Genomic DNA, 111,973 nt, shown 5'->3' with positions numbered 1-111,973 from the left:
GCCAGCTCTACCCACAAGCGTGGATTGGCGGACTGCTAAGCTATGATCTGGCTGGCCGGTTCGAGGCTCTGCCGCCTCTTGTTGGCCCAGTGACGCCCTGGCCGGAAATGGCGCTGGGCGTGTACGAGGCGATTGCTGTCTTTGATCACCAGACCGGCAGGGCGGTGATCAGGGGCGAACCGGGTGCGGCGGCCCGCCTGCAAGCGGGCTTGCTGGCGCCTGCGCCAGCGCGCACTGACACTGCGCTGCTGGCGCCGCTGGAGCCCGTCTGGAGCGAGGCGCGCTATCTCGCGGCAGCCCGCACGGCCCGCAACTATGTCCGGGCAGGGGATGTGTTTCAGGTCAATCTTTCTCACCGCTTTGGCGCCCGCATTCAAGGCGCACAGGCGCCCCTGGCCGTCTTGAAGGCGCTGGCCTCTACCAGCCCGGCGCCGTTTGCCGTCTATGCGCGCGTTGATGACGAACGGGTCGTCGTGTCCAACTCACCTGAACGCTTCTGGTCACTGGATGCCGATGGCCGCGTGGAGACACGGCCGATCAAGGGAACGCGACCACGCGGGAGCGATCCGGCAAGCGATGCAGCGCTGGCCGCCGAGCTGCACGCGTCGGCCAAGGACAGGGCGGAGAACCTGATGATTGTCGATCTCATGCGCAATGACCTTTCGCGCGTGTGTGTGCCGGGCAGTGTAAGTGTGCCGGAGCTGTTTTCGGTGGAGAGCTTTGCCAATGTGCATCATCTGGTCTCGGCTGTGACCGGCAGGCTGGCACCGGACAGGGACGTGTTCGACCTTCTGACGGCCAGCTTCCCGCCAGGCTCGATCACCGGCGCACCGAAAGTACGCGCTATGGAGATCATCGCCGAGCTGGAGGGTGAGGCACGAGGCCCCTATTGCGGCGCAGCCGGCCTGATCTCGCCAGATGGCAGCGCACGGTTCAATGTGATGATCCGCACAGCCGGTTTCGTGGCTGACGGAGACGGCTGGCAGGTGGAAGCCCGCTCCGGCGGCGCCATCACGATCGACAGCGAGCCGGAATCGGAACTGGCCGAGACCCATTCCAAGATCGCCATGCTCAAACGCGCCATGCAAGCGACAGGACGGACATGATCTGGCTGAATGGCACCCTGTTGGAGGCAGACCAGGCCCGCATCAGCGCAGCCGATCGCGGGTTTCTGCTGGGTGACGGCCTGTTTGAAACCATGCGTCTTGAAGCCGGTGTCTTGCGGCGCTGGGAGCGGCATGCCGCCCGGTTGAAAAGCGGGCTGGCCACGCTGGACATTCCGTTTGATCCGGGGCTGGACGTACCCGGCATTGCCGCCGAGCTGGCGCGCCGCGGTGCGCTGGACACCGCGACGATCCGCCTGACCATTACACGTGGTGAAGGCGGACGCGGGCTTGAGGGTGACAGCGCCGCGCCCAATACTGCCATATCGGCAAGTGCGCTGCCCTCTCCGCCAGGCGGCTTGCGCCTGATAACGCTCGACGCGCCGCGCCGCGCGCCGCTCACCCTCGCCGCGCATTTCAAGATGATCGGCTATGGCGACAATATTCTTGCGAGGCGGATGGCGAAGGCGCGTGGCGGCGACATGGCCGTTTTACTATCCCCGGAAGGACGCATCGCCTGCGCAGACAGCGCCAACCTGTTCTGGGTCACGGGGCGCACCATCTATACGCCCGCGCTGGACACAGGCGCACTCAACGGCACCACCCGCGCGGCCATTCTTGATGGCTTCGCCCGCCGGGGCCTGCATGTGGAGGAAGGCCATTTCCGCCAGGAATCGCTGGCATCCGCGGAGGCGGTCATCGTGACCAACGCCACCATGGGCGCCGTCCCTGCCACCAGCCTCGACGGACGGCCGCTCAAGGCCACCCATGCCCTGGCCGAGCTGGTCTGTGATATCGAGCGCAGTGCGCCTTAGGGCCTGTTCAGCGACCAGTCATAGGCATGACTGCGGATACGCGGATTGGCCCTGATCCGGGCTGCGAGGTCCGGGGCTGCAAAGCGCAGCAGATGCGCGATAACGCCCTCATCATTGCCGCCAAAATCCTCCTCGTACCATTTGTAGATGCGCGAAATGACAAGCCCGCCATCTGTCACTGTCACGCCGCGGGGATGGTTCACATAGGCGCGCGCCGCTGCTTCAAGATCAGCCTGTAAGGTCTCCGCCTGCCAGGCCCGCAGGCCGATATTGGGGCATCCGATCGAGGCGCAGTTCACGGCGTAATGGACCAAAGCCGCCTCAAACTCCTGGCGCATGATGTCATGCTCGATATTATCCAGCGTCAGCGCACGGCCTTCGTTACGGGTCAGCTCCATGCCCCACGGGCCAATGGAGAAAAGCGACGGGCGTATCTGGCGGATGGAGCGGGACGGGGCCTCATCAAGGATCAGGCGCACGGTCACCGCATTGTAGAGATTGGCCCAGAAGGCGAAGCGTTGCGCATCGGGCAGGCTGGAGGCGGGTATTTCTTCCAGCGTGCTGATATAGGTTTCCAGCGCTTCGCGGTCGTCTGCGTTCGACCGCCAGCGCGCATAATCAACGCGGTCAATGCCGTCCGCGCCACGCGTGACATAGGTTTGCAAAAGCCGGTCCCAGCCACCGTGCAGATCGTCCCGGGCGTGCCCGGCAGACAGCGGCACGATCATCATCAACAGGCCAGTCAGGGCTGCGCGCCACATCGCCATCGTCTCCATCCGCTCTCCTTGACCTTATACGGCGGAGGCGCGAAAGCGGATGGGAGCGGTGCGCTGCGGTCTTGATCGGCGGGCAAACAGGCGCATCTTCGCAAGCGCAATAATCTGGAGGCGATCCGGTTTGCCCGTTCTGACACCCGAAACACGCCGCTTTACCTCGCCCGAGGGCGAGATAAACGCGCTCGTCTGGCCAAAGCCAGGAGCCACCCGTATCGTCTTCCTGCATGGCAACGGCTTCAATGCCCGTTCCGGCATGAAGCTGCTGGAGCGGCTGGCAGACCGGTATGAGATCATCGCACCGGATCTGCGCGGCCATGGCTCCACCACATTGCCTGCCGATCCGGCCGGCCATCGCGACTGGCATGTCTATGCCCGCGATGTGGAGACCCTGCTGGGTCAGCTTGATCCACGCGCCTTCGTACTGGCAGGACATTCCATGGGCGGGGTCACCGCACTGCTTGCCTGCGAACGGCTCGACCCGAAGCCGCTCGGCCTTGCCGTCATTGATCCTGTTGTGCTGCCGCGCAGCTTTTACGCCATCAATCACACACCGTTCTGGCATCTGATGTGGCGGCGCTTTCCGCTGGTGCAGGGTGCGCTGCGGCGCGGCAATTTCTGGCCGGATGCTGACGCGGTCAAGGCGCGCTACGCTGACCGGCCGCCCTTCATCCACTGGGCTGACGGCGTGCTGGACGACTATCTGGCAGGCGGGCTGAAGACGGTAGATGGCGGCGTTGCGCTCGCCTGCGATCCGGCCTGGGAGGCGGCCAATTACGCCTCCCACCGGCATGACCCCGTTGGCGCTGCCCGGCGGGCCGGTGTACCCATCGCGGTCCTGAAAGCGGGAAAAGCGTCAACCGTGCGCGATATCGCGGGCCTGGAGCGGGCGGGCGCGGTCATCACGCCCCTGCCCGGCCATTCCCACCTCGCCCCGATGGAAAATCCGGCAGCCTGCGCGGAGTGGATTGTCAGGCAGGTGGAGGGGTTCTGAGTTTCTACCACTACCCTCGTCATTCCCGCGCAGGCGGGAATCCAGAGATTGAGTGTCGAAGGCATAGCAAGTCGCTATGGGTCCCGGCTCGGGGACCGGGACCCCGGGCTTGCCTGTCCCCGTGAAAACAGGGAACCCGGGATCCAGTCCTGTTGCGAAGGCCCAGCCAAGTGGCTCTGGGTTCCCGCCTGCGCGGGAACGACGAAGAGGGGTACGGAAACGCCGAGCTAACCCTCTTCTACCGCACCTTCGCCTCATAGGCGCTACGGCGTTCATCCAGCACAGGTTTGACCGCCTCACGCTCGGCATCGCTCATCTTCGTCCAGCGGCCAAGCTCTTCCATGGTGCGGAAACAGCCGACGCAAATCCCCTCGCGTGGATCGACGAAACAGACCTTGATGCAGGGTGACCAGACGGGGGCGTTCATGGCCATCACATAAAGCCTGCTCCCCCTTGCCTGCAAGCGCTTCCCCTTTGTCTGCACCCTGCCTATTGTGCGTTAACACTTGGCGGGCTAGCACCCGCGCTTTCTCGCATCACGCCTGCCGTCCGGGGGAATTTCATGGAAGATATGGGCCTGCAGCTGCGCAGCCTTCTGGGCGTGTTCGCCTTTGTCGCTATCGCCTGGGCGCTGGGTCCGCGCAAGATGCCGCCCATCGTGCTGATCCTCGGTGCTGTGATCGTCCAGTTCGCCATCGCTTTCGCCCTTTACAGCTTTGCCCCCACGCGCGCCTTCCTCGCCTCGCTGACCGGCGTGGTGGAGGTGCTGCAGGCCGCGACGACGATGGGGACGAGCTTCGTGTTCGGCTATGTCGGCGGCGGGGAGAGCCCGTTCCTGATCAACCCGGACTCGGACGCCTCGACCTTCATCTTCGCGTTTCAGGCCCTGCCCATGGTGATCGTGCTGTCGGCGATCTCGGCTTTGCTCTGGCGCTGGCGCGTGCTGGAATTTGCCGTGCGCGGCTTTGCGCTCCTGTTCCGGCGCATCCTGAACCTTTCCGGAGCGGCGAGCCTTGGTGCGGCAGCCAACATCTTTCTTGGCATGACCGAAAGCCCGGTTCTGATCCGCCCGCGCCTGCCCACGATGAGCCGGTCTGACCTGTTCCTAATCATGACGGTGGGTTTCTCAACTGTGGCCGGCTCGGTGATGGCAATCTATGTCAGCCAGCTGTCCGGCATTGTTGCCGACGCCGCAGGCCACATCCTCACCGCTTCGCTGATCTCGGTGCCCGCTGCTGTGCTGCTGGCCCGCCTCATGCACCCGCAGGACGAGACCGAGGAACAGGCCAGCAAGGAGAAGGTGCCGGTCAATCTCTACCATTCATCGATGGACGCGCTGACCACGGGTGTCTCGGACGGTGTGCGCCTGTTCGTCAACATCATCGCCATGCTGCTGGTGTTCACCGCCATTGTGGCGCTTATCAATTTCTCGCTGGCAGCCGCCGGCGATATCAATGGCGCGCCACTGTCGGTGGAGCGGGTGCTCGGCTGGGTCTTTGCGCCGCTGGTCTGGCTGGCGGGCATTCCGTGGGCCGAGGCGCAGACGGCCGGTTCCATCATGGGGCTGAAAACGGCGCTGAACGAGATTTTCGCCTATGACGCGCTGTCCAACACCGGCGATGAGCTGTCTGCGCGCTCGCGCCTGATCATGACCTATGCGGTGTGCGGTTTTGCCAATTTCTCGTCCGTGGGTATCCTCATTGGCGGCCTGATCGCGGTCGCGCCCTCACGCCGGGCGGATATTCTCTCGCTGGCTCCGCGTGCACTGATCTCCGGCACATTGGCAACGCTGATGACCGGCGCGGTGATCGGTGCCCTGCCGGGCGGTCTGTTCGGGCTTTAGATTTCGCTCTGTCATCCTCCGGCCGAGCGAATGCGAGGTCCGGGGGGCCCATGCCCTTTAGTTCCGTAACGCATCCGCGTTGCAATGTTCCACGAATACCCGCCTATGCGGGCACAGGCAGTCGCGGGCGCGCGTTCGCGCTTTTCAGGCCGCTTCGTGGCCTGCGAGCAAACCGCTAGCGCTCACCTCTCAGGCATGGGTGGCCCGGATAAACCGGGCCATGACAGGATTGATCAATCCCCCGCCGTGGGCCACAGCTTCGAGCGTAGCCAGCCAAGGGTGGAATTGCCTTTGAGCGCGTCCTTGTAAGCGTTTTCCATGAAGGCGTTCAGGCCAACCGGATCGCCCAGCATGTCCATGCGGGTCTTGTAGGGGCCGTCAGGATCAAGCTCTTTCACCGGCCTTGCCGGATTACCGGCTACCACCGTATTGGCCGGCACATCGCGGGTGACGACGCTGCGCGCGCCGATGACGGCGTTGTCGCCGACAGTGATGCCCTTGCCGATAAAGGCGCCATCACCCACCCAGACATTCCTGCCCAGCACGACAGGTTTGCTCTCGGGCCGCGGGTCGATGCGGTCATAAAGCCCGTGCCAGTCGGAATCGGTGATGGTGACGGATTTCGCGATCAGCGCACCGTCTCCGATCGTGATGGACCCGCCCGCCAGCAGGCGCACACCGCCCGCAAAAAAGCAGCAATCGCCAATCGTGATGGAGCCGGGTACATCGCCCGGTGACCAGACGGTGAAGCTGACCGGCTGGTCACGGCGCGTCACCACATGCAGGGCCCGCCCGGCGCGGATGTTCGGACCGAACACTTCCATGTTCCAGGGCCGCACGATTTTGGCGTGCTCGCCCAGCGCCTCGAAATGCGGCTTCACGAAATGGGCGACAAAGGCGTTCTCATACGCCTCCCACGCGCTGTGCATCCAGTATGGGCGGTGGTCACGGCGCATGATCGGCGCTATCTCCAGTCCATGAGCAAGGACACGATAGAAAGCGCGATTCTCGCCCTCGTCGAGCAGCGCGGTGCCGGTAAATCGATCTGCCCGTCAGAGGCGGCGCGCGCCGTCTGGCCGGAGGAGTGGCAAAAGCGCATGCGCGAAGTGCGCGGCGTAGCCATCGGCATGGCCCGCAAGGGCGAGATTTCCATCCTGCGCAAAGGCAAACCCGTCGACCCGGACGACTTCAAGGGCGTTTACCGCCTGTCGCTGCCAGTCGCGCAAGGCGGCGAACCGCAGCCAACGCCCGAGGCCGATGACTGAACGCTTCGACACGCTCGCCGCCGAAATCCGCGCCTGCCGTGTGTGCCAGGGCGATCTGCCCCATCCCTGCCGCCCGGTATTGCAGGGCAGCGCTTCTGCGCGCATCCGCATTATTGGTCAGGCACCGGGGACGCGCGTGCAGGCCTCTGGCCGGCCCTTCACCGATCCTTCGGGCGAGCGTTTGCGCCACTGGATGGGGGTGAGCGAGGCCGAGTTCTACGATCCGCGCCTCTTTGCCATCACGCCGATGGGTTTCTGCTTTCCGGGCCTTGATGCAAAGGGCGGTGATCTTCCGCCCCGGCGTGAATGCGCCTCGCTCTGGCATGACCGGGTGACGGCCAGTCTGCCCGATCTGGAATTGACGCTGCTGGTCGGCCTGCATGCGCAGCGGCGCTATCTGAACCTTCCTGCATCGGCCAGCCTCTCCAGTACCGTGCTGCGCTGGCGAAATTTCTTTCCAGAATATGTTGCGCTGCCGCACCCGAGCTGGCGCAATTCGGGATGGTTAAAGCGGAACCCATGGTTTGAAAACGAGGTTTTGCCTCTCTTGCGATCTCGCATCCGCGAAATTCTGCAACGCACACTTTGACCGGACAAACTACGTTATATTTCCGCGACTTGCGTTAACGCCGCACGGCGAGTAAATGGCGGCCATGAAACGGGCGGATCCGGTCTTGAAGGGCATGTCACGGGCAAAGCACCCACCCTCGCCGTTGATACCGCTGCCACCGCGCTGAACCACCAGCGCGCCTTCAAAAAGGAACTCCCCCATGAGCGTGCCTGCCAGCGTGTTTGAACATCCTGCTTTCGACAATCACGAGAAGGTGCTGTTTGCCAGTGACCCCGCCACGGGGCTGCAGGCAATCCTGGCCGTGCACTCCACGGTGCGCGGGCCGGCGGTGGGGGGCTGCCGCATGTGGGCGTACGATACACCGGCGGACGCCGTGACGGACGTGCTGCGCCTGTCCCAGGGCATGAGCTACAAGAACATCATGGCGGATTTGCCGATTGGCGGCGGCAAGAGCGTCATCATCAAGCCGAAGGGTGATTTCGACCGCGAGGCCCTGTTCCAGGCCTTTGGCCGCGCCGTGGATTCGCTCAATGGCCATTATATCTCGGCGGAGGATGTGGGCGTCAGCCCGGCAGACATGCTCAGCGCGCGGCGTACGACCCGCCATGTTGTCGGCCTGCCCGATGGCACGGGCGACCCCTCGCCCACGACCGCCAAGGGCGTGTTCCTGGGCATTCAGCTGGTGGCGGAGAAGGCCCTTGGCAAATCATCCCTCGCAGGCGTGAAGATTGCCGTGCAGGGCGCCACCGGCCATGTCGGCTCCTATTTGTGCGAACACCTCGCCAAGGCGGGCGCGGAGCTGACCCTGACCGATATCCACGAGGATGCTCTGCAGGCGCTGGCGAAAAAGCTCGGCGCGAAGACGGTGAACAAGGACGATATCTACGATGTCGAGGCCGATATTTTCGCGCCCTGCGCCCTCGGCTCGATCATCAATGAGAAAACCATCGACCGGCTGAAAGTGCGCGCCGTTGCGGGCGCTGCCAACAACCAGCTCGCCACGCGCGAAATGGGCGCGGAGCTGATGAAGCGCAATATCGCCTACGCGCCTGACTACGTCATCAATGCCGGCGGCATCATCAATATCATGGGCGAGATCGACACACGCTTCGACAAGAGCTGGGTCGAAGGCAAGCTGCAGGGCCTCAAATCCACGCTGGGCGAGATTCTCGACACGGCCGACAGCGAAGGCCGCCCGGCCAACCTCATCGCCGACGAGATCGCCCGCCAGCGCATCGAGGATGCCCGCGCCGGCAAGCTGCAGGCAGCGGAGTAGTCACTCCAACACCCTCGTCATTCCGGGCGGAGCGAAGCGCAGACCCGGAACCCAGTGTTGTTGTTCCGCAAACCCTCGCGAGGGCGAGGTTAGTGCGGAGCACAAGTGAAAGACTGGGTTCCGGAAAGCGCGTCAGCGCTTATCCGGATTGACGAATGTGGGTGAGAGGTGAGCACCTTCCCCCTACCCGCCAATCAGCGCCAGCCACTCATCTTCGGTCAGCGTAGTGACGCCCAGCTCGGTAGCCTTTTTCAGCTTCGAGCCTGCGCCCGGCCCGGCAATGAGATAATCGGTTTTCGCTGACACAGAGCCCGCCACTTTCGCACCAAGGCTCTGCGCGCGGGCCTTGGCCTCATCGCGGGTGAAGCGCTCCAGCGCGCCGGTGAAGACAACCGTTTTGCCGGCGACGGGGCTGTCGGTCGCGACAGCCTCGGCGTCCTCCACTTTCACCTGATCGAGCAGGCGCCCCAGCGCGGCGCGGTTATGCTCCTCGGCAAAGAAGCGGCCAATGGCGTCAACGGCGGTATCGCCGAGGCCATCAACGCCCAGCATGGCTTCGCGCGCCTCACCTTCCTCTCCAGCTTTGGCAGCGGCGATCTCAAATGCGTCCCAACTGCCATAGGTTCGGGCCAGCAGGCGCGAGGTCTCCTCGCCCACATGGCGGATGCCCAGCGCATTGATGAAGCGGGCCAGACCAATCGTGCGACGTGCCTCGATGGCATCAAACAGGTTCGCAGCAGACTTCTCGCCCCACCCTTCCCGCTCGGCAATCGGGGGGGTGAAGGCGCCCGAGCCATTGCGCGCTGCCAGCGTGAAAATATCGGCAGGCTCCTTCACAATGCCTTCCTCATAGAAGGCCTCCACCTGCTTCTGGCCCAGCCCCTCAATGTCGAACGCCTTGCGGGCGACGAAGTGTTTGAGGTGCTCCTTGCGCTGATAGGGGCAGGCAAACTCGCCGGTGCAGCGGGTGACGGCATTGACCTCGCCGGTGCGCGGGTTCACTTCGCGCTCGGCAGGCGTTTGCAGCGGGCAGGGGCAGACCTTGGGGAACACGAATTCCCGCTCGCTGCCATCGCGCCGGTCTTTGAGCACGTCCACGATCTGCGGGATCACATCGCCTGCGCGCTGGACGATCACGGTGTCGCCGATGCGGATATCGGTTCCGCCGCGGACAGGCTCGCCGTCCTTGCCGACGCCTCTGATATAATCCTCATTGTGCAGGGTGGCGTTGGAGACCACGACGCCGCCCACGGTGACGGGTTCGAGCTTGGCCACAGGGGTGAGCGCGCCGGTGCGGCCCACCTGTATCTCGATATTGTTGAGCTTCGTCACCGCCTTTTCGGGCGAAAATTTGTGCGCGATCGCCCAGCGCGGGGCGCGCGCGACAAAGCCCAGACGGCCCTGCCAGTCCAGCCGGTCCACCTTGTAGACAACGCCGTCAATATCATAGCCGAGCTCAGCCCGGCGCGCTTCCAGATCGCGGTAATGGGCCAGCAGCGCGTCCACGCCCTCGCACAATTTCATGTCGGCATTGGTGGCAAAACCCAGTGCCTTCAGGCGCGCCACCGCGCCGGACTGGGTATCCGCCAGGGCCTCAGACACCTCGCCCCAGGCATAGGCAAAAAAGCGCAAAGGCCGGGTGGCGGTAATCGCCGGATCAATCTGGCGCAGCGATCCGGCAGCGGCATTGCGGGGGTTCTTGTAGGCTGGCTTGCCCGCCTTCTCCTGCGCCACGTTCAGCGCCGCGAAATCGGCATGGCTCAAATAGACCTCGCCGCGCACTTCCAGCACGTCCGGCACATCGCCGGAGAGCGTTCTGGGGATTTCATCGAGGGTCTTGAGGTTTTCGGTGACGTTCTCGCCGGTCTGGCCGTCTCCGCGCGTCGCGCCGGTGACGAGCACTCCCTTCTCATAGCGAAGGGACGCTGACAGCCCGTCAATCTTCGGCTCGGCGGTGAACGCGAGGACGTCTTCGTCCTTCAGGTTCAGAAAGCGGCGTATGCGCGCCTCAAACGCAGCCACATCGTCTTCGTCAAAGGCATTGCCGAGCGAGAGCATGGGCACGGCATGGCGTACCTCGGCAAACTTGCCCGATGGCCTGGCGCCGATGGTCTGTGTCGGGCTTTCGGCGTGCTTCAGCTCAGGGAAGGCCGCTTCCAGCGCCTCCAGCCGGGTGCGCAGGGCGTCATACTCCGCATCAGAAATGACGGGCGCATCCTCGGCATAATAGGCCCGGTCATGGGCCGCGATCTCTTCGGCAAGGCGGGCGTGCTCTGCCGCTGCGGCGTCGGGAGAGAGGTTTTCGATTTCAGGTGTCATGACGCCATCAGCTCGTCGGCGGCGGCGCGTGCAGCCTCGGTCACTTCCGCACCTGATAGCATGCGCGCGATCTCCTCGCGGCGCTCGCGCCCGTCGAGTGGCACAACGCGGGTGCGCATTTGCTCGCCTTCCTCAGCCTTGGCGATTTTCCAGTGATGGCCTGCTCTGGCCGCAACCTGCGGAGAGTGGGTGACGACCAGCGCCTGCCCGCCTTCGGCAAGGCGCGCCAGCCGGTGGCCCACCGCATCGGCAACGGCCCCGCCAACCCCCTGGTCTACCTCGTCAAACACCATCACGATGCCGCTGTCAGACCCGGCCAGACACACTTTGAGCGCCAGCGCGAAGCGCGACAGCTCGCCGCCCGATGCAATCCGGTCGAGCGGGCCGAAGGGCGCACCCGGATTGGTGGAGACTTCAAACGCTATCGTGTCCCAGCCCGACGGCCCGGCACGGGACTCATCGCTGGTCACGGCAACGCGGAAGCGCGCTTTTTCCAGTTTGAGCGGAGCCAGCTCAGCCATGACGGCCTCTGCCAGCTTTTCACCGGCCGATTTGCGTGTCTCGCTCAACGCGCCGGCGGCGCGGGCATAATCAGCTTCGGCAGCTTTCAGCGCGGCTTCGGCTTCGCGCGTGCGCCCTTCCCCGTCAGCCACCGCGTCGAGCCGGTCGGCCAGCTCTGCGCGCAGGGCCGGCAGGGCATCCACTTCCACCTGATGCTTTCGGGCAAGCGCACGCAGGGCAAACAGCCGCTCCTCGGCCCGCTCCAGCGCCCCCGGTTCCACCTCGAAGGCGGAGGCAGCATCGCCAAGCGCGCTTTCGGCCTCATCAAATTCGATCAGCGCGCGTTCCAGCGCGCCGCTCGCCCGGTCGAGTGCGCTGACGGCATTGGCCTGAGCGCTGTCTGCAGCCGCCTCTGCGCCAAGGCTCGCACGCACGCGCTCAAGGCCTTTAAGCGCGTGGTTGAGGCGGCTCGAGACAGCATCAGACCCCGAAAAGGCCTCCGCTGCGGTCTGAAGGTCCGACAAGGCGGTTTCTGCCTGTTGCAGGAAGCGCCGCTCCGAAGCCAGCTGCTCCTCCTCCCCGATGCGGGGGCCCAGCGCGTCCAGCGCCTCCAGCGCATCGCGCAGGAAGGTCTCTTCCTCGGCAGCGCGCGCCTTGTCAGCTTTGAGCTTTTCGACATGGCGCCGGGCTGCACTCAGCGTGTCCCAGGCCCGCGCAACGGCGCTGATGCGCGCGGCGTTACGGGCGTAATCATCCAGAAGATGCTTGTGGGATTTGGGATCAAGCAGGCCACGCCCGTCATGCTGGCCATGGATTTCCACCAGCACATCACCCAGCGCACGGAGCAGGCCGACGCTGGCCGGCTGGTCGTTCACATGCGCGCGTGAACGGCCATCAGCGGTTACCGATCGCCGCAGAATGACCGGCTCGCCTGGCTCGCAAGCGATACCTGCTTCGTCAAGAAGCGCATAGGCGCTGTGGCCGTCAGGCAGTTCGAAGACGGCGATGGCGCTGCCCTGATCGGCCCCGGCGCGCACCATGGCCCGGTCCGCACGCTCGCCGCATGCAAGGCCAAGAGCTCCCAGAAGGATGGACTTGCCGGCCCCGGTTTCACCGGTCAGCGCGGACAGGCCGGGCTGGAAGGCAAGGTCCAGCCGGTCGATCAGTACAATATCGCGTATGGAGAGGGATGCGAGCATGGCTCCCCGCGTCTCCCGCCCGGGTTTAGCCGAAAATCCGGCTCATGGCGCGGCGCAGAAGGCCGGGATCGCTCTCCTCGACGCCCTCGCCGGGCACATCAATGCCACGGGAGGTCAGAAGGGTATAGCTGTCCTGATACCAGGCAGAACCGGGGAAGTTATGTCCCAGAACCGCCGCGACCTGGCGCGCTTCCTCGGCCACGCCCATTGCGACATAGGCCTCGACCAGACGGTGAAGCGCCTCAGGCACATGGCTGGTGGTGCCGTATTCACGAATCACATTCTGGAAGCGGCCAATGGCGGCCAGATGGAAGCCGTTGCGCAGATACCAGCGCCCGACATCCATGTCCTTGCCCGCAAGGTGGTCGCGGGTCATGTCGATCTTCAGGCGGGCATCACGGGCGTAGGGGCTGTCGGGGAAGCGCCGCACGACCTGTTGAAGCGCGTCATAGGCGGCCTGCGTGGTGGACTGGTCCCGGCCCACATCATAGATGCGCTCATAATGCGAGATCGCGATGAGATAGTAGGCATAGGGCGCACTGGAACTGCCGGGGTGAAGCGCGATGAAGCGCTCGGCATTGGCAATCGCCTGCTCATAGCGGCCGGCCTGGTAGTTGGCGAAAGCAGCCATGAGGATCGAGCGGCGGGCCCACTCGGAGAAGGGGTGCTGACGCTCCACCTCGTCGAACAGTGTGGCAGCCTGCGTGTAACGGCGGCGCTCCAGCTCGCGGAATGCGTTGTTGTAGAGGGTCTCCACCGGGCGGGCGACATAGGCCAGCTCAGCCCGGTTACGATTGCCCTGACAGCCTGCAAGCACAAGCGCCGAGAGGGAAATGACGAGAATAAGACGCGTGGCGTTCAACAATTCCTGGCCCCTTGGCATGGCATCAAAAACAGACTGCCGGAGTCTTCTAACCGATCAGAGCGCAGGGAAAAAGCATTGTGTCAGCCCGGTGCATGAAGCGGAGCGTCTATATCAGCCGCGTGCAGCCCTGCCCGGCTCGCCGGTTTCGGCCATTTCGCTCATGGAAACCCATTTCCAGGCCGACACATCCGCCATCAGGGCCCGCACCGCGACATTATTGATCCCATGGCCGGGACGGGAAGCCTGGTAAAGGCCGAGGATCGGCGCTCCGGCCAGATACAGATCGCCCACCGCGTCCAGAATCTTGTGACGCACAAACTCGTCGGCAAAACGCAGGCCTTCGGGGTTGGCGACGCCCTCATCGTCCAGAACAATCGCGTTATCCATCGAACCACCGCGCGCAAGGCCTGCTTTCAGCAGCGTCTCGTATTCGCGACGGAAGCCGAATGTGCGGGCAGCGGCGATCTCGCTGCGGAAACCGGCCGGGCTGATCTCGAAGCGGTATTGCTGGCGGCCAATGACGGCGTTGTCGAAATCGATGCTGACATCGATGGCCGGCTGAAGCGAAGGCAGGAAGACAGCGTTGCGCCCGCCCAGCGATACCTCGACCGGCTTGAGAACGCGGATCGCGCGGCGCGGCGCGGGCTGGGTCTTGAGGCCTGTGTGCTCCAGCAACTCGATAAACGGCATGGACGAACCGTCCATGGCCGGCACTTCGGGCCCATGCAGTTCGACAAGCACATCATCCACGCCCAGACCGGCAAAAGCGGCCATCAGGTGTTCCACCGTGGACACCGATGCGCCATCAGCATTGATGATCGTGGTGCCAAGATCGGTAGAGCGCACCAGATCAAAGCGGGCCGGTATCTGGCGGTCGGCGCAATCCAGGTCGGTACGCTCGAACACGATGCCCGTCCCGGCCTGAGCCGGCTTGAGCACCATGCGCACCCGGGCGCCCGTGTGCAGGCCTATGCCCGCGCATACCGCCGCTTGAGCCAGCGTCGTCCGTTCAGTCATAAAAGCTGCCCGCACCATGCAAATGGTCTTTCTTCGCTTGTTCAGCTGCAGTTCCGGCCAAGCCCCCCGGCACAGGCCAAAACCCCCTCTTCTTCGCATTTGCACACTAGTGAGGGGATGCCCAGAGCGGAATTAAACGATTGTTGCGGGCTGTAACAATTCGGTCCGCCAGAAGCAAAAGCCCCCGGACCGTTGCCGGTTCCGGGGGCTGTGCCTGTGGCTTTTTCAAGCCGTCTAGTTGGCCTGACGGCGCAGGAAGGCGGGGATGTCGAGATCGGCGTCGTCGAACTCCTCGCCGAACAGATCACCGCTCGGCGCCGTACGCTGAACCGGCTCGGCAGCAGCAGGCGCACGCTGTGCCTGGGCCGGCGGACGCGGCGCGGTGCGGGCCTCCACCGGTGCGGCGGGCGCCTTGGCCCGGCGTCCAAAGATCGACAGGCCGCGGCGGGCGGGCGCTTCCTCGCGTTCTTCGGGTTGCGGGGCGGGTTCACGCCGGATGGTTTGCGCGGCTTCTGCAAGACGCTCCTGGTGGCGCACAACCTCGGGGCGGGTATCCACAGCCGGTGCCTCTTCACCGGCCATATAGGCGTCCGGCGCAGATACGGCGTCGTCAATGATGTCGGCACGGGCCGGCGCGGGCTGCTCCTCCCGGGCTGCGGGTTCGGCCTGCGCCTCCTGCGCGGCGCGCCAGGCAGCCGCCTTGGCATGAATGCCACCATCGGCGACGGCCTTGGCACGCGCCGTCTCGGCATCGTCATTCAGACGGCGCACCAGCGGCTGACCCGGACGGGAAATCTCGCGCGGCTTGAGCGTACTCATCACCCCGGCCGGTTCCGTGCGGCGGCGCGGATCGGCCTGCTGCATCTGTTCAGCCTCGATACCCGTGGCAACCACCGAAACGCGCACCGTCCCGTTCAGGCTTTCATCGAAAGTCGAGCCGACAATGATATTGGCATCCGGATCCACCTGATCGCGGATCTCGTTTGCCGCCTCGTCCACTTCATAAAGCGTCATGTCCATGCCGCCGGTGATGTTGATGAGCACTCCGCGCGCGCCCTTCATCGAAACATCATCAAGCAGCGGATTGTTGATCGCAGCATGGGCAGCCTCGATGGCGCGCTTCTCGCCGGAGGCTTCGCCGGTGCCCATCATCGCCTTGCCCATCTCGTTCATGACGGTGCGCACATCGGCAAAGTCCAGATTGATAAGGCCCGGCATGACCATCAGGTCGGTAATGCCGCGCACACCCGAATGGAGCACCTGGTCGGCCATCGAGAACGCTTCCGCAAAAGTCGTCTTTTCGGTCGCGATGCGGAACAGGTTCTGGTTCGGGATCACAATGAGCGTATCAACATGAGCCTGAAGCTGCTCAATGCCGGCTTCCGCCAGACGCATGCGCTTGGCACCCTCGAAGTGAAACGGCTTGGTGACCACGCCTACGGTCAGAATGCCCTGCTCGCGGGCTGCGCGCGCAATGACCGGCGCTGCACCCGTTCCTGTGCCACCGCCCATGCCGGCAGTGATGAACACCATGTGAGCGCCTTGCAGGTATTCGATGATTTCCGTGATCGAATCTTCCGCCGACTGCATGCCGATTTCGGGACGCGCACCTGCGCCAAGACCTTGCGTGATCTGATGGCCGATCTGGATACGGTTAGGTGTGCCAGAGCGCTGCAGCGCCTGGGCGTCCGTATTGGCGACAACAAAATCAACGCCTTCCAGATTGGCATCGATCATGTTGTTGACAGCATTACCGCCGGCGCCGCCCACGCCGAAAACGAGAATTCTGGGTTTAAGTTCAGTCGCTTCGGGGGCAGAAATATTCAGCGCCATGGGGACAGGCTCCGTCACGCGGGCTAAGGTTAATACCGGTTAGCCGTCAGTGTGAGGGCGCGTTGCTTAAGCGAGCGTTAAATGCCGCTGACATGATTGGCGATATTTTAGCATTGGTTACAGGAACATAGAGCGAACGGCACATGCGCCGGTCAAAAGCTCTCCGCAAACCAGCGCCAGATCGCCGACGGGCCGCTTTGAGATGCAGGCCGCGCCACGCGGCGCGCAGAGGCCGCCGTGATGAAACGCGGCGGGCCTGACAATATCTCGGCCGGCGCCCGGGCGTGACGGGCCAGCGATCCGGTGCTGGCCGCGAAGCCGGGACCTGCCAGCGCATCTCCCAGCCCCGCAATCGCCGCCGGGCGGCCGAGCCGCGTCTGACGGCGCAGGACGCGCCCTGCCAGCTCGACCACGCCGGGAAGCTGGCTGGCTCCGCCGGTTAGCACCAGAATGCGTCCTGACGCCTCGTTGAGACCCGCGGCATCCAGGCGGTCGCGGATCAGCTCGAAAATCTCCTCCAGCCGCGGCCGGATGATCGCGTTCAGCATCGCGCGGGGGTACTGGTTCATGCCGGAATCGGGATCTGTTGCAACCGGCGGCGCCTCGATCATCGCGCGGTCATCGTCCGGGCTGTCCAGAGCCGACCCGTAGAGCGCCTTGATGCGCTCGGCCGCATGCACAGGCGTGGAAAGACCACGCGCAATGTCACGCGTGACGTGATTGCCGCCGACCGGGATCATGTCGACATGCACCGGAACGCCATCGGCGAAGACCGCAAGGCTGGTCGTATCGGCGCCCATATCGATCACGGTCGCGCCGAGCAATGCCTCGTCTCCGGCCAGAACCGACAGGGCGGCAGCATAGGGTGAGGCTATGACCTCGCTCACCTCCAGCCGGCATTGCGCCACCGCATTCATGAGATTGCGCAGCGGATCGGCATTGGCCGAAATGACATGCAGCTCAACCGCCAGGCTGCGCCCGGCCATGCCGCGCGGATCCTTGACACCGCGATTGTCATCGACACGCCAGGAGACGGGCATGGCGTGCAACATGGCACGTCCGGGCCGCGCGCACTGCTGCAGTCCTGCCGAAAGGACACGGTTGCGGTCGCGTTCGCTCACCTCGCGGCCCGATACAGGCGCCTCTACCGAGACACGCTCTGATGCCGGACTGCCGGCTGTCGTGACAAGGCTGACCTCGCTGACAGCGTGACGGGCCATGCGCTCTGCATTGTCCACTACAGCGCGGATCACGCTGGCCGCAGCGTCGATATCAACGACACCACCCGCCCGCATGCCAGCGCTGGAATGATGGCCTACACCGACCACTCTCGGCCGGGGTCCGGTAAGGGTCGCCTCCATCTTGACGATGAAACACACTGTCTTGGCGGCACCCACCTCAAGCGCCGCGTAAAAGCCCGGCTTTCCCCCCGCGGCATCGGCCGTCTTGCGCGAGAACAGTCCCATGAAGGTCAGGCTCCCCGCTCACGGGCCGAAGCGCCCCCGGCACGTTCCGGCCAGGCGCGAATTGCCATTTCCCCTTCGCCGCGCAAGTCAAAGGACTGGGCATCAAGCTCCAGTACACGCTGGTCCGCGTGCAGGGCAGCGATGAGTGCCACTGCACTGGCGACACCTGTTTCAGGCAGGAGAATGTCGCTGCCCGACTGCAGGCGCAGATTCCAGCGCCGCTCACCCACCCGGACCGCATGGGTGACAAGGCTGGCGAGTTCGGGCTGGCGGGCGAGCACGGTAATAATTTCCTCAGCCGCCTCGTTTGCACCGGCACCCACAAGGCGTGGCAGCGCGGCGTGGTCTGACGGGTTCTCCCCGGCCAGCACGATACCCCGCCGGTCGATGACATAGTGAACGCCGTCATTCTGCCAGAGCGCATAAGGCGCGCGCTCGGTGATGATCACGCTGATCCGGTCCGGCCACAGGCGTATGACCTGCGCTCTTTCCACCCGGCTCATGGCCTCGATGGCGGCGCGGGCCTCCCCAGGATCAATATCGATCAGTCCGCGGCCCGGGCGCGCGCCGATGGCCTGTGCAATCTCGGCCGGTGTCACGTCGCGCGCGCCCACCACGTCGACCGCACGCACAACATAACCCGAGCGGGTGAGATGGCCGGCAAACGCCGTGCGCAGGCCATCGCCCGCCGGTCCCAGCCCGCCGGTCATGGCAAGCCCGATGACCGCCAGACCCGTCAGCCCGGCGACCGCAAGGAAGCCCAGACGCAGCGCATTGACCGTGCGATAGCGCGCGGTGCGCAACTGGGCGCTCGCCCAGTTCGCAATCGGCCGCTGGGGGATGGAGGCTGGGGGTTTACGCGTTTTCGGGCCCGTTGCGCCGGATCGTCCGGCACGGGTGGGAGCTGTTCTCGAGCGCCTCACCTCTGACAACTGGCATCCTCCGCTATCCATTCGACAAGGTCGGGAAATCCGATACCGCAATGCGCAGCCTGTTCGGGCGCAAGCGATGTGGGAGTCATGCCCGGCTGGGTATTAATTTCGAGTAACCAAAGCTTGCCATCGCCGTCCTCGTCCCAGCGGAAATCGGACCGGGTCAGCCCCCTGCAACCCAGTTCCCGGTGGGCGGTGATGGCCGCTTCCATCGCTTCATCAAAGACATGGGCCGGAATGTCAGCGGGAAGACGGTGTACCGATCCGCCATCGGCGTATTTCGCCTCATAGTCATAAAAGGCTGTCTTCGGCACGATCTCGGTCACGGTCAGGGCGCGCTCACCCATCACGGCCACGGTCAGCTCCCGGCCCGGGATGAAGCGCTCGATGAGAATGTCATCGCCATACGGCCAGCTGTCAGCCGCCAGCTCTGCAGGTGGACGGTTTGCGCCTTCCCGCACGATCAGCACCCCCACTGACGAGCCCTGATCGTTCGGCTTGGCGACATAGGGCGCGGGCATGAGATGTTCGCGGGCGGCATCGAACCGGCTGGCAATCAGCCCGTCCGGACAGTTAAGGCCCGCAAGCCGCAGAACCGCCTTGGCCTTCTGCTTGTCCATGGCCAGTGCCGACGCCAGAACCCCCGAATGGGTGTAAGGGATGCGCAAGTATTCCAGCACGCCCTGCACCCGCCCGTCCTCGCCCCAGAAGCCATGGAGCGCGTTGAAAACCAGGTCGGGCTTGAGCGCTTTGAGCTCGTCGATCCAGCTTTCCTGTGCCGGATCAATCGCGGTGACCTCATGGCCCCTGGCCCGCAGCCCTCTGGCGCACTCGCGCCCCGAAACCAGCGAGACATCACGCTCCGGGCTGAGCCCGCCTTGAAGCAGGGCGATACGCTTGCTCATGAATTGTCTCCGTCAGGCAGGCCAATCCGTTTGACCTCCCAGTGCATATCCACGCCCTCGCGTGCGGCGATCTCGGCGCGGATGTCCTCCACAAGGCCTTCCAGATCTGCCGCGCTGGCCGTGCCATCATTGATGAGGAAATTGGCGTGCATCTCGGAAAAGCGTGCGCCGCCCTTTCGCCGTCCGCGCCCGCCGACGGCCTCGACCAGCTGCCAGGCCGAGCGGCCCTTGCTCTGTTTCTGATCCGGGTTCTTGAAGGTGGAGCCGGAGGTTTTCTCGCGGATCGGCTGGGTCTCGGAGCGCCTTCTCGTGATCTCGTCCATGCGCGTCAGGATGGCGGCCGGCTCATCCGCGCGGCCTTCAAACACCGCCTCGGTGAATATCCAGTCTTCGGGCGCGGCGCAGTGCCGGTAGGCGTGGCCCAGCTCGTCCGGCATCACGATCAGGCGGCGGCCGCGGCGGTCGAGGGCAATCGCCTCCACCAGTACATCCTTCGTCTCCGAGCCGTAGCAGCCCGCATTCATGCGGATCGCGCCGCCAATCGTGCCCGGCACGCCGACATAAAACTCCAGCCCCGCAATGCCTGCCTTGGCCGCGGCCTTGGCAGCCATCTTGTCCAGCAGCGCCGTACCGATGCGGATGCGGTTGCCCTCAAGGACTTGCGCGCGCGCAAAAGCCGGTGTCAGGCGGATCACCACGCCCGGCACGCCGCGATCCCTTACAAGCGTGTTCGAGCCGGCACCCAGCACATGGACAGGAATATCTTCGGGCGTTTCCGCCAGAAAACGCGCAAGATCAGCCTCATCGGCAGGCAGATAAAGCACCTGCGCCGGGCCGCCGACACGCAGCCAGGTAATGTCAGACAGCGGCGCGTTCTCTATGTACTGCCCGCGCACCTGCGGAAGCTGGGGAAGGAGCGAGGGGAAGGTCATGTCATACTCCCTCGTCCTTCGAGACGCTTCGCTTCGCTCGCCTTCAGGATGAGGGAGTATGCACCCCACCTCTCGTCATTCCGGCGAAAGCCGGAACCCACCGTTTTCAAACAATGAATGGGGTCCAGATAGCGGCTCACGGCGCTTCTGGAATGACGAAGGAAAGGGCTGTGACCCCTCACAACACCTGCTCCAGCCGTCCCGGCAGTTCTGCTGCCCAGGCCGTGATGTCGCCAGCGCCAAGGCAGACCACCAGATCGCCCGCCTTCACGCGGGGCTTGAGGTCACCGGGAAGGCTGTCGCGCGCGGTGGCCGAGGCATCGCGGTGGCCATGGGCCTGCAGGCCGGCAATCAGTGAAGCCTGATCTGCGCCTTCTATAGGGCTTTCACCGGCCGAGTAGACGTCCGTGACGAGCACGCTGTCAGCATCGTTGAAGCAGGTGCAAAACTCCTCGAAGAGATCATTCAGGCGCGTATAGCGGTGCGGCTGGACAACGGCGATGACCCGGCCTTCCCCGGCCCGCTGGCGCGCGGCCTTCAGAACAGCGGCGATCTCGACCGGGTGGTGACCATAATCGTCAACCACCGTTACCCCCTTGGTCGCGCCGGTAATCGTGAAGCGCCGCTTCACCCCGGCAAACCCGCCCAGCGCCTCGCGCGCCGCATCTTGCGTACAGCCCAGCGCCTGTGTGACGGCTATCGCCCCGGTCGTGTTCTGCACGTTGTGCTCGCCCATCATGGGCAGGGAGATGTCCTTCCATGCCAGGCGCTCTGCGCCCGGCGGCTGGAAGACGATATCAAACACAGCGCCTTCGGGGCTGGTGCGCAAATTCACACAGCGCACATCGGCCTGGGGGTTGAAACCATAGGTGATGATGCGCCGGTCCTCGATGCGGGCGGCGAGCGCCTGCACTTCCGGATGATCGGTACACAACGCTGCAAAGCCATAAAAGGGCAGGTTCTCGACGAACTGGGCGAAGGCATCCCGCAGCGCATCGAAATCGCCGTAATGCTCCATGTGTTCAGGGTCGATATTGGTGATGAGCGCGACAGTGCCACGGAGCTTCAGGAAGGAGCCGTCGCTCTCATCGGCCTCCACCACCATCCACTCGCCTTCGCCCATCTTGGCATTCGATCCATAGGCAGAAATGATGCCGCCATTGATGACAGTCGGGTCAAAGCCTGCCGCATCCATCAGCGCAGCGATGAGGGAGGTGGTCGTGGTCTTGCCATGCGTGCCGCCGACGGCCACGGCGTATTTCAGGCGCATCAGCTCGGCCAGCATTTCGGCGCGGCGCACGACCGGAACGCGCTTCGCACGCGCCGCCACCAATTCGGGATTGTCGCGCTTCACCGCCGAGGAAACGACGAGTGCGCCCGCCCCTTCCACGTTTTCGCCCTTATGGCCGATATGCACGACCGCGCCCTTGGCTCGCAGCCGCTCCACATTGGCACTGTCTTTCAGGTCGGAGCCCGAGACCCGGTAGCCCAGATTGAGCATCACCTCGGCAATGCCGCTCATGCCGATACCGCCAATACCGACGAAATGTACCGGGCCGGTAGCGGCAGGCAGGTCAATCGGAGCCATGAATACTGTCCTTGAAAAACAAATGTCAGGTGCGTGCGTCCGCCGCCTCCTGCAGGAGCGATGCCAGACGCAGGTGCGCGTCCGGCTTGCCCGCCTGAAGGGCTGCTTCGGCCATGGAAGCGAGAGCTTCGCCATCGGCCAGCAGGGTTTCAAGCCGCGCCCGCAGCGCGCCTGCAGCGATCTCGTCCTCGGTGATGATCTGTGCACCACCGGCGTGCCCCAGCCCCAGCGCGTTGGCCCGCTGATGGTCGTCTGCGGCGATCTCCAGCGGGACAAGCAGGGACGGCCGCCCCAGCGCCGCGATCTCCGATACGCTCGACGCGCCAGAACGCGAAATCACCAGATGCGCTGCGGCGTATAGCGGGCCCATATCCTCGAAGAAGGGTTCGCAATGCGCCTTTACCCCCGCGCCGGCATAGATGCGGCGCGAGGCCTCGATCTGCTCGGCGCGGGTCTGCTGGGTAACGTCAAGGCGCGCGCGCAAGCCATCAGGCAGACCGGCTATGGCTTCGGGCACGCCCACAGAGAGGATGCGCGCACCCAACGATCCACCGATCACCAACAGGCGGATCGGTCCATCGGCGTCGGGCGCGGCGTAGGGTGTGCGTCCGCCAGCGAGGATCGCGCCGCGCACCGGGTTGCCGGTGACGACATGGCGGGCCTTGCCGGGCAGGCGGTCCAGCCGGTCAAATCCGGAGGCGACGGCAAAGGCCTTGTTGGCAAAGACGCGGTTTACACGGCCAAGCACGGAGTTCTGCTCATGAATGACAAAGGGTATGCGCTTGAGCTGGGCGTGTGCGAGAGCCGGAAAGGCGGGATAGCCGCCGAAGCCGGCGACCAGGTCTGGCTGGAATTTCGTGACGATCCGCCCGGTGCTGGCAAAGCCGCGCGCGAGCTTTACCGTATTGCCCGCCGCGCGGGCGGGGTTTTTTACAAACGGTGTCGCTGCCTCGATCTGATCCACACCCTCACCGGGAAAGTTCGCAGCGTGACGCATGCCGCGCTGGTCCGTGACGAGGCGTATTCGCCAGCCTGCCGCCTGCAGGGTTTCCGCCACGGCGCGTGCGGGGAAGATGTGCCCGCCCGTGCCGCCCGCCGCGATGAGAAGACGGGGGCCGCTCATGCCGGCACCAGCCGCATGCTGCTGCGCTCGGGCAGGTAAGCGCCCGGCGTCCGCTTGGTCAGCGCCAGCAATAGGCCGGCAGCAAATGCCAGAGATAGCATGGATGACCCCCCATAGGAGACGAAGGGCAGGGTCATGCCCTTGGCGGGCGCCAGTTCCAGATTGACCAGTATGTTGATGAGCGCCTGACCGCCAAACATCAGGGCAAGGCCTGCCACGGCGAGCTGGGCGAAATTATCCGACAGGCGCATGGAGCGCGACCAGGCGCGCGCAAAGAGAATGGCAAAAAGACCGATAATGGCCAGCGAGGCGACCAGCCCAAATTCCTCTGCCGCGACAGAAAATACGAAATCGGTATGGGCCTCGGGCAGATAGCGCTTGATCTCGCCCTCGCCCGGCCCGACGCCGGTAAATCCGCCGCGTGTAATCGCGTCCACGGCCATTTCGGTCTGCGTCGGACCGCTGGAGGATGACGGGGCGAGGAATGCCGCCACCCGGTCACGCACATGGCCAAGGAAGAAATACGCGCCGGCCGCCCCGCCCAGCGCCACGCTGCCCAGAAGCGCCGTGTGGAGAAAGGACAGGCCCGCAGCCCAGAGCATGGCGGCAAATATACCGGTCAGCAGGATGGACTGACCGAAATCAGGCTGACTGATGAGGAAGCAGATCGCCAGCACATAAATGCCTGCCGCGACCAGCCTGCCCGGTACCGGCGCACCCTTGCTTTCCTCGGAGAACAACCAGGCGGTTATCACGATGAAGGCCGGCTTGAAAAACTCGGACGGCTGCAGTGAGAAACTGCCAAAGCGCAACCAGCGCGTCGCCCCGTTCACCTCGTGACCCATCACGGCGACGGCGATAAGTGCCAGAAAACTGCCCACCAGCGCGAGGCCGGCAAGGCGGCGCGCACCGCGCGGGCTGAGCGCGGCTATTCCCAGCATCAGGATCACCGACAGCACGGCGAAGAAGATGTGCCGGTAGAGATAGTAGAAGGGATCACCCGGGCTGATGCGCTCGGCCGCGCTGGGGCTGGCCGCCATCGACAGCGTGACGCCCACGATCATCAGTCCCGCCACGGTAAACAGCAAGGTCCGGTCCAGCCCCAGCCAGACGCGCGCCAGTCCGCTGCGGCTTGCTGCGTTCATGCTGCGTCTCCCTTGGCAGCGCGCTCCAGCAGATCCTTTACCAGGGCGCGGAATGTGTCGCCGCGATGCTCATAGCTCTTGAACTGGTCGAACGAGGCGCACGCTGGCGACAGAAGGACGACCGGACGGCGATAGCCGCTATCTGCCGCATCCATGGCGGCGTTCTGCAAGGCACGCTCAAGCGTGCCGGACATGTCGCAAGGCACCGCGCTGCCAAGCTGTTTGCGGAGCAGGTCCGCATCCTGACCGATCAGATAGGCCTTGCGGATACGCCGGAAGAAGGGCTGCAGGCTTTCAATCCCGCCAGACTTCGCCTGCCCGCCCGCAATCCAGAAAATATCATGATAGCAGGCCAGCGCCTGGGCGGCGGCTTCAGCATTGGTGGCCTTGGAATCGTTGATGAAGAGCAGGGAGCCAGCCTCGCCCACACGTTCCTGACGGTGGGGAAGGCCGGGAAAGCTGGCAATTCCGGCTACGGCATCGGTAATGCTCACACCAAGCGCGCGCACCGCTGCATAGGCCGCCGCCGCGTTCTGTGCGTTGTGCACGCCGGGAAGCGCCTGTGCACGATGCAGTTCCATCACCGTGCGGGCACCGTCCTTTGACGTGTCATCGTACAGCTTGCCGGCAAGCGCGTAGACGCCGAACGAGACCAGGCGCTGGCTGGACACCGGCACAACATTGAGTCCGGCCCTTGCCCTCAGGCGCGTACACACGCTGCGGCTGGGTTCATCATCAACCCCGACGATTGCCGTATCGCCTTCGCGCTGATGGGCAAAAATGCGCTCCTTGGCAGCGCGGTAACCCTCCATGTCGCCATGGCGGTCGATATGGTCCGGCGTCAGGTTCAGGAACACCGCTACCCGGCAGCGCAGGCTCTCGATCAGATCGAGCTGATAGGAAGACAGCTCCAGCACGTAGATCGCGCCGGGGCGCGGCGGCTCCAGTCCGAGCACGGCGTCGCCGATATTGCCGCCCACGCGCACATCGCGGCCGGCGGATTTCAGTATGTGGCCTATAAGCGCCGTTGTGGTCGACTTGCCGTTCGTCCCGGTAATGCCGATCACCGTGACACCGGGCGTATCGGCAATAGCCTGGGCGAAGAGCTCCACATCCCCGATGACCGGCGCGCCAACCGCCCGCGCCAGAGACACCATGCGATGCGGAGCCGGATGGGTAAGCGGAATGCCCGGTGACAGTATGAGGGCTGCCATGTCGCCCCAGTCACGCCGGTTGAGATCATCAAGCGCCAGTCCGGCCGCAATCGCCGCCTCGCGTGCCGCCGCGTTGTCATCCCAGGCGGAGACCTGCGCTCCGCCGGCAAGAAGCGCGCGCGCAGCGTTGATCCCGGTGCGGCCAAGGCCGAATACCGCCACGCGGCGTCCCTTGTAGGCGGTTACCGGGATCATGAGTGGACAGCTACCTCAGCTTGAGTGTGGACAGACCGATAAGCGCAAGCACAACCGCTATGATCCAGAAGCGGATGACAATGGTTGGCTCCGCCCAGCCCATTTTCTCGAAATGGTGGTGGATGGGCGCCATGCGGAATACCCGCTTGCCCGTCAGCTTGAAGCTGGCGACCTGGATCATCACCGACAGTGCTTCGAGCACGAACAGCCCGCCAATGATCGCCAGTACGATCTCGTGCTTCACGGCCACGGCGATGGTGCCGAGCGCACCGCCAAGCGAAAGCGAACCGGTATCGCCCATGAACACCATCGCTGGCGGAGCATTATACCAGAGAAACCCGAGCCCGGCTCCGATGATGGTCCCGCATATCACAGCCAGTTCGCCGGTTCCGGGCGTGAAATTCAGGAAGAGATAGTTGGAGTAGACCGCCGAGCCGACGAAATAGGCAATGAAGCCGAACGAGCCGGCTGCAATCATCACCGGCACGATGGCGAGGCCATCAAGCCCGTCGGTTATATTCACCGCATTGGACGCGCCCACGATCACGATCAGTCCGAACAGGAAAAAGCCATAGCTGAGAGGTATCAGCACATCCTTGAAGAAGGGCACGGCTATGGAGGTGGCAAACCCGTCCGGCACGTTCGGTGCGGAAGAGAGAAGCTCCGTCATCCAGAACACCGCGACGAGCGCGACAATGGATTGCAGGGCGAGTTTCATCTTGCCGGAAATCCCCGCCGACGAGCGCTTGGTCACCTTGCGCCAGTCATCGAGAAAGCCGATGGCGCCGAAACCGGCTGTCACCAGCATCACGACCCAGATATAGGGGTTTGACAGGTCGGCCCACAGGAGCGTGCCCGCCAGAATGCCGATGAGGATGATGAAACCGCCCATGGTGGGGGTGCCCGCCTTGGTGAGCACATGGTTTTCCGGGCCATCGTCCCGGATGGGCTGCGAGCCCTTGGTCCTGAGCCAGCCAATGAAGGGCTTGCCGATAATGATGGCCACGACGAAGGCCGTGATCAGGCCTGCTCCGGTGCGGAAGGTCAGATAGTTCACGACATTGAACAGAACGATGTCGGACGCGAGTTGGGAAAGCAGAAAATAAAGCATGAAAATCAGCCCTTGATGACCGCGTTTACGGCACCGTTTCGCAAACTTGCGACTACTTTATGAACGCCCGAGCCGTTCGAACCTTTGATCAGCACAACATCGCCGGGGCGCAGCACGCCGCACAAGCGCGCGGTGGCGTCTGCCGGCGAGGCCGCCATCTCGCCCCTGACCGATGAGGGAAGGGCCTGGATCAGATGGTCCATCATGGCGCCGGCACCGATCACATGGCTCACACCGGCATCAACCAGCGTGGCCGCAAGCTCACGGTGACGCGCCGGCGCGCTCTCGCCAATCTCCAGCATCTCGCCCAGCACGGCGATGCGGCGCCCCCTGCCATCGGGCGTGTGCCGCGCCAGCGTGGCTATCGCGGACGCCATGGAAACCGGATTGGCGTTATAGCTGTCATCAATGATGCAAGCACTGCCGCCATCAAGTTCCACGAGGAAGCTCGCGCCGCGCCCGGCCTGCGCTTCGAGACCGGCCAGCACATCGGCAATCTGAGCGCTGTCAATGCCAGCAGCCACGCACGCGGCCATCACGGCAGCGGCATTGTGGGCCTGGTGTTCGCCTGGTGCGGGAATGGAAATGTCTACCGTGCGGCCCAGCACATCGAAACGCCCGCGCCCGGATGTCGCTGCCTGCTCCCAGGAGAGGATTCGCACAGCGGAGTGGCGAGCCCTGCCAAACTCGAAGAGGAAAGCAGCACTGCTCTCATTCACCCGCCCGGCCAGCCGGGATGCGAACTCGCAATCGGCCGGGATGATGGCAACGCCATCGCCGGCCAGCCCGGCGAATATCTCCGCCTTGGCATCGGCTATGGCTTCCATGGAACCCAGATTTTCCAGATGCGCGGGCGCGATGCGGGTAATCAGGGCAATATGCGGCTGGACCTGCGTGGTCAGCGCCGCGATCTCCCCGGCATGGTTCATGCCCATCTCGAATACACCGCGCGCGGTATCCTGCGGCATGCGCGACAGGGTCAGCGGCACGCCCCAGTGATTATTGTACGACTTCACGCTCCAGTGCGCCGGGCCGGAGGCGCGGAACACGGCCGCGATGGCCTCCTTCACCGACGTCTTGCCGACCGAGCCGGTCACACCAACGCGCACAGCCGGGCTGCGCTCACGCGCCGCGACGCCCAGGCGCTGCAACGCTTCAAGCACGTCCGGCACGACGAGACGTGGGCCCGTACCGGCATCCTCACGAGAAACGATGGAGGCGGCGGCCCCTGCCGTTTCGGCGGACGGCACGAAATCATGTCCGTCGCGCTGGTCTGCAAGAGCAACAAAAAGATCACCTCTCTCCATCGTGCGTGTGTCGATGGAGACGCCCGATGCCTGCCAGCCATCCCCGCCAACCAGGCGGCCTCCGGTTGCCGCGGCGGCTTCTGCCGCTGTCCATAAAGGCCCGCTCATCGCCCCCGCTCCCCGGCTTTGCCTGCCCTTGCAGCAAGGGCGCGGCGCGCCACCTCGCCATCATCAAACGGATGGACCACGCCCTTGATGGTCTGGCCGGTCTCATGGCCCTTGCCCGCGATCAGCAAGGTGTCGCCAGCTTCAAGTGCATCAATGGCCGTGAAAATCGCCCGCTCACGGTCACCGATCTCCTCGGCTCCGGGAGCCCCCTTGAGGATGGCAGCGCGGATGAGAGCGGGATCCTCCGAGCGCGGATTATCGTCGGTGACAATAACCCGGTCGGCGAGCTTCGCCGCAATGGCCCCCATCTTTTCGCGCTTGGTCGGATCGCGGTCGCCGCCCGCGCCGAACACCACGATCACCCGGCCTGCCGTGTGCGGACGGGCAGCGCGTAGCAGCTTGTCGAGACCGTCGGGCGTGTGCGCATAGTCGATCAGTACCGGTGAGCCTTGAGACGTCTCGCCGACAAGCTCCAGCCGGCCGGCCACACCTTTGAGCGTCTCCAGCGCGGCGAACACCGTATCGGCCTCCACGCCGCTGGAAATCGCCATACCCGCTGCCTGAAACGCATTACTGGCCTGGAACTCACCCATCAGAGGCAGGGTCAGGGACCGCTCCTTGCCCGCGTGGACAAAGCGCACGTGCTGGCAGGCCGCATGGGGGGTGATTTCCTTCAGCTGGATGTCGCGTCCGTTCCAGCCGATGGTGAAAATCTGCTGCCGGCGCGCCTCCGCACGGCGCACGACGGCTTCGCCCCATTCACTGTCGACGGTGATGACGGCTGGCGCACCTTCGGGCAGCAGCTCGTCAAAGAGGCGCATCTTGGAGGCGAAATAGTCCTCGAAATCCGGGTGATAATCGAGATGGTCCTGGGTAAGGTTGGAAAAGCCCGCCAGCGCGATTTTTGCACCGTCCATGCGCCGCTGCTTCAGCCCGTGGCTGGAAGCCTCCATCGCCAAATGGGTGACGCCCTCGCCGGTCAGGGCGTCCAGCGCCGCATGCAGGGCAATGGCGTCAGGGGTAGTGTAGCCCACATCGGTCCGGCCGGAGCTGCGCGTCACGCCCAGCGTGCCGAGCGCGGCGGCTTCATGGCCGGCGGCCTGCCAGATCTGGCGCAAGAACTCCACCGTGGAGCTTTTGCCGTTCGTGCCGGTAATCGCAGCAATACAAGCCGGCTGGGCCGGAGAAAAGCGGGCGGCCATCTGTGCCAGCGCAAGGCGCGGGTCATCGGCCTCGAGCACGGGCACGGACGCTGTTGTCCCACGCTCGGCAAGAATGGCTGCGGCGCCCGCCTCCATGGCTGCCTTGATGAACGCCTTGCCATGCGTGGTTACGCCCGGCAGGGCGGCGAACACAAAGCCGGGCTTCACCGCCCGGCTGTCCAGCGCCAGCCCGGTAACGGTGAGCTCACGCGCAACGTCCGGCGCGGCCACGCCAGCGGGTAAAATATCGCCAAGCCTGCATGCCGCGCTCATTGCTCGCTCCCGCTTGCCGCCAGTTCCACGGGTTCTTCCGGACCGGGCCGGACAGGCGTACGCGGGACGAACATGCGCGCCACGGTCTGCACCCGCGCGCCGGGATCGGCTTCACGCAGACCTACGCCCAGCACAGGCGCCACGCGCTCGATGATGTCGCCACCTGTCGGTGCGGCATTCCAGCCGGCAGTGTTGAAACCATGCGTCTCGCGGATGGGGCGCGGCTGATCGAGGCTGACCACCAGCACATATTGCGGATCATCGAAGGGGAAGATGCCGACAAAGCTGGTGAGCACATTGCCGACCTGGTAGCGGCCATTGACGATACGCTGAGCCGTGCCGGTCTTGCCAGCAATGGCCAGCCCCTCCCGGTCGGCCTGACCGCCGGCCACGGCAGCGCGCATGACGCCCAGCACCTGCGCGGCAGTTGCCGAACTCATCACCGGGATCTGCGGCACGATGTCAGTCGGGCCGACAGGACGCAGCGTGGGCGGTGTGTAGATTCCGTCATTGGCCAGCGCCGCATAGGCCGCCGCCAGGGCCACGGGCGACACGTTGAATCCATGGCCGTATGACGCTGTCATTACTTCTGCCCGGCCCCAGCGCGCAGGCAGCATCGGGTCCTGGCCCTCAATGATCTCCAGCGGCGGGCGCTCCCACAGGCCCAGCTCTCCGAAGAAGCTGGTCAGCACTTCCCCGCCAATATGTTCTGCCATACGGGCGGAGCCGATATTTGAGGAATGAATGATCACCTCGCGCGCGGTGAGGATACGCGCCTGCGGCCGGAAATCGCGGATACGGTGCGAACCGATGGCAATCGGGGCGCGCGCATCGAAAGTATCGTCAAGGCGGACCAGGCCGGCCTCTATCCCGGCAGCGAGGGTTAGCGGCTTGAACACCGAGCCGAGCTCGTAAACACCCTGGACCGTGCGGTTGAAACGGTTCTCCGCCGGTTCGCTGCCAGCGCGGTTGGGATCAAAATCCGGCAGGGATGCCAGCGCGATAATCTCTCCGGTTCCGACGCGCATCAGCACCGCCATCGCGCCTTGAGCCGAATAGCGCTCCATGCGCTCGCGCAGGACCGTTTCCAGCGCATCCTGTGCGCCCAGATGGATGGACAGGCTCACCGGGCGGCCGGATCCGTCATTAAGCTCGTCATTGAAGGCACGCTCGGCCCCGGCCAGACCGGCAAGATCCTGATCGGTGAACCCGACGAGGTGGGCAGCGAGCCTGCGGCGCGGATAGACGCGGCCCGGCTCCACCCGGAAACCTATGCCTGGCAGACCCAACATGTGAATGGCCTGGCGCTCGCGCGGGCCAAGCCCGCGCTCGATCCAGACAAAGCGGCGGTTTGACGAGAGGTCGCGTTGCAGCGCCTCGGCATCGAGATGCGGCAGGACGGTGCGCAGTGCCTGCGCCGTCTCCGCCGCGTCCCATACCTGGCGCGGGTCTGCGAAAACGGAATGGAAATCAAGATTGCTGGCGAGAATCTGGCCGTTACGGTCGACGATCTCGCCACGGCGCACTGCCACCTGCGCCACCCGTACAGGTGCTGCCTCGGCAAACTCTCCGGTAATCGCCAGCTCCACTGCACGCCCTGCCGCCAGAAGAAAGCCAGCGCCAACCAGCACACCGATGAAGCCGAGGCGCAGGCGCGTGCGGCCCAGAGCCTGCCCGGCCTCGTCCTCCAGCCGTATGGTGGCGTTGGCATCGAAACCGGCCGACCCATCCCCGCGCAAGGGCTCCAGCCCGGCGCGCGAACGCCGGACCTGAACCTTGCCGAAAAGACGCGCCAGCCAGTGCCTCATTGACGCCCTCTTACCGGAGGGGTGACCGACGGCCAGCTGGCCTGGGCTGTCTGCGGAGCCTGAGAGTTCATGCGTTCAGCTTCGGCCCGGACCTGCGCCAGCTCCACCAGCGACAATTCCTGTGCGGACTGTACCGGTTCAAATCCCAGATGCGTACGGGCCAGTGCCCTCAACTGCTCAGGATCCTCCAGATGCGCGATATTGGCGGTGAGCGTGTTGATGCGCGCGCGCTCCTGGGCGAGCTCAGCCTGGAGGCCAGCCAGACGGGCCTGCGCTGCATCGGTTTCTGCCTTGGCAACATAAAGGGCGCCCAGAAGGATGACGCTGCCGAGAATGCCGAAGAAAAGGACGAGGCGCATCATGTGACACACTCCAGAAGGCGGCTGTAAGGGGGTACTCCGGGCAAGCCGTCATCATCGGCCGGCCAGGCAGGGTTGGTGGTGCGGACACCGGCACGCAGCCGGGACGAGCGCGCGCGCGGATTGGCAGCAATTTCGGCGTCCGATGGCTCGATCGCCTTGCGCGTCAGCAGCGAGAAGCTGGGCGCAGGACCGGCTTTTACCTCGGGCGCATGACGCGAGCCCTGCCCTGCCATGCCGGCGCGGGCGCGCAGGAAGGTCTTCACGATGCGGTCTTCAAGAGAGTGGAAGGTGACTACCGCCAGCACACCGGCGGGCTTAAGGATGCGCTCTGCCGCACCCAGCGCGCGAATCAGCTCGCCCAGCTCGTCATTCACATAGATGCGCAAGCCCTGAAACACGCGCGTGGCGGGGTGAATCCGGCCCGGCTTGCCCCCGATCACGCGCTCCATGAGGGATGCCAGTTCAAGCGTGGTCTCAAAGGGCTTTCCGGCCCGGTCCTCGACAATGGCGCGCGCGGCACGGCGGGCATGGCGCTCCTCGCCATAGACCTTGAAGATTGCTGCCAGTTCATCGGCTTCGAGATGGTTGACGGCGTCCGCAGCGCTGGGACCGGACCGGGCCATGCGCATATCCAGCGGACCGTCCTTCTGGAAAGAAAAGCCGCGCCCGGCCTCATCGATCTGCATGGACGAGACACCCAGATCGAGCATCACGCCGTCGACACCGTCGCTGCCCGCCAGCTCCACGATCTGCTCCATCAGCGAGAAGGGACCGGACTGGAAGGCGAAGGTATCAGGGTATGCCTTACGCAAACGGGTCGCTGCATTTGCCGCCTCGGGATCGCGATCGATGCCGATCAGACGGGCGCCCTCCACCGCCAGCACGGCGCGGGCATAACCGCCGCCACCCAGCGTGCCGTCGACATAAAGCCCGCCTTCGCGCGGGCGAATGGCGGCCATGACTTCATCGAGCAGGACCGGGACATGCGCCATCACGACCCCTCCTGAGGACGGGCCGGGGGACGGCGCAGCGCCGCCTTGTTGTCACGCGCAAAGGTGAGATCGCGGGCATGACGCTCGGCATGCGCATCGGGCGACCAGACCTCGAAGCGGCGCCCCATGCCGACAAAGGTTGCTTTTGCACCCAGCCCGGCATGCTCGATGAATTCGCGCGGCAGGGAGATACGGCCTGTCTGGTCAAACGAGAGCGGGCGGGCGCCACCGAAAATTACGCGCTCAAATGCGGTGCGGGCATCGTCATACGGATCCATCGCGTCGATCGCGGCGGCCATCTCGGCCATCAGCGCCTCGCCGCCGCCCTCCAGGAACGGTCCGTTAAACGAACACCAGACATAAATGCCGCCGAAGCGCTCTGCCGACACCACGGCACGGAAATCGGCCGGGACGGAGACCCGCCCCTTGGCATCTATCCCGTTGGTAGTGGTGGAGAAAAACATCTCCGTCGGTGCTCCCCCGGCTTCCCACAGAGCGGCACGCTCCCCGATGTGGTTAATTATGGGATATCATGGGAAATGATGGGAAACAATGCCGAAGCTAGTGTCCAGCGCTGTTTTTACAGGCACGGCCAAGTAAAACCGCAACATATTGCATCGCAACAAAATAGAACAAACAAAGCACAATTAGTTAACGCCGCCAGCGGCTTTGAGAATCCGGCAGGAAAATGAAGCGTCAGGCGGCCTGTAAGCCGGGTTCTGTGCCATTCTTTCCGCGATGGAAAGAAGCGGCAGCCATTCCTCTTGGATGGCGCTTGCACGCCACCTCCAGCGACCTACCCGGACGGAATGCGGAGGCGCACCTGCCCGCGCGAAGCGGACGCCCGTCCCTATTCGGTCTTGCTCCGGGCGGGGCTTGCCGTGCCCCCTTCCTTGCGGTCGGGGCGGTGGGCTCTTACCCCACCGTTTCACCCTTGCCGGGCACGAAGGCCCGGCGGTCTGATTTCTGCGGCGCTGTCCCTGAACCGGAGCTTGAACTCCGGCCCGCCGGGATTTCCCCGGCACCCTGCCTCCATGGAGCCCGGACTTTCCTCTCCCGCCCGCCTTTCGGCACTGGACGAAAGCGGCTGCCCGGCCGCCTGACAGGCCCTAAGTCGGCCTTTGGCGGGTAAAGGTCAAGCGGGCGGAACCTTGGCCGCCACTGCTGCAATGAGCCCCATCGTCTGTGCATCCAGCCTGCCATCGATATGCAAGGGCCGGAACCGGCGCTGGAACTCGGTCAGGAGAATGTTGAAAGGCGGTGCCGGGTCGTAGCCGATTGCCGCCAGAAGCGTTGCGGCGCGCGCCTCATCCGGTTTCGCAGCCTCCGCCCCGTCCGGCCACAGGCCCACGCCTTCGCGCGCCAGCCGCTCCCACGGAAACTTTTCACCGGGATCGATCTTGCGGCCGGGCGCGATATCGCTGTGGCCGGTAACATTCACCGGCTTTATGCCGTGCCGGGCAATGATCTGCCTGGAAAGCCTGATCACGGCATCAATCTGCGCATCCGGAAAAGCAGGCAGGCCGAACTCGTGTCCGCCATTGACGATCTCGATGCCGATCGAGGCAGAGTTCACATCCGTGATGCCGCGCCAGTAGCTCAAACCAGCGTGCCAGGCGCGCCTTGCCTCATCCACCATGGCGATGATGCGGCCATCTTCCTCAACCACATAGTGGGAACTGACCTTGGCAGCCGGGTCCGCCAGCCGGTCAATCGCGCCCCTGCCTGTCTCCATACCTGTATAGTGCAGCACCAGCATGGACACCGGCAGGGCGCGCTCATTGAAGTTCGGCGACGGGTGGACGAGCGGGCTCATCGCGGCTTTTGTATCACGGTTTCGGGCGGCAAGGTGCTGGAACGGCGTGCGGCGACCACGGCCACACCGGCAATGGCAATAAGACCGCCGGCGATCAGTTGCCAGCTTACCGGGTCTCCGAGAAGGACCACGCCGGAGATGACCCCGATGAGCGGGCCCATCAACGTCATCGGCGCGATCAGCGAGGCGTCATAGCGCCGAAGGAGCCAGTAGAAGGCACCGTGGCCGAATATGTTGACCAGCAGCACGGTGAAGAAAATGCTGGCCAGCAAGAGCCAGCCACCGGCCAGCATGGCCTCTATCTGGCCGCGCTCGAAGATCAGGCTGGCAATCAGCAGGGGCGGCCAGGAGAACAGGCCGATCCAGGCCTGCAAGGGGATGGTGGTCAGCTCAACCCGTTTGACGAAGATCGATCCGGCCGCCGCCGCCATCGCCGCGCCGACGCCGGCCAGCAATCCCGCGGTAAAGGTGAACTCGGCTGGCTTGAAAACCACCAGAGAGGCCCCCGCGAAGGCCATGCCCATGCCGGCCGCACGCACCCAGCCCACCTTTTCCTTCAGGAACATGATCGAGAGAATCGTCGTGAATGGCACGGAGAGTTGCACCACGATCGCGATAGCCGAGGGCGTGGCGTAGTGCAGGCCGGTAAACAGTAGCGCGAACTGTATCGCGCCCATGCCAAGCCCCGCTCCGATGACCGGACCCAGTTTTTTCGGCAACGGAAGGAGCCATGGGGCCAGCATCGCATAAAGCAACGCAAAGCGGATAAAGGCAAAAAAGAGCGGCGGCACGCCATCAAATCCCGGCACCAGGTCCGGCGTGCCCGAGACTGACCATTTCGCCACAACGAAGTTGACGCCCCAGACGAGGCAGACGGCGAACAGAAGGGCGAAATGGCGAGGGCTCATGGCCGCGCTGTAGCGGCCCGGCGGCCATGCTTCAAGTCACGAAACGATAAGGGGTGTTACAGGCCGTTCCTGCTCAGCCGCGCGGTGTGCTGGTACCGTCAACCGTCCAGCCATGGGGGCCGCGGCGGGCGACCAGTACGGACGTGTCTTCCTTACGCCTGCCACGCACCTTGCGGTAGACCCAGTAGGCGCCGGCACCCAAAACAGCCAGACCTGCGACGACAAAGGCTGCCGCCGTCAGTACGGCGGCAAGCAGCACGACAAGCCCTATGAACGCCGCCGCAATGATCGCAGCCAGCACCGCACGCAGCGCCTGCATGGCGGCATCGGAATTGAACGCTGGCTGTTGTGTCATCTCAATTGCTCCCGGACATACGAAATGCCTTCTGACCTTTCGTCGCAATACTAGAGTTGGGGGTTTAGGCCCGCGCGTCAATGGCACCGGGCCGCGCCTCACACACAATTAATGTTATGTGCACGCTGTTGGTTCCCGGCTGCCTGTATCGGTATCAGGACGATGCCAGTGCCGGCTTCAGTCCCCGCTCGGCCAGGATTTTCTGGTAAGCAGCATTGATCACGGCCATTTTTTCATCGGCAAGGCGCTGCAGCTCAAGAGGCGCGCCACGTGCCATAAGCCGGTCGGGGTGATTTTGCGAGGCGATGCGCCGGTAGGCCCGCTTCAGATCGCCGTCCGCGATGGAGCGGTCCACACCGAGCACGAGATAAGGGTCCTGACCGTCGAGCGCACCGTGACCGGCGCGTATGCGGTCAAACTCGCTTTCGGAGAAGCCGAATATGCCCGACACGGAGTGGAGGTATTCCATTTCCTCCGCCGTCAGCCGCCCGTCGGCCTTGGCAATATGGAAAAGGCCGTCGAGCACGTCTTCGAGGATGGCCGGATGAGCCCGGAAACGGCGGGCCAGGCGGCGGGCGTAGCCCTCAAAGCCCAGCGTTGTCTGCTTGGCCAGATTGAAGGCACGCATCAGCGAGGCCTCGAAACCGGCGGGCGCGCGCAGGACCTGGCGGAATGCGGCGACCTCGTCATGGGTAACCTCGCCATCGGCCTTGGCCATCTTGGCACCGAGCCCGATCAAGGCCATGGCGAACTCGGCATCGTCCACCCGGTGGCCCGGCGGGCAGTCGCCTTCGGGACAGGCGAACGGGTCGGCCGGGCCGGTAATCAGCTCTGCAAGTTTGCGCCAGACGCTCATGCGCGCTTATCTGCACCGCAAAACCGGCGAACGGAAGGGGCAAATGGGCGCGGATAGCACCGGAAAGTGGGAGATCTGGATAGATCGCGGCGGCACCTTCACCGATATTCTGGGTTTGTCGCCACAAGGCGAACTGCATGCGCTGAAGCTGCTTTCCGAGAGCGCGGCCTATCGCGATGCGGCCAGCGAGGGCGTGCGCCGCATAACCGGGCTGGCCAGCGGCACGCCACTCACACAAGAGGCCGTCAGCAGCGTGAAAATGGGCACGACCGTGGCCACCAATGCCCTGCTGGAGGAGGCCGGCGCGCCCACCCTCTTCATCACCAATGAAGGGTTTGAGGACTGCCTGCTCATACAGGACCAGACCAGGCCGGACATCTTTGCCCTGCGCATCGACCGGCCCCGGCCCCTGCCTGCCCGCATAGCCGGCATTGCCGGCCGGCTGGATGTGGAGGGGCGCGAAATCGCCCCGCTGGACCGGCATGCGGTGCGGGCCATTCTGGAAAACGCCCGCTCAGCGGGACTCCAATCGGTTGCCATCGCCCTCATTAATTCGTATGTGAATGACATACATGAGAAGCAGGTGACGGAGCTCGCCCGCGAGGCCGGCTTTACCCATGTGAGCCTCTCCAGCGAGACAAGCCCGCTTGTCCGCCTCATACCGCGCGCGTCCACCACCGTGATCGACGCCTATCTGGACCCGGTGCTGCAAGATTATGCGGCCCGCGTGGACAAGGGGCTTGGCGGGATCCCGCTCTATTTCATGCAATCATCCGGCGGGCTCGCACGATCCGGCCATTTCCGTGCGCGTGATGCGGTCCTCTCCGGTCCCGCAGGCGGTGTGGTCGGCATGGCGCAGACCGCAAAGGCCGAGGGGCTGGACCGCGTCATTGGCTTCGACATGGGTGGAACCTCGACCGACGTGTCGCGCCATGACGGCGCGGCTTACGAACGGCGCGAACAGGTGCGTATTGACGGACGCCTCTTGCGCGCGCCCATGCTGGCCATCCACACTGTCGCGGCCGGCGGCGGGTCCATCCTGCATTTTGACGGGGAGCGCGCGCGCGTCGGACCGCAAAGCGCGGGGGCCCGCCCCGGCCCCGCAGCATACGGCAATGGCGGCCCGGCAACTGTTACGGACGCGAACATCGTGCTGGGCCGGGTACACCCTGCATGGTTTCCAGACGTGTTCGGACCGGACGGCAATGCGCCGCTGGACGCCGGCGCCGCGCACGAAGCCATCCGCCCGCTCGCCGCATCCATGGGCGTGGACAGTATCGAGGCGGCCGCCGAGGGTTTCCTTGCCATTGCCGCCGAGGCCATGGCGGGAGCCATCCGCCAGATCACGATTTCGCAAGGCATTGACCCGCGCGATTATGCGCTCAACGCCTTTGGCGGAGCGGGTGGGCAACATGCCTGTCAGGTAGCCGCCGCGCTGGGCATCAGGCGTGTCATCATTCACCCCAGGGCGGGGCTTCTCTCAGCGCTGGGCATTGGCATGGCTGCCCTGCTGGATACGCGTCAGGCAGGGCTGGAAGCGCCACTGGACGCGCATGGGCTCGATGCTGCCCGTGACCGCCTTTCGGCGCTGGAGGACGAGGCGCGCGGCGCGCTGAAGGCGCAAGGCGCTCACGACATTCACGTCGCGCACGAACTGCATATCCGCGTCACGGGATCCGATACCGCCCTGCCCGTCCCGATGGGCGAGCTTGGCGCCGTGCGTGCCGCCCATGACAGGGCACATCTTCGCCTGTTCGGTTTCACCGTGCCCGATGCCGGGCTGATTATCGAAGCGGTATCGGTAAAAGCCGAGGCGCCATCCGCCGCCAGACTGCCTGCCACTCCGCACGGCGCCGGCGAGGACGCCAGGGCTGAGGAGCGGACGCGCCTCTTTTCCGGCGGAGAGTGGCATGATGCACCCATTTATTCACTCGCGAAGCTTTCCCGTGACCAGGTGATCACCGGACCAGCGCTGATCATGGAGCCAGGCCAGACGATAACGCTCGATCCAGGGTGGACGGCGCGGCCCGGCCGGACGGGTGCGCTGCTGATGGAGCATACCGGAGGCATGGCGCGCGCGGCCCGCTCTACAGACCTCGACCCGGTCACGCTGGAGCTGTTCAACCGGCGTTTCATGGGTATTGCCGAGGAGATGGGCGTGGTGCTGGAGCGCACGGCCCACTCCGTCAACATGAAGGAACGACTGGATTTTTCCTGCGCGGTCTTCGATGCGGAAGGCGGGCTGGTCGCCAATGCGCCGCACATGCCGGTCCATCTGGGCTCAATGTCGGCGAGCGTGCGCGCGGCGCTGGATGTCCACCCTGATCTCGCCGCCGGCGAAGCCGTGGCGCTGAATGCGCCTTATAATGGCGGCACGCATCTGCCGGATATTACTGTGATCCAGCCGGTGTGCGATGCAGATGGCCAGCGGCTCTTCTTTGTAGCCTCGCGCGGTCACCATGCGGATGTCGGGGGCATCGCGCCGGGGTCCATGCCTCCTTTTTCCAAAACCATTGAGGAAGAAGGCGTTGTCTTCGATAGCGTGAAGATACTTTCGGATACGAAGTTTGATGACGGTGCAGTCCGTTCGGCTCTTGCTTCGGGCCGGTTTCCAGCCCGCGCGCCGGAACGCAATATCGCCGATCTGAAGGCTCAGCTCGCATCCTGTGCACGCGGCGCCGAGGAGCTGAAGCGCCTGATTGCCGAACAAGGACGTGAGGTGGTCCGCGCTTATATGGGACATGTGCAGGACAATGCGGAACGGGCTGTCCGCCGCGTCATCGGCGCGCTGGAGAACGGTTCAGCCGTGATGGAGCTGGAGGGCGGGGAGCGCATATGCGTTGCCATCACGACCCGGCCCGATCAAGGCACGGCGACCGTCGACTTCACCGGCACATCGGCCCAGATGTCCAACAATTTCAATGCGCCCAGCGCGGTGGCCCGAGCCGCCGTGCTCTATGTGCTGCGCTGCCTGGTAGAGGACCAGATACCGTTGAATGAGGGCTGTCTGAAGCCGGTGGAGATCATCATTCCCGAAGGCTCGCTGATCGCTCCCAAGCCGCCCGGCGCCGTGGTGGCCGGCAATGTGGAGACCAGCCAGCTCATCGTCGACGCGCTCTTCGCGGCCACGGGCCGCATGGCGGCTGCGCAGGGGACGATGAACAATTTTACCTTCGGAAACGAAACATACCAGTATTACGAGACGATCTGCGGTGGGTCGGGTGCCGGAATCCTCGCTGACGGCTCCGGGTTTGACGGGGCGGACGCCGTCCACACCCATATGACCAATTCGCGCCTCACCGACCCTGAAATCATGGAACTGCGCTATCCGGTGCGCGTGATCTCGCACCGCGTGCGCGAAGGTTCCGGCGGAGATGGAAAATGGCGTGGCGGCGACGGCTCCGTGCGGCGGTTGCAGTTTCTCCAATCCATGGAGGCAAGCCTGCTCTCCGGACGGCGGCGCATGGCCCCGCCAGGCGTTAAGGGCGGGCAGGATGGCGCCCCCGGACAGGCGCGCATCATCCGCGCGGACGGCGCGGTTGAGGAACAGCCCGCCCTGTTCTCGGTCCGGCTTGCACCCGGCGATTCAATCGAGATCGAAACGCCCGGCGGCGGCGGGTATGGGACTGCCTCCTGATAGCAGAATCTGTCTTGTACAACCGGTTTTAAGTTGACCCCGGCGGCATGGTTAATACGCTTCTGCTCTCCGGGGGGAAACAGCATGACAGATGGTGTGCCTAAGGCCGGTAGCCGCTTTGACACCGGTATTCAGCAGCTTGAGCCTGACGCAGCGTATCAACGGCTAACGAGCAATATCGCCCACGTGCACGCTGAAGACCTGCCTGCCTTCTTGATCGGCGAAAAGCTCAGGGCCTATGTCAAGGCGCAGCTCAAGGCATTAAACGTACGGTTTGGCGCGCTGCTCGCGGTCATTCTCGCACCTGCCGGTACTGGTGTTGCATTGGAATTCGGGCTGCCCTTGCTCGTGGAGCTTGGATATATCCCCGACCCGGTCATTCTTGACCCTGTCCCGTTCACCGGCGGCTCACTACATCTCAGCACGCTGGCATCGTGGGCGGCCCTCGCGCTGGTGACGCTCATTCCCGCCAGCCTTGCCGGCCTTGTGCTCTGGCGAACTTACAGCCGGCTGAGCGCCGCGTTGAAGCACATTGTCGGTCAGGTCAGCGCCGTCATTGCCGAACGCAGTCTGGGTATCGGGCATGAGCGTTGCGCCGTGACCATCGGAGAGGCGGGTTTCTCGCTCTGCTCGGCAGGACGCAGACTGACACTTCGCTGGCACGCGCTTGACCTGCCGGCTACGCGGGATCGCGTGGCTGCACAGAACAATCCGTCCACGATGCTGCCATCTGCGCCCGGCCCTGCGCATATACCTGCATCGTTCGACGAAATTCGCGCGCTCATCCGTCAACCCGAATGGCTCGGCTTTCGTGACGAGGTGGAAGCATGGGCCAACGCCAATGACCGACTGCCTCTGGATATGAAGTGTTACCGCAAGGGCGCCGAACGCTATATCCAGACAGGTAAAGGCAGGCGCGGCCAATTATTGCACGAACGGGTCAACGGTCCGGCCTGGAAGGAGACCGTTATTATCCATCGCCGCTTCTTCGAGAGCGCTGAAAGCGAGCTGAGCTGGCCGCAATTTGTGATGTTCGCGCTTGTGCTCGCCCAGTCCAACGAGGTCCCTCACGCGGGTTCAGAGGCACAGGCCGGTGTGCACAGGATTGCACCCCGGAAAGCCCCTCAGCCGCAAAAAGAATACACGCCCGTTTTACCCTAGGGTCGATACTCAATGAGATTTGGAGCGTGATATGCGCGAAAATGGTTCACTGTCAGGGGCAGGCCCGATGGAAGGATTTCGCCCGTTCGAGGAACCGCGACGCCACAACGGGCGATTTTCGCCACACCTCCTCGAGACGCGGCGGATTTGGCCTCTGACGGCGTCGAGCCGCCCTTGTTGAGGGATGCTCCACGGCAGCCGTCTCTCCGTGTCAGGCAACACATCCGCTACGCCTCAAACCCGGAACCGGATTGAGTGTCGACCCTAACGCTCGAACTTCTGGAACTTGACGCGGGTCGGCACCAGCGCGTCGGTGCCGAGGCGGCGCTTCTTGTCTTCCAGATAGTCGGAGAATGCGCCCTCGAACCATTCCACATGGCTGTCACCCTCAAAGGCGAGAATGTGGGTGGCGATCCGGTCCAGGAAGAAGCGGTCGTGGGAGATGACCACGGCGCAGCCGGGGAAATCCTCCAGCGCGGCTTCCAGCGCGGAGAGCGTCTCTACATCGAGATCATTGGTCGGTTCGTCGAGCAGGAGCAGGTTGCCGCCTTCTTTGAGCATCTTGGCGAGATGCACGCGGTTGCGCTCACCGCCCGACAGCACGCCGACCCTCTTCTGCTGGTCGCCGCCCTTGAAATTGAACGCGCCGACATAGGCCCGGCTCGGCACTTCATGCCCGCCCAGCGAGATCATGTCATGACCGTTGGAGATCTCTTCCCAGACGGTTTTCTTGCCGTCCAGCGCATCGCGGGACTGGTTTACATAGCCCAGCTTCACCGTCTCACCGATTTTCACGGTGCCGTTATCGGGCTGCTCCTCACCGACGATCATCTTGAAGAGCGTCGTCTTGCCGGCGCCGTTCGGACCGATCACGCCCACCACGCCGCCGGGGGGCAGTTTGAACGTCAGATCCTTGATCAGGAGCTTGTCGCCGAACCCTTTGGACACATTGTCGAACTCGACCACATTGCCGCCAAGACGCGGGCCCGGAGGGATGCGGATGGTGGCGGTGGAGATTTTCTCGCGGTCGGCCGCATCGCGCATCTCTTCGTATGACTTGATACGCGCCTTGGATTTCGCCTGACGCGCCTTCGGGCTGGAACGGATCCACTCCAGTTCGCGGGCGAGCGCGCGCTGCTTGGCGCCTTCCTCGCGCGATTCCTGTTCCAGACGCTTGGTCTTCTGCTCCAGCCAGTCCGAATACCCGCCCTTATAGGGAATGCCCTGTCCCCGGTCGAGCTCCAGCGTCCAGGTGGTGATGGAGTCGAGGAAGTAGCGGTCGTGGGTGACGATCAGTACCGCGCCGTCATAGTTTTCAAGGTGATGCTGGAGCCAGGCGACGCTTTCCGCGTCGAGATGGTTGGTCGGTTCGTCGAGCAGCAGCATGTGCGGCTTGGACAGGAGAAGCTGGCAGATCGCCACGCGGCGGCGCTCACCCCCGGAAAGGTTCGCAACCGAAGCATCGCCGGGCGGGCAGCGCAGGGCCTCCATCGCCATCTCGATCTTGGAGTCGATGTCCCACGCATCGCGCGCGTCGACCTGCTCCTGCAGGGCGGTCATCTTCTCCATCAGCTCGTCGGAGTAATCCTCGGCCAGCTGCATGGCGATGGCGTTGTATTCGTCGTAGATTTTCTTGTCCTCGGAACCCTCGATCACGTTCTCCCAGACGGTCTTGGCCTCGTCGAGTTTGGGTTCCTGCGGCAGATAGCCGACCCGCACGCCCTTTTCGGCCCAGGCCTCGCCGGTGAAATCATTGTCCATGCCAGCCATGATGCGCAGCAGGGTCGACTTACCCGCACCGTTGACGCCGACTACACCGATCTTCGCATCGGGCAGGAAGTGCAGCGAAATGCCGGAGAAGACCTGCTTGCCGCCCGGATAAGTCTTGGCCAGCTTGTCCATGTGATAGACGTATTGATAGGACGACATGAGCGGGGCTCCTTTGACGGCGCGGCAGGGGGAGGAAGTCTGGCCGCGCTATAGCGCAGCCGGACGGGTCAAGGCAATGGAAGCGGTGCGCGGGGGACGGTAAGCCTCAGGCCGGGCCATTGCCTTGGCAGCAGGCCGCGTCTTCCTGCACAGGAGGACAGGGGATGTCGCCAAAGGAGCAATAGACGCAACAATCGCCGGGCCTGGGCCTCAGCACCGCCCCGCACCCCTTGCAGTCATAGAAAAACTGGCAGGCATCCGACGGCATCGTGTCCGTCGAGCTGTGGCCACATTCCGGACAGGTGAGCACTGACTGAAGGACCACCTTGCTCATCGTCCGTAAGCCCAGCGCACCAGATCAGCCTCAAAGAACGGCACCACAAGGGACGCCGCCGTCAGGACCGCCGACAGGATCAGAATCACGGTAACAATCCGTCCCGGCCTGCGCCCGCCGCGAAACGCTAAATAGCCCGCCACACACACCAGCGCGAATGCCGCCAGCGAAAACCATAGCTGATTGCGTACGAAGAACCGCAAATGTAGCAACAGGGCGGTGCCGGCTCCGAGATTCGCCAAGAAAATCGGGAGGATGCAACAAGTAGCCCCGGCAAGGCCGGACAGACCCGCAGCCACCCCTCCCCCGGCGAAAAGTCCGCTCAGCCGGTTGGAGGGGGCATCGCGCTGCAAGGCTTTGACAGGTGTTTCTTCCATCATCTTCAGAGGAATGCCCGTCCCGTTTCGGAAAGTCATGTCACAAGCCGGTGATATCAGGGGTGACGGCGCCCGCGCTGCCAATGGAGGGGGTGTGGGCGTATATCAGGCAGGGGCGCGAGGGACATTTGAAATACCCCGCCCGGACCGGGATCCGGACGGGGTTCCTGCTGTCTGAACGGATGGAGCGGTCAGCCGCCGGATTTGGCCGGCATGAGGCGCTCGACAGTGACCATGACAATCACCATCACCGAGGCGGCTGCCAGCACGTTGGCATAGCTGCCCAGGATCGCAGTCAGATACTCGCCGACAACCGGTATCGCTTCGAGCGCACTGGCACCGACCAGAAGGAAAATCGCGGCGATCAGCACGCCGCGCCTGTGGTCTGCAGAGACAAAAAACCCGCTTGCAAGGCCCAGAACCGCCAGTATGGCACCGCCATATTCGAAGGTCACAAAGGCCAGAACAATCGCCGCCAAAATGCTGACGGCCCAGACAATTTTTGCAATAGACATAAGGCTCCTCCCGTCTGTTCTTTTTTATATATCGCGCCCCTTAAAAGCACGATGGTTAACGCTAAGCTGAGTTCTAGCGATTCCACAAGACAAAATGGGCTGTGTCCGCCTGCTTTGTGGCTGGACGGGATCGAGGCGGGCGGTTTTATATGGCGCTTATTTGCGCTGCAGCAATCATCCCCTGCCCCCGCCATCATGGCGGGGGCAAAAGTGCTGGAGACGCACCTAGGAACGCCCGTCGGCTACATGCACATCAGGTCCCAGCGGCACGATGCCGGTCGGATTGATCATGTCATGGCTCTCGTAATAATGGCGCTTGGCGTGATCGAGATTGAAGATGTCCGAGATGCCCGGCAGGCCGTGCAGGCGGCGCGCATAGGCCGCGATATGCGGATAGTCGATCAGGCGTTTGAGATTGCATTTGAAATGGCCGTGATAGACCGGATCAAAGCGCACCAAAGTGGTGTATAGCCGCCAGTCGGCCTCGGTCAGCGTATTGCCGCACAGATATTCGCGGCCATCGGACAGAAGGCTTTCCAGCCAGTCCAGGCTCTCAAACAGGGTGGTGACCGCCTCCTGATACGCGCTTGGCGATGTGGCAAAGCCGGACTTGTAGACGCCGTTATTGACCGTGTCGTAGATGCGCGCATTGAGAGCATCGATCTCGCCGCGCAGATGCTCGGGATAGTAATCGCCCGGCGCAGCGCCCACACCGTCAAACGCGGAATTGAACATACGGATAATGTCCGCGCTCTCATTGGAGACGATAGTGTTTTTCTGCTTGTCCCATAGCACTGGCACGGTCACCCGGCCCGTATAGTCGCTCTTGGCGGCCGTGTAGACCTGATGGAGATATTCCGCCCCGTGCAGCGGATCGGGGATCACGCCGGGGCCGTCCTTGAAGGTCCATCCGTTTTCCTTCATCAGCCAGTGGACGACCGACACATCAATCATGTCCTCCAGCCCTTTGAGGTGGCGGAAGATCAGCGTGCGGTGCGCCCAAGGGCAGGCGAGCGAGACGTAGAGGTGGTAGCGCCCGGCCTCGGCCTTGAAGCCCGCCTCGCCGGTAGGACCCGCCGAGCCGTCGGCCGTCACCCAGTTGCGGAACACGCTGTCCTGGCGCTCGAATTTCCCACCTGATTTCCCGGTGTCGTACCATTCGTCTTTCCAGACGCCGTCCACGAGCCGTCCCATAGGCGGTCTCCTTCAGTTCTGCTTCTATCCGTCCCGGGGCGATTGACGCGTCAGAACCGGCCCATCTGGTAGTCCAGCATGGCCTGGCGCACCTCGCCTTCGGTATTCATCACGAACGGACCGCCCCAGGCGATCGGTTCGCCAATCGGGTTGGCGGCCGCCAGGATGGCGCGGGCACCGTGTGGCCCCGCCTCGATACGTACCGTGTCGCCGGGGCCGAAAACGCCCAGATGGGCTTCGGGCAAAGCAATGCCAGAAACGCTTACCTGGCCGGTATGGACTGCCAGGATGGTGGTTTTCTCCGCCGGAATGGCCTCCTCGAACACAGCACCCGGCTCCATAACGAGCTCGGCGTAAAAAGGCTGCGTCGTGATGTTTTTCACCGGGCCTTCAACGCCTGCCGAAGTGCGTCCGGCGACGATGCGCGCCGTCACGCCCTCACGCCTGTCCTCAGCCACCTGGGAGGCGGTGTATTCCTGATAGCCGGCCGGCTTCATCTTCTCGGCTGCGGGCAGGTTGATCCAGAGCTGGAAGCCACTCATCAGCCCGTCTTCCTGCTCGGGCATTTCCGAATGGATGATGCCGCCAGCGGCCGTCATCCACTGCACCCCGCCCGGCTCGATCACGCCTTCATGGCCCTTATTGTCCTTGTGGCGCATGCGGCCCGCGACCATGTAGGTCACGGTCTCAAAGCCCCGGTGGGGATGCTCGGGAAAGCCGGCGATATAATCGTCCGGGTTATCGGAGTGGAACTTGTCGAGCATCAGGAAAGGGTCCAGCACGCGCAATTCAGGCGTGCCTAGCAGACGCGTCATTTTCACGCCCGCCCCGTCCGAGGCGGCCATGCCGCGCGTCAATTTCACAAGCGGACGGTATATTCCGGCCATGATGAAGCCTCCTGTGATCCATATGCCTGATGACATGGGCCACGGGGCGCCGCGCGTCGAGGCTCGCCAAGCGCAGATATATCTTTCCGGGCCGGAAGAAATTGACATCCATCCCGCAAGCAGGCCCGATGGACGCGGGAAGAATTGCGCGCTAAGGCACGCGGCTGGCGGGCAAGCCCGCCAGCATTATCAGGGCGCCAGAGGACTATAGAGGATTTGATGGATCAACCGTTCGTACTGGGTTGGGAAGAGTGGGCGTCCTTCCCGGAGCTGGGCATTCCGGCGATCAAGGCCAAGGTCGATACCGGCGCGCGCACCTCTGCGCTGCATGCGGTATCGGTAGAGCCGTTCGGACCGGACAATGCGCCACAGGTGCGCTTTGTCATCCACCCCATCCCCAGCCAGCCCGATGTGGAGATCACTTGCGCGGCGCCAGCCGTCGACCGGCGCGAGGTCACCTCGTCCAATGGCGAGTCCGAGCTGCGCTGGGTGATCGAGGCGATGGTCAAGGTCGGCGCGCGCGAGTGGCCTATCGAGCTCACCCTGACCAACCGGGAAAGCATGAATTACCGCATGCTGCTGGGCCGCACGGCCATCCGCGACGGCATCGTGGTCAACCCGGCCGTCTCCTACGTGCAGGGCAAGATCGGCTACAAGGTCTATTCAGACTATCCGCGCCAGAAGCCGGTCAAGCGCCCGCTTCGCATCGCCATACTGACCCGCGAGCCGACCAATTACTCCTCGAAGCGCCTGAAAAAGGCTGCCGAGGAGCGTGGCCACGTTGCCGAGATGATCAATACGGCGCGCTGCTCGATGGGCATTAATACGCTCTCGCCTGCCATCTACTATGATGGCCGCCGCCTGCCCCGTTTTGATGCGGTGATCCCGCGCATCGGCGCATCGATGACCAATTACGGCATGGCGGTGATCCGCCAGTTTGCCATGACCGGCGCCTATATTCTCAATCCGGCCGCCGCCATCGGCGCCAGCCGCGACAAGCTTTACGCCCACCAGCTGCTGGCGCGTGCCGGCATCGGCATGCCCTCGACGGCCTTTGCCCACTCGCCCAAGGACACCAAGACCCTGATAGAGCTGGTCGGCGGCGCGCCGCTGGTGGTGAAACTGCTGGAAAGCACGCAAGGCCGGGGCGTGGTACTGGCCGATACCAAGAAGGCGGCCGAAAGCGTGATCGACGCATTTCGCGGGCTGGAAGCCAATTTCATCGTTCAGGAATTCGTCAAGGAGGCAGGCGGGGCCGACATTCGCTGCTTCGTCGTCGGCGGCAAGGTGGTAGCAGCCATGAAGCGCCAGGCCTCCGCTGACGAATTCCGCTCCAATTTGCACCGGGGCGGCACGGCAGAAGCGGTCAAAATCACCCCCGAGGAGCGATCCACAGCCGTGCGGGCCGCCAAGGCGATGGGATTATCGGTAGCGGGGGTGGACCTGCTACGCTCCAATTCCGGGCCAAAAATCCTGGAGGTCAATTCCTCGCCGGGTCTGGAAGGCATTGAGCGCACAAGCGAGAAAGACGTCGCCGGCATGATCATCGAGTACATGGAAAGCCAGGTGCAGACGCTGATCGTTCCACGTGCCGCACGCCGCAAGGGCGCACTGAAGGCCTCCGACGCGCCGGAGAATACCGAGCTCAAAGCCATTGAAGCCAGCGGCAAGGCCAGCGAGGAAGCCGGCGAATAGCCCTACCCTCAAAGACAAAAAAGGGCCCGCCGCAGGGGAGAACGGCGGGCCCTTCCAAATGCCGAATCTATGGAGGGGATCAGTTCGGCAGGATGACGGCGTCGATCACGTGGATCACGCCGTTGGAGGCTTCGATGTCGGCGGTGATGACGTTGGCGCCATCCACCGTGACCGAGCCGTCTTCACCGACGACGACATTGACCGTGGAGCCTTGCAGGGTTTCCAGATCATAGCTGCCGGGATCGATGCTGTCGGACATGTAGCTGCCCGCAACCACGTGGTAGGTCAGAACGGCCTGCAGCTGCGCCTGATTTTCCGGCATCAGCAGGGTGTCAACCGTGCCTTCCGGCAGGGCGGCAAAAGCCGCATCGGTCGGCGCAAAGACGGTGAACGGGCCTTCGCCTTTCAGGGCGTCAACAAGATCAGCGGCCTGCACAGCGGCGACCAGCGTGTTGAAGTCGTCAGCGGCCACAGCCGTATCGACGATGTCGGCAGGCTCGCTGTGATGGTCGGCAAGCACCGGCGCGGCCAGAAGGGCAGCGGCAGCGGCGGTCGAGGAAATCATGGCAGTCAGACGCATGGAATAGTCTCCGTTTCAGTTGCCGGAACGAAGCCGGGCGTCCGGGGGAAACCGGCCAGCCTCGCGATACCGGAAAGCGGTATCTGATATTCAATACGCGATAGAACAAAGCCCGGATCACCGGGGGGCGGGAAATTTGTTTGAGGCGGCAGAAATGGTTATTCCGATCCCGTCAGGGAAGGACCACCGCCCGCCCGTGTCCGCGCGAACGCGAAGGGTAGGCTCAGCACTGACGGAAAAATGGAGCGGGTGAAGGGAATCGAACCCTCGTCTTAAGCTTGGGAAGCTTCTGCTCTACCATTGAGCTACACCCGCGAGGCGCATTGCACAGAACCGATGTACGGCGAAGGCCGAGCCCATGCAAGGGGCTGATGCCGGGCGGGAAAGCGCACGCCACGCCTCTGGCGAGGCGGCCCATTCACGCCTAGATGTCACATCATTGCTGCTGAATGAGGATGCCCATGGCCGAAGCCCTTTCTACCGCACCCGCAGGCGAAACGCTTGAACAAGCCTATGTCCGCGTGGCGGAGGAGATTGCCGCCATTGTGGCAGGCGAGACCAGCGAGACGGCGCGCTTTGCCACGGCGGCCTGCGTGCTGGCACAGAATTTTGCCCCGCGTTTCTTCTGGACGGGCTTCTATGTGGTCGACCCGCTAAAGCCGGCAGAGCTGGTGGTTGGCCCGTACCAGGGCACGCTGGGGTGTTTGCGCATTCCCTTTGGCAAGGGTGTGTGCGGCGCGGCGGCGGCGAGCGGCGAGACGCAGCTGGTGGAAGATGTCCATGCCTTCCCCGGCCACATAGCCTGCGACAGCCGATCAAACTCGGAAATCGTCGTGCCGGTATTCCGGGCCGACGGATCGCTGGCGGCGGTGCTGGACGTGGACTCTGAAAGCCTTGGCGCCTTCGGTCCGGAAGACAGGGACGGGCTTGAAGCGATCTGCCAGGTTTTGCTGACGGCGTAATTCAAGCCATGAAACCCCGGGCGAGCTTTGCGAGACCCGTGGCCTCTATCAGAACTATCCTGAAACTGGTCCCGGACAGCCCTCCGGACTTCCGGGAGCTCAGCGAGACCCGGCCTAGAACAGCCCCAGGAACTTCTTGCGCTGGGGCGGCGCTTCCGGTTCGGGCGCGCCATCCGCCCACCCTGCATCCGTTTCCGGCGCCACCGGCTCGACGGCCGGCGCCTCACCGGCAAAGCCCGTATCGGCATGGTCACCGGCAATGGAGGGCGCCGGATCGGCCTTCGGGCGCGCGGGCGCTGCAGCCATGGGCGGTTCGGGTGTGCAGATATCCGCGTCACACAGGGCGTGGCCCAGCACGCCGGATGTGTTCAACGGCAAAGGCGAGTAAGGGCCTTGCGTGTCGGCAAGGCCAAGCTGGCTGCGCAATTCCATGCGGAAGGCACCGGCACGCGTTTCGATGCGGTGGCGGCGGTCGGCCTCCTCTCGCAGGCGTGACAGGTCTGCCGGGCGCGGGGCGCGCACGGCAATCGCGCCTTCATCACGCACCTTGGCCAGTGCGGCGCGGGCGCGGTCCAGATCCAGCCGGGACGGTGTATCGTTCATATCATTGCTCCTTGCCCGCCAGCCCTCAGGCCTTGCGAGCATACCATTCAACGCCGCCGGTTTGCGAGATCATCACCACATCCACATCCCCGCCAACCCCGGTCTGGGTCATGTGAAGGCTGCTTTTTAGGATGTTGAGTTCCACAAGTGCCTTGGAGGTTTCTGCTATCTGGCGCTTGCCGGAGGCCGAGACCACCTGGATGAAGGGGTTGATGAACTCCTCCTGGCTGACCTGATGGGAGGCCTTGATGAAATGACCGGTCAGTGCCGGCAGGGCGCTCTGCCCGATGCGCTCCATCACCTCGCCTGCCTTGCTGTCATCAAGTCCCGCCTCGCGCAGGGCCGTTTCGGCGGCCGCCTCGTTGGTGATGAGGTTCATCGAGATCATCATGTCGAACATGAGCGGGTGGATGCCGCGCAGGAAGGCATGGGTCATGTCCGCTTGTGCAAACGTGCGCACAAAGGCGTTCGGCCCGTCATCCACGCCCACAGCCGTGGTCTCGTCATGAGCGCGCTTCATCACGCCGTCTACGAGGATGGAGGCGTAGTGATGGACATAGACCGGGAAAATGTCGGCTGTCCCCAGACCGGCGAACACAAGGCCCGCATAGGGTTCCAGAAAGGCCGGCTTGGTGACGATCATGTAGGCAAAATCGAACAGGCGCGCGCGCATCGCCTCTTCCTGCCCGAACGCGCCCAGCGCATCGGCGATCAGCTGATCGAGCATGGCGCCGTACAGCTCGTAGAAGCGTTCCCGGGTCAGATGACCAAACACCTCCAGGTCCGCTCGCGGACGGCCGCTCTCATCATTGGCAAGATGGCTGCGATAGAGCTCCAGAGCAGCCTCGAAGGCGGCTGCATCGTCTTCATACCCGGCGCCCGGATAGCTCGCCATGGCGCGCGCATGATTCATCAGGGTGAGGAAGGCGGCGCGCATCAGCTCCTCGAACTCCTCGCGCTCCTCGCGCTCGGGGAAAAGCTTGCGATTGCCGTCCACGAAGGCAAAAAAGGCTTTCGCGCACTCGGCCACGCTTTCAAATTCTGCGCTGCCATGCTGCTGGCGGAAGGCGTGGGCGATCTGCGACCAGGAGCGGCCCAGCACATCACCGCGCGAATAGACCATGAGCGCGACCGAGCCATTGAGCGGCAGGATTTTCTCCGCCTCCAGCGTGACCACCGGGTCCGGCCCGCCGCCATAGGTGACCGCACTGTCAGCGGCGAGCGCCACGGCCTGGCGGTTCATGATCATCACTTCAGACGTCATTGGCCCATTTTCCCCTCGCTGGCGCGATGTACCCGCCAGTCTTTTTCCGGTCCCTCTGCCGGCCTGCTGGCCGCCCGTTAACAGAAGGTTACTGCGAAAAATCGGGCGATGTTAAGGTCAAAAGGGCCGGTTAACCGTGTTTGAAAGCCCAGCCTGTGCGCTAAATGCCACGGCGGCGGCAGACAGGATCAGGCTTTCGGCTTTGTTATCCGGCGCTCCAGCCAGTGATCAGCTGACCAGCGCCCCGCAGATGAACTGGGTGTAGACCGAGAGTGGCGCCATCAGCTCTGGCATGATGAAGCCGGACTGGCCCAGAAAGCCGACAAACTCGGCCATGCGCTCAGCTGAGCTGATATTGTCGACCGTCCCCCACATAAGGAAACTGCCAGTCAGCAGCCTAAGCGCCAGCAGGCCAAAGTCGGCCGGCGCAAAGCTTGCCAGGGCAAGGTGCGTGACTGGCCATCCGGCCAGACCTCCTGCAAACCGTGCACGTCGGCAATCCATGTCCGCTCCCCCGTCTCGAAGGCTTTCAGGCGGGCAGTGAAGCGGACCGGCTCTGTGGGTACAGGGTCTTATCGTTCAGGCCACAAATGCCGGTCGAAGAAGGCCATCTGTGTCTTCAGAAGGTGAATCTGCAAGGGCGGCGGGCGGATTCCGTGGCGCTGGCCGGGATAGGTCATCATCTCGAACAGCTCCCCGCGCTCCTGCAGTTCGGCAAACAGGCGGGTGGAGTGATCGAAGGTCACATTGTCGTCGGCCATGCCGTGAATGACGAGAAGCGGCGTCTCATAACCATCAAGATGGGCAAACACCGACCCGGCCTCGTAGCCTTCCGGATTCTCCTGCGGGGTGGACATGAAGCGCTCGGTGTAATGCGTGTCATAGAGTGACCAGTCGGTCACCGGCGCACCAGCAATCCCGGCGGCAAACCGGCCCGGTGCCTGAAGCGTGGTCATCAGCGTCATGTAGCCGCCATAGGACCAGCCCCACAGGCCCACCCTGTCCGCATCAACGAAATCGCGCGCCTGCAGCCAGTCAAGGCCCGCCAGCTGGTCTTCGACCTCGAGAATGCCCATGCGCAGATGCAGGGCGGCCTCGAAGGCATGACCGCGGTTTGAGCTGCCCCGGTTGTCGACCTTGAAGAGGACATAGCCGGATTGGACCAGGATCTGGTCACGCAAGGACTGCCAGCCCGTGTGTACGGTCTGCACGCCGGGTCCGCCATACACCTGCACGATGGCCGGGCAAGGCGTGGAGGCCGTGCAATGGTCCGGGCGGTACATCTGCCAGTGCAGATCGGTCTCGCCATCGGCGGCTGTCAGTGTGCCGTATTCGGGCCAGACATGGCGGGCGAGATAGGGCGCGTAAGGATGGGTTTCATCGAGCGGGTTTTCCTCCACCCAGGCGATCCGCTCCCCGTCCATGGCAAAGAGCGCGGTGCTGGGCGGTGTCTCCACATCCGAATAGGTGCCGATAAAGCCCGATCCGCCCGATCCGACAGAGACACTCCAGCGGCCCTGGCCTTGCGTGAGGCGCACGGGCTCATCGCCCTCAAGGCTCACCGAGTAGAGATGGCGCTCCAGCGGGCTTTCCATCCAGCCGGTAAACCAGACCGTGCCGCTCTCCTCATCCAGGCCGGCAATACCATCGACCACCCAGTTGCCGGAGGTGAGGTCCTCAGCTGTCCCGTCGGCATGGACACGGCGGATATGCCGAAAGCCGGACTGTTCGGAGAGATAGAGCAGCCCCCCGCCGGCGGTGGTGTGCAGATCGTGATCGAGATTGATCCAGGTATCCGCCGTTTCGGTGATGCGCCTTGTGGCATCTTCAGCTCCGGTCGTGGGGTTCAGGGCCAGCAAATCCCATTGCGTCTGTGCGCGGTTCTGGCGCTGCACCCACAAGGTTCCACCAGACCGGCTCCAGTTGACGCGGTTGAGATAGATATCGGTTTCATCACCCAGGTCCATGTCGACCACCTCGCCGCTGGCGAGGTCGATCACATGCAGGGTGACAATGGCATTGGGGGTGCCGGCTCGCGGATAGCGCTGCTCGGAGACGGACACGCCCTCGGCGGAAATGCCGAAACGCTCCACGACCATGACGGGGCTTTCATCCACGCGGGCAACGGCGATGCGGCTGTCATCGGGCGACCACCAATAGCCGGTGTAGCGGCTCATTTCTTCCTGCGCGACGAATTCGGCCATACCCCAGCTGATCAGGCCGCCACCTTCTGTCGTCAGGGCGCGCTCCTCGCCAGTCGCCAGATCATGGACCCAGAGATTCTGGTCACGGATGAAGGAGACATAGCCGCCGCGCGGGCTGACCTTGGCGTCGGTCTCGAACGCTTCAGTCTCCGTCAGGCGGCGGGCCTCGCCGCTCTCCACGTCGACATAGAAGACATCGCCGTCCAGCGGCACCAGAACGGCGTCGCCGGCTTCGTCCCAGTCATAGCTGACGACGCCTGTAGCGGTGATGCGGGCGCGCTCGCGGAACTGGATTTCCGCCTCTGTCAGCTCGCGTTCTTCGGGTGCCAGCTGGCGCGCATCTACGAGCACATAGGTGCGGCCCGTCTCCACATCCATCGCCCAGAGATCCTGAACCGTACGGTCCTCCTCCTTGGCGCGCAGGAAGGTGATCCGGCTGCCATCAGGCGAGAAACGCACCGAGCGCGCCGTGGGGCCGGTCAGATCAGGCGAGGCGTAGAGCCGTTCAATCGTTAGCCGCTCACCCTCCTGCTCGAGAACCGGCGTTGCGGCCTCCTGACACGAGGACAGGGCCAAAGCGGCAGGCAGAAGGGTAATCAGGACAGCGCGCATGAGAAAACGTCCGGGCAGTTGAAACCTGCCCGGACGCTACAAGGCTGATCGATTATTGGCCAGAGTTTGAAGGCGCATAGGTTTGATCCGTTGTCATCCTCCGGCCGCGTAGCGGTCCGGGGGACCCATGCCTCTTTAGTTTCCGCAACGCATCCGCGTTGCGATGTTCCGCGAAAAGTCGCGGGCGCGAAGGCCTGTCCCCGGCTTGATCGGGGATTGCCCGCAGCGACGCACGGATGTGCGGAGCATCTGAGGACCACCCATCAACCCGCCTCGCGGAAATTGTCCACTTCGAGATCGTACTCTCGCACCTTGCGGTACAGCGTGGAACGGCCAAGGCCGAGCCTGCGCGCCACTTCCGCCATGCGGCCCGAATAGGTCTCGATGGCAAAGGCGATCAGGTCGCGCTCGATGGATTCCAGCGGCCGCAAATGCCCGCCCGCGTCCGTAATATCCACCGGGAACGCAGATACGTGACCATTGCTCTCCTCTCCGGTCTCGTCCACCGGCTCGGCAGGAGCAGCTGTCTCGGCAACCGCAGCCGGACGCTCGGCTTCGGCTGAGCGCAAGGTCGGGTTCAGCCCGGAAATCTGCGGAAAATCCTCTGGCGTCAGATAATCCCCGTCGCACAGAACCACGGCGCGGAACACCGCATTTTCCAACTGGCGCACATTGCCCTTCCAGTGATGGCGGGCGAGCATGTCCATTGTCTCCGATGTAGCATCCAGCACGGTCTTGCCCTCTTGCGCGTTGAAGCGCGCAATGAAGTGGCGCACCAGAGCCGGGATGTCGTCGGCCCGCTCGGCAAGGCTTGGCACCTCGATGGGGAAGACATTGAGGCGGTAGAACAGGTCTTCGCGGAAAGCGCCGCATTTGACCTGCTCGGCCAGATCGCGGTTCGTCGCCGAAACGATGCGAACATCGACCTTCACCGGCTTCTTGCCGCCGACCGGGTCAACCTCGCCTTCCTGCAGGGCGCGCAGCAGCTTCACCTGCATGTCCAGCGGCAACTCGCCGATTTCGTCAAGGAAGAGCGTGCCGCCATCAGCCTCCTGGAACTTGCCCATATGCTTGGCCACCGCGCCGGTGAACGCACCCTTTTCGTGACCGAACAGGGTGGATTCCACCAGGTTTTCCGGGATCGCACCACAGTTCACGGCCACGAAAGGACGGCCTGCCCGGTCGGACGCCGCCATGATGGAGCGGGCGACCAGCTCCTTGCCGACGCCGCTTTCCCCGGTGATGAGGATCGGAATGTTGGACTTGGCCGCGCGCTCGCCCAGCCGCACGACCTGACGCATGGCGGGTGCCGACGCGATCATGTCCTTGAAGCCGAGCTGGCCGGACTGGGTGCGCTTCAGGCGCGTCACCTCGCCGGTCAGATCCTTCACCTTGAAGGCATTGCGGATGGAGACCGCGATACGTTCCGGGCTGGCAGGCTTCACGAAGAAGTCGACCGCACCGGCACGCATCGCCTTTACCACCGTCTCGATACCGCCATGGGCGGTGAGGACGATGACCGGCAGGTCCGGCTCGCGCGCCTTGATCGCCTCGAGCGTTTCCTGACCGTCCATGCCCGGCATGACCATGTCCAGCAGCACGACATCAATGCCGCCGCGGCGGATGCGGTCGAGACCGGCTTCTCCGCTTTCGGCCATTTCAGGGTGATGCCCCTGCTTTTCCAGAACCGCCTGCATCAGGCGGCGTTGCGTCGGATCGTCATCGACGATCAGGATTGTCTTGGCCATGTCACCCACACCTTTTTTGTCCCACCTTGGTGAGGCGTGCCCCGGCCCTTTGTGACCATTCCGCAGTTTTCTGCGTGAACGGCCAGGCTCTGTTGTGGACCCGCCCCTTGATGCGCACCGTTATGGGACACTTCCGGTTAAGGTCACGTGTAGAGACCGGTGAGAAATGGTTAGGGTAAATAGAGGGTTAGCAATAGGTTGAGAGGAAGCTGACCGGCGCTGATTGACGCATCGCGCCTGCGGGCCTACCCAATGCCTCCCTTCTGCCGCCGGGGACGCTGCTGCCCGGCCCGTCATGTAAACGGACGGATTTCCTGATGACCGAACGCGAACGCCCGCCCTCTCCGCTTGCCGCACTCAAGGGTGAAAAGCTGACGGGCCCGAAATGGTTTGCCCGCGCCCTGGAGACAGAGTGCGAGACCGGTACTGTATCACGGCTGGATACCGCTCTTTCCTGGAAGGCATGGGGGCCGCGCGGCGCGCCGGGCCTGATCCTGGTTCATGGCGGCACGGCCCACAAGGGATGGTGGGACGCAATAGGGCCCTTCCTCGCGGCTGAAGGCTACCGCGTTGTGGCGCCAGATCTGGCCGGCATGGGCGATAGCGGTTGGCGCGAGACCTATTCGATGAACGATCATGCGTCCGATGTGCTTGCCGCGGCCGAGGCTGGCGGCGCGTTCGAAACCGGAAAGCCGGTACTCGCCGGGCATTCCTTTGGCGGGTTCGTCACGCTGAGCGCGGCCATCGCCATCGGTGAACATTTCGCGGCCGGTATCATTCTGGACAGCCCGATCCGCCCGCAGACCGAGCAACGCGAGGGGTCGCCGCCGCGCCGGGGCGGCCGTGTTTACAAGGACACCGGGACAGCGCTGGCCCGCTTCCGCCTCTTGCCGGACCAGCCTTGCGAGCATCTCTGGCTGCTGGACCATATCGCGCGCGGTTCGCTGAAAGAGACGAAAGGCGGCGTGACGTGGAAGTTTGATCCGGATCTGTGGGCGAAGCTGAGCTGGGAGCGGCGCGATCCCGAGAAGGCTGCGGCAAGCCTGAAATGTCCGCTGGCGTTCGTACGCGGCGCACAATCGCGCCTGATGCAGGCCGAAACCTGGGACTACATGCGCACCGTGTTCACAGCTTCGCCCTTCGTCAGCGTGCCCGACGCCAAGCATCATCTGATCCTTGACCAGCCGCTTGCGGTTGCCAGCGTGCTGCAAGCCCTGTGCGAGGGCTGGGCAAAGCAGGCGAAAAAGCACGCCTGAGCGGTATTGGCCCCCGGTCAAACCCATGCTAATTGCCGGATCAACAGCCTCTACTGACCAGACGGAGCTCCGACATGGCATCTGAATACACCCGCGGCGAAATGAATATTTCCGAGCAGCAAGGCATGTTCGTGGGCGTGATGAAGGCGGGCGTCTCCTCGTCGCTGGTGCTGGCCTACACGGTTGTATTCCTGACATTTGCTTTCGCCACCGGCTCTGGCTGGTTCACCGCGCTCGGCTTTGGCCTGGCTGTCGGTGTCATTGGCGGCGTGATCATGAAGCAGGGGCCGTGGTACTGGCTGACCACCGGTGTTCTGACGGTGCTGACAGCCATTATCGGCCTGGCAATCGCAGTGTTCACGGGCTAAGCCCGGGCCGTTAACCAAATTTCGCCTTTGCGCATCATCGAGATTCGCGCATTGTGACATCCTGAGTATCTCCCGCCCCGGCCGGACAGGATGTCACCATGCGCATAGCCGTTCTCACCGAAACATTTCCCGGCGAAGCCCGCGTGGCCGCCACGCCGGACTCGGTGAGGGCGCTTATCAAGGCCGGTGCCAGCGTATCGGTGGAAAAGGGCGCAGGGCTTTCCGCCAGTGTGACAGACGCGGCCTATCAGGCGGCGGGTGCAAATTGCGTAACCCGTGCCGCAGCCATCAAGGATGGCGAGGTTTTCCTGACCGTGCGCCGCCCCGATGCGGCAACCCTTGCCAAGCTGCCGAAGGGCGCTGTGCTGATCGGGCTTCTCGATCCGCATGGGGACAAGGATTTTGCCAAGGCCTGCGCCGATGCGGGCGTCAACGCGCTGGCGATGGAATACACGCCGCGCATCACGCGCGCCCAGTCCATGGACGCGCTTTCTTCACAGTCCAACCTGGCTGGCTACCGGGCGGTTATCGAGGCCGCCACGCTCTATGGCCGCGCCTTCCCGATGATGATGACGGCTGCCGGAACGGTCGCCGCCGCGAAAGCCTTCATCATGGGCGCGGGCGTTGCGGGCCTGCAGGCTATCGCCACCGCACGGCGTCTGGGCGCGATCGTGTCGGCCAATGATGTGCGTCCCGCCGCCAAGGAACAGGTCGGCTCGCTGGGCGCAAAATTCATCGCTGTCGAGGACGAGGAATTCAAGGCCGCCGAGACCGCTGGCGGCTACGCCAAGGAGATGAGCGATGACTACAAGGCCAAACAGGCCGAACTGGTCGCTGCTCATATCGCCAAGCAGGATATCGTGGTGACAACCGCGCTGATCCCGGGCCGTCCGGCGCCACGCCTCATCACGAAGGCCATGGTGGAGACGATGAAGCCCGGCTCGGTCATCATCGACATCGCCGCCGCCACAGGCGGAAACTGCGAGCTGACCAGGGCCGATGAGGTCGTGGAGCATGGCGGCGTGAAGATCGCGGGCTTCACCAATCTGCCTGCGCGCCTCGCTGCGGATGCCTCGCAGCTTCTGGCCAAGAATTTCGTCAATCTTGCCCCGCTATTGCGGGATGAGGCTGGCGCGCTCTCGCCTCAATGGGAGGACGAGATCATCAAGGGGATGACGCTGACGCGCGATGGCGCAGTCGTTCATCCTTCCCTCGGAGGATAGACCCATGAAACGCCGCATCACACAGATTGTCATGGCCGGTGTGGCCATCGTCACGCTGAGCGCCTTTGCCGCCGCAGCGGTATTCCTCGGCTAGCAGACAGAGCCTCAGCAACGGGGCGGAGTGAGACGTATGGAAGCCATTGATCCGAATATCTACCGGCTGGCGATTTTCGTGCTCGCCATCTTTGTGGGCTATTATGTGGTGTGGTCGGTGACCCCGGCCCTGCACACGCCCCTGATGAGCGTGACCAACGCCATTTCCTCGGTAATCATTGTCGGCGCGCTCTTGGCCGCTGGTGCAGCAGCAACCGGCCTCGACAGCCGGTTTGCGCAAGGCACAGGGCTTCTCGCCGTGGTGCTCGCCTCGATCAATATTTTCGGCGGCTTCCTCGTCACCCAGCGCATGCTGGCCATGTACAAGAAGAAAGAGCGTCCGGCGGCAGCGCCCAAGGAGTCCGGCGAATGACCCCCAATTTTGCCGCCCTGTTCTATCTCGGCTCGGGCATTCTCTTCATTCTGGCGCTGCGCGGGTTGTCCAATCCCGAAACCGCCCGCCAGGGCAATTATTTCGGCATGGCAGGCATGGCGATAGCCATCACGACCACGCTGTTATTGCTCGATATCGGCTTTACCGGCTTCATCGTGATCGCCGGCGCAATAGCCGTTGGCGGCACGATAGGTGCGGTGATTGCGCGGCGCATCGCGATGACGGCCATGCCTCAGCTGGTCGCCGGGTTCCACTCTCTCGTCGGTCTGTGCGCAGTGCTCGTAGCAGCGGCTGCACTTTACGCCCCCACAGCGTTCGGCATTGCCGACGAGATGGGCGGCCTCAAAGCCCTGTCATTGATCGAGCTAGGCATTGGCACGGCCATCGGGGCGATTACCTTCTCCGGCTCGGTCATCGCCTTCATGAAACTGCAGGGCATCATGTCCGGCGCGCCACTGGTGTTCAAAGGCCAGCACTGGCTCAATCTCGGGCTCGGCATTGCCTGCGCCGTCTTCATCGCGTTTCTGGTGGCTTCCGGCGGCGACGCGAAAGCTGCGTTCTGGATCATCGCGGTTCTGGCACTGGTGCTGGGGGTCTTGCTGATCGTGCCGATTGGCGGGGCTGACATGCCTGTCGTCGTCTCCATGCTCAACTCGTATTCGGGCTGGGCCGCAGCTGCGCTCGGCTTCACGCTGGAGAACACGGCGCTGCTGGTTACCGGCGCGCTGGTGGGCTCATCGGGCGCCATCCTTTCCTACATCATGTGCAAGGGGATGAACCGCTCCTTCATTTCCGTGATCCTTGGCGGGTTCGGCGGCGAAAGCGTGGCGTCTGCCGCGGCCGATACCGGCGGGCGCATCGTCAAGCAGGGCTCTGCCGATGATGCCGCCTTCATTCTGAAGAATGCCGGCAAGGTCATCATCGTGCCGGGCTATGGCATGGCGGTGGCGCAGGCCCAGCATGCGCTGAAGGAAATGGGCGATGCGCTCAAAGCCGAAGGGGTAGACGTCTCCTACGCCATCCACCCTGTAGCGGGCCGCATGCCCGGCCACATGAACGTGCTGCTGGCCGAAGCGCAGGTGCCCTATGACGAGGTATTCGAGCTGGAGGATATCAACTCCTCCTTCTCGCAGGCCGATGTGGCCTTCGTCATCGGTGCCAATGACGTGACCAACCCGGCCGCCGAGGACGACCCGTCCAGCCCGATTTACGGCATGCCTGTCCTGCAGGTGTGGAAGGCGGGCACGGTGATGTTCATCAAGCGCTCGCTGGGCTCTGGCTATGCCGGGGTGGAGAACCCGCTCTTCTTCCGCGACAACACGCTGATGCTGCTGGGCGATGCCAAGAAGATGACCGAGAGCATCGTGAAGGGCATGCATTAGGAATGCATTTCCCTCGTCCCGAGGAGGCCTGAAAGGCCGTCTCGAAAGACGAGGGCGAGGTCTTCACCGCGCGTTCATGAGCGTTCTGAAAGCCTCTCCCGCCAGGGAGGGGCTTTTTCCATGTTGATTGCTGCTTCACCGCTGATCATGGCCGCGCTGGCCGCCAGCCCGCCTGTGGGGCCGGACTGCGCCTATAACGGCATTCCCCTGCAGGGCAGGGTTCAGGTGGTGAGCAGTTTTCCCGACATCAAGGTGGAGTTGGTCTCCAGCTTCCCCGATATCCGGGTGCAGCAGGTCACGAGTTTTCCCGATTCCTGCGGGCGCTGGCAGTTCGTCGACAGCTTCCCGGACTTCACGGTGCAGTTCGTGACGAGCTTTCCCGATATACGGGTGGAGTATGTAACGAGCTTTCCAGGCGTCAGGTGAGGATCCCAACAACGTGAAACCCCGGAAGCGCGCAGCGCTGTCCGGGGCCTCTATCTGCCAGTTCTGCGCAAGGTCCCGGCTCTCGCCATGCCCGGCCGGGAGTCCAGCCATTCACGCAGGCTGATCCACCCGCGTGTTGATCTCTTTGGTGATGCGGGCAATCACATCGTCCACACTCACCGTGCCGAGATCGCCATGATCGCGGTGGCGCAGGGCGACTGTGCCGGCCTCGGCCTCGGCATCGCCGACGACGAGCATGTAAGGGATTTTGCGGTTCTGCGCGTTGCGGATCTTCTTCTGCATACGCTCGCCAGCCAGATCGGCTTCCACGCGGATGCCCGAATGGACCGATTTGGTTTCCGCGTTGAACAGCCGTTGCTGCACCTGTTTGGCATATTCCTCATGCCGGTCGGCAATCGGGATCACGACCGCCTGAACGGGCGCGAGCCAAACCGGGAACTTGCCGGCATAATGCTCGATCAGGAAGGCGACGAAGCGCTCATGGCTGCCCAGCGGCGCGCGGTGGATCACATAGACCGGCTGCTTGGAACCGTCCTCTGACGTGTATTCCAGATCGAAGCGCTTGGTGGCCATGAAGTCTAGCTGGTTGGTGGAGATCGCGTACTCCGTGCCGACGACGGACTTCGCCATGAAGTCCACTTTGGGCCCGTAGAAGGCCGCCTCGCCGTCAACTTCCTTGTACGGATAACCGGACTCGTCCATCGCCTCTTTCAGGATGCCCAGCGCCTTCATCCAGCCTTGCGTATCATCGACATATTTGTCGAGATTGTCGAAATCGGGCAGGGAGAGCCGCATCCAGAAATCCTCGATGCCGAACATGCGATAGTATTTCGCATGCATGTGCATCACGGCCAGAAACTCGTCCTTGGCCTGATCCTCGCGGCAATAGATATGCGCGTCGTTCTGGCAGAAGCCGCGCACCCGCATCAGCCCGGACAGGCCGCCCGACGCCTCATAGCGGTAGACCTGTCCGTATTCGGACAGACGCACCGGCAGATCGCGATAGCTCCACTGGTCGTGGGCGTAGATCATGTGGTGGTGCGGGCAGTTCATCGGGCGCAGATAGTATTCCTGCTCGTCGATCATGATCGGCGCGTACATGTCCTCGGCGTAGTACGGCAAATGCCCGGACTTGTGATACAGCTCGCCCTTGGTGATGTGGGGCGTGGAGACGCGCTGGTATCCGGCGGCGCGTTCTTCCTGACGGGCCAGATGCTCCAGCTCGTCGCGGATCACATTGCCGGCCGGCAGCCAGAGCGGCAGGCCCGCGCCCACCTCTTCCACGATGGTGAAAAGACCCAGCTCCTTGCCGATCTTGCGGTGGTCGCGCTTGGCCTGCTCCTCAAGGCGCAGGATTTCCGCGTCCAGCTCTTCCTTGGTGTCAAAGCACAAGGCGTGGATACGCTGCAGCTGCGGGTTCTTAGCATCCCCGCGCCAATAGGCGCCGGCGATAGAGCGCAGCTTGAAATGGCCGACCTGGCCGGAATGATCGACATGCGGTCCACGGCATAGATCGACGAAATCACCCAGCTTGTAGAAGCTGACGGAGTCCAGGCCGTCCCCGGCAACACTCTCATCGCCGGTCTCCTTGGCAATCGCCGTGGAGCCCTTGTCGCGCAAGAGTTCCAGAAGCTCGACTTTGAAGTCCTGCCCCTCGCGGCGCATGTACTCGATGGCGCTGTCAATCGGCAGCTCCTCGCGCACCATGGCAATGCGCTCCTTGCGCATTTCCTTCATGCGCTTCTCGATAGCGGTCAGGTCTTCCGGCGTGAGCGTATTGGGCAGGTTGATGTCGTAGTAGAAGCCGGTCGCGGTCGCAGGCCCCACACCGAACCGGGCCTCTGGCCAGATTTCCTTCACGGCAGCGGCCATCAGATGGGCCGCCGTGTGGCGCTTCGTATCGAGGGGGAAGTCTTGCTGTGACATGGGCTTCTTGATGGTAATGGGTGACTGGTAAGGGACCGGATTTAAGCGCGTGCGCTGCACAAGTCCATGACCGGATTCCACGTTGATGTAATATTATTACATTGTGGTGCGCCGGAGCGCGTCCGCCCACCCCGCCAGATGGCGCGTCCGCCAGCCCGGATCCGCCGTCGGAGCGAAGCGCTGATCGGCTTTCCACAGACTCGCAGCCTCGCTGATGGAGGCAAAATGCCCGGCCCCGAGGCCTGCCAGAAAAGCCGCGCCCCAGGCGGTCGTTTCCGTATTCACCGGCCGCACCACCTCCAGATCGCAGATATCAGCCAGCCGCTGCAGGAAGGCGGCATTGGCCACCATGCCGCCATCAACTTTCAAGGTGAGCGTTTGCGCACCGTCAGCGCGCATGGCGGTGAGCAGATCATGGGTCTGGAAGGCGGTGGATTCCAGCGCCGCCCGTGCAATCTCCGCCCGGCCTGCCCCGCGCGTCAGGCCGGTGATGAGCCCCCTCGCCTCCGGCTGCCAGTGCGGCGCGCCAAGGCCGGTAAAGGCGGGCACCAGATAGACCGGCGCATCCGGGTCGGCACTTGCCGCCAGCGCCTCCACCTCAGACGCCTTGGAGATTAGCCCCAGTCCGTCACGCAGCCACTGGATCGTTGCTCCGGCAGAGAGGACTGACCCCTCCAAAGCAAAGGCGGACCTGCCCTCCAGCCGCCAGGCGGTCGTCGCCAGCAGGCGGTTCTGCGAGGTCACGCGCGTCTCGCCCGTATTGAGGATCATGAAGGCGCCGGTGCCATAGGTCGATTTCATCTCGCCCGGCGACAAACAGGCCTGACCGATAGCGGCGGCCTGCTGATCGCCGGCAGCACCAGTAATCGGTATCGCATGGCCGAGGACGGACTTGTCGGCGACACCCAGCTCGCCTGCGCAATCGGCCACTTCAGGCAGGATGGCACGCGGTATATTGAACAGGCGCAAGAGCTCTGCGTCCCAGTCCTGCGCTTCAAGATCATAAAGGCTGGTGCGGCTGGCATTGGTGGCGTCTGTGATGTGGCGTTTGCCCCTGGTCAGCCGCCAGATGAGGAAGCTCTCCACCGTGCCGAAGGCGAGCTTTCCGCCTTCGGCCTTCTTGCGTGCGCCCGGCACATTATCGAGGATCCAGCCAATCTTCGTGGCGGAAAAATACGGGTCCAGCACCAGCCCGGCCTTGCCGGCCACCATCGCGCCCGCGCCATCGGCCTCCAGCTTCGCGCACGCCTCGCCCGTGCGCCGGTCCTGCCAGACAATCGCATTATGCACCGGCTCACCGGTCTGGCGGTCCCAGACCAGAGTCGTCTCGCGCTGATTGGTCACGCCAAGGCAGGTGATCTCATAGCCTTTCGCCTCGCCCGCCTTGATCGCCTTGCGCGCGGTGGAGAGGACCGTCGCCCAGATCACTTCCGGGTCATGTTCCACCCAGCCGGGCTTGGGGTAGACTTGCGTGAATTCTTCCTGCGCCAGCGCGATTACGCTGCCTTCAAGGCCGAACACCATGGCGCGGCTGGAGGTCGTGCCCTGATCGATAGCCAGAATGGCAGGCACTTTGCGCGAGCGGCTGAGCATGGCGTCTCCCCATGATGCCAAGACGGTGGCAGCGGTATCAGAATGCAGGCTAAACTCATCAAAGCAAAGCGTAAGGGGGCATGATGAGCGGGTTCCAGCCAGACTTCGTGGACAGCGCGACCGGCGCGCGCCTGGCGCTGCGGGTCATGGAGGCCCAGGGCCCGGCAAAGGGCATCGTGATGATCCATCACGGGCTTGCCGAGCATGGCGGGCGCTATGAACGCTTCGCGCGCTATCTTTCCGGCCGCGGCTTTCACGTCAGCGCGCATGACCATCGTGGCCACGGCCAGACGAGCGCGCCGGATGCGCCGCCGCGCGTCTATGCGCTCAAGGACGGCTGGAACAAGCTTATGGGTGATGCCCGCTTTGTGCGCGGGCACATGCAGAAACGCTTTCCCGGCCTGCCCGTGATCGTGTTCGGCCATTCAATGGGCGGGGTGATCGCCATGAATCAGGCCATGGACGAACACGGCTCGCTGGCCGGCGTGGCCGTGTGGAACGCCAATCTGGCGCTGGGGAGCCTTGCCGGGCTGATGCGGGCGGTGTTGTGGCTGGAAGGTTTTGTCCGGAAGCCGTCAGAGCCGAGCCTGTGGCTGAACGCACTCACTTTTGAGGCCTGGGGCAAGCGCGTGCGCAAGGCGCGTACCGATTGCGACTGGCTGTCGCGTATCCCCGAGGAGGTCGACGCCTATATCGCCGATCCGATGTGCGGCTGGCCGGCCTCGCGCCTTTTGTGGCGGGATTTCGTCAACGGGTTTGAACGCGGCGAGGATGGCGCGCGGCTGGAGAACATGGCGCGCGACCTGCCGATCCATCTGGCCGGTGGCGGGGCTGACCCGGCCACCAATAATGGCAAGGCGGTCAAGATTCTCGCCGGACGGCTTTACAATAACCGCTTCACGCGCGTGACCATGCGTCATGATCCCAAGGGGAGGCACGAAACACTGAACGATATCGGCTATGAGCAGGCTATGAGCGATTTTGCCGGATGGGCGGAGCGCATCATTGCAGAGGGGCGTGAACCTGTATGACCATCGAGACCATTCCCGCCCGCAAGGGGCTGCGCCTGCGCTCATTCCTGGGCCGCCGCATGGCCCGCAAGGCCGGAAGATCCAGCCTGTCACCCGCCACCAGCGCCGAGCACGCACGGGCCCGCATGGACAAGGCAGGCCGGCAATTGCCCATGCCGAAGGATGTGGAAGTGGCACGCACCGAGATTGGCGGCCTTGATGCGCTCGCCTTCGCGCCGGAAAGCGCCCGTAACGGCATGCTGGTCTATCTGCATGGCGGGGGATATTCGCGTGGCTCGGCGCTCAGCCACCGCGCACTGGTCGCACGCATGGCGGCCGCGTTTTCCCTGAACGCCATTTCGGTCAATTACCGCATGGCGCCTGAACACCCCTGCCCCGCTGCAATCGAGGACGCGGTGGCGGCTCTGGAAGCTGTGATGGCAAATGAGACCGGGCCGGTGATCCTGGCCGGCGATTCCGCCGGCGGCGGTCTGGCGCTGGCTGCGGCCATACGCCTGCGCGATGCGGGCAGGCGTGTGCCCGATGCGCTGTATCTGCTCTCGCCGTGGACAGACCTTTCGATGAGCGGCGAGAGCGTGAAAACCAGGGCGCTGCGTGATCCGATGCTCAACCCGGATTATCTCGGTGCAGGCGGGGCGCTCTATCTGGGCGGACGGCCCGGCACTGACCCTGAAGCCTCACCGCTCTTTGCAGACCTCCACGGCTTGCCCCCAACCCTCATTCAGGTGGGGTCGGACGAGATCCTCCTGAGCGATTCCACGCGTCTGGCCGAGAAGCTGGAAGCGGCGGGCGTCCCTGTGGAGTGCGAAGTCTGGGAAGGCATGTGGCATGATTTCCAGATATTCTCACCCCTCATCCCCGAAGCCGACTGGGCAATTGACCGGGCGCGCGTCTGGGTGGAATTGCAGCTGGCTTGAGAGCGCACGCGAGCTTCCCCTCATCCTGAGGAGGCCTGAAAGGCCGTCTCGAAGGACGAGGGATACGCTAAACCGCTTCCCAGTCCCCATCATCATTGCGCTTTAGCGTGCGGGCGAAGCGGTAAGCCAGCCCTTCCCAGTTCTGCGTGATGACGCCGTCCGCTGTCTTGTACCAGGAAGGGCAGTCTCCGGCCCAGACAGTCTTTGAGAGGCGCGTTTGCAGCTCCGCATTATAGCGGCTTTCTGCGTCTGGCCGGACGGAGAGGGATTTCAGCCCGCCATCGATGATCAGGCTAACCTTGTCGGCGACATATTCCGCCTGGCGTTCCACCATGAAGATGATGGAGTTGTGGCCGAGATTCGTATTCGGCCCGTAGAGCAGGAAGAGTTTGGGAAAGCCCGCGACCGCCACGCCCTTGTAGGCACGCGGGGACGCGCCCCATACATCACGCAAGCAGCGGCCATCGGCGCCCGTCACCTCCAGCGTGGGCAGGAATTCTGTGGTGACAAAGCCGGTGGCCATGATCAGCGTATCCGCGGGGACGATCTCGCCACTGGCCGTCTCCACGCCGTCGGGAAGAACGCGGGCGATACCATCGGTGACGAGACGAACATTCTCGCGCTGCATGACCTCGAAATAGTCATTGGACAGCAGGATGCGCTTGCAGCCGGGTGAGTAGTCCGGCATCAGCTTCGCGCGCAGATCCGGATCCTTGATTCCCTTGTTGATTTTCCGTCTGCCTGTCCAGCGCGTGAAGCGGCTGGCGAGAGAGCCCCTGACCAGCGCCGGATAGCGCAATTCATGGATCAGGAAGCTGCCCCAGCGATAGAGGCGCTGCCAGCCGGGAATATGCGCGAAGGCCCATTTCTCGACCGAAGTGAACGCGCGGTCCGGCTTGGATATGATCCAGTTGGGCGTGCGCTGGAAGACGGTCAGTTCGCGCGCCCGCTCACTCACTTCCGGTAATAGCTGGATGGCGCTGGCGGCGTTGCCGATCAGGGCCACGCACTGGCCGCCGAGCTTCACGGAACGGTCCCAGCGCGCCGTGTGCAGGACCGGCCCGGCGAAATCTGAAAGACCGTCAATCTCAGGCGTGAAGGGCTCGGAAAGCTGACCCACAGCGCTGATGACCACGCGGGCGCTGGTCTGGCGTCCATCGGCAAAGCGCGCCTGCCAGCGGCCTTCGCCTTCATCGAATGTCAGTGAGCGGACAGCTATGCCTGCGCGCAGATGCGAACCAAGTCCGAAGCGCTCTGCGCAAGTCTCAAAATATTCGAGTATCTCGTCCCTTAGCGCGTATTTCCGGCTCCAGTCGGATTTGAGTGCGAAGGAGAAGGAATAGAGATGGCTCGGCACATCACAGCCGGCGCCCGGATAGCGGTTATCGCGCCAGACCCCGCCAAATCCGTCTGACTTCTCGGCAATTATGAAGTCCTCAAGCCCGCGCTGCTTCAGGTGATAGCCCATGGCGATGCCGGACATGCCCGCCCCGATGAGGAGCGTGTCCACACGTTCGGGCAAGGCCATCTCACTTGGCATAGAGGCTTTCGACGATCTCCCGGTTGCGCTCGATCACCACCTTGCGCTTGACCTTCATGGTGGGGGTCAACTCGCCGCCTTCCACGCTGAATGCGCCGGGGAGCACAGCAAACTTGCGGATGTTTTCCACGCGTGCATGGCGGGTATTGAGCTGGTCGACGCCATCCTGCAGCGCCTCGATCACCTTGGGGTGGTTGCGAATATCGCCTTCAAGGCCATGCTTTTTGGCAAAGGCGGCCAGACCGTCCGCGCTCAAGGTCAGCAGGGCAGAAAGGTAGGGCTTGGCATCGCCGACCACGACGGCATGCTCCACCAGCGCGATATTCATCAGATCGGTTTCAAGATTGGCCGGGGTGATATTCTTGCCGCCTGCCGTGATGATGATGTCCTTGATCCGCCCGGTGATGAAGACAAAGCCGTCATCATCAATATTGACCACGTCCCCGGTGCGCATCCAGCCATCGCCAGTGAAGCTGTCGGCCGTAGCGTCATTATTCTTCATATAGCCCTTGAAGATGTTCGGGCCCTTGACGAGAAGCTCTCCCTCCTCGGTAACGCGTGACTGCATGCCCGGGACCAGCTTGCCCACCGAGCCGAGGCGCACCGCGCCTGGCGCATTGAAGGTGGACGGGGCGGAGGTTTCCGATTGGCCGTAACCTTCATAGATCACCAGATCGAGCCCGGCGAAAAAGCGCAGGACTTCCGGCGAAATCGGCGCGGCGCCGGAGATCAGCATGCGCGATTTGTCGAGGCCCAGCGCGTCCTTGACCTTGGACAGGACCAGCTTGCCGGCAAGGGCTTTCTGCAGGGAGAGAAGCGGCGATACCGGCTTGCCGTCAATCTTCGCCAGATTGACCTTACGGGCGGTATCCATGGCCCATTTCGCCATTTTCGCCTTGGTACCGGTGGCTTCGGCAAGGCGCCCCTGAATGGTTTCGGCCATCTTCTCCCAGACGCGCGGCACACCGAAGAAGATGGTGGGCCGGCAGGCTTTCAGATCCTCGGCCAGCGTCTCCATGGAGCGCGCAAACCAGAGCGTGCCGCCCGCCGCGGCGTGATTGTGGACCGAGGCCTGCTGCTCGGCGATATGGGCAATCGGCAGATAGGAAAGCGAGCGATCGCCTTTCTTGCGGCCAAACATCTCGATCAGGGCGGACGCGCTCCACGCGATATTGCCATGGCTGAGCATCACGGCCTTGGGCGGTCCGGTGGTGCCAGAGGTGTAGATCAGCGTCGCCACGCCATGTTCTTACAGCGCATCGAGGCGGGCGAGCAGCTCTGCCTCGTGATCCTCGGTGCCGAGCGCCATGAAGGCGTCCCAGCTCATCGTGCCTTCAGGGGCCTCTGCTCCGCGCATGACGATGATGTGGGCAAGGTTCGGGCAATCAGTCTTCAGCTCCAGCGCCTGACGAGCCTGACCGGCATCTTCCACCAGATAGACCGGGCTTTCGGAATGCTGGAGAATGTAGGCGATCTCGGGCGGGGCACTGGTCCAGTAAATGCCTGCCGGCTTGCCGCCCGCCATCATCGCGGCGTTCGCCATAATCGTCCATTCCGGCCGGTTGAAGCCCAGAATGGCAACGGACTGGTCCTTGCCGAAACCCAGCGCCAGAAGCGCGCGTCCGGCCTGTCTGGCCTCTGCCGAATACTCAGACCAGCTGCGCGTTTCCCAGTCCCCGCCATTGTGAAAGACATAGGCGGGCGCGTCCGGCTCCGTCTCGCCATTTTCGAGTACGCGCGCCGGGGTTGATGGGAAGCGCCTGCCTCCCGCAAGACGTGGCAGATCAGAGGCCGTCGCGGCTACCATTTTATCCTCCCCCAAGCTTCATCAGTGCACGGGCTTCTTGCGGGGAGGCGATCTCCCGGCCCGCATTCCTGGCACATTGAACCAGAGCTTCGATCAGCGCGCCATTGCCTGATGCGCGTTCCCCGTCCGGCAGGTAGAACGTGTCCTCCAGCCCGGTTCGCAGCATGCCGCCCAGTTCCGCCGCACGCTGATGCACAGGCCAGATCTCTGTGCGCCCGATGAGTGTCGTCTGCCAAGGGTCGCCTTCGCGCTTGTATTCGGTCAGCAGCTCCAGCAGGCGCGCATCGCACGGCATGCCGGAGGCCACACCCATCACGAAGTTGTAGTGGGCGGACGGGGCCATCCCGTTCTCGATGTACATGTTGACCGAACGGACAATGCCGACATCGAAGCATTCAAACTCCGGGTGGGCGCCGGTTTCGGCCATGGCATCGATCATGGTCTGGATCTTCTCCACCGGGTTGTCGAACATCATGGGCGGCCAGGCCCATGACCCGTCACTCCTGAGTTTGAGATAGTTCAGTGAGCCCGCATTACACGCGGCGATTTCCGGTTTGACCTTGCGGATGCAGGCCACCGGCCCGGACACGTCCGGACCGACAATGCCGGTCGTCTGGTTGATGATGACGCCGGGGCAGGCATCGCGGATCGCCTCGCACATTTCCAGCGCCAGATCGGGATCCCAGCTGGGGAAACCGCCAAGCCCCTCTTCCTGCATGCGAAAATGCACATGCATGACGGCGGCGCCGGCATCGTAGGCCTCACGCGCACTCGCCGCCATTTCAGCAGGGGTCACAGGTACGGGGTGCTGCTTGGGATTAGTCAGCACGCCATTGATCGCGCAGGTGATGACGGCCTTGCTCATGGATTTTGTCCTTCAAGTTCGAGCTCGATCAGAAGCGTGCCGCCTGCGGCCTGCTGGCCGGCGGCGGCGTGTACCGCCTTCACCACGCCGTTGGCAGCGGCGGTGAGGCGCATTTCCATCTTCATCGCTTCCATCAGGGCGAGCACATCGCCCGCCTTCACCACATCGCCGGGCTTCACATTCACAGCCACCAGTGCCCCGGAGACGGGAGCGGTAATGCGCGACGGATCGGCGGCGCTGGCATCACTGAAAGCGGAGGGCTCACGCACCGCGACGATACGGCAGTCGAGCGCGATGTGGAGCGTGCCGTCCGTGCCTTCAGCCACACAGGCCTGCCGGTCCACACCGTCGAGGCGGTAGCGCAAGTATGGTGCGTCTTCCTCCAGCAGGGTGATGGCATGGCGGGCGTCGCCAAGGCTCACTGTGACGGCGTGCGCGCCATCCTGCTCGACGAAGACGTCCATCGCCTCGCGATCGGCTTCCAGCGGCAGGGTGAAGCTTCGGACCGACCCGCCGCGTACCGCGCCCTGGGCAGGTGAGGCCAGCAGCGCGGCCGCCACCGCAATCGCTTCGCCGGGTACAGACTCTGGCGCGAACGGACCGCTGACGGACGCCGCCCAGTCGTCCAGATCAGAAATCGTCACCGCGCCCGTGCGGAAAGCCTTGCTGTCGAGCAGCCGGATGAGGAAATCGCGATTGGTCTTCACCCCCAGCATCGGCGCCTTCGCCAATCCGGCGATCAGCAGATCAATCGCCTCGCCGCGGCTGGGCGCGTAGCTGATGATCTTTGCGACCATGGCGTCATAGGCCGTCGACACCGTGTCGCCAGTGACAAAGCCGGTATCGATACGCGTTTCACGCATGGCACGTTCGGGGTCGAAATAGGCAATGACGCCCGATTGCGGCTTGAACCCGTCCAGCGGGTCTTCGGCATAGAGACGCACCTCAATGGCATGGCCCCACGGCGCCACACTCTCCTGCTCGACGGGCAATGGGCCGCCCATGGCAACGATGAACTGCCACTCGACAAGGTTCATCCCGAAGACTTCCTCGGTCACGGGATGTTCGACCTGCAGGCGGGTATTCATCTCCAGGAAGTAGAATTTCCCGTCCGCATCGAGCAGGAATTCCACCGTGCCGGCGCCGACATAGCCCACCGCCTTTGCCACCCGCACCGCTTCTGCGCCCATGGCGGCGCGCAAGGTCTCGTTGACGGCGGGCGACGGGGCTTCCTCGATCACTTTCTGGCGGCGGCGCTGGGCCGAGCAGTCGCGCTCGCCGATATGGATCGTATTGCCGTGGGTGTCGGCGAAGACCTGCACCTCCACATGGCGGGCCGGTGTGATCAGCTTTTCCAGCAGAACGGCATCGTCGCCGAAGGCGGATTTGGCCTCGCGCCGAGCGGACACAAGCGCCTCTGCAAACCCGGCGCTGGAGTTCACCGCGCGCATGCCGCGCCCGCCCCCGCCTGCCACCGCCTTGATCAGCAACGGATAGCCGATAGCGTCAGCCTGCTTGATCAGATTGGCGTCGGACTGATCCTCGCCCTGCCAGCCGGGCACCATGGATATGCCGGAAGCCGCCAGCAGCGCCTTGGCGCGCGCCTTGTCGCCCATCGCCTCGATGGCTTCGGGTGGCGGGCCGATGAAGACAATGCCTTCAGCGGCGCACGCCCGCGCGAAGGCAGCGTTCTCCGACAGGAAGCCATAGCCGGGATGGATGGCGTCTGCGCCGGTTTCCTTCGCCGCCGCTATGATCGCGTCGATATTGAGATAGCTTGCCGACGCCGCTGCCGGGCCGATATGCACGGCGATATCCGCTTCGCGCACATGCAGGGCGTCCGCATCGGCGTCGGAATAGACGGCGATGGCGCGTATATTGCGGCTCTTGGCGTAGCGTAAGACCCGCACGGAGATCTCGCCGCGATTGGCCACCAGAACGGATTTGATGGGAGTGGTCATGGCGCGGCATCTCCATCAATACCGGCCCAATTTTGCGTCATTCCGGAAACGCCGAAGGCGTTATCCGGAACCCAGAGTTTATGAAGGACTGGGTTCCGGGTCTCGCAAGCTCGCCCGGAATGACGCGGGAATGAAATGTGGCTGGCACTCATCCCTGCACCCATTTGGCGGGGCGTTTCTCGATGAAGGCAGAAAGCCCCTCGGCTCCCTCCTCGCTGCGCACGGCAGCGGCAAACACCTTCGCCGCGTCATCAATAAGCGAACCGGCATCATGCAGCCGCGCGCGGCGCATCAGGCGCTTGGTTTGCGCGATCGCATCCGGCGCGCCTTTGCGGATGTCGGTGAGAACGGATTCCAGCGCCGTATTCATCGCATCCTCGCCCTCGTGCACACCATGGACGAGGCGCAGGCGCAACGCGCCCAGCGCATCGATTTTCCCGCCCGTGACGGCCAGGCGACGCGCTTCGGAATAGCCGAGCCGCTCCACGAGGAAAGGCGCGATCTGCGCCGGGACGAGGCCAAGCCCGGTTTCAGGCAGACGGAACAGTGCCGTCTCGCGTGCCAGCGCCACATCGGCCACGCACGCCAGGCCAAACCCGCCGCCCATTACCGCGCCTTCCAGCACCACGATCACCGGCAGGCCGGTCTCCGCATAGGCTTTGCATAAATGGCCGAACTGGGCGTTGACCTTCGCCGCCGGGTCCTGCCCATCCGGGCCGGGGCCTGCATAGGCCGCGCCCATATCCTTCACATCCCCGCCGGAGCAGAAATGCCCGCCTGCGCCTTTGAGGACGATGGCGCGCACGCCGTCGCTTTCAGCGCTTTTGAGCGCGGCCAACAGCTCGTCCACCATGGCCAGCGACATGGCGTTGCGGGTCTCCGGCCGGTTCAGCGTCACATGACGCACCCCGGCACGGGTTTCGATCAGGATTGTCTCGGGCGCGCTCATCAGTCCTTCCGGCGCTTGGGAAGAGTGCCTTCCAGCTTGCAGATAATGCCCAGCATGATCTCGTCGGTGCCACCACCAATGGAGATCAGGCGGCCATCGCGGAAGGAGCGGGCAATGGGGTTATCGGACGTGTAGCCCATGCCACCCCAGTATTGCAGGCAGCTATCGGCAACCTCGCGGGTCAGACGGCCGCATTTCAGCTTCGCCATGGAGGCGAGCCGGGTCACGTCCTTGCCTTCCATGAAATCCGCCACGGCGCGGTAGGTCAGCGCGCGCAGCGCCTCCACCTCGGTGCGAAGTTCAGCAAGGCGGAAATGGACAACCTGATTGTCCAGCACCGAATGGCCAAACGCCTTTCGGTCGCGCGTATATTCGATGGTCAGATCAATCGCCCGGTCGAGGCTTTTCAGCGAGGAGGCCGCGCCGAACAGGCGCTCCTCCTGGAATTGCAGCATCTGGTAGAGGAAGCCTGCGCCCTCATCCCCGATCCGGTTGCGCTTGGGCACCCGCACTTCATCGAAGAAGAGCTGGGCCGTGTCCGAGCAGTGCATGCCGATCTTGTGGATTTTCTGGCGCGTAATGCCCTTGGAATTCATCGGCACGATGATGAGGGATTTGTTGCCGTGAGCCGGACCGTCGGACGTGTTGGCCAGAAGGCAGCACCAGTCGGCCTTCATGCCATTGGTGATCCACATCTTGGTGCCGGTGATGACGTAATCATCTCCGTCCGATTTAGCTGTGGTTTTCAGCGCCGCCACGTCAGACCCGCCGCCCGGCTCCGACACGCCAAGACACACCACCGCATCGCCGGAGATGGCAGGGGCCAGAAACTCGGCGCGCAGCTCGTCAGAGCCGAAATTGGCCAGCGCAGGCGTTGCCATGTCGGTCTGCACGCCAATCGCCATCGGCACACCGCCGCAATTGACCAGGCCCAGCTCCTCGGCGAGCACCAGCGCATAGGAGAAATCGAGCCCCGCCCCGCCGAACTTCTCCGGCCAGCGCAGACCCAGAAGGCCCAGATCACCCATCTTCTTGAAAAGCTCGTGGGAGGGGAATTCTTCCGCCTTCTCCCACTCTTCCACGTGCGGATTGATCTCGGTCGCGATGAATTTGGCGATGGTATCGCGAAGCTGGTTATGTTCGGTGGTGAACTGCATGGGAGCGTTCCTTTAAGGGTCTAGAAGCGGGCCACGCCAAACGTGTTGGCGTTCAGCGTGCGGGCATCAGCCTCGGCACAGATATTCAGGCTCTCGGTGAGGATGGCGCGGGTATCGCGCGGGTCGATAATGCCGTCATCCCACAGCCGCGCCGTGCCAAAGAGGGCGTAGGACTGCTCCTCAAGCCCGGTGCGGATCATGTCGCTCATGGCTTTCAGGCCATCCTCATCGGTCGGCTGGCCGGCGCGCTCATTCTTGGCGCGGGTGATGATCTCCATCACCCTGGCGGCCTGCGCCCCGCCCATCACGGCGGTGCGCGCGGTTGGCCAGGCGAAGATGAAGCGCGGATCGAACCCGCGCCCGCACATGCCGTAATTGCCCGCCCCGTAGGAACCGCCAAGCACGATGGTGATCTTGGCGACGCGCGCATTGGCGACGGCCTGGATCATTTTCGAGCCATGCTTGATCGCACCGTCAGCCTCTGCCTTCGAGCCGACCATGTAGCCGGTGGTGTTCTGCAGGAAGATGAGCGGCGTGCCGGACTGGTCGCAAAGCTGGATAAACTGGCCCGCCTTCATCGAGCCTTCGGGCTGGATCGGGCCGTTATTGCCGAGAATTCCGACGAGGTGCCCGCCAATGCGGGCATGACCGCACACCGTCTCCGCGCCATAGCGCGCCTTGAATTCCAGGAAGTCCGACCCGTCCACAATGCGGGCGATAACCTCTTTCACATCATAGGGCGTGCGGTCATCGGCCGGGACAACGCCCAGCAATTCCTCGCTGGCGAATTTGGGCGGCGCACCCTGCCCCGGCGGGGTGGCGCCATCCCAGTTCAGCTTGTCCATGATCTCGCGGGCATAGGCGATGGCCTGCGCATCGTCCTCGGCGACATATTCGCCAAGGCCTGTCACCTCGCCATGGAGCTTTGCCCCGCCAAGGCTTTCATCGTCCGCGTCCTCGCCAATCGCAGCTTTGACCAGCGGCGGTCCGGCTAGGAAAATCTTCGAATTGCCCTTCACCAGCACGACATAATCCGACAGGCCCGGCAGATATGCCCCGCCTGCCGTCGACGAGCCATGCACGACGGCGATCTGCGGAATGCCGGCCGCCGAAAGCCGCGCCTGATTGGCAAAGCTGCGGCCGCCATCGACGAAAATCTCGGCCTGATAGAGCAGGTTTGCGCCGCCGGACTCCACCAGATGGATCATGGGCAGCTTGTTCTCTAACGCGATCTCTTGCGCGCGCAGGGCCTTTTTCAGGCCCATCGGCGCGACCGTGCCGCCTTTGATGGCGCTATCGGACGCGCCAATGATGACGCGCTTGCCGCACACCTGTCCGATGCCGACAATGGAGCCACCGCCCGACGCGCCCTTGTCCCCGTCATCATCATGCATTTTCAGGCCCGCCAGAGGCGATAGCTCCAGGAAGGGGGCATCCCGGTCAAGGAGCCGCGCTACGCGCTCGCGGGGCAGCAATTGCCCGCGCTTTTCAAAGTCGGCCCGCTTGCGCTCTGAATTGGCGCGGACCTTCTCTTCCAGCGCGCGCACTTCGGCGAGGCGCTCGGCCATCCTGTCGGCATTGGCGCGAAACTCATCGCTGGAGGCGTTGATGCGGGAGACCAGTAAGGGCATCAGTTTCCGCCTCCGCGCAGGACTTCCGGATCCACCGCCCGGTGGAAGCCATTATAGGCGGTGCTTTTCTCGTGATCGGGCAGCGGGAAGACTGCGCTGCCCAGCGGCGCACCGCCATCAATGGCCAGCGTCACGCCGGTGATGAAGCTCGCGCCCTCGCTAAGCAGGAACACGATGGCAGAGGACACTTCCGCCTCTGTGCCCATGCGTTTGGCGGGCAAGTGCTGGCGCAGATGCGGAATCATGGCGCGCACCGCACCGCCATAGGTATCCATGCCGGATGAGGCGATCCAGCCGGGCGCCACTGCGTTCACCCGCACGCCATATTGCGCCCACTCGAAGGCGGCAGTCTTGGTGAGGTTCGACATGCCCGCCCGCGCGGCGCCCGAATGGGCCATGCCGGGCATGCCGTTCCACATGTCTGCCGTCATGTTGACGACCGCCCCGCCATGTTCGGCCATGGAGGCCTCGAACACGGCGCGCATCATCAGGAAGCCGCCGGTCAGATTGGTCGCGATGACCGCGTCCCAGCCCTTCTTGGAAATGTCCTGCAGGTTCGCCGGGAATTGCCCGCCCGCATTGTTGACGAGGCCGTGGATGGGGCCGTGTTCGGCGACGATCTCCGCCACCGCGGCCTTCACGCCCTCTTCATCACGGATGTCAAAGCCCGCCATGTGGCAGATGCCACCATCCTCGGCGATTTCGGCGGCGACGCTTTCCAGCTTTTCCGGCTTGCGCCCGGTAATGATCACCTTTGCGCCAAGGCTTGCCAGCTCATGGGCCGCGCAGCGGCCAATGCCAGACCCGCCGCCAGTGACTACTATCGTCTTGCCGGCAAACAGATCATCGCGAAATACGCTGTCATACCCCTTGGCGGTCACTGGCGTGCATCTCCTCCCTGACTGGCCCGTCTGACGGGGCTCTTGTCATCTCCTTCAGGCTGGCGCATGCTTACGTATACGTCAAGCAGTTCTTGTAAGCGTCAGGCAGCGTGAAAATGGCTCAGGCATCGGCCAGCATGAAAGCGGATGAGACAGGCGAAACCCTTTACGGGATCGCCGATCTGGCCGCGCATTTCGACATAAGCCAGCGCACTATACGCTTCTATGAGGACAAGGGCCTCATCAGCCCGAAGCGCGTCGGCACGCAGCGCATCTATACAGAGACCGACCGCCAGCGCCTTTCGCTCATCCTGCGCGCCAAGGCCATTGGCTCGAAACTGTCGGAAATCCGCACCTTCCTCGAACTCTTCGGCCGTGAGGGCGAGGGCCGCGAGCGCCAGCTGCGCTATGTGATCGAGCGCACGGGCGAGAAGATCGCCGAACTGGAGGACAAGCGCCGCCAGATCGACGAGACGCTGGACGAGCTGCGCCTGATCCATGAGGGATCCAAGGAGCGGTTGCGGAAATTGAAGGGGTAGTTGTCCCCTCGTTTCCACGGCGAAAGCCGGTGCCCAGTCCTTTTCTGGATCCCGACTTTCGTCGGGAAAACGCGGTACGAAGCACGCAACTACCCTCGCACTGCCCTCCCCGCCTCCACGCTGACATATTGCACGCCCTCCCCGAACGCCTCGAAGAGGCCCTTCTCCACGCCGGTCAGCCAGGCCTGGCAGCCAATCGCGGCAATCGCGCGCGCGAGGCCTTCTCGCCGGTCAGAGTCGAGATGCGCGCACGCCTCATCAAAGATCATCACCGGCGCTGCCCCGCGCTCACGCGCCAGCGCCGCGCCATGAGCGAGCGCCAATCCCAGCAGCAGGGCTTTCTGCTCGCCGGTTGAACAGTCCGCCGCAACCTGATCCTTCTCCCGGTGGCGCGCCTCCAGCTCGGTGCGATGGGGGCCGGTCAGCGCCCGGCCCGCCGCGCCATCCTTGCGGCGCGTGTCTTTCAGGCGCTCGGCGAAGCGGGCTTCAGCCGCCGCCTCATCCTCGCCCAGAAGCCCCTCCAGATAGCCGGAGAGTGCCAGATCGGCCTTCGGGAAGGCAGATGCCGGGCGGTCATCAATCTCGCCCTGCAGGGCATTCAGGGCCGACAGGCGCGCACGCGCCATCGCGGTGCCAGCTTCAGCCATCTTGGCTTCGAGTGCGTCCAGCCATGACAGATCAACGCTGAGGCCTTCATCCATACGCTCCAGCAGGCGCTGGCGCTCACGCATCGCCTTGTCATACGCGTTGGCCTGCGTGCCGTGGCCCGGCTCGCCAGCCAGCACCAGCCGGTCAAAAAACCGCAAACGGTCACTGCGCGGGCCTGCCCAGAGCCGGTCTTCGCGCGGGGTGAGCCAGATCATCGGAAACAGGCGCGCGAGCTGGGTCTGGGTGGTGGCGACCCCTTCAAGGCGCGTCTTTCGGCGCGCGGGATTATCGGGGTCAGCACCGGTTGCCAGCGTGACCGGGCCGTCTACCGTTTCGGCCTCGGCATGTACCGCCCAGACGGGTGCCTCGCCTTCGCCAGACCGCTGGCGCACCGCGTCGGAACCGGCGGCACGCAAGCCCCGGCCCGGTCCCAGAAACGATACCGCTTCAACCAGATTGGTCTTGCCAGCGCCATTGGGCCCGAACAGGCAGACAGGGCGCGAATCCAGCGTCAGGTCCAGCCAGGCGTAATTGCGAAAGCCGGTGAGCTTCAGGCGGGTGACGGCGGCGCGGCTTGCCTTAGTCATTGCGAACTACTCCAGCCGGCACCGCAGAAGCCGCTCTTTAGCTCCGCAACGCATCCGCGTTGCGATGTTCCGCGAAAAGTCGCCGGCGCGCGTTCGCGCTTGCGGCGCTGCGCGCCGGGAACCCGGCACTGCCAGAACCGGCCCTACACCCGCAGCGGCATCAGCACGTATTCGGCGTCCGGATCGCCGGAATCGGTCACGCGCGTGGGCGAGCCGGAATCGGCAAACTCGAACATGGCTTCATCGCCAGCGATCTGCGCAGCCACATCCAGCAAATAGCGCGCATTGAAGCCGATCACGATTTCATCGGACGCGTAATCTGCATGCAGCTCTTCGCTGGCCGTGCCGCTTTCGGGATTGTTGACCGCCAGCACAAGCGTGGAATCCGACACGGTGAGCTTGATCGAGCGGGACTTCTCCTGACTGATCGTGGCCACCCGGTCGACGGCCTGCGCAAACGGGGCGCGGTCGACCTTCATGATCTTGTCATTGCCGCGCGGGATCACGCGTTCATAGTCCGGGAAGGTGCCGTCAATGAGTTTCGAGGTCAGCACGGCGGCGCCCAGCTCGAAGCGGATCTTGCCTTCGGAGACCTGCACGCGGATATCATCATCCACGTCTTCGAGCAGGCGGCGCAGTTCCTGAATGGGTTTGCGCGGCACGATGACGGCCGGCATGCCCTCGGCGCCAGAGGGCAGATCGGTTTCGGCCAACGCCAGACGGTGGCCGTCGGTCGCGACAGCGCGCAGCGTCTTGCGGCCATCCCGCTCGGCGGCGTGCAGATGGATGCCGTTGAGATAATAGCGCGTCTCTTCCGTCGAGATCGCAAAGCGGGTCTTGTCGATGAGACGGGCGAAGGAAGCGGCCGGCAGGGAGAAGCTGGTCGCGAGGTCCTCGGTCGGCATGACCGGGAAGTCGCCGGCGGGCAGTGCCGGCAGGTTGAAGCGCGAGCGCCCTGCGGAAAGCTGCAGGCGCGGATCGTCGCCGGCCATCTGCAAGGTCACATCCGCCCCTTCGGGCAGTTTGCGGGCAATCTCGTAGAGCGTGTGCGCCGGAGCCGTGACGATACCGGCCCGCTCCACATGGGCGGGGGCCTCTTCCACGATCTCTGTATCAAGGTCGGTTGCAGTAAGGCGCATATGCTGGCCATTGGCATTGATCAGCACGTTGGAGAGGATCGGGATGGTATTGCGCCGTTCCACCACCGCCTGGACGTGTCCAAGCGCTTTCAGGAGGGCCGCGCGCTCTATCGTGAGCTTCATCACTATCGCCTTTTGACCAGATTTGGCGGAAAGCCCGGCTAGCGCAGCCTCCCGCCTGACAGAATCGCTAGTAAACCGGGTTGTTCACCATAGACCAAAAAAAACGACCGCAAGAAGGGGTCTCTTGCGGTCGCCGGGGGGCGTTGCAGCACAATCAGCCGCGAAGACGCTTTCTGATGGCCTCGACATCCTCTGCCAGCAGCGGATCAGCGCCAAGCTGGGCGGTAATTTTCGTGACCGCATGGATGACCGTCGAGTGGTCGCGGCCGCCAAAGCGCCGTCCGATATCGGGCAGGGAGCGCGTGGTCATCGTCTTGGCGAGATACATGGCGATATGGCGCGGACGCACGACAGACTGCGTGCGGCGCTTGGAATTGATGTCGGAGGGCGTGATCGAGAAATAGGCGGCGACCGCCTTTTGTATCTCATCGACTGTGACGCGCTTTTCTGCCTTCACGGGCAGGTCACCCAGCACTTCCTCCACCGCCTCGATCGTGACCGGGCGCTCCATGTAGGCCGTACGCACGATGACATTGTTGAGCACGCCTTCGAGCTCCCGCGCGGAGCTGGTCACGCGGGCGGCCAGGAAATCGCGCACCTGTTCAGGCACGTCCAGATCCGGGCAGTGCGAACGCGCCTGCGCCACCTTGCAGTCAACGATCTTGCGGCGCAGGTCGAGATCGGGCCCGAACAACTCGCAGGCAAAGCCGCCGCGCAGCAGCGAACGCAGGCGCTCATCACCGACGCCCAGCTCGGCCGGCGCGCAATGCGATGCCAGCACCACCTGACGGTTCTCGGCGATCAGGGCCGCGATGGTGTGCAGGAACTCGCTCTCCGTGCTCGGCTTGCCGGCGATGAAATGCACGTCATCGATCAGCAGCACATCGCACGTGCGCACCTGGTCCTTGAAAGGCTGGACATCGCGCGCCCGCAGAGCCGACTGGAAGCCGTTGAGGAATTCCTCTGCGGTCAGGTAGAGCACCTTGCGGCCAGACTCGCCAAGGCTCACAGCATGGGCAATGGCGTTCAGCAGATGCGTCTTGCCCACCCCGTAGCCACCGTGGAAGAAGGCCGGATTGAAGGGCGGGGCCGAGGCGCCGGCAATGGCCTTGGCCGCCGTGCTCGCCATCGCATTGGCCGACCCCACCATGAAAGTGTTGAAGGTGAAGCGACCATCGCTGCGCGAGGCGCGCTCCGGTACGCCAAGCGCCGCAGACGCAGCGGAACCCGCCAGGGCATCGCGAACGGGTGCTGTTGCTACAGGCGCCGCGGGACGGACAGCTCCGGCACCATTGGCAGGCACGCGGCGTTCTTCGCGAGCGCCGGCGCGCGCTGCCGGGACGCCCTCGCAGCAGATCACTATATCGCGCGGACCGGCATCAAAGGTCGTCCACAAGGCCCGCAGACGGGCACCGAGATTGTCCTCCACCCAGGCGCGGCCGAAATCGTTGGCGCAGATGATCTGGATGGAGCCATTGGCATCCTCTGCCACGCGCAGGCGCGCGATCTCGGATACATAGATGACATCACCGTATTCCTGACGCAGCCGGGCGCGTACATCGCGCCAGACCTCGCTGACGGCCGGCACTCCCTGCATGACGCCCCGCTGCTGTGTTCTGGCGTTAGAAACTGAGTTATTCAGCCCCATTAGTCCCCAACCTCAAACCTGTCGGCCGCAGGCTACGTCCCGCAGCTATTACGTTGATTTCAAACAAGACTTCCCCGTCCGGCGGCGAGCCATGTGCTCGCCCCCGCAGCCCGCTGTCGGTCCGTATGGAGATCAGTCGCGTCGGTTCAGACAGGTTAGCCAGAGCGGCGGGGGAATCAACATCATTAACCGTGATTCCGGATCGATTCGGCGCTTGACAAGGAGATTTCCCTGATTGCGCTGGACGTTGCGCAGTGAAAAAAATTTCAGTGCCGGTTTACGTTCCGCAGGCGTTCATGGCGCCGGGCGTTTCGAGCTGCGGACGGACAGAGAAATAGCAGCCGGGAAGGTTGCCGGAACACCTTGTGCAACAGGCCTGCCCGACGATTTTCCAAACAGAAAACCAACAAAAAAGCGTGCCTGCAGAGTTCCTGCAGACACGCTCTAAACTTATCCGGCTAAGGACGAGTTTTGACTAGGCGTTCATCGACTTCACACGGGCCGAAAGGCGCGAAACCTTCCGCGAGCCGGTGTTCTTGTGGATGACACCCTTGGAGACGGCGCTCATCACCTCGGATTCGGCCGCACGCAGTGCGTCACGGGCTTCGGCCTGGTTGCCGGCTGCGATGGCCAGCTCGACCTTTTTCACGAAGGTGCGCATGCGCGAGCGGCGGGTTTTGTTGATGGCGGTACGGCGCGCAATCTTGCGCACCATCTTTTTCGCCGAACTCGTATTCGCCATGGATACTCCAGGGGCCTGAAACAGTCGTTGAAACGTATTTTACTCACCGTCGCGCCGCGCCCTTTGAAAGGCAAGCGTTGAGCGAAGTGAGGCGCGGCGTATACCCGTGCGCCCCGGCTTCGTCAACCGCGGCGCGTGCTAAATCAGCGATGGCGGAAATGCGCAGCGCGCTTGCTGGCAAAGGCGGCCATGCCTTCCTTCTGGTCTTCGGTGGCAAACTGGGACTGGAAGACGCGGCGTTCAAAGCGGATGCCTTCGGTCAGGCCCATTTCATACGCCATGTTCACCGCCTCCTTGGTCATCATCGCGATGGGCAGGGATTTGGCAGCGATGGCCTCGGCGGCTTCCATGGCCGTGTCGAGCAGGTCGTCAGCGGGCACGATGCGCGAGACCAGGCCGGCACGCTCGGCCTCCTCGGCATTCATCATGCGGCCCGTAAGGCACATGTCCATGGCCTTGGACTTGCCGACAGCGCGCGGCAGGCGCTGGGTACCACCGGCTCCCGGCATCACGCCGAGATTGATCTCGGGCTGGCCGAACTTCGCGGTTTCAGCCGCAATGATGAAATCGCACATCATGGCGATCTCGCACCCGCCGCCCAGCGCATAACCGGCAACAGCGGCAATGACCGGCTTGCGGAAGCGGGCCACCGATTCCCAGCTCTTCGCGAACGGGTCATGCATGTAGAGCGAGACGAAATCGCGATCCTGCAATTCCTTGATATCGGCCCCGGCAGCAAATGCCTTGGCCGAACCGGTGAGGACCACACAGCCGATGCCCTCATCGGCCTCGAACGCGTCCAGCGCCGATGCCAGCTCCGAGGTCAGCTCGTCACACAGCGCGTTGAGCGCCGAGGGGCGGTCAAACGTGATGACGCCGACACGGCCCTCGGTTTTGGTCTGGATCGTCTTGTAGGCCATCTTGAGCCCTCCTTGAGGATGACACCGCCTGGACGGTGCCGCGAAGTTCGATGCGGCGGCTTCCATACAGGAAGCCCGCCCCGGGGTCGACACCCCGGGGCGGGCGATATGTGCATATCGATGGTGCAGGCCTAGCGGCGCGTGACTTCGTAGCCTTCAGCCCGCAAGAGCTCGACCACACCCTGCTCACCGGGAAGATGACCGGCACCGACGGCGACAAAATGCGTGCCTCCGGTATCCAGCATGGCCGTGATCTGCGGCACCCAGTCGCGATTGCGTGCCACCATGATCGCTTCATACAGCTCGGCGCTGGCATCACGGATGGAGCCGTTCACCTGTGCGTCCAGCGTGTCCATGTCGCCAGTTGCCCAGGCGGTGACCATGCGGTCCATTTCACTGCGCAGATCACCCATCTCTTCCAGGCTGACCCGCAGCCATTCGATCTGGGTATCCATGGACAGGTCGGAGAGAATGCGCAGCTGGCCCTCGGCCGTTTCGAAATAATCGAGCTGCTTGCCTAGTGTATTGGCCTCGGCGCTCAGCACCGCCTCGACGCCCGTCGCCGGATTGAAGCCCAGGGATTGCAGCTGCAGGGCGCCCAGCGTAATGCCGGCAAGCCAGGGCTGGACAGGTTCGAAATTGCCTGCGGGAACACCCAGCTCTGCCGTCTGTGCCTCGAAGGCGGCGTAAGTATCTGCCCCCAGCAGGGAGGACAGGGTGACGCCTTGCGGGTTCAGCCCGAGCTGCGGGATCAGCGACTGCATCTGCGCCTGGGCCTCAGGGCTGAGGACATCGGCCTCGAACCATACCGTATCGGCCTCGGCAAAGGCGGTGTTCACCGCATCGGAGCGCCAGTCGAGCGCGTCCGGCAGCAGGTGGAAGGTGCCGAACAGATGGACGGTCGCGCCATCGGCTTCGATCGTCCACAGGGCCGGAGAGGCCTCAATGGCGGCATAATCCTGTGCGTAGCTTCGTTCCAGGGAGGAGAGCCCAACCCCGGCCAGGAAGCCCAGCGCGGCAATTGCCGCTTGTCTGATGGTGTTTTTCAACATGGGTCTGACCTTCTTGTTGTGTATCCGGGCTACCCCGCCGGGACAGCCATGAGAGCTTGATATCAAACGGAATGTTATATGTCTACAACATTTTGGATGACATATTTGTAACTTCCGTCGGGATCATCGCTGACAATCGGGACAGAAGAACGTGGACCGCCCCTGTTGCACGATGCGGGAAACCGGCTTGCCGCACACCCGGCCGCCCGCGCCGCGGCAAGTCTCGCCCTCGCGCCCATAGGCGTCAAACCTGTGCTGGAAATAGCCTAGCGCCCCGTCTGCGCCCGCATAATCGCGCAAGGTGGATCCGCCCGCATCAATCGCCTCGGAAATCACGTTGCGTACCGCCACCGCCAGCCGTTCGGCGCGTTCACCGGCAATGGTGTGGGCCAGCCGCCTGGGGCTGATGCGCGCGCGCCAGAGGGCCTCGCACACATAGATATTGCCCAGCCCCGCCACGACGCGCTGATCCAGCAATGCGGTCTTGATGGGTGAGCGCCGTCCTTTCAGCGCTGCGGCCAGATGTGGCCCGGAAAACAAATTGGAATCCGGTTCAGGCCCGAGCTGCGCCAGATAGGGGTTTTGAGCTTCCAGCGCGGTGTCAAAAAGCGTCATGAAGCCGAACCGGCGGGGATCATTATAGGTGATCGTCACCCCGCCCTCCATCTCCAGCACGACATGGTCATGGGCCGGGTTGGCGGGCGCGGCATAGACAAAGTCTCCCGGCTGGCGCGCCATATCGTCTGCCAGAATCGAGAACCGCCCCGACATGCCCAGATGCATGAGCAGGGTTTCGCCTGAACCCAGCCGCGCCAGCAAGTATTTCGCGCGCCTGTCGAGGCGCTCCACCTGCGTGCCGGTCAGGCGCTCAGCCATCCGGTCAGGAAAGGCAAAGCGCAGATCCTTGCGGTTCAGCCGCGCAGACACGATCCGCCGCCCCTCCATCGCCGGGATGAGGCCCCGGCGGACGGTCTCGACCTCGGGTAGTTCGGGCATGGCAGGGCTCCGTCACAGGCTGGGTGCGTCTTCCAGCTTAGAATGTGGCCGCGCGCTGTGCTAAGGCCAGTGCCAGCTTCACTGGGAGACACTCCGACATGGTCCGGCTGCTGGCTGCGATTATCACGCTTTGCTTCATACTGACCGCGGCGTGCTCGCCTTTTGACGAGACCGCGCCGCGCACGCTGACAGCGAGCTTAAGCGTTGGCGAGCCGGTGCGCCTGCCCGATGGCACAGCCGTGCTGGTCGAGCTGATACCGGCAAGCGGAGGCGGTGATGCTGTGGCCGAGGCGAGCGCCGTGCTTGATGGCGCCGACCTGCCGCTAGAGGTGAGCCTGACTATTGATCCGGCGCGGCTGGAGGACGGGCAAAGCTATTCCGTGCGCGCGGCCCTCGCCTGGGACGGCGAACTGCACTGGTTGAGCGCGCCGGTGCCGGTGGATGTCCGCCAGATGCGCATTGATGCCGGCGTGATACGCCTTGATCCGTTCGACACCGGCCTGACCGGTACGGCTGAAGAGACCGTTACGATCGATGCAGAGGAAGCCATTTTCCTGTGCGGGGACGCTCTGGTCATCCTCAATCGCGATGCGGACGGTGCCAGCCTGTCTGTAGCAGATACCGAATACGCGCTTGGCGCCGCCATGGCGGGCGACTCCGAAGGTGTTCTGCGCCATGAAAGCGCGGACGGGCAGACATGGTTCGATGATGCCGGGGCCACGGCGCGCTATGCGCTCGAGGGTGAAACCGGACCGGACTGCGTGCGTCTTTACTGAGCGGCGCGTTTCGCCGCACTGGCGGCTTTCAACGACGAAGGCTAGGCTCGACACCATGAGCGATACCAACACCACATCCTTCGGCTTTCGCGAGGTGCCTCGCGAGGAAAAACAGGGCCTTGTGCGCAGCGTGTTCGACCGCTCCGCGCGCCGCTATGACCTGATGAATGATGTGATGAGCCTTGGCATCCACCGGGTCTGGAAAGACATCACCATCACCCGCGCAAGGCCCAAGCCCGGCGAGCGGCTGATCGATGTGGCCGGCGGTACAGGCGATCTCGCCCGCGCCTTCATCGAGCGCTCGAAGCGCCCCGGCCAGAGGCCGGCCACCGCCATCGTTGCCGACATCAACGAGGAAATGCTGAACGCCGGGATCAAGCGCGGCCAGGCAGACGGCATTGAATGGGCCGTCGCCAATGCCGAGTGCCTGCCCTTTGACGATAAGAGCGCCGACTGCGTGATGATCGGCTTCGGCATCCGCAATGTCACAGACCGGCTGCAGGCCTTGCGGGAAATGCACCGCGTGCTCAAGCCCGGCGGACGCTTCCTGTGCCTTGAGTTCTCCCGCCCCGTCACGCGCGCCATCGCCAATGTTTATGATCTGTGGTCGTTCAAGGCGATTCCGGAGCTGGGCGCGCTCATCGCGAAGGATCGCGACAGCTATCAGTATCTGGTGGAATCCATCCGCCGCTTCCCCCACCAGGAGGCGTTTGCCGCAGAGCTGCGCGAGGCCGGTTTTGGGCAAGTCTCGGTGACGAACCTGTCGGGCGGCATCGCAGCCCTGCACACAGGCTGGCGGGTAAGTTGACGGTAAAAGCGCCGCACATGCGCCCTCTCGCCAAACTGGCGATAGCCGCCTAAACCTCACGGCGCGATGTTTGGACCTGTCTTCACCTTTTTCCGGCTTATGCGCGCGGCGTGGACGCTGGCACGCCACGACGCCATGTTCCCGGTCGAGTACCAGGCCGTCTTCCCGGCCCCCGCGAGGCTGGCCGGGCGCTTGGCCCGCCTTGTCGCCATACGTGGCCGTGCGGACAATCCCGGCGAGCGGCTGGCCCGCGCGCTGGAAGAGTTGGGGCCGTCCTATGTGAAGCTGGGCCAGGTGCTGGCCACCAGAGCCGACGTGGTGGGCGTGCATTTCGCGCGCGGCCTGTCGCGCCTGCAGGACCGGATGAACCCGTTTCCCGATGCCGAGGCCCGAAAGGTTGTCGAAACCGAACTGGAAGCACCGGTAGAAACGCTGTTTGCCGAGTTCGGCCCGCCCGCGGCCGCGGCCTCCATCGCTCAGGTCCACAAGGCGGTCACGCACAACGGCCAAACCGTCGCGGTGAAGGTGCTGCGCCCCGGCATCGATCAGCGCATCCACAAAGACATTGCCGTGCTGCGCATGGGCGCTGGGCTGGCCGTGCGCTTCTTTCCGGCTTCGCGTCGGATGGAGCCGCGCGCCTTTGTCGAAACGGTAGCGCGCTCTCTGGTGCTGGAGCTGGATCTGCGCATGGAGGCAGCCGGTGCCAGCGAACTGATGGAAGCCGCCGTCGCCGCGCAGAACCTGCACATCCCGGAAGTCATCTGGCCGCTGACATCGAAGCGCGTGCTGACCACTGAATGGATCGACGCAATACCGCTGACCGATATCGACGCTGTCGAGGCGGCAGGCGTCGACCGGGTGAAACTCGCCTCGGACATCACCGATGCCTTCCTCACCTGCGCTCTGGAGCGCGGCGCATTTCACGCCGACATGCATGCGGGCAATCTGTTCGTGGGGCGGGACGGAAAGTTGTGGGCCGTGGATTTTGGCATCGTGGGACGGCTTGAAGGCCCGGAGCGGCGCTATCTCGCCCGCATCCTTCACGGCTTCCTTACACGTGATTATGACCGCGCAGCCGATGCCCATTTCGATGCCGGCTATGTGCCGTCCCATCATGCCCGCGCCGATTTCTCCGCTGCGCTGCGTTCGGTGGCCGAGCCGATTTTCGGCAAGCGCGCCGACGAGGTGCCGATGTCACGCGTACTCCTGCAGCTCTTCGAGGTGACCGAGCTGTTCGACATGCATCTGCAGCCACAGCTCATCCTCTTGCAGAAGACCATGGTGCAGGTGGAAGGCGTGTGCCGCACCCTCACCCCGGCTCACGATATGTGGGAATCGTCCGCGCCTGCCGTAGAGCGCTTCATGCGCCGCGAGCTGGGCCCGGAGGGGCGGATCCGGGACGTTTTGCGTGATCTGGAGCGGCTGCACACCAGCCTTGTTGCCCTGCCCGTCACGCTGGAGCGCCTGACCGAGGCCGCCGAGCGGATGAACACGCCTGAACAGGTGTCCGCACCAGTCAGGCGCGGCTGGTTCACCGGCATGCTCATTGCCATCACAACGGCCAGCCTCACCGTGCTGCTCACCCTTGCCCTGACAGGCCGACTTGAAATGTAAGCACGACTGTGCTTATATATGGGCCAGAGGTGTATGATGACGATTACCGTAAAGCTGACCAAGCAGGGCAATTCGACGGGCGTCCGGCTTCCGAAGGAAGTACTGGAAAGGGCGGGGCTTAACCGTGGCGATGAGGTTACGCTCGAAGTCACCGGTGGCCGCGTCACCCTGGTAAAGTCCGAGGCACCTTATAGCGCGGCGATGTCCGCCTACGAGGAATGCCGGACGCGCTATAGCAAGACCCTCGAAGATCTCGCCAAATGAGCCACGACATCCGGCTCCTGCCGCTGTCGGCCATACTGGACGCCTATGAACGCGAGATGGACGCCACCGGCGGCGCACGTGGTCTGCGTGATGAAGGCGCTTTGAATTCCGCCATCAGCAGGGCAGAAAACAAACTCGCCTACGCAGACCCGGCGCCACAAATCCATGATCTGGCCGCCAGCATCGGATTTGGCATAGCGAGAAACCATCCTTTTCTGGACGGCAACAAGCGCATGGCATTCATCGCCAGCTATATGATGCTAAGGATCAATGGCTGGTATCTGGACGCGACCGAACGCGACGCGACGCGCACAGTGCTCGCTCTGGCAGACGGCTCCCTGGACGAGGCGGGCTTTGCCGCCTGGCTGAAGCAATGGTCTTATAAGTTATGAGCACCCGCATCCTTCTCATCATTTCCGGCGGTATCGCCGCCTACAAATCGCTGGAACTGATCCGCGAGTGGAAGCGGCGCGGCGTTGGCGTGAGCTGCATCCTCACCGATGCGGCCAAGCAGTTCGTGACGCCGATGAGCGTGGCCGCCCTGTCAGGTGAGAAGGCCTATGACAACCTGTTTTCGCTCACTGACGAGACCGAGATGGGCCATATCGAGCTGTCGCGCTCGGCAGAGCTGATCGTGGTCGCACCGGCGACCGCCAACATCATGGCCAAGGCCGCGCACGGGCTGTGCGATGATCTGGCTTCCACCGCCTTGCTGGCCACTGACAAGCCGGTGCTGATGGCGCCTGCGATGAATGTGCGCATGTGGGAGCACGCGGCCACACAGGCCAATCTGGAAACCCTGAAAAGCCGGGGCATCACTTTCGTGGGTCCTGATGAAGGCGAGATGGCCTGCGGCGAGTTTGGTCCGGGCCGCATGGCCGAACCTGTGCAGATTGCCGAAGCGGCCCTTGCCGTTCTGAACCGATGAAAGCGCCGCACATTATCGTTACGGCAGGGCCTACGGTGGAGCCCATCGACCCTGTCCGCTTCCTGTCCAACCATTCTTCCGGACGGCAGGGCTATGCGCTGGCCGCGGCGCTGCTGGCCCGCGGCGCGCGCGTCACGCTGGTCTCCGGGCCGGTGAATATCGAGCCGCCAGCGGGCGCCGATCTGATCAAGGTCCAGACCGCGCTGGAGATGCGCGGCGCGGTGATGGCGGCCCTGCCCGCCGACGGGTTCATAGCGGTTGCCGCCGTGGCCGACTGGCGGCCGGCAACTCGCCATGCCAGCAAGATAAAAACCGACAAGAAGGGCTTTGCGAGCCTTCAGCTGGTGGAGAACCCGGACATCCTTAAAGACGTGTCCGGCCTTGCGGAAGGACGCCCGCGCCTTGCGGTCGGTTTTGCCGCCGAGACGGCCCCGGACACCGACACTCTTGAGGCCCTGGCGCGGGCAAAGCTGGACCGCAAGGGATGCGATCTCATCATCGCCAATGATGTATCGGGCGACGCCATGGGCGGAGCGGAAAATGCGGTGCTGATCGTTTCGCGCGGCGAAACGCAAGCTCTGGCGCGCGCGCCGAAGGACGTGATTGCGGCGCAACTGGCTGATTCACTGATGGCCTTGTTAAACACACATTCGCAGCGTTAGGCTCACGCCCGCCTTGGCCGCCAGACGGGCACGCCCGTTCACGGCCGCTATCAGGAGTTTCTCCATGAAGAGATTGTTCGCCAGCGGAGCCGCCCTTGTTGCAAGTCTGGCGGCTGGCGCGCCTGCATTTGCCGACTGCTTCGCGATTCCGGGCACTGCCGGTGCTCAGCCGACTGTGATCCAGGGTTTTAATGTGCGCGAGGCCGCAGCCCGCCCTGGCCCGCTGCAATTGCCCCCCCTGCCGGAAGGGACCGGCGCGATCCTCTGCGACCGCGAGAGCGTTGTGCCTGACCGCAACGACTTCAAGGTCCTGCTGGCCGGCCTGCCGCTGATGATCCGCGCGGGCACTCCGGAAGACCCCACCGTGGTGAGCATGGGCATTCAGGATGGCGATTATGCCATCGGCGTCATGATGGGCTCGCTGACCGATGAGGAACGTCAGGGCATCATCTCGACTGTCGAAGGCTTTGACGACAGCATTGACGAGATGGAACGCTGGATGGAAGAAAACCCGCAATAGCGGCTTCCGGCGGGGGATTCTTTCATGGTTCAGGTGCGCATAAAGGCGCTGGAGCATTTCGCGGGCCTGGACCTTCCCCGCTATCAGACACCGGGATCGGCGGGCATGGATCTGCCTGCCGCGCTCCCGGCCGACGCGCCGGTTACCCTGCAGCCGGGTGAGTGGCAGCTGATCCCGACCGGGCTGGCGATTGCCCTTCCCGAAGGCTATGAGGCGCAGGTGCGTCCGCGCTCCGGGCTTGCCGCCAAGTTCGGCATTTCGTGTGTGAACACGCCCGGCACGATTGATGCCGACTATCGCGGCGAGGTCCGCGTGAACCTCATCAATCATGGCCGCGAACCTTTCACGGTGCGGCGGGGCGAGCGCATAGCCCAGATGGTCATCGCGCCGGTCGTGCAGGCCGAGCTGATACCGGCTGACACGCTGGACGAGACACAGCGCGGTGAGGGCGGGTTCGGATCGACGGGCGTGTAAGCCCTAACCCTCCAGCCGGGCAGGCGCGGAATCGCAATAGCTCTTCACGTCGAATATGCGCTGGTCGACGATGATGTCGGACGGGCGCAACGGACGCGACAGCTCCATGCCCTCCAGGGTTCGCGCGCGTGACAGGGCGACATAGGCCTGTCCGTGCGCGAACAGGCGGCCGGGAAGGTCGAGATAGACCCGGTCCAGTGTCAGGCCCTGCGCCTTGTGGATGGTCATCGCCCAGGCAAGGCGAAGCGGAAGCTGGGTGAAGCTGCCAACCGTCTCTTTCTTGAGCGATTTCGCCGCCGGATCGTAGCTGTAGGCATGGCGGTCCCACTGCACCGGCTCAATGCGGTGCACTTCCTCACCGATCTTCACCATCACGCCCGCCTCGGCAAAACCGACGACTTCGCCGAGCGACCCGTTGACCCAGCGCCCTCCGGGATCATTCCTCAGGAGCATGACGCGCGCGCCGCGTTTCAGGATCAGCGGATCATCGGTCGGCATGATGCGCTGGTCAAACTGGCCGGAGGTCTTGCCCTCGATCAGCTCCGGCTTTCCCGGCAGGGCATCCAGGCGCTGCGCATTGATGCGGAAGGCTGCCTCATTGGTGGGGGTCAGCACGACATGGGTGGCGCTGGCTTCCAGCCCCGACCGGCCCGTGACGCGCGTATTGAGCACCGCGCCTTCCTCGCGCGTCAGCTCGCCGGTTCGCACGGCATTGAGTATCTGCACAAAATCAGGATCGGCCTGCCGGTGGACTTTCGTCAGTTCCAGCATCGAAAACCCGGCATCGCGAAAGGCGGGCGGATGAAAGAAGAACGGCCCGCCATAGGCCATCTCCAGATAGCCCGCCTCCTCGTCGCGCACGACCGGGGGAAGCTGGGATAGATCACCGACGACGATCATGCGCACCCCGCCGAAGGGTTCCGAGCTTTCCCGATTCAGGCGCAAGCTTGCATCGATCGCCCACATCATGTCGGCGCGGACCATGGAAATCTCGTCAATGACGAGGGTTTTGAGCGCTTTGACCGCGCGCGCATTGCGCAGGCGGCGGATATCCGAGGGCTCCACCAGGCGCGGTGGCAGGCGGAAAAAGGCGTGCAGGGTCTGCCCGCCCGCCTGCATGGCGGCAACGCCGGTAGGTGCCAGCACAGCGGCGCTTGGCCCCAGCCGCTCCAGCAGGGCTCGCGTCAGCGTGGTCTTGCCGGTCCCTGCCCTCCCGGTCAGGAAGACATGGGACCCGCCATTGACGAGATAGTCGAGCACCGGGCCATCGAGATCGGCCGAAGCGGGAGAATGGGCGGGCGTGTCAGTCATCGTTGCAGGCTGACGCGGTTCGCCCCCCGCCGCCAGTGGCCAGCGCTGGTCAATTCACACCTTGCTGCGCCCCGGGGGCGTCAGCTCAGCTCCGGCGCGCGGCAAGCATCCCCCTCAAAGCGGAAATCGCGCACTATCCCGTCCGGGCTGACCACGAAGCGGGTCTCGCACTCGACCATCCAGCTGCGTGGCGGGGTGTAGACCGTCTCCTCGTACTGCTCGATGCGGACATGTTCATTGCCGTGCCGGTCTGTCCAGACAATCCGGCGTTCACGCGGAATGGTGGAATAGCCGCCCGGATCATGGCGCTGTTCGGCGACGAAATAGGTCCACACCTCCGAGCCGTCGCTGAGATAGTCACGCGCCACCGGAGAGCCGCGTTCGATGATGAGCGCATCGGCCGAGTGGCCGAGATGCAATGCTGCCCGCTGGCGGTAGCCTTCCTGCGTGGCGCAGGCCGTCAGTATCAGCGCGAGCGCCGTCACCACTGCAAGGCGCGGCCGTGAAATCCCCTGTGCCATGAGACACCTCCCTTGGACCGTTTCGAGCCAAGCGTGCTATGGCGTTGATGAACCCCGCCTGAAAGGATGCGAAGAAGGTGCGCCAGACCGATATTGACCGTCATGCCCGACATATCCTCCTGAAGGAAATCGGCGGGCCCGGTCAGGCCCGGCTGGGGGCTGCCAGGGTGGTGATGATCGGAGCCGGCGGCCTCGGTACTCCGGCAGCGCTCTATCTTGTGGCAGCCGGGATCGGCAGCCTGACAATCATCGATCCCGACACGGTGAGCCTTGATAATCTCCAGCGGCAGGTGCTGTTCCGCACCGGCGATGTGGACCGGCTTAAGGTCGAGGCGGCCCGGGATGCGCTTCACGCGCTCGACCCGGCGGTCAGCATCGAGACACATGCGGTCCGGGCCGGGCCCGCAAACCTGCCCGCCGTTCTGGAGGGTGCCGACCTGGTGCTTGATGGCTGCGATGACTTTGCGACCCGCTTTGCCGTGAATGATGCCGCCATCGCGGCGGGCATTCCGCTGGTATCCGGCGCGGTCGGGCGCTGGGACGGGCAGGTCTCCACTTTCGCGCCACACCTTGGGGCCCATGCGCCCTGCTATCGCTGTCTTGTGCCCGGCATCCCCCCTGATGCGGAGAGCTGCGCGGTCACCGGCATTGTCGGGGCGATTACCGGCATTGTCGGCACGCTGATGGCACTCGAAGCGATCAAGCTCGTCACGAAAGCGGGCGAGCCGCTCATCGGCCGGGTCCAGATTGTGGACGGGCTTTCAGGCGCGCTTCGCACCGTGAAGCTGGCGCGCGATCCAGCGTGTGAGGCGTGTGGCGCTCAAGCCGCGGCGTCGGCTTCCTCCAACCGGGACGCATCGGGCTCATAGCCCAGTATCGGCGCGAGTGCCTTCTCCGCCTCCTCCACGCTCCAGCGCTTGCGCTGCGCATAGTCTTCCACCTGATCGCGCATGATGCGCCCGACGGCAAAATAGACGCTGTCAGGATGCGCCAGGTAGAGGCCGGAGACCGAGGCCGCCGGGTACATGGCCCGGCTCTCGGTCAGTTTGATGCCCGTACGCTCCGGCGCTTCGAGTAGCTTGAAGAGCAGGTCCTTTTCCGTGTGGTCCGGCTGGGCGGGGTAGCCCGGCGCCGGACGTATGCCCGCATAGGCTTCCTTGATCAGATCATCGGTGGAAAGCTTTTCGTCCTTCGCATAGCCCCAGAGCTCCTTGCGGACCCGCTCGTGGAGATATTCGGCGAAGGCTTCGGCAAAACGGTCAGCCAGCGCCTGGAACATTATGGCGGAGTAATCGTCATTGGCCTTCTTGAACCGCTCGGCGATCTCGTCCTCGGCATCACCGGACGTGACGGCGAACCCGCCTACCCAGTCGGTGACATCGCTGCGTACGAAGTCAGAGATGGACAAATAGGGCTTGTCGCCGTCCTTTTCCGCCTGCTGACGCAGGCCGAAGAAGGTGCCGATCTCCTGCTTGCAGGTTTCATCGGCAAACACAGTGATATCATCACCGTTTCGTTTCGCAGGCCACAGACCGGCAACCCCTCTGGGTTTTAGCCAGTCACCTTCCACCATCTGCTTCAGCATGGCCTGCGCATCGTCAAACAGGGCACGCGCCGCCTCGCCCCGATTGGGGTCATCGAAGATGGCCGGATACGTCCCCTTCATCTCCCAGGAGAAGAAGAAAGGCGTCCAGTCGATATAAGGCACCAGATCGGCCAGGCGCACATCATCAATGGTCGTCAGGCCGGGCTTTAGCGGTTTGACGGGCGTATGGCTGGTGGCATCGGCATCAAAAGCTTTCGCGCGCGCATCAGCGAGCGTTACACGGCGGCGATTGCCCTGTGTCCTCGCGCGGGTCTCACGGATGCGGGCATAATTGGACTGCACCTCCTCCCAATAAGGCTGGCGCTGGGCGTCGGAGAGCAGTTTCGAGACCACGCCCACCGCCCGGCTGGCATCATGCACATGGATGACCGGCGCCTTGTGGTAGGCCGGCTCGATCTTCACCGCTGTATGGGCCGGGCTGGTCGTCGCCCCGCCGATCAGAAGCGGAATGTCGAAGCCCTCGCGCTCCATCTCGCTCGCCAGAAACACCATCTCGTCCAGCGAGGGCGTGATGAGACCCGACAGGCCGATAATGTCGGCCTTGTGCTCGCGCGCGGCCTCCAGGATTTTCTCCGGCGGCACCATGACGCCGAGATCAACCACGTCATAGCCATTACATTGCAGCACGACACCGACGATATTCTTGCCGATATCGTGCACATCGCCCTTCACCGTCGCCATGATGACAAGGCCGTTGGACTCCTTGTCGAGCCCTGCCGCCTCCCGCTCGGCCTCCATATAGGGGAAGAGATGGGCGACGGCCTTCTTCATCACGCGGGCGGATTTCACCACCTGCGGCAGGAACATCTTGCCCTCGCCGAAGAGGTCCCCCACCACGTTCATCCCGTCCATGAGCGGGCCTTCAATGACGTGCAGCGGACGCTCGGCGGCTTGGCGGGCTTCTTCTGTGTCTTCGACGACGAACTCATCTAGGCCCTTCACGAGGGCGTGCTTTAAGCGCTCTGCAACGGGCAGGGAGCGCCACTCGGCGGCAGCCTTCTCTTCGGCCTCTCCGGTATCGCGATAGCCTTCAGCGGCTTCCAGAAGCCGCTCTGTGGCATCCTCGCGCCGGTTGAGGATCACATCCTCGACCAGCTCGCGCAGCTTGGGTTCGATCTCATCGTAAATCTCAAGCTGGCCGGCATTGACGATGCCCATATCCATGCCCGCCTTGATGGCATGGTAGAGAAACACCGAGTGCATGGCCTGGCGCACCGGCTCATTGCCGCGGAAAGAGAATGAGATGTTGGACACCCCGCCGGAGACATGTACGCCCGGCAGACGCTTCCTGATCTCCCGCGTGGCCTCGATGAAGGCGACGGCATAATCGTTATGCTCCTCGATCCCGGTCGCCACCGCGAAGATATTGGGATCGAAAATGATGTCTTCCGGCGGAAAGCCCAGCTCATCGACAAGGATGTGATAGGCGCGCTCGCATATCTCGACCTTGCGCTCTTTCGTGTCGGCCTGGCCCTCCTCGTCGAACGCCATCACCACCACGGCCGCGCCATAGGCAAGGCAGGCCCTCGCCTGCTCGCGGAAACTCTCCTCGCCTTCTTTCAGCGAGATGGAATTGACGATGGCCTTGCCCTGCACGCATTTCAGGCCCGCCTCGATCACCTCCCATTTGGAGCTGTCGATCATGATCGGCACGCGGGCAATGTCCGGCTCGGTGGCGATGAGATTGAGGAAGGTGATCATGGCCTGCTTTGAATCGAGCAGGCCCTCATCCATGTTGATGTCGATCACCTGGGCCCCGGCCTCAACCTGCTGACGCGCGACATCAAGGGCGGTAGCGTAATCGCCCTCCTTGATCAGCTTTCTAAAGCGCGCAGAGCCGGTGACGTTGGTACGTTCGCCAACGTTTACGAAGACGGCACGGGATTGGGCAGTATCAGTCATAAATCAGGAAGCCAGTTCAAACGGTTCAAGGCCCGACAGGCGCATGGCGCGCGGGCGTTCCGGCACGGCGCGGGGCTTGCCTGCGAAAGCAGCCTTCGCGATGGCCGCGATATGCTCAGGCGTGGTGCCGCAGCACCCGCCAACAATGTTGACAAGCCCGCCTTTCGACCAGTCGGCGATGTAAGCGGCCGTCTCATCGGGCGTCTCGTCATACTCGCCAAACGCGTTGGGCAGACCCGCATTGGGATAGGCGAGCACGCGCGTGTTCGCGACGCGGCTCATCTCGGCCACGTAAGGCCGGAGCTGCCTGGCGCCCAGCGCGCAGTTCAGCCCCACCGCCCATGGCCTTGCATGGCGCACCGAGTTCCAGAAGGCTTCGGTCGTCTGACCCGACAGGGTGCGGCCCGAGGCATCGGTAATGGTGCCTGACAGCATGAGCGGAATGGCGGGGTCAAGCTTGCCCTCATTGCGCAGATCGAGCACCGCCTTGATCGCCGCCTTGGCGTTCAGCGTGTCGAAAATCGTCTCGATCAGCAGGAAATCGGCGAACTCCGCCATGGCGAGCGCCTGCTCGGCATAGGCCTCGCGCACGGTATCGAAGGTGACATCGCGAAAGCCGGGATCTTCCACCGAAGGCGAGATGGAGAGCGTCTTGTTGGTCGGGCCGATAGCGCCCGCCACCGCGCGCGGCGTGCCGGTTTCGGCCTCTACCGCATCAGCCGCCTCGCGCGCCAGACGCGCACCTTCGCGAGCGATTTCAGCGGCAATATCCTCCATCGCGTAGTCGGCCTGCGCAATGGTGGTGGCGGAGAAGGTATTGGTCTCGATCAGGTCCGCGCCGGCCTCGAAATAGGCCTTGTGGATGGCCCGGATGGAGTCCGGCATGGTAAGGTTCAGAAGATCGTTATTGCCCTTGAGCGCGGTGTGCCAGTCAGCGAAGCGTTCCCCGCGATAATCCTCTTCGGAGGGTTTGAGGCGCTGGATCATCGTGCCCATGGCGCCGTCCAGCACCAGTATGCGCTTCTGCGCGATATCCTCGAGCGCCTTGCGGCGCGAATTGCGGTCAAATCCCATGGTTCAGGCCGCCATTTCCACCGGGCGCACGCCCAGTAGCCGGCAGGTTGCCAGCGCCAGCTCGGCCCGGTTCAGCGTGTAGAAATGGAACTGGTCCACGCCCTGGTCCGACAAGTCATGGCACAGGTCTGCGACCACATTGGCGGTCAGCAGCTCGCGTGTGCCCGGATCGCTTTCCAGCCCGTCAAACAGGTCAAACAGACGCGCCGGGATGGTCGCTCCGCAAAGCCCCGCCATGCGCACAAGACCTTCGAAATTGGCTTGCATCATGATGCCCGGCACGATCGGAATATCGATGCCCGCCTTGCGTACCCTGTCCACATAGCGGAAATAGATATCGGCATCGAAAAAGAACTGGGTGATGGCACGCGTGGCGCCATTGTCGATCTTGGCTTTCAGCAAGTCGATATCATGATCGAAGCTGGCGCTTTCGGGGTGCTTTTCCGGGTAGCAGCCGACAGACACCTCGAAATCACCGAGCTTGCGGATGCCGGCGGTCAGTTCGGCGGCATTGGCGTAGCCGCCCTCGAACGGTTCATAGCGCTCTCCCACACCGCTTGGCGGATCACCGCGCAGCGCCACGATGTGGCGCACGCCCGCATTCCAGTAATCGCGGATCACCTCGTCCACTTCGTCACACCGCGCGTCCACACAGGTCAGGTGGGCTGCGGGTTTGAGAGCAGTCTCTTCCACGATACGGCGCACCGTGCGGTGCGTCCGGTCACGCGTCGAGCCGCCCGCCCCGTATGTCACCGACACATAAAGCGGATCGAGCGGGGCCAGCCGTGAGATGGAATCCCACAGCCGCTCCTCCATCGCCTCATTCTTGGGCGGGAAAAATTCGAATGATATGGCCGGGCCGGGCCGGGCCGGCAGGGTGCGCCCATCGGGCATGGTGCCGCCTCGCATCGCAAACAACTACATAAGGATATCTTTATGCGATTATCTGGTCTGCTTCAATGCCAAAGGCACAAATCCATCTTTGGCAAAACGCGCAGACGCCTTATTTAAGTCAGCCGGATGCGGGGGCACCGGACACGAAGCCGCGCTGGAAGGGATATTGGAAACATGCGCCATCTACGCCTTGCAGGCCTTGCGATTCTGGCCGGACTGGCTGTCTCGGCCTGCACCACGCGGCCCGAATCCCTTCAGACGAACGATCCGCTGGAGCCGCTGAACAGGGCCGTGTTCAGCTTCAACAGCGCAGCAGACGAAGCTGTGATCGCGCCTGCGGCCTATGCCTATCGCGATGTCGTGCCCGCACCGGCCCGGACCGGCGTGCGCAACGCGCTGCGTAATCTCAATGAGCCGGTCGTGTTCGCAAACCTGCTGCTGCAGGGGCGTCCAGGTGACGCGTTTGCCACGGCCAGCCGGTTTGGCCTGAACACGATTGTCGGCGTAGGCGGGCTGTTTGATGTCGCCAGCGAAGCCAATATCGAGCGGCGCGACACCGATTTCGGCCTAACGCTCGGGCGTTGGGGTGTTGAAAGCGGTCCCTATATGGTCCTGCCCTTCCTGGGCCCGTCGAGCGTGCGCGACACGTTCGGCAGGTTCGTGGACCGCTATCCCCATCCGACCTACTGGGTGGAGGATGTCCGCGAGACCGAGGCGATCTGGGTCTACCGGGGCATTTTTGCCATAGATGTCAGGCTCCAGCTGGATGAAACCTTCCAGAGTCTGGAACGTAGTGCCATAGACCCCTACGTTCAGTTGCGCTCGGTCTACCGGCAGAACCGGGCGAATGCGCTGGGAACGGCGCAGGACTACGAAGATCTGCCCGATTTCGACTGACGTGATGGGAGCCACGCCAGCCACCAGGACAGGAAGCATGCTCCATTTAATCAGACTTTCCACGATCAGCCTTGTGGCCGCTTTTGCGGTGCTGGCGTTCACCCAGCTATCGCACGCTCAGGACGCCGGCGAGGCGGAAGCGTTCGTCCAGCGTGAAGCCCAGCAGGTTATTGACGCCTTGCAGGCCTATAATCAGGGCGAGCTGGACGAGGAGACGCTCAAGCGCAATTTCCGCGAACGGGTGGACATTCTCGCCGATGTGCCGCGCATCACGAATTTCGTGCTGGGGCGGTATCGCCGCGGTGCAGATGAAGCTGAACTTGAAGAATTCCGCGGCGTATTCCGCGAATTTGCGATCAACGTCTATGAGCGTGAACTGGGCAATTATGCAGGCCAGACGCTGGAGGTAACAGGCTCTGTCACCCGTGCGCCCGGCGACTTCATTGTCCGCTCCACAGTGCGGGCCAATGGCGCGGGCGAGGATGTGCCCGTCAACTGGCGCGTGCTGAGCGGGGATGAGGGCATGAAGGTGGTCGATGCCGAGGTTCTGGGCGTCTGGCTGGCCCAGACCCAGCGCGAGGAAATCACCAGCATTATCGGTAATGCACGCGGCGATATCAGTGCGGCAACCCGCGCCCTGCGCCAGCGAATGCAGTAATGGCAGCATCGAAGGTTCCGGCACCGGCCCGGCTGGGACAACTGGCAGGCCGGTATGATGCCATTCTGTGCGATGTCTGGGGCGTGATACGGGACGGGGAGAGTCTGATCGGCCCTGCGCTGGACGCACTGATCCGTTTCCGGGAGCAAGGAGGCCAGGTCTGCCTGGTGTCCAACTCGCCGCGCCGTTCACTGTCGCTGGAACACTTCCTGAAGGGAATGGGGGCGCCGGACGGGGTATGGGACGCGGCCGTCACCTCCGGTGATGCCACACACGCGCTCCTGACCGGGTTCGGCAAGGGCCCGGCCTACAAGCTGGGGCCCGATTTCGACGATCCGATCTATGCCGGGACGCAGCTGGAGTTTTCCGCCCTGCAGGACGCAAGGCTGATCTCGTGCACCGGCCTGATCGACTACCAGACCGAAACGCCGGAGGATTATGCCGGACTTCTGGAAGAGGCGGCGGCGCTGGGCCTGCCCATGGTCTGCGCCAATCCCGACATAGTGGTTCAGGGGCCGGGCGGGCGGCTGCTCTACTGTGCGGGGGCGCTGGCCGAGGCCTATGAGAAGCTGGGCGGCACTGCCCTCTATGCCGGAAAGCCGCATGCACCGATCTACGAGCTGGCGTATCAGGCGTTGGCGGGGCTGTCCGGCGAAACTCCGCCCAAGGCGCGCATCCTGGCGATAGGCGACGGGCCGGCGACCGATCTGGCGGGCGCAAACCGCGAAGGGCTGGACTGCCTTTTCATCACTGGCGGGATCAATTCCGGCGAGATCAGCTGGCCGGACGACCGGAGCCCGCGCTGGCAGGCCCCGGAGCTCATCTGGTAGGCGCTTCTATCAGGGCTGGATGGCCCAGACTGCATCGACATTCACCGAGATCGTGATCTCGCCCGGCGCCACTTCGGTGCCGGCATCCATCGAAATGGACTCCGCGCGGGCATACATCATCGGCGAAGGCTGGCTGGAGCCGCTCTCGCTCAGCGAGATCAGGCGCCCCGTCGAGATGCCGGCCGCTTCCGCATAGAGCGCACGCAGGCGATTGAGTTCGTTCACCGCGCGGCGGCGGGCCTCGTCACGGGCCTCTGCGGGGTCGGAATGGGTGAAATTCACACCCTGAAGCTGGTTGGCACCGGAAGATACCAGCGCATCAATCGTGCGGCCCACGCGGTCCATGTCGCGCACGATCACGCGCACCGTATTGCTGGCCTCATAGCCGACAATGCGCTGGTCTCGCCCGCGCTCGGAAGAATCGTAGGGTGCGTAGACCGCGTTGAGCGACAGGCCGGAGGTCTGGATATCGCGCCGGGCAATGCCTGCGCGCTCCAGCGCCTGAAACACGCCCGACATGGCGCGCGCATTGGCGGCCAGTGCCTCGGCAGCCGTATCGGCGCGGGTCTGTGCACCGGCGCTGACCGTGGCCATGTCCGGTGCGATACGCACCTCGCCGCGCGCCGACAGGGACAGGCGGCCCTCTTGCGTCTCGGTCTGCGCCTGCGCAAAGGCCGGAACCGGCATCATCGCCGCCGCGCCCAGCAGCAGGCCGGCTGCCAGGGCCGCGCCGGTGAGGCGCCGCCGCAAGGCCACACGGGCCTGCGCAACATTCGAATTATGGTTCATCTTCAATCTCCGCTTTCAATCCGTATCGCGCGCAGGCGGAATTCTCCCGCGCCCCGGACCGGATAACGATCCGGCTGCAGCGAGGTTGCATCGCGATTTGTCCATCTCCCCACGCACGCAAGGCGAAAGCAAGGCGGGGCAGTGGCGCGCCCATGACCATCGCGTTCCGGCGGACGCGGAAATTGGCGTGAAGCGCGCGCTTCCCCCTCCCGCCAGCGTGCGCTATCAGGGCGCTACGGTGGGCCTGTAGCTCAATTGGTCAGAGCCGGCGGCTCATAACCGCTTGGTTGGGGGTTCGAGTCCCTCCGGGCCCACCATTTTTCCGCATAGCGCTAGCTGGTGCAGACGCTGAGGGTGCCCCTACCGCTTCAGCAGGCTTTCCAGAATACGGCGCACTTCCGCGCCATGTTCCGGGTCGCCAAGGCCAAAAGCGGCGGCGGCGCGCAAATATCCGGTCTTGGAGCCGGTATCGAAGGTTTCGCCGGTAAAGGGCAAGGCGTGGAAGGGGCTGGTTTCCATGAGCTTCAGCATGGCGTCGGTCAGCTGGATCTCGCCGCCTGCGCCGGGCTTTTGCTCATCGAGCGCATCGAAAATCTCCGGCTGCAGGATGTAGCGGCCCGAAATCATCATGTTGGACGGCGCGTCCTTCACGGCGGGCTTTTCCACCATGCCGAGCATCTCGATCAGATCGCCCTTGCGTGCGCCCGGCTCGATAACACCGTAGGAGCTGACATCTTCCATCGGCACTTCCTCGACGGAGATCAGATTGCCGCCAATGGACTGGTAGGCTTTTGCCATCGCGGCCAGGCACGGTGTCTCAGCGCGCATGATCATGTCGGGCAACAGCACGGCAAAGGGCTCGTTGCCAACGATCTCGCGCGCGCACCACACCGCATGGCCAAGCCCCAGCGGGGCCTGCTGGCGCACAAAGCTGCACGCGCCGGGCGCGGGAAGGTCGGCGCGCAGCTCTTCGAGAAGCTTCGTCTTGCCCTTGGCCTCCAGCGTCATTTCCAGCTCGTAGGCGGTATCGAAATAGTCCTCGATCGAGGCCTTGTTGCGCCCGGTGACGAAGACGAAGTGCTCGATGCCCGCCGCACGGGCCTCATCAACCACGTAGTGGATGGCCGGCCGGTCGAAGACGGGCAGCATCTCCTTGGGCATCACCTTGGTGGCGGGCAGAACGCGCGTGCCAAGACCGGCAACAGGAAGAACGGCCTTGCGGACCGGCTTTTTCGACATGCTCGATACTCCGTGGGGAGGCTTATTCGACGGTTACGGACTTGGCGAGATTTCGCGGCTGGTCCACATCGGTCCCCTTGTAGACGGCGACATGATAGGCGAGCAACTGCACCGCGCTGGCGAACAATAGCGGATTGGTCAGCTGGCTGCCCTTGGGCAGGGTGATGATGCGCGCCGCCTCGCCTTCCAGCGCACGCGCGCCTTCCGGGTCTGTGATCGCAATGACATGCGCGCCGCGGCTGGCTACCTGCTGGATGGATGAACGCGTCTTGTCGAACAGCGCATCGTGCGGCGCGATGACGATGACCGGCAGGCCCTCCTCGATCAGCGCGATCGGGCCATGTTTGAGCTCGCCAGCGGCATAGCCCTCGGCGTGGATATAGCTGATTTCCTTCAGCTTCAGCGCCGCCTCAAGCGCCAGCGGGAAATTCTGGTTGCGCCCCAGATAGAGTACCGTGGGATGACCGGCGATCTCATGCGCGAGCTGCTCGATCTCGCCTTCCCGCTCCAGCGCTTTGACCATCAGGCCCGGCGAAGCCAGAAGGCTCGCGACATGGCCGGCCTCCTGCGCGCGGTCCAGATGGCCGCGATGGCGCCCGGCCAGCACGGCCAGGCACGCCAGTGCGGAGAGCTGGCTGGTAAAGGCTTTGGTCGATGCCACGCCGATTTCTGGGCCTGCCAGCGTCGGCACAACGAGGGAAGCCTCGCGCGCAATCGTCGAATGTGGGGTGTTGACCAGCGCCAGTGTCTGCACGCCTGCCGCAGCGGCCAGGCGCATGGCCTCCAGCGTGTCGGCGGTCTCACCCGACTGCGAGATGAAAAGCGCGATGTCGCCGGGCAGGAAGACCGGATCGCGATAGCGGAACTCCGAGGCGATATCGACCTCAACGGCAAGGCGTGCGAGCGAACCGAACCAGTAACGCGAGATTTCACCGGCATAAGCCGCCGTTCCGCAGCCCACGATGATGAGCCGGCTGGCCGCGCGGAAATCGAGCCCGGCAATTTCGTGAACGCTGTTTTCAAAAGCATCCACATAGTGCGATACGGTGCGGCCCATCACTTCGGGCTGCTCATGGATTTCCTTTTCCATGAAGTGCCGGTGATTGCCCTTTTCGGCGAGCACATGGCTGGTCTCGGCGGGGACCAGCTTACGCGTGACGGCGCTCCCACGGGCGTCAAACACCTCGATTCTGCCGGGGCGGATTACCGCCATGTCGCCATCATCCAGGAACATGATCTGGCTGGCATGGCCGGATAGCGCCAGCGGGTCCGAGCCCAGATAGCCTTCATTGCCGCCGAGACCGGCAATCAGCGGCGCACCCTTGCGGGCACCCATGATAAAGCCGGTTTCACCATCGATCATGACGCCCAGCGCGAACGCGCCTTCCAGGCGGGGCAATACGGATTTCAGAGCAGCAACAGGATCGCTGCCCGCCTGCATTTCCCGGTCAATCAGATGGGCGACAACTTCAGTATCGGTCTGGCTGGTGAAGGTGCGCCCCTGCGCAGCGAGACCCTCGCGCAGCGACTTGAAATTCTCGATTATTCCGTTGTGCACGACCAGCACCCGCCCGGCCTTGTGGGGGTGCGCATTGTCATCGCTTGCAGCGCCATGGGTGGCCCAGCGTGTATGGCCGATAGCGGTGCTGCCGCCCAGTGCCGCCGGAACCTTGTCGGCAAGGGCCTGCACCTTGCCTGTTGCGCGCAGGCGATGGAGTGCCCCGCCCTTGTCAATAACGCCCATGCCAGCGGAATCGTAGCCACGGTATTCAAGCCTGCGAAGGCCCTCGATAATGAAGCCTTCGGCTTCGCCGTGACCGACCACCCCAACAATACCGCACATTCAGCAACTCCCGGATTTGCTGCAGACCTTACGTCCCTGATTTCCGACTGCTTAGTGGCAGGCCTCAGGACGTTACGCAAGGCAGCTCGCAATCACGCTTGATGACGGTTTGTGAAAGGAGCGCCGGCAGGCCACGGCCCATGGACGCCCCGGACCCGATGGGTTAGGAGTTCAGGTTCATGCGAGGGGACATTTGTGGAGCATTGAGGGCATGAGATTGCCGTTCAGGACAATGTGTGCGGCAGCTGCCCTGCTCACGGGACTTGTGGTTCCGGCCGGTGCCTCCGCGCAGGAGAGCGAACAACCCGTCTATCTTGACGCGATCGAAATCGAACAGAATCGCGATGGCAATGTCATCACCGCGCGCGGTGATGTCAGCGTCCAGTCCGGTGACCGCCTCCTCTTCGCCGACGAAGTTGAATACCGCACCGACGAGGACCGGGTCATCGCGCGCGGCAATGTGCGGCTGCATGATGGCAACCTGCCCGCCCAGACCGCCGACGAGATCGAGCTGACAAATGAGTGGTCCGAGGCAATGGCCACCGGCTTTGCCATGCTCATGGAGAATAATGGCCGGGCCGCATCGGCCTATGCCGTGCGCCGGTCGGACGGGGGCGTCACCCTCTACCGCGCCTACTATACCGCGTGCGATCTGTGCGAAGACGACAGCCGCTCGCCTACCTGGCGGTTCCGCGCGCGCGAGGTCGTGCAGGACCCCGAATCGGAAATGATCTATTATCGCGATGTCCGGCTGGAGGCGTTCGGCGTCCCGATCTTCTACTCGCCCGTATTCGCGCACGCAGACCCGTCTGCGCCGCGCCGTTCAGGCTTTCTTATCCCCACGGTCGATCTGTCCAACCGGCTCGGCTTTGTCTATCAGCAACCCTATTACCACGTCATGTCACCGCACCGCGATCTTGTGGTGACACCCATGGTCATGACCGAGTTCAACCCGGTCATGCGCTATGAGTACCGGCAGCGCTTCTGGTCAGGCGCCATCAATATACGCGGCAGCGCCACCTATGAGCAGGAATTCGACCGGGACGGCCCGTTTGGCGATTCCGAGCTTCGCGGTCATGTCGCGGGGTCGGGCGCGTTCCGCGTCGCCCCCGGCTGGGTATGGCGCTTCAATGTGCAGCTGACATCCGACCCGTTGTACCTGGAGCGTTACGGGCTCAGCGGCGATGCCGACAGGTCCTCAGACTTTGCCAGGCTGAACGCGCGCCTTCTGCCAAGCGAGATCAATCTGCGCGGGCGGACCCGGCAGTATTTCGCCAATGCCACCGTCATGGGGTTCCAGTCCCTTGCCGACAACATCGATGATGAGACCCTGCCGCTGATAGCCCCGATCATCGAAGCGGAATACCGGCTGCCCCTGCCCGGCTGGGCCGGGTTTGCCAATGCCAGGGCGTCTGGCATCTATCTGACACGCAATGTGGGCGATGATTATGCGCGCGCGACCGGCGAGATCGACTGGTCACGCAATTTCACCCTGCCGGGCGGCATTCGCGTGTCACCCTATGCCGCAGCACGCGGCGACGCATATCATTTCACACGCACCAACCGCCGGGGAGAAACCCTGGAAACGCGCGAGTTCACGCGCACCATGGCCAATGCGGGTGTGGACGTGTCCTGGCCGTTCATGCGGCCCGGCGATCTGGGTGACACCATACTGGCACCGCGCATCCAGCTTGCCAGTTCGACCGCGCTCGGTGATGACGAGCTGGCTCCCGGCGAAGACAGCCTCAATCTGGAACTTGACGTCTCCAACCTGTTCGCGCGCAACCGGGCCAACGGGTATGATGCCTGGGAGGAGGGAACCCGCCTGAATGCCGGCATCACAGCCAGCTTCCTGTCGAATTTGCGCTATTTGCCTGACACTGAACTGTTTGTCGGACGCAGTTTCCGGCTGGATGGCGATGCCAGCTTCGGCCCCGGTTCCGGCCTCGACGAGGAGCAATCGGACTGGGTGGCGCAGCTGGACGTCAATTTCGGCAACATGTTCGAGCTGGGCGTGAGGGGCCGTTATGACGGTGACACCACCCAGGCCAACCGGATTGACGCCTTCTCGCGGGTCTCTGTCTGGCGCGTCAGCGGCAATGTAACCTACTCGCTGGTCGACGATGCGGCGGTCAATGCGCGGGTACGCGAGTCGGTCAATTTCGGCGGCAATTTCCGCGTTACCGACAACTGGTTTGTCGCCTATTCGGGCGTGCGCGATCTGGAGCGCGGCATCACACGCAAACAGGATGTCAGCCTGGTCTATCGCGATGAATGCACCGATGTGCGGATCATCTACGACCAGACCAATTACGATATCGGCAATCTGGGCCCGCGCCGCTCGATCATGTTGCAGGTCACGCTGTTCTCTATCGGGAACGGATAGGGCGGGTCAGGCTCACTGGAACTCGCGGATTGCCGTGATGATGGTGTCCTGCGCAGCCTCGTCCAGATAAGGATGCATGGGCAGGGAGATCACCCGGTCTGCCTTGTTTTCCGTGACGGGCAGTCCGCCGGGCCCTGACGGGTATTTGGCGTAAGGCTCCTGGGCATGGATCGGGATGGGGTAGTACACCGCCGTCGGTATGCCGCGTGACTTCAGGTGGGCGGACAGCGCGTCCCGGCGGCTATGCTCGATCGTGTATTGCGCCCAGACGGACACCCCGCCGGCAATGACCTGCGGCACGCTATCCACGTGCTTTTCCAGATGCGTGTTGTAGCGCTCGGCGATGCGGTTACGCGCCGCGATCTCGTCAGGGAAGATGGCCAGCTTTTCCAGCAGCACCGCCGCCTGAATGGTATCAAGGCGCGAGTTCATGCCGATACGGACATTGAAATATTTGGGGTCGTGCTCGAAGGCCCGCTTCTCGATGTCACGCGGCATGGCCTTACCGTGCACCGCGAGCGATTCCATGATCTCTGCCAGATCGGCGTCATCGGTCAGCACCGCGCCGCCATCGCCATAGCAGCCCAGCGGCTTGGCCGGGAAGAAAGAGGTGGTCGTCACATCGCTCCAGTGGGAGGGGTGTTTGCCCTCCAGCGTGCAGCCAAAGCCCTGCGCGCTGTCGGCAATCAGCTTCAGCCCGTGCCGCTTCGCGATATCTGCGATCTGCGGATAATTGGCCGGCTGGCCAAACAGGTCCACCGCGATCACGACACGCGGGTTCAGCTCTCCTTTGGCCTTCACCATCTCGATGGAGGCCTCAAGATGGGCCGGATCCATATTGTAGGTCGCCGGGTCGATATCCACGAACACGGGCGTGGCGCCGAGCCACGGCACCACTTCGGCTGTGGCGGTAAAGGTGAAGGACGGGCAGAACACGGCATCGCCGGGACGCAGGCCCCACGCCATCAGGGGCAGGACAAGGGCATCAGTGCCGTTTGCGCAACCCAGCGCCCGCGATGAGCCGCTGAACCGGGCCAGCGCCGTCTCCAGCTCCTGCACTTCCGGGCCCAGAATGAACCGCCCGCTGCGTACGGCGGACATGATGCGGGCGTCTACCTTCTCCGCAATGCGGGTGTACTGGGCTTGAAGGTCGATGAATTGCATGACGGAATCCTGTGGGTCGGCTGCCGCTCTCGCGCGGCCTTTCTGATCTGGCGCGACCATGATGCAGGCCTGCGCGATGCGGGAATCACAATCTGTTTCCATATCTGCCAACCTGCCTCCGGCCGGCACAGATATCATTTCGCCTTGTCTGCCAGTCTTTGCAGATAGTGGGCGTAGCTGCCACCGCCCATGTCGGTTGCCAGCGCACGAAGCGCATCACGATCAATGAAATTCTGCCGGAATGCGATCTCTTCGGGGCAGGCGATCTTCGAGCCCTGCCGGCGCTCCAGTGTGGAGACGAAGTCGGCTGCTTCCAGCAGGCTGTCGGGCGTACCCGTATCCAGCCAGGCATAGCCCGCACCCATTGTTTCAACGTCCAGCTCGCCCGCATCGAGATACATTTGCAAGAGGCAGGTAATTTCCAGCTCGCCGCGCCTGGAGGGCTTCACCTTGCGTGCCCGTGCCGGGGCGCTTCCATCAAGGAAGTAGAGGCCGGTGACGGCAAACTCCGAGGGCGGAACTTCCGGCTTTTCGACAATCCCGGTGGCGCGGCCATCATCATCAAAGGCCAGCACACCGTAGCGCTGCGGGTCGGCAACTTCGTAGCCGAACACAGTTCCGCCGGAAATCCTGGCATCCGCCGAACGCAACATCTCGCGCAGGCCATGGCCGAAGAAGATATTGTCCCCCAGCACCATCACCGATGGTGCACCATCGAGAAAATCCTCCGCCAGCAGATAGGCCTGTGCCAGCCCGTCCGGCGAAGGCTGGGTGATATAGCTCAGCGCGATGCCCCACTGGCTGCCGTCGCCCAGCAGCGCCTGAAACAGTGCCTGGTCATGCGGCGTGGTGATGATGGCGATCTCGCGCACGCCGGTCATCATCAGCACCGATAGCGGATAATAGATCATCGGCTTGTCGTAGATCGGCAGGAGCTGCTTGGAGACGACCGCCGTGACCGGGTAGAGCCGCGAGCCCGAACCGCCGGCCAGAATAATACCCTTGCGTGCTGTCACGGCCATGTTCCCACAGTGCGATCCATCCGGCCCACTGTATCCGGCGCGTGCCGCCTTGCGTCAATGCGCACGAGGCCGCAGCGGCATCAGACTTTTGTACCGAGCCTTACCCCTGCCCCGTCACGCGCCAGCAAGGGCCGCCACCAGCTCTCATGTTTCAGATACCATCGCACCGTGCGCCGCAAACCTTCATCGAGCGACACCGAAGGCTCCCAGCCCAGCTCGCCGGCTATGCGGCTGGCATCAATGGCGTATCGGGCATCATGTCCGGGGCGGTCTTTGACAAAGCTGATGAGCTTCGCATGGGGCTTTCCTGTCGGACGCAGTTCATCCAGTACCGCGCACAGGGCCGTCACCAGCTCCAGATTGGTGCGCTCGCTATTGCCGCCAATATTGTAGGAACGGCCGGTCTCGCCCCTTTGCAGAACGGTCAGCAGGGCATCGGCATGGTCTTCGACATAGAGCCAGTCGCGCACATTGGAGCCATCACCATAGACCGGCAAAGGCTCGCCCGCGAGCGCCTTGATGATCATCAGCGGGATCAGCTTTTCGGGGAAATGATACGGCCCGTAATTGTTGGAGCAATTGCTCAGCACCACCGGCAGGCCATAGGTTTCGTGCCAGGCGCGCACCAGATGATCGGCGGCCGCCTTGGAGGCTGAATAGGGCGAGCGCGGATCGTAGCGCGTCTCTTCGATAAACTTCACTGATGGATCTGCAGGCAGTGAACCGAACACCTCGTCGGTGGAGATATGGTGAAAGCGGAAATGCTCCGGCCTCCCCTTGCCCGCCCAGTATTTGCGTGCCGCTTCGAGCAGGTTGAACGTGCCGGTGATATTGGTCTCGATGAAGTCAGATGGCCCGTCAATCGAGCGGTCTACATGGCTTTCCGCGGCCAGATGCATCACGGCATCGGGATGGTGCGCATTGAAAATGCGATCGAGCGCTTCGCGGTCACGGATATCGGCATGCTCGAAGGCATAGAGCGGGGATGCGGCCACGGACGCCACATTCTCCAGTGATGCGGCATAGGTCAGCGCATCGAGATTGATCACCGACAGGCCGCGCGACACGGCCAGGCGGATAACCGCCGAGCCGATAAATCCCGCCCCGCCTGTGACCAGTATCTTCATCGCCCTGCCCGACTCCCCCGCGCTTAGATTTCCTGATCGAATGCGCCCACTTCAGGATGGTTTGCCAGTTCCTGCTTGATGGCGCCAAAGATCGCGCTGACATCATCCTTCGAAGTCAGGCTTTCCACCACCACCACCAGGTTGGGGGTGTTGGAGGAGGCGCGGATGAGCCCCC

General features: G+C 63.6%; 101 protein-coding genes, 2 tRNA genes, 1 other RNA gene and 2 pseudogenes (2 of these 106 only partly in view). 35 read left to right on the top strand and 71 right to left on the bottom strand.

Annotation, left to right across the window (positions count from 1 at the left end; all coding sequences use genetic code 11):
- Positions 1–1,106: the 3' portion of an anthranilate synthase component I family protein gene (locus IEV75_RS07280; protein WP_188451899.1), read on the top strand. The gene continues 217 nt to the left of window position 1, outside the view; only the last 1,106 of its 1,323 coding nucleotides appear in the window; its start codon lies beyond the left edge, outside the window; it ends in the stop codon at positions 1,104–1,106.
- Positions 1,103–1,918, top strand: coding sequence for an aminotransferase class IV (locus IEV75_RS07275; RefSeq protein ID WP_188451898.1), 816 nt, complete (start codon positions 1,103–1,105; stop codon positions 1,916–1,918). Before IEV75_RS07280 ends, IEV75_RS07275 begins: the two co-directional genes overlap by 4 nt.
- Here the strand turns inward: IEV75_RS07275 and IEV75_RS07270 are convergent.
- On the bottom strand, positions 1,915–2,694 hold the full coding sequence (locus IEV75_RS07270; RefSeq protein ID WP_188451897.1) for a DUF547 domain-containing protein: 780 nt from the start codon (positions 2,692–2,694) through the stop codon (positions 1,915–1,917). The genes IEV75_RS07275 and IEV75_RS07270 overlap by 4 nt on opposite strands.
- A 121-nt stretch (positions 2,695–2,815) precedes the next feature.
- Here IEV75_RS07270 and IEV75_RS07265 point away from each other — a divergent pair, with 121 nt between their 5' ends.
- Positions 2,816–3,685 (top strand): alpha/beta fold hydrolase, encoded by an 870-nt coding sequence (locus tag IEV75_RS07265; RefSeq protein ID WP_188451896.1) that lies wholly within the window; start codon positions 2,816–2,818, stop codon positions 3,683–3,685.
- Positions 3,686–3,923: 238 nt separating this feature from the next.
- Here the strand turns inward: IEV75_RS07265 and IEV75_RS07260 are convergent, their stop codons facing one another.
- The gene (locus IEV75_RS07260; protein ID WP_233351787.1) at positions 3,924–4,118 is read right to left on the bottom strand and encodes a DUF1289 domain-containing protein; all 195 of its coding nucleotides are present in this window, start codon (positions 4,116–4,118) and stop codon (positions 3,924–3,926) included.
- Between the two features lie 129 nt (positions 4,119–4,247).
- On the opposite strand from IEV75_RS07260, the gene IEV75_RS07255 reads away from it, so the two are divergent.
- On the top strand, positions 4,248–5,528 hold the full coding sequence (locus IEV75_RS07255; protein ID WP_188451895.1) for a NupC/NupG family nucleoside CNT transporter: 1,281 nt from the start codon (positions 4,248–4,250) through the stop codon (positions 5,526–5,528).
- 233 nt (positions 5,529–5,761) lie between these two features.
- Here IEV75_RS07255 and IEV75_RS07250 read toward each other — a convergent pair whose 3' ends face one another.
- Positions 5,762–6,484 (bottom strand): acyltransferase, encoded by a 723-nt coding sequence (locus tag IEV75_RS07250; protein ID WP_188451894.1) that lies wholly within the window; start codon positions 6,482–6,484, stop codon positions 5,762–5,764.
- A 21-nt stretch (positions 6,485–6,505) separates the two neighbouring features.
- Here IEV75_RS07250 and IEV75_RS07245 point away from each other — a divergent pair, with 21 nt between their 5' ends.
- The 3 genes from IEV75_RS07245 to IEV75_RS07235 all read left to right on the top strand — a co-directional run bounded on the left by IEV75_RS07245 (position 6,506) and on the right by IEV75_RS07235 (position 8,640).
- Positions 6,506–6,793: a DUF3253 domain-containing protein gene (locus IEV75_RS07245; protein ID WP_188451893.1), complete on the top strand. Its 288-nt coding sequence runs from the start codon at positions 6,506–6,508 to the stop codon at positions 6,791–6,793.
- Positions 6,786–7,382, top strand: coding sequence for a uracil-DNA glycosylase family protein (locus IEV75_RS07240; protein WP_188451892.1), 597 nt, complete (start codon positions 6,786–6,788; stop codon positions 7,380–7,382). Before IEV75_RS07245 ends, IEV75_RS07240 begins: the two co-directional genes overlap by 8 nt.
- Before the next feature lie 181 nt (positions 7,383–7,563).
- On the top strand, positions 7,564–8,640 hold the full coding sequence (locus IEV75_RS07235) for a Leu/Phe/Val dehydrogenase (RefSeq protein WP_188451891.1): 1,077 nt from the start codon (positions 7,564–7,566) through the stop codon (positions 8,638–8,640).
- 183 nt (positions 8,641–8,823) lie between these two features.
- Here IEV75_RS07235 and ligA read toward each other — a convergent pair whose 3' ends face one another.
- The 25 genes from ligA to IEV75_RS07110 all read right to left on the bottom strand — a co-directional run bounded on the left by ligA (position 8,824) and on the right by IEV75_RS07110 (position 36,972).
- Positions 8,824–10,959, bottom strand: a complete 2,136-nt coding sequence (gene ligA / locus IEV75_RS07230; protein WP_188451890.1) for an NAD-dependent DNA ligase LigA — start codon at positions 10,957–10,959, stop codon at positions 8,824–8,826.
- Positions 10,956–12,659 carry a DNA repair protein RecN gene (gene recN, locus IEV75_RS07225; protein ID WP_188451889.1) on the bottom strand — a complete coding sequence of 568 codons (1,704 nt, stop codon included), beginning with the start codon at positions 12,657–12,659 and terminating at the stop codon, positions 10,956–10,958. Before recN ends, ligA begins: the two co-directional genes overlap by 4 nt.
- A gap of 25 nt (positions 12,660–12,684) precedes the next feature.
- Positions 12,685–13,542 (bottom strand): outer membrane protein assembly factor BamD, encoded by an 858-nt coding sequence (locus tag IEV75_RS07220; protein WP_188451888.1) that lies wholly within the window; start codon positions 13,540–13,542, stop codon positions 12,685–12,687.
- A gap of 93 nt (positions 13,543–13,635) precedes the next feature.
- Positions 13,636–14,541 (bottom strand): UDP-3-O-acyl-N-acetylglucosamine deacetylase, encoded by a 906-nt coding sequence (lpxC, locus tag IEV75_RS07215; protein ID WP_188451887.1) that lies wholly within the window; start codon positions 14,539–14,541, stop codon positions 13,636–13,638.
- A 234-nt stretch (positions 14,542–14,775) separates the two neighbouring features.
- Positions 14,776–16,374, bottom strand: a complete 1,599-nt coding sequence (gene ftsZ, locus IEV75_RS07210; RefSeq protein WP_188451886.1) for a cell division protein FtsZ — start codon at positions 16,372–16,374, stop codon at positions 14,776–14,778.
- A 152-nt stretch (positions 16,375–16,526) separates the two neighbouring features.
- On the bottom strand, positions 16,527–17,840 hold the full coding sequence (gene ftsA / locus IEV75_RS07205) for a cell division protein FtsA (protein WP_188451885.1): 1,314 nt from the start codon (positions 17,838–17,840) through the stop codon (positions 16,527–16,529).
- 5 nt (positions 17,841–17,845) lie between these two features.
- On the bottom strand, positions 17,846–18,643 hold the full coding sequence (locus IEV75_RS07200; RefSeq protein ID WP_188451884.1) for a cell division protein FtsQ/DivIB: 798 nt from the start codon (positions 18,641–18,643) through the stop codon (positions 17,846–17,848).
- Positions 18,644–18,759: 116 nt separating this feature from the next.
- The gene (locus IEV75_RS07195) at positions 18,760–19,677 is read right to left on the bottom strand and encodes a D-alanine--D-alanine ligase (protein WP_188451883.1); all 918 of its coding nucleotides are present in this window, start codon (positions 19,675–19,677) and stop codon (positions 18,760–18,762) included.
- Positions 19,674–20,609, bottom strand: coding sequence for a UDP-N-acetylmuramate dehydrogenase (gene murB / locus IEV75_RS07190; protein ID WP_188451882.1), 936 nt, complete (start codon positions 20,607–20,609; stop codon positions 19,674–19,676). Before murB ends, IEV75_RS07195 begins: the two co-directional genes overlap by 4 nt.
- 178 nt (positions 20,610–20,787) lie before the next feature.
- Complete coding sequence (gene murC, locus IEV75_RS07185; RefSeq protein WP_188451881.1) at positions 20,788–22,197, bottom strand: UDP-N-acetylmuramate--L-alanine ligase; 1,410 nt, start codon at positions 22,195–22,197, stop codon at positions 20,788–20,790.
- 25 nt (positions 22,198–22,222) lie between these two features.
- Positions 22,223–23,320 (bottom strand): undecaprenyldiphospho-muramoylpentapeptide beta-N-acetylglucosaminyltransferase, encoded by a 1,098-nt coding sequence (murG, locus tag IEV75_RS07180; protein ID WP_188451880.1) that lies wholly within the window; start codon positions 23,318–23,320, stop codon positions 22,223–22,225.
- Positions 23,317–24,465 carry an FtsW/RodA/SpoVE family cell cycle protein gene (locus IEV75_RS07175; protein WP_188451879.1) on the bottom strand — a complete coding sequence of 383 codons (1,149 nt, stop codon included), beginning with the start codon at positions 24,463–24,465 and terminating at the stop codon, positions 23,317–23,319. The genes murG and IEV75_RS07175 overlap by 4 nt, the downstream gene beginning before the upstream one ends.
- Positions 24,462–25,874 (bottom strand): UDP-N-acetylmuramoyl-L-alanine--D-glutamate ligase, encoded by a 1,413-nt coding sequence (murD, locus tag IEV75_RS07170; RefSeq protein ID WP_188451878.1) that lies wholly within the window; start codon positions 25,872–25,874, stop codon positions 24,462–24,464. Before murD ends, IEV75_RS07175 begins: the two co-directional genes overlap by 4 nt.
- 10 nt (positions 25,875–25,884) lie before the next feature.
- Positions 25,885–26,985 (bottom strand): phospho-N-acetylmuramoyl-pentapeptide-transferase, encoded by a 1,101-nt coding sequence (gene mraY, locus IEV75_RS07165; protein WP_188451877.1) that lies wholly within the window; start codon positions 26,983–26,985, stop codon positions 25,885–25,887.
- A gap of 5 nt (positions 26,986–26,990) precedes the next feature.
- Positions 26,991–28,400: a UDP-N-acetylmuramoyl-tripeptide--D-alanyl-D-alanine ligase gene (locus tag IEV75_RS07160; protein ID WP_188451876.1), complete on the bottom strand. Its 1,410-nt coding sequence runs from the start codon at positions 28,398–28,400 to the stop codon at positions 26,991–26,993.
- On the bottom strand, positions 28,397–29,875 hold the full coding sequence (locus tag IEV75_RS07155; RefSeq protein WP_188451875.1) for a UDP-N-acetylmuramoyl-L-alanyl-D-glutamate--2,6-diaminopimelate ligase: 1,479 nt from the start codon (positions 29,873–29,875) through the stop codon (positions 28,397–28,399). Before IEV75_RS07155 ends, IEV75_RS07160 begins: the two co-directional genes overlap by 4 nt.
- The gene (locus IEV75_RS07150) at positions 29,872–31,683 is read right to left on the bottom strand and encodes a peptidoglycan D,D-transpeptidase FtsI family protein (RefSeq protein ID WP_188451874.1); all 1,812 of its coding nucleotides are present in this window, start codon (positions 31,681–31,683) and stop codon (positions 29,872–29,874) included. Before IEV75_RS07150 ends, IEV75_RS07155 begins: the two co-directional genes overlap by 4 nt.
- Positions 31,680–32,045 (bottom strand): cell division protein FtsL, encoded by a 366-nt coding sequence (gene ftsL, locus IEV75_RS07145; protein ID WP_188451873.1) that lies wholly within the window; start codon positions 32,043–32,045, stop codon positions 31,680–31,682. Before ftsL ends, IEV75_RS07150 begins: the two co-directional genes overlap by 4 nt.
- The gene (gene rsmH, locus IEV75_RS07140; protein WP_188451872.1) at positions 32,042–33,037 is read right to left on the bottom strand and encodes a 16S rRNA (cytosine(1402)-N(4))-methyltransferase RsmH; all 996 of its coding nucleotides are present in this window, start codon (positions 33,035–33,037) and stop codon (positions 32,042–32,044) included. Before rsmH ends, ftsL begins: the two co-directional genes overlap by 4 nt.
- Positions 33,037–33,501, bottom strand: a complete 465-nt coding sequence (locus IEV75_RS07135) for a division/cell wall cluster transcriptional repressor MraZ (RefSeq protein ID WP_188451871.1) — start codon at positions 33,499–33,501, stop codon at positions 33,037–33,039. The genes rsmH and IEV75_RS07135 overlap by 1 nt, the downstream gene beginning before the upstream one ends.
- 228 nt (positions 33,502–33,729) lie before the next feature.
- Positions 33,730–34,140: RNase P RNA component class A (gene rnpB / locus IEV75_RS07130), an RNA gene on the bottom strand.
- Positions 34,141–34,172: 32 nt separating this feature from the next.
- Entirely contained in the window at positions 34,173–34,853 is a 681-nt protein-coding gene (locus tag IEV75_RS07125) for an N-acetylmuramoyl-L-alanine amidase (RefSeq protein ID WP_188451870.1), read from the bottom strand.
- Positions 34,850–35,761, bottom strand: a complete 912-nt coding sequence (locus tag IEV75_RS07120; protein WP_188451869.1) for a DMT family transporter — start codon at positions 35,759–35,761, stop codon at positions 34,850–34,852. The genes IEV75_RS07125 and IEV75_RS07120 overlap by 4 nt, the downstream gene beginning before the upstream one ends.
- 73 nt (positions 35,762–35,834) lie before the next feature.
- Positions 35,835–36,116, bottom strand: coding sequence for a hypothetical protein (locus IEV75_RS07115; protein ID WP_188451868.1), 282 nt, complete (start codon positions 36,114–36,116; stop codon positions 35,835–35,837).
- A gap of 154 nt (positions 36,117–36,270) precedes the next feature.
- Entirely contained in the window at positions 36,271–36,972 is a 702-nt protein-coding gene (locus IEV75_RS07110; RefSeq protein ID WP_188451867.1) for a J domain-containing protein, read from the bottom strand.
- Positions 36,973–37,015: 43 nt separating this feature from the next.
- Here IEV75_RS07110 and IEV75_RS07105 point away from each other — a divergent pair, with 43 nt between their 5' ends.
- Both IEV75_RS07105 and IEV75_RS07100 read left to right on the top strand, forming a co-directional pair.
- The gene (locus IEV75_RS07105; protein ID WP_188451866.1) at positions 37,016–40,609 is read left to right on the top strand and encodes a hydantoinase B/oxoprolinase family protein; all 3,594 of its coding nucleotides are present in this window, start codon (positions 37,016–37,018) and stop codon (positions 40,607–40,609) included.
- Positions 40,610–40,693: 84 nt separating this feature from the next.
- Entirely contained in the window at positions 40,694–41,770 is a 1,077-nt protein-coding gene (locus IEV75_RS07100; protein ID WP_188451865.1) for a hypothetical protein, read from the top strand.
- A 264-nt stretch (positions 41,771–42,034) separates the two neighbouring features.
- On the opposite strand, the gene ettA is transcribed toward IEV75_RS07100, so the two are convergent.
- The 6 genes from ettA to IEV75_RS07075 form a co-directional block, all read right to left on the bottom strand.
- Positions 42,035–43,699 (bottom strand): energy-dependent translational throttle protein EttA, encoded by a 1,665-nt coding sequence (gene ettA, locus IEV75_RS07095; protein ID WP_188451864.1) that lies wholly within the window; start codon positions 43,697–43,699, stop codon positions 42,035–42,037.
- Positions 43,700–43,805: 106 nt separating this feature from the next.
- Positions 43,806–44,033 (bottom strand): GDCCVxC domain-containing (seleno)protein, encoded by a 228-nt coding sequence (locus IEV75_RS14005; protein ID WP_308418870.1) that lies wholly within the window; start codon positions 44,031–44,033, stop codon positions 43,806–43,808.
- On the bottom strand, positions 44,030–44,449 hold the full coding sequence (locus IEV75_RS07090; protein ID WP_188451863.1) for a hypothetical protein: 420 nt from the start codon (positions 44,447–44,449) through the stop codon (positions 44,030–44,032). The genes IEV75_RS14005 and IEV75_RS07090 overlap by 4 nt, the downstream gene beginning before the upstream one ends.
- 152 nt (positions 44,450–44,601) lie before the next feature.
- A complete protein-coding gene (locus tag IEV75_RS07085) occupies positions 44,602–44,925 on the bottom strand; it encodes a hypothetical protein (RefSeq protein WP_188451862.1) in 324 nt (107 codons plus the stop codon).
- A gap of 225 nt (positions 44,926–45,150) precedes the next feature.
- Positions 45,151–46,119 (bottom strand): glutathione S-transferase family protein, encoded by a 969-nt coding sequence (locus IEV75_RS07080; protein WP_188451861.1) that lies wholly within the window; start codon positions 46,117–46,119, stop codon positions 45,151–45,153.
- Between the two features lie 50 nt (positions 46,120–46,169).
- Positions 46,170–47,006 carry a pirin family protein gene (locus IEV75_RS07075; RefSeq protein WP_188451860.1) on the bottom strand — a complete coding sequence of 279 codons (837 nt, stop codon included), beginning with the start codon at positions 47,004–47,006 and terminating at the stop codon, positions 46,170–46,172.
- A gap of 219 nt (positions 47,007–47,225) precedes the next feature.
- Between IEV75_RS07075 and rimK the strand changes: the two genes are divergently transcribed.
- Complete coding sequence (rimK, locus tag IEV75_RS07070) at positions 47,226–48,701, top strand: 30S ribosomal protein S6--L-glutamate ligase (RefSeq protein ID WP_188451859.1); 1,476 nt, start codon at positions 47,226–47,228, stop codon at positions 48,699–48,701.
- Positions 48,702–48,780: 79 nt separating this feature from the next.
- On the opposite strand, the gene IEV75_RS07065 is transcribed toward rimK, so the two are convergent.
- Together IEV75_RS07065 and IEV75_RS07060 are read right to left on the bottom strand one after the other, a co-directional pair.
- A complete protein-coding gene (locus tag IEV75_RS07065) occupies positions 48,781–49,281 on the bottom strand; it encodes a fasciclin domain-containing protein (RefSeq protein WP_217979994.1) in 501 nt (166 codons plus the stop codon).
- A gap of 241 nt (positions 49,282–49,522) precedes the next feature.
- A tRNA-Gly gene (locus IEV75_RS07060) sits at positions 49,523–49,596 on the bottom strand.
- A gap of 146 nt (positions 49,597–49,742) precedes the next feature.
- On the opposite strand from IEV75_RS07060, the gene msrC reads away from it, so the two are divergent.
- Positions 49,743–50,243, top strand: coding sequence for a free L-methionine (R)-S-oxide reductase MsrC (gene msrC / locus IEV75_RS07055; RefSeq protein ID WP_188451858.1), 501 nt, complete (start codon positions 49,743–49,745; stop codon positions 50,241–50,243).
- Positions 50,244–50,357: 114 nt separating this feature from the next.
- Here the strand turns inward: msrC and IEV75_RS07050 are convergent, their stop codons facing one another.
- The 5 genes from IEV75_RS07050 to IEV75_RS07030 form a co-directional block, all read right to left on the bottom strand.
- Positions 50,358–50,846 (bottom strand): hypothetical protein, encoded by a 489-nt coding sequence (locus IEV75_RS07050; RefSeq protein ID WP_188451857.1) that lies wholly within the window; start codon positions 50,844–50,846, stop codon positions 50,358–50,360.
- A 25-nt stretch (positions 50,847–50,871) separates the two neighbouring features.
- The gene (locus tag IEV75_RS07045; RefSeq protein ID WP_188451856.1) at positions 50,872–52,110 is read right to left on the bottom strand and encodes a hypothetical protein; all 1,239 of its coding nucleotides are present in this window, start codon (positions 52,108–52,110) and stop codon (positions 50,872–50,874) included.
- 228 nt (positions 52,111–52,338) lie between these two features.
- Positions 52,339–52,614 (bottom strand): DoxX family membrane protein, encoded by a 276-nt coding sequence (locus tag IEV75_RS07040; RefSeq protein ID WP_188451855.1) that lies wholly within the window; start codon positions 52,612–52,614, stop codon positions 52,339–52,341.
- Positions 52,615–52,682: 68 nt separating this feature from the next.
- Complete coding sequence (locus IEV75_RS07035) at positions 52,683–54,926, bottom strand: S9 family peptidase (protein ID WP_188451854.1); 2,244 nt, start codon at positions 54,924–54,926, stop codon at positions 52,683–52,685.
- 263 nt (positions 54,927–55,189) lie between these two features.
- On the bottom strand, positions 55,190–56,674 hold the full coding sequence (locus tag IEV75_RS07030) for a sigma-54-dependent transcriptional regulator (RefSeq protein ID WP_188451853.1): 1,485 nt from the start codon (positions 56,672–56,674) through the stop codon (positions 55,190–55,192).
- A gap of 317 nt (positions 56,675–56,991) precedes the next feature.
- Between IEV75_RS07030 and IEV75_RS07025 the strand changes: the two genes are divergently transcribed.
- From IEV75_RS07025 to IEV75_RS07000, 6 genes are all read left to right on the top strand, one after another.
- On the top strand, positions 56,992–57,930 hold the full coding sequence (locus tag IEV75_RS07025; RefSeq protein WP_188451852.1) for an alpha/beta fold hydrolase: 939 nt from the start codon (positions 56,992–56,994) through the stop codon (positions 57,928–57,930).
- Between the two features lie 74 nt (positions 57,931–58,004).
- Entirely contained in the window at positions 58,005–58,298 is a 294-nt protein-coding gene (locus IEV75_RS07020; RefSeq protein ID WP_188451851.1) for an aa3-type cytochrome c oxidase subunit IV, read from the top strand.
- A 98-nt stretch (positions 58,299–58,396) separates the two neighbouring features.
- Positions 58,397–59,521, top strand: a complete 1,125-nt coding sequence (locus IEV75_RS07015) for a Re/Si-specific NAD(P)(+) transhydrogenase subunit alpha (RefSeq protein WP_188451850.1) — start codon at positions 58,397–58,399, stop codon at positions 59,519–59,521.
- 130 nt (positions 59,522–59,651) lie between these two features.
- The gene (locus IEV75_RS07010) at positions 59,652–59,987 is read left to right on the top strand and encodes an NAD(P) transhydrogenase subunit alpha part 2 (protein ID WP_188451849.1); all 336 of its coding nucleotides are present in this window, start codon (positions 59,652–59,654) and stop codon (positions 59,985–59,987) included.
- Complete coding sequence (locus tag IEV75_RS07005) at positions 59,984–61,390, top strand: NAD(P)(+) transhydrogenase (Re/Si-specific) subunit beta (protein ID WP_188451848.1); 1,407 nt, start codon at positions 59,984–59,986, stop codon at positions 61,388–61,390. The genes IEV75_RS07010 and IEV75_RS07005 overlap by 4 nt, the downstream gene beginning before the upstream one ends.
- Positions 61,391–61,510: 120 nt before the next feature.
- Entirely contained in the window at positions 61,511–61,816 is a 306-nt protein-coding gene (locus IEV75_RS07000; RefSeq protein ID WP_188451847.1) for a 7(1) septoil knot domain-containing protein, read from the top strand.
- 111 nt (positions 61,817–61,927) lie between these two features.
- Here IEV75_RS07000 and thrS read toward each other — a convergent pair whose 3' ends face one another.
- Positions 61,928–63,763, bottom strand: coding sequence for a threonine--tRNA ligase (gene thrS, locus IEV75_RS06995; protein ID WP_188451846.1), 1,836 nt, complete (start codon positions 63,761–63,763; stop codon positions 61,928–61,930).
- Positions 63,764–63,859: 96 nt separating this feature from the next.
- Entirely contained in the window at positions 63,860–65,356 is a 1,497-nt protein-coding gene (gene glpK, locus IEV75_RS06990) for a glycerol kinase GlpK (protein ID WP_188451845.1), read from the bottom strand.
- An 80-nt stretch (positions 65,357–65,436) separates the two neighbouring features.
- Here glpK and IEV75_RS06985 point away from each other — a divergent pair, with 80 nt between their 5' ends.
- Both IEV75_RS06985 and IEV75_RS06980 read left to right on the top strand, forming a co-directional pair.
- The gene (locus IEV75_RS06985; RefSeq protein ID WP_188451844.1) at positions 65,437–66,387 is read left to right on the top strand and encodes an alpha/beta fold hydrolase; all 951 of its coding nucleotides are present in this window, start codon (positions 65,437–65,439) and stop codon (positions 66,385–66,387) included.
- Complete coding sequence (locus tag IEV75_RS06980) at positions 66,384–67,304, top strand: alpha/beta hydrolase (RefSeq protein ID WP_188451843.1); 921 nt, start codon at positions 66,384–66,386, stop codon at positions 67,302–67,304. Before IEV75_RS06985 ends, IEV75_RS06980 begins: the two co-directional genes overlap by 4 nt.
- Before the next feature lie 67 nt (positions 67,305–67,371).
- Here the strand turns inward: IEV75_RS06980 and IEV75_RS06975 are convergent, their stop codons facing one another.
- From IEV75_RS06975 to IEV75_RS06935, 9 genes and pseudogenes are all read right to left on the bottom strand, one after another.
- Complete coding sequence (locus IEV75_RS06975; protein ID WP_188451842.1) at positions 67,372–68,826, bottom strand: flavin-containing monooxygenase; 1,455 nt, start codon at positions 68,824–68,826, stop codon at positions 67,372–67,374.
- A gap of 7 nt (positions 68,827–68,833) precedes the next feature.
- Positions 68,834–69,298: a hypothetical protein gene (locus tag IEV75_RS14075; protein WP_444542680.1), complete on the bottom strand. Its 465-nt coding sequence runs from the start codon at positions 69,296–69,298 to the stop codon at positions 68,834–68,836.
- A 60-nt stretch (positions 69,299–69,358) separates the two neighbouring features.
- Positions 69,359–70,651: pseudogene (locus IEV75_RS06970) on the bottom strand (AMP-dependent synthetase/ligase); the annotation flags it as partial.
- 1 nt (position 70,652) lies between these two features.
- Positions 70,653–71,516 carry a beta-keto acid cleavage family enzyme gene (locus IEV75_RS06960; RefSeq protein WP_188451839.1) on the bottom strand — a complete coding sequence of 288 codons (864 nt, stop codon included), beginning with the start codon at positions 71,514–71,516 and terminating at the stop codon, positions 70,653–70,655.
- The gene (locus IEV75_RS06955; RefSeq protein ID WP_188451838.1) at positions 71,513–73,477 is read right to left on the bottom strand and encodes an acetyl/propionyl/methylcrotonyl-CoA carboxylase subunit alpha; all 1,965 of its coding nucleotides are present in this window, start codon (positions 73,475–73,477) and stop codon (positions 71,513–71,515) included. The genes IEV75_RS06960 and IEV75_RS06955 overlap by 4 nt, the downstream gene beginning before the upstream one ends.
- A gap of 148 nt (positions 73,478–73,625) precedes the next feature.
- Entirely contained in the window at positions 73,626–74,426 is an 801-nt protein-coding gene (locus tag IEV75_RS06950) for an enoyl-CoA hydratase/isomerase family protein (protein ID WP_188451837.1), read from the bottom strand.
- Positions 74,426–75,583 carry an acyl-CoA dehydrogenase family protein gene (locus tag IEV75_RS06945; protein WP_188451836.1) on the bottom strand — a complete coding sequence of 386 codons (1,158 nt, stop codon included), beginning with the start codon at positions 75,581–75,583 and terminating at the stop codon, positions 74,426–74,428. The genes IEV75_RS06950 and IEV75_RS06945 overlap by 1 nt, the downstream gene beginning before the upstream one ends.
- Before the next feature lie 20 nt (positions 75,584–75,603).
- Positions 75,604–77,214, bottom strand: coding sequence for an acyl-CoA carboxylase subunit beta (locus IEV75_RS06940; RefSeq protein WP_188451835.1), 1,611 nt, complete (start codon positions 77,212–77,214; stop codon positions 75,604–75,606).
- Complete coding sequence (locus IEV75_RS06935; protein ID WP_188451834.1) at positions 77,214–78,095, bottom strand: SDR family oxidoreductase; 882 nt, start codon at positions 78,093–78,095, stop codon at positions 77,214–77,216. Before IEV75_RS06935 ends, IEV75_RS06940 begins: the two co-directional genes overlap by 1 nt.
- Positions 78,096–78,211: 116 nt before the next feature.
- On the opposite strand from IEV75_RS06935, the gene IEV75_RS06930 reads away from it, so the two are divergent.
- Positions 78,212–78,634, top strand: coding sequence for a MerR family transcriptional regulator (locus IEV75_RS06930; protein WP_188451833.1), 423 nt, complete (start codon positions 78,212–78,214; stop codon positions 78,632–78,634).
- Positions 78,635–78,723: 89 nt separating this feature from the next.
- Here the strand turns inward: IEV75_RS06930 and recF are convergent, their stop codons facing one another.
- The 7 genes from recF to mutM all read right to left on the bottom strand — a co-directional run bounded on the left by recF (position 78,724) and on the right by mutM (position 86,489).
- Positions 78,724–79,869, bottom strand: coding sequence for a DNA replication/repair protein RecF (gene recF / locus IEV75_RS06925; protein ID WP_188451832.1), 1,146 nt, complete (start codon positions 79,867–79,869; stop codon positions 78,724–78,726).
- 143 nt (positions 79,870–80,012) lie between these two features.
- Entirely contained in the window at positions 80,013–81,131 is a 1,119-nt protein-coding gene (dnaN, locus tag IEV75_RS06920) for a DNA polymerase III subunit beta (protein WP_188451831.1), read from the bottom strand.
- Between the two features lie 154 nt (positions 81,132–81,285).
- Complete coding sequence (gene dnaA / locus IEV75_RS06915; RefSeq protein ID WP_217979681.1) at positions 81,286–82,728, bottom strand: chromosomal replication initiator protein DnaA; 1,443 nt, start codon at positions 82,726–82,728, stop codon at positions 81,286–81,288.
- Between the two features lie 526 nt (positions 82,729–83,254).
- Positions 83,255–83,521: a 30S ribosomal protein S20 gene (gene rpsT / locus IEV75_RS06910; protein WP_188451829.1), complete on the bottom strand. Its 267-nt coding sequence runs from the start codon at positions 83,519–83,521 to the stop codon at positions 83,255–83,257.
- A 143-nt stretch (positions 83,522–83,664) separates the two neighbouring features.
- On the bottom strand, positions 83,665–84,441 hold the full coding sequence (locus tag IEV75_RS06905; RefSeq protein ID WP_188451828.1) for an enoyl-CoA hydratase: 777 nt from the start codon (positions 84,439–84,441) through the stop codon (positions 83,665–83,667).
- A gap of 131 nt (positions 84,442–84,572) precedes the next feature.
- Positions 84,573–85,493: a TraB/GumN family protein gene (locus tag IEV75_RS06900; RefSeq protein ID WP_188451827.1), complete on the bottom strand. Its 921-nt coding sequence runs from the start codon at positions 85,491–85,493 to the stop codon at positions 84,573–84,575.
- 123 nt (positions 85,494–85,616) lie between these two features.
- A complete protein-coding gene (mutM, locus tag IEV75_RS06895) occupies positions 85,617–86,489 on the bottom strand; it encodes a bifunctional DNA-formamidopyrimidine glycosylase/DNA-(apurinic or apyrimidinic site) lyase (protein ID WP_188451826.1) in 873 nt (290 codons plus the stop codon).
- A gap of 98 nt (positions 86,490–86,587) precedes the next feature.
- Here mutM and IEV75_RS06890 point away from each other — a divergent pair, with 98 nt between their 5' ends.
- The 8 genes and pseudogenes from IEV75_RS06890 (at position 86,588) to dut (ending at position 92,535) form a co-directional block, all read left to right on the top strand.
- A complete protein-coding gene (locus IEV75_RS06890; protein ID WP_188451825.1) occupies positions 86,588–87,265 on the top strand; it encodes a YbaY family lipoprotein in 678 nt (225 codons plus the stop codon).
- 55 nt (positions 87,266–87,320) lie between these two features.
- A complete protein-coding gene (gene ubiE / locus IEV75_RS06885; protein WP_188451824.1) occupies positions 87,321–88,073 on the top strand; it encodes a bifunctional demethylmenaquinone methyltransferase/2-methoxy-6-polyprenyl-1,4-benzoquinol methylase UbiE in 753 nt (250 codons plus the stop codon).
- Between the two features lie 66 nt (positions 88,074–88,139).
- Positions 88,140–89,687 carry a 2-polyprenylphenol 6-hydroxylase gene (gene ubiB / locus IEV75_RS06880; protein ID WP_188451823.1) on the top strand — a complete coding sequence of 516 codons (1,548 nt, stop codon included), beginning with the start codon at positions 88,140–88,142 and terminating at the stop codon, positions 89,685–89,687.
- A 36-nt stretch (positions 89,688–89,723) separates the two neighbouring features.
- Positions 89,724–89,951 carry an AbrB/MazE/SpoVT family DNA-binding domain-containing protein gene (locus IEV75_RS06875; protein WP_188451822.1) on the top strand — a complete coding sequence of 76 codons (228 nt, stop codon included), beginning with the start codon at positions 89,724–89,726 and terminating at the stop codon, positions 89,949–89,951.
- Positions 89,948–90,343 carry a type II toxin-antitoxin system death-on-curing family toxin gene (locus tag IEV75_RS06870; RefSeq protein WP_188451821.1) on the top strand — a complete coding sequence of 132 codons (396 nt, stop codon included), beginning with the start codon at positions 89,948–89,950 and terminating at the stop codon, positions 90,341–90,343. The genes IEV75_RS06875 and IEV75_RS06870 overlap by 4 nt, the downstream gene beginning before the upstream one ends.
- A pseudogene (coaBC, locus tag IEV75_RS14055) lies at positions 90,340–91,541 on the top strand (bifunctional phosphopantothenoylcysteine decarboxylase/phosphopantothenate--cysteine ligase CoaBC). Before IEV75_RS06870 ends, coaBC begins: the two are co-directional and overlap by 4 nt.
- Before the next feature lie 64 nt (positions 91,542–91,605).
- Positions 91,606–92,061, top strand: coding sequence for a hypothetical protein (locus tag IEV75_RS06860; RefSeq protein WP_188451820.1), 456 nt, complete (start codon positions 91,606–91,608; stop codon positions 92,059–92,061).
- Between the two features lie 24 nt (positions 92,062–92,085).
- Positions 92,086–92,535: a dUTP diphosphatase gene (gene dut / locus IEV75_RS06855; RefSeq protein ID WP_188451819.1), complete on the top strand. Its 450-nt coding sequence runs from the start codon at positions 92,086–92,088 to the stop codon at positions 92,533–92,535.
- A 3-nt stretch (positions 92,536–92,538) separates the two neighbouring features.
- On the opposite strand, the gene IEV75_RS06850 is transcribed toward dut, so the two are convergent.
- Positions 92,539–93,846, bottom strand: coding sequence for an ATP-dependent DNA helicase (locus tag IEV75_RS06850; protein WP_188451818.1), 1,308 nt, complete (start codon positions 93,844–93,846; stop codon positions 92,539–92,541).
- An 80-nt stretch (positions 93,847–93,926) separates the two neighbouring features.
- Positions 93,927–94,367: a hypothetical protein gene (locus IEV75_RS06845; RefSeq protein WP_188451817.1), complete on the bottom strand. Its 441-nt coding sequence runs from the start codon at positions 94,365–94,367 to the stop codon at positions 93,927–93,929.
- A gap of 77 nt (positions 94,368–94,444) precedes the next feature.
- Between IEV75_RS06845 and IEV75_RS06840 the strand changes: the two genes are divergently transcribed.
- Entirely contained in the window at positions 94,445–95,236 is a 792-nt protein-coding gene (locus IEV75_RS06840) for a HesA/MoeB/ThiF family protein (protein ID WP_188451816.1), read from the top strand.
- Here IEV75_RS06840 and metH read toward each other — a convergent pair.
- Genes metH through metF form a run of 3 tightly spaced genes read right to left on the bottom strand, consistent with a single transcriptional unit; the run spans position 95,188 to position 99,843 of the window.
- Positions 95,188–97,875 (bottom strand): methionine synthase, encoded by a 2,688-nt coding sequence (gene metH, locus IEV75_RS06835; RefSeq protein ID WP_188451815.1) that lies wholly within the window; start codon positions 97,873–97,875, stop codon positions 95,188–95,190. The two genes, IEV75_RS06840 and metH, sit on opposite strands and share 49 nt — an antisense overlap.
- A gap of 3 nt (positions 97,876–97,878) precedes the next feature.
- Complete coding sequence (locus IEV75_RS06830) at positions 97,879–98,949, bottom strand: homocysteine S-methyltransferase family protein (RefSeq protein WP_188451814.1); 1,071 nt, start codon at positions 98,947–98,949, stop codon at positions 97,879–97,881.
- Positions 98,950–98,952: 3 nt separating this feature from the next.
- Positions 98,953–99,843 carry a methylenetetrahydrofolate reductase [NAD(P)H] gene (gene metF, locus IEV75_RS06825; protein WP_233351786.1) on the bottom strand — a complete coding sequence of 297 codons (891 nt, stop codon included), beginning with the start codon at positions 99,841–99,843 and terminating at the stop codon, positions 98,953–98,955.
- A gap of 174 nt (positions 99,844–100,017) precedes the next feature.
- On the opposite strand from metF, the gene IEV75_RS06820 reads away from it, so the two are divergent.
- The 3 genes from IEV75_RS06820 to IEV75_RS06810 are packed head-to-tail and all read left to right on the top strand — an operon-like array spanning position 100,018 to position 102,228.
- A complete protein-coding gene (locus tag IEV75_RS06820; protein WP_188451813.1) occupies positions 100,018–100,740 on the top strand; it encodes an MlaA family lipoprotein in 723 nt (240 codons plus the stop codon).
- Between the two features lie 37 nt (positions 100,741–100,777).
- Positions 100,778–101,398 carry an MlaC/ttg2D family ABC transporter substrate-binding protein gene (locus IEV75_RS06815; RefSeq protein ID WP_188451812.1) on the top strand — a complete coding sequence of 207 codons (621 nt, stop codon included), beginning with the start codon at positions 100,778–100,780 and terminating at the stop codon, positions 101,396–101,398.
- Positions 101,398–102,228 (top strand): TIGR01459 family HAD-type hydrolase, encoded by an 831-nt coding sequence (locus IEV75_RS06810; RefSeq protein ID WP_188451811.1) that lies wholly within the window; start codon positions 101,398–101,400, stop codon positions 102,226–102,228. Before IEV75_RS06815 ends, IEV75_RS06810 begins: the two co-directional genes overlap by 1 nt.
- A 9-nt stretch (positions 102,229–102,237) precedes the next feature.
- Here IEV75_RS06810 and IEV75_RS06805 read toward each other — a convergent pair whose 3' ends face one another.
- Positions 102,238–103,017 carry an SIMPL domain-containing protein gene (locus tag IEV75_RS06805; protein WP_188451810.1) on the bottom strand — a complete coding sequence of 260 codons (780 nt, stop codon included), beginning with the start codon at positions 103,015–103,017 and terminating at the stop codon, positions 102,238–102,240.
- 97 nt (positions 103,018–103,114) lie between these two features.
- Between IEV75_RS06805 and IEV75_RS06800 the strand changes: the two genes are divergently transcribed.
- Together IEV75_RS06800 and IEV75_RS06795 are read left to right on the top strand one after the other, a co-directional pair.
- Complete coding sequence (locus IEV75_RS06800; protein WP_188451809.1) at positions 103,115–103,267, top strand: hypothetical protein; 153 nt, start codon at positions 103,115–103,117, stop codon at positions 103,265–103,267.
- Positions 103,258–103,334 (top strand) — tRNA-Ile (locus tag IEV75_RS06795). The genes IEV75_RS06800 and IEV75_RS06795 overlap by 10 nt, the downstream gene beginning before the upstream one ends.
- A gap of 43 nt (positions 103,335–103,377) precedes the next feature.
- Here IEV75_RS06795 and galU read toward each other — a convergent pair.
- The gene (gene galU, locus IEV75_RS06790; RefSeq protein ID WP_188451808.1) at positions 103,378–104,256 is read right to left on the bottom strand and encodes a UTP--glucose-1-phosphate uridylyltransferase GalU; all 879 of its coding nucleotides are present in this window, start codon (positions 104,254–104,256) and stop codon (positions 103,378–103,380) included.
- Positions 104,257–104,278: 22 nt separating this feature from the next.
- Complete coding sequence (gene glmS / locus IEV75_RS06785; RefSeq protein ID WP_188451807.1) at positions 104,279–106,099, bottom strand: glutamine--fructose-6-phosphate transaminase (isomerizing); 1,821 nt, start codon at positions 106,097–106,099, stop codon at positions 104,279–104,281.
- 211 nt (positions 106,100–106,310) lie between these two features.
- On the opposite strand from glmS, the gene IEV75_RS06780 reads away from it, so the two are divergent.
- Positions 106,311–108,485 (top strand): LPS-assembly protein LptD, encoded by a 2,175-nt coding sequence (locus IEV75_RS06780; protein WP_188451806.1) that lies wholly within the window; start codon positions 106,311–106,313, stop codon positions 108,483–108,485.
- Positions 108,486–108,497: 12 nt separating this feature from the next.
- Here IEV75_RS06780 and IEV75_RS06775 read toward each other — a convergent pair whose 3' ends face one another.
- From IEV75_RS06775 to IEV75_RS06760, 4 genes are all read right to left on the bottom strand, one after another.
- The gene (locus IEV75_RS06775; RefSeq protein ID WP_188451805.1) at positions 108,498–109,649 is read right to left on the bottom strand and encodes a DegT/DnrJ/EryC1/StrS family aminotransferase; all 1,152 of its coding nucleotides are present in this window, start codon (positions 109,647–109,649) and stop codon (positions 108,498–108,500) included.
- A 134-nt stretch (positions 109,650–109,783) separates the two neighbouring features.
- A complete protein-coding gene (rfbA, locus tag IEV75_RS06770; protein WP_188451804.1) occupies positions 109,784–110,671 on the bottom strand; it encodes a glucose-1-phosphate thymidylyltransferase RfbA in 888 nt (295 codons plus the stop codon).
- Between the two features lie 80 nt (positions 110,672–110,751).
- Positions 110,752–111,798, bottom strand: coding sequence for a dTDP-glucose 4,6-dehydratase (gene rfbB / locus IEV75_RS06765; protein WP_188451803.1), 1,047 nt, complete (start codon positions 111,796–111,798; stop codon positions 110,752–110,754).
- 23 nt (positions 111,799–111,821) lie between these two features.
- Positions 111,822–111,973 carry the 3' end of a phosphomannomutase/phosphoglucomutase gene (locus tag IEV75_RS06760; RefSeq protein ID WP_188451802.1) on the bottom strand. The gene runs 1,375 nt beyond the window's last position, so the window shows 152 of its 1,527 coding nt (coding positions 1,376–1,527); its start codon lies off the right edge, out of view; its stop codon occupies positions 111,822–111,824.

This window comes from Glycocaulis albus (assembly GCF_014639075.1).
Taxonomy (GTDB): Bacteria; Pseudomonadota; Alphaproteobacteria; order Caulobacterales; family Maricaulaceae; genus Glycocaulis; species Glycocaulis albus.
The sequence above is the reverse complement of the archived record's forward strand: the minus strand, read 5'-3'. Positions and strand labels throughout refer to the sequence as shown.

What these genes read in the sequence shown, in the direction of transcription:
- IEV75_RS07275 (WP_188451898.1), top strand. Translation starts at nt 1,103, where the DNA reads ATGATCTGGCTGAATGGCACCCTGTTGGAGGCAGACCAGGCCCGCATC.
- IEV75_RS07270 (WP_188451897.1), bottom strand. Translation starts at nt 2,694, where the DNA reads ATGGAGACGATGGCGATGTGGCGCGCAGCCCTGACTGGCCTGTTGATG.
- IEV75_RS07260 (WP_233351787.1), bottom strand. Translation starts at nt 4,118, where the DNA reads ATGGCCATGAACGCCCCCGTCTGGTCACCCTGCATCAAGGTCTGTTTC.
- IEV75_RS07255 (WP_188451895.1), top strand. Translation starts at nt 4,248, where the DNA reads ATGGAAGATATGGGCCTGCAGCTGCGCAGCCTTCTGGGCGTGTTCGCC.
- IEV75_RS07250 (WP_188451894.1), bottom strand. Translation starts at nt 6,484, where the DNA reads ATGCGCCGTGACCACCGCCCATACTGGATGCACAGCGCGTGGGAGGCG.
- IEV75_RS07245 (WP_188451893.1), top strand. Translation starts at nt 6,506, where the DNA reads ATGAGCAAGGACACGATAGAAAGCGCGATTCTCGCCCTCGTCGAGCAG.
- IEV75_RS07240 (WP_188451892.1), top strand. Translation starts at nt 6,786, where the DNA reads ATGACTGAACGCTTCGACACGCTCGCCGCCGAAATCCGCGCCTGCCGT.
- IEV75_RS07235 (WP_188451891.1), top strand. Translation starts at nt 7,564, where the DNA reads ATGAGCGTGCCTGCCAGCGTGTTTGAACATCCTGCTTTCGACAATCAC.
- ligA (WP_188451890.1), bottom strand. Translation starts at nt 10,959, where the DNA reads ATGACACCTGAAATCGAAAACCTCTCTCCCGACGCCGCAGCGGCAGAG.
- recN (WP_188451889.1), bottom strand. Translation starts at nt 12,659, where the DNA reads ATGCTCGCATCCCTCTCCATACGCGATATTGTACTGATCGACCGGCTG.
- IEV75_RS07220 (WP_188451888.1), bottom strand. Translation starts at nt 13,542, where the DNA reads ATGCCAAGGGGCCAGGAATTGTTGAACGCCACGCGTCTTATTCTCGTC.
- lpxC (WP_188451887.1), bottom strand. Translation starts at nt 14,541, where the DNA reads ATGACTGAACGGACGACGCTGGCTCAAGCGGCGGTATGCGCGGGCATA.
- ftsZ (WP_188451886.1), bottom strand. Translation starts at nt 16,374, where the DNA reads ATGGCGCTGAATATTTCTGCCCCCGAAGCGACTGAACTTAAACCCAGA.
- ftsA (WP_188451885.1), bottom strand. Translation starts at nt 17,840, where the DNA reads ATGGGACTGTTCTCGCGCAAGACGGCCGATGCCGCGGGGGGAAAGCCG.
- IEV75_RS07195 (WP_188451883.1), bottom strand. Translation starts at nt 19,677, where the DNA reads ATGAGCAAGCGTATCGCCCTGCTTCAAGGCGGGCTCAGCCCGGAGCGT.
- murB (WP_188451882.1), bottom strand. Translation starts at nt 20,609, where the DNA reads ATGACCTTCCCCTCGCTCCTTCCCCAGCTTCCGCAGGTGCGCGGGCAG.
- murC (WP_188451881.1), bottom strand. Translation starts at nt 22,197, where the DNA reads ATGGCTCCGATTGACCTGCCTGCCGCTACCGGCCCGGTACATTTCGTC.
- murG (WP_188451880.1), bottom strand. Translation starts at nt 23,320, where the DNA reads ATGAGCGGCCCCCGTCTTCTCATCGCGGCGGGCGGCACGGGCGGGCAC.
- IEV75_RS07175 (WP_188451879.1), bottom strand. Translation starts at nt 24,465, where the DNA reads ATGAACGCAGCAAGCCGCAGCGGACTGGCGCGCGTCTGGCTGGGGCTG.
- murD (WP_188451878.1), bottom strand. Translation starts at nt 25,874, where the DNA reads ATGATCCCGGTAACCGCCTACAAGGGACGCCGCGTGGCGGTATTCGGC.
- mraY (WP_188451877.1), bottom strand. Translation starts at nt 26,985, where the DNA reads ATGCTTTATTTTCTGCTTTCCCAACTCGCGTCCGACATCGTTCTGTTC.
- IEV75_RS07160 (WP_188451876.1), bottom strand. Translation starts at nt 28,400, where the DNA reads ATGAGCGGGCCTTTATGGACAGCGGCAGAAGCCGCCGCGGCAACCGGA.
- IEV75_RS07155 (WP_188451875.1), bottom strand. Translation starts at nt 29,875, where the DNA reads ATGAGCGCGGCATGCAGGCTTGGCGATATTTTACCCGCTGGCGTGGCC.
- IEV75_RS07150 (WP_188451874.1), bottom strand. Translation starts at nt 31,683, where the DNA reads ATGAGGCACTGGCTGGCGCGTCTTTTCGGCAAGGTTCAGGTCCGGCGT.
- ftsL (WP_188451873.1), bottom strand. Translation starts at nt 32,045, where the DNA reads ATGATGCGCCTCGTCCTTTTCTTCGGCATTCTCGGCAGCGTCATCCTT.
- rsmH (WP_188451872.1), bottom strand. Translation starts at nt 33,037, where the DNA reads ATGGCGCATGTCCCGGTCCTGCTCGATGAAGTCATGGCCGCCATTCGC.
- IEV75_RS07135 (WP_188451871.1), bottom strand. Translation starts at nt 33,501, where the DNA reads ATGTTTTTCTCCACCACTACCAACGGGATAGATGCCAAGGGGCGGGTC.
- IEV75_RS07125 (WP_188451870.1), bottom strand. Translation starts at nt 34,853, where the DNA reads ATGAGCCCGCTCGTCCACCCGTCGCCGAACTTCAATGAGCGCGCCCTG.
- IEV75_RS07120 (WP_188451869.1), bottom strand. Translation starts at nt 35,761, where the DNA reads ATGAGCCCTCGCCATTTCGCCCTTCTGTTCGCCGTCTGCCTCGTCTGG.
- IEV75_RS07115 (WP_188451868.1), bottom strand. Translation starts at nt 36,116, where the DNA reads ATGACACAACAGCCAGCGTTCAATTCCGATGCCGCCATGCAGGCGCTG.
- IEV75_RS07110 (WP_188451867.1), bottom strand. Translation starts at nt 36,972, where the DNA reads ATGAGCGTCTGGCGCAAACTTGCAGAGCTGATTACCGGCCCGGCCGAC.
- IEV75_RS07105 (WP_188451866.1), top strand. Translation starts at nt 37,016, where the DNA reads ATGGGCGCGGATAGCACCGGAAAGTGGGAGATCTGGATAGATCGCGGC.
- IEV75_RS07100 (WP_188451865.1), top strand. Translation starts at nt 40,694, where the DNA reads ATGACAGATGGTGTGCCTAAGGCCGGTAGCCGCTTTGACACCGGTATT.
- ettA (WP_188451864.1), bottom strand. Translation starts at nt 43,699, where the DNA reads ATGTCGTCCTATCAATACGTCTATCACATGGACAAGCTGGCCAAGACT.
- IEV75_RS14005 (WP_308418870.1), bottom strand. Translation starts at nt 44,033, where the DNA reads ATGAGCAAGGTGGTCCTTCAGTCAGTGCTCACCTGTCCGGAATGTGGC.
- IEV75_RS07090 (WP_188451863.1), bottom strand. Translation starts at nt 44,449, where the DNA reads ATGACTTTCCGAAACGGGACGGGCATTCCTCTGAAGATGATGGAAGAA.
- IEV75_RS07085 (WP_188451862.1), bottom strand. Translation starts at nt 44,925, where the DNA reads ATGTCTATTGCAAAAATTGTCTGGGCCGTCAGCATTTTGGCGGCGATT.
- IEV75_RS07080 (WP_188451861.1), bottom strand. Translation starts at nt 46,119, where the DNA reads ATGGGACGGCTCGTGGACGGCGTCTGGAAAGACGAATGGTACGACACC.
- IEV75_RS07075 (WP_188451860.1), bottom strand. Translation starts at nt 47,006, where the DNA reads ATGGCCGGAATATACCGTCCGCTTGTGAAATTGACGCGCGGCATGGCC.
- rimK (WP_188451859.1), top strand. Translation starts at nt 47,226, where the DNA reads ATGGATCAACCGTTCGTACTGGGTTGGGAAGAGTGGGCGTCCTTCCCG.
- IEV75_RS07065 (WP_217979994.1), bottom strand. Translation starts at nt 49,281, where the DNA reads ATGCGTCTGACTGCCATGATTTCCTCGACCGCCGCTGCCGCTGCCCTT.
- msrC (WP_188451858.1), top strand. Translation starts at nt 49,743, where the DNA reads ATGGCCGAAGCCCTTTCTACCGCACCCGCAGGCGAAACGCTTGAACAA.
- IEV75_RS07050 (WP_188451857.1), bottom strand. Translation starts at nt 50,846, where the DNA reads ATGAACGATACACCGTCCCGGCTGGATCTGGACCGCGCCCGCGCCGCA.
- IEV75_RS07045 (WP_188451856.1), bottom strand. Translation starts at nt 52,110, where the DNA reads ATGACGTCTGAAGTGATGATCATGAACCGCCAGGCCGTGGCGCTCGCC.
- IEV75_RS07040 (WP_188451855.1), bottom strand. Translation starts at nt 52,614, where the DNA reads ATGGATTGCCGACGTGCACGGTTTGCAGGAGGTCTGGCCGGATGGCCA.
- IEV75_RS07035 (WP_188451854.1), bottom strand. Translation starts at nt 54,926, where the DNA reads ATGCGCGCTGTCCTGATTACCCTTCTGCCTGCCGCTTTGGCCCTGTCC.
- IEV75_RS07030 (WP_188451853.1), bottom strand. Translation starts at nt 56,674, where the DNA reads ATGGCCAAGACAATCCTGATCGTCGATGACGATCCGACGCAACGCCGC.
- IEV75_RS07025 (WP_188451852.1), top strand. Translation starts at nt 56,992, where the DNA reads ATGACCGAACGCGAACGCCCGCCCTCTCCGCTTGCCGCACTCAAGGGT.
- IEV75_RS07020 (WP_188451851.1), top strand. Translation starts at nt 58,005, where the DNA reads ATGGCATCTGAATACACCCGCGGCGAAATGAATATTTCCGAGCAGCAA.
- IEV75_RS07015 (WP_188451850.1), top strand. Translation starts at nt 58,397, where the DNA reads ATGCGCATAGCCGTTCTCACCGAAACATTTCCCGGCGAAGCCCGCGTG.
- IEV75_RS07010 (WP_188451849.1), top strand. Translation starts at nt 59,652, where the DNA reads ATGGAAGCCATTGATCCGAATATCTACCGGCTGGCGATTTTCGTGCTC.
- IEV75_RS07005 (WP_188451848.1), top strand. Translation starts at nt 59,984, where the DNA reads ATGACCCCCAATTTTGCCGCCCTGTTCTATCTCGGCTCGGGCATTCTC.
- IEV75_RS07000 (WP_188451847.1), top strand. Translation starts at nt 61,511, where the DNA reads ATGTTGATTGCTGCTTCACCGCTGATCATGGCCGCGCTGGCCGCCAGC.
- thrS (WP_188451846.1), bottom strand. Translation starts at nt 63,763, where the DNA reads ATGTCACAGCAAGACTTCCCCCTCGATACGAAGCGCCACACGGCGGCC.
- glpK (WP_188451845.1), bottom strand. Translation starts at nt 65,356, where the DNA reads ATGCTCAGCCGCTCGCGCAAAGTGCCTGCCATTCTGGCTATCGATCAG.
- IEV75_RS06985 (WP_188451844.1), top strand. Translation starts at nt 65,437, where the DNA reads ATGATGAGCGGGTTCCAGCCAGACTTCGTGGACAGCGCGACCGGCGCG.
- IEV75_RS06980 (WP_188451843.1), top strand. Translation starts at nt 66,384, where the DNA reads ATGACCATCGAGACCATTCCCGCCCGCAAGGGGCTGCGCCTGCGCTCA.
- IEV75_RS14075 (WP_444542680.1), bottom strand. Translation starts at nt 69,298, where the DNA reads ATGCGCACCGGGGACGTGGTCAATATTGATGATGACGGCTTTGTCTTC.
- IEV75_RS06960 (WP_188451839.1), bottom strand. Translation starts at nt 71,516, where the DNA reads ATGAGCAAGGCCGTCATCACCTGCGCGATCAATGGCGTGCTGACTAAT.
- IEV75_RS06955 (WP_188451838.1), bottom strand. Translation starts at nt 73,477, where the DNA reads ATGACCACTCCCATCAAATCCGTTCTGGTGGCCAATCGCGGCGAGATC.
- IEV75_RS06950 (WP_188451837.1), bottom strand. Translation starts at nt 74,426, where the DNA reads ATGAGCGCGCCCGAGACAATCCTGATCGAAACCCGTGCCGGGGTGCGT.
- IEV75_RS06945 (WP_188451836.1), bottom strand. Translation starts at nt 75,583, where the DNA reads ATGCAGTTCACCACCGAACATAACCAGCTTCGCGATACCATCGCCAAA.
- IEV75_RS06940 (WP_188451835.1), bottom strand. Translation starts at nt 77,214, where the DNA reads ATGCCCTTACTGGTCTCCCGCATCAACGCCTCCAGCGATGAGTTTCGC.
- IEV75_RS06930 (WP_188451833.1), top strand. Translation starts at nt 78,212, where the DNA reads ATGGCTCAGGCATCGGCCAGCATGAAAGCGGATGAGACAGGCGAAACC.
- recF (WP_188451832.1), bottom strand. Translation starts at nt 79,869, where the DNA reads ATGACTAAGGCAAGCCGCGCCGCCGTCACCCGCCTGAAGCTCACCGGC.
- dnaN (WP_188451831.1), bottom strand. Translation starts at nt 81,131, where the DNA reads ATGAAGCTCACGATAGAGCGCGCGGCCCTCCTGAAAGCGCTTGGACAC.
- dnaA (WP_217979681.1), bottom strand. Translation starts at nt 82,728, where the DNA reads ATGCAGGGAGTGCCGGCCGTCAGCGAGGTCTGGCGCGATGTACGCGCC.
- rpsT (WP_188451829.1), bottom strand. Translation starts at nt 83,521, where the DNA reads ATGGCGAATACGAGTTCGGCGAAAAAGATGGTGCGCAAGATTGCGCGC.
- IEV75_RS06905 (WP_188451828.1), bottom strand. Translation starts at nt 84,441, where the DNA reads ATGGCCTACAAGACGATCCAGACCAAAACCGAGGGCCGTGTCGGCGTC.
- IEV75_RS06900 (WP_188451827.1), bottom strand. Translation starts at nt 85,493, where the DNA reads ATGTTGAAAAACACCATCAGACAAGCGGCAATTGCCGCGCTGGGCTTC.
- mutM (WP_188451826.1), bottom strand. Translation starts at nt 86,489, where the DNA reads ATGCCCGAACTACCCGAGGTCGAGACCGTCCGCCGGGGCCTCATCCCG.
- IEV75_RS06890 (WP_188451825.1), top strand. Translation starts at nt 86,588, where the DNA reads ATGGTCCGGCTGCTGGCTGCGATTATCACGCTTTGCTTCATACTGACC.
- ubiE (WP_188451824.1), top strand. Translation starts at nt 87,321, where the DNA reads ATGAGCGATACCAACACCACATCCTTCGGCTTTCGCGAGGTGCCTCGC.
- ubiB (WP_188451823.1), top strand. Translation starts at nt 88,140, where the DNA reads ATGTTTGGACCTGTCTTCACCTTTTTCCGGCTTATGCGCGCGGCGTGG.
- IEV75_RS06875 (WP_188451822.1), top strand. Translation starts at nt 89,724, where the DNA reads ATGACGATTACCGTAAAGCTGACCAAGCAGGGCAATTCGACGGGCGTC.
- IEV75_RS06870 (WP_188451821.1), top strand. Translation starts at nt 89,948, where the DNA reads ATGAGCCACGACATCCGGCTCCTGCCGCTGTCGGCCATACTGGACGCC.
- IEV75_RS06860 (WP_188451820.1), top strand. Translation starts at nt 91,606, where the DNA reads ATGAAGAGATTGTTCGCCAGCGGAGCCGCCCTTGTTGCAAGTCTGGCG.
- dut (WP_188451819.1), top strand. Translation starts at nt 92,086, where the DNA reads ATGGTTCAGGTGCGCATAAAGGCGCTGGAGCATTTCGCGGGCCTGGAC.
- IEV75_RS06850 (WP_188451818.1), bottom strand. Translation starts at nt 93,846, where the DNA reads ATGACTGACACGCCCGCCCATTCTCCCGCTTCGGCCGATCTCGATGGC.
- IEV75_RS06845 (WP_188451817.1), bottom strand. Translation starts at nt 94,367, where the DNA reads ATGGCACAGGGGATTTCACGGCCGCGCCTTGCAGTGGTGACGGCGCTC.
- metH (WP_188451815.1), bottom strand. Translation starts at nt 97,875, where the DNA reads ATGACTGATACTGCCCAATCCCGTGCCGTCTTCGTAAACGTTGGCGAA.
- IEV75_RS06830 (WP_188451814.1), bottom strand. Translation starts at nt 98,949, where the DNA reads ATGGGATTTGACCGCAATTCGCGCCGCAAGGCGCTCGAGGATATCGCG.
- metF (WP_233351786.1), bottom strand. Translation starts at nt 99,843, where the DNA reads ATGCCCGATGGGCGCACCCTGCCGGCCCGGCCCGGCCCGGCCATATCA.
- IEV75_RS06820 (WP_188451813.1), top strand. Translation starts at nt 100,018, where the DNA reads ATGCGCCATCTACGCCTTGCAGGCCTTGCGATTCTGGCCGGACTGGCT.
- IEV75_RS06815 (WP_188451812.1), top strand. Translation starts at nt 100,778, where the DNA reads ATGCTCCATTTAATCAGACTTTCCACGATCAGCCTTGTGGCCGCTTTT.
- IEV75_RS06810 (WP_188451811.1), top strand. Translation starts at nt 101,398, where the DNA reads ATGGCAGCATCGAAGGTTCCGGCACCGGCCCGGCTGGGACAACTGGCA.
- IEV75_RS06805 (WP_188451810.1), bottom strand. Translation starts at nt 103,017, where the DNA reads ATGAACCATAATTCGAATGTTGCGCAGGCCCGTGTGGCCTTGCGGCGG.
- galU (WP_188451808.1), bottom strand. Translation starts at nt 104,256, where the DNA reads ATGTCGAAAAAGCCGGTCCGCAAGGCCGTTCTTCCTGTTGCCGGTCTT.
- glmS (WP_188451807.1), bottom strand. Translation starts at nt 106,099, where the DNA reads ATGTGCGGTATTGTTGGGGTGGTCGGTCACGGCGAAGCCGAAGGCTTC.
- IEV75_RS06780 (WP_188451806.1), top strand. Translation starts at nt 106,311, where the DNA reads ATGAGATTGCCGTTCAGGACAATGTGTGCGGCAGCTGCCCTGCTCACG.
- IEV75_RS06775 (WP_188451805.1), bottom strand. Translation starts at nt 109,649, where the DNA reads ATGCAATTCATCGACCTTCAAGCCCAGTACACCCGCATTGCGGAGAAG.
- rfbA (WP_188451804.1), bottom strand. Translation starts at nt 110,671, where the DNA reads ATGGCCGTGACAGCACGCAAGGGTATTATTCTGGCCGGCGGTTCGGGC.
- rfbB (WP_188451803.1), bottom strand. Translation starts at nt 111,798, where the DNA reads ATGAAGATACTGGTCACAGGCGGGGCGGGATTTATCGGCTCGGCGGTT.